This is a genomic window from Serratia sp. TSO36 (assembly GCF_057808395.1).
Window position 1 is genome coordinate 1 of sequence record NZ_JBJZOU010000027.1, and the last position, 89869, is coordinate 89869.

Below are 89869 nucleotides of genomic sequence, written 5' to 3' on the forward strand. Positions count from 1 at the left end.
GGTTTGCCGCTGGCTGCCAAGCCCGGCAAGGTAATGCCGGACGGCACTGAGTTTGTCTTGCAGCGAAAACTTCATAGAACTGCACCTCCAAATGTCAGATGTGTCCAACATTTGGGGTGCAGTTCACATCGTGAGCCCTTGAAATTTACCGCCTAATCACACCGGCGGCAGATCGAACAGCAGGATTTCGCTCTCTTCGTCGGCCTGAATCGTCAGACCCGATTCATCCCACACCGCAAACGCGTCGCTGATGCCGGCGGCCTGGCCGTTGACCGAGACCTTGCCGCGCACCACCTGGATCCAAATGCGACGGCCGGCGGCGATCGGATACTCACCCTGCTCGCCTTTATTCAGCGCCCAACGCGACAGCGTCATATCCTGGAACACCTTCAGCGAACCGTCGCGCGCATCCGGCGACAGCACCAGCTGACGGCCCTGCGGCGCGTCGAACATGCGCTGCTCGTAGCGCGGCTCCAGTCCGACCTGATCCGGAATGATCCAAATCTGGTACAGGTGCAGCGGACGATCCTGATTGGCGTTGTACTCGGAGTGACGTACCCCGGTGCCCGCGCTCATGATCTGGAATTCGCCGGCCTGGATCTGCTCCTTGTTGCCCATGCTGTCCTGATGCTCCACCGTGCCGCTCAGCACATAGGTCAGGATTTCCATGTCCTTATGCGGGTGGGTGCCGAAACCCTGCCCGGCGTCGATCACATCTTCGTTGATCACACGCAGCGCCGAGAACCCCATAAAGTTCGGATCGTAGTAGTCGGCAAATGAGAAGGTGTGCCAGCTATCCAGCCAGCCATGATTGGCGTGGCCGCGATCTTCCGCTTTGCGTACATAAATCATATTCAACTCTCCTCAATGTTTTTTTACAGTCTAGTCCTGCGGGCAGAATAAGAAAGCGTAAAAAACTCATGCCTCTGTTCAAAAATTTCGATGGAATGAAACGGCGGATTGGCAACGGATTTGTTGAAGGCGGAAGCGGTTGAAAAAGGGCAAAAAAAAAAGCCAGCACCCGAGCTGGCTAAGTAAACACTGGAAGCAATGTGAGCAATGTCGTGCCTTCGCAGCGAGAGTATCAAGGGTTGATGCCCTCCCCGGAACGCATCGCAATAATAATCATTATCATTCGCACCTGTAAAGCGTTTTTTTTGACCCGTTGAAATAATATTGACTCAAGGCAGTAAACGGATAAATTCAGAGGTTATTCAACCGGTAAGCAACAGGAGCAGCGAGATGAGCGAGATCGTGATACGCCACGTGGAAACAACGGATGCGCAGGCCCTGCATCATCTTTATTCGCTGGCGCCCGTCTACCGCGATACGCTGCAGCTACCGCTACCGTCCGTCGAGTCCTGGCAGAAGCGCCTCGCCAATCCCGAACCGGGCACGTATAACCTGGCGGCCGTTATCGACGGGCAGCTTGCCGGCCAGTTGGTTGTGATGCTGAATCAGCGCGTGCGCCGCCGCCACGTGGCTACCTTCGGCATCGGCGTCGATCCGCACTACCACGGTAAAGGCGTCGGCAGCCGCCTGATGCAGGCGATGATCGACCTGTGCGACAACTGGGCGGCCATCGAGCGCATCGAACTGGAGGTATTCACCGACAACCCGGCAGCCATCGCGCTATACCGCAAATTCGGTTTCGAGATAGAAGGCACCAGCCGCGCCTATGCCATGCGCGACGGCGTACTGGTCGATGCCTACCATATGGCGCGTTTTCGCTCCGGGCAGCCGCGCGGCGATGCGTAATCTTCCCCACCCGCAGGGGCCGCTGCGCCGGCCCCTGAACATCAACCGCCGAACCTTTTTACAAGCGCTGGCCGGCCTGACCGCCGCCGTCGGCATATTCTCTCCTCTCACCCCATTAGGTGCCGCTATGCCAACTTCCGCCGCCGGACGCCCAGGCGCCCGCAACCTGATTACCGATGTGCCGGGCCTGAAGGTCGGCGTGGCGCAGGACAGCCGGGTGCGCACCGGCGCGACGGTTATCCTGCCGGACAGCCCGGCGATCGCCGCCGTGGACGTGCGCGGCGGCGGCCCCGCCACCCGGGAAACCGACGCGCTGGGCGAAGACAATTTGGTGCAGACCGTCGATGCGCTGACGTTCAGCGGCGGCTCGGTTTACGGCCTGGCGGCGGCGGACGGCGTCGCGGCCTGGCTGGGGCAACAGGGTAAAGGCTACGCGCTGCGCCCGGCGCCCGGCGTGCCGGTCTCCCCGATCGTGCCCACCGCCTGCCTGTACGATCTGGCCAACGGCGGCGACAAAAACTGGCAGCTCACGCCGCCGTATCGCCAGTTGGGCATCGATGCGGTCGGCAAGGCCGGGCTGAATTTTCCGCTCGGCACCGTCGGTGCCGGCTATGGCGCCATGACCGGCATGGGCAAGCTGAAAGGCGGCCTCGGCTCGGCATCTATCATTGCCGCCAACGGCGCTACCGTCGGCGCGCTGGTGGCGGTCAACAGTTTGGGTGCAGTGGTAGCGCCCGGCACCCGCGCCTTCTGGGCGACGCCCTATGAAATTGACGGTGAATTCGGCAACGGCGGCACGGCGGCGCTGGCGCAACTGCGCGCCCAGGGCGAAGATTGGATGGAACAAGAGCCGCAGGGCGGCAGAAAGAACACCACCCTGGCCTGCATCGCCACCGATCTGGCGCTGACGCGAGTGGAGTTGAAACGGGTGGCCATCATGGCGCAAGACGGCATGGCGCGCGCTATTCGCCCGCTGCACAGCCCGTTTGACGGCGACGTGGTGTTCGCCCTGTCCACCGGGCAGCGCGAGGTTCAGGGCAGCCGCGAACTGGCGGTGCTGCAAATCGGCGCGCTGGCGGCGGACACCCTGGCCCGGGCGATCGCCCGTGGCGTGCATGCCGCCATGCCGTGGCCAGGCAGCCAGGTCGCAACCTGGCAAACGCTCGGCGGCTAACACGCCGCCACCAAAAAAGGGGCGCTGGCGCCCCTTAATCATGATTAACCCTCGCCGCTTAAATGCCGGCGGTTTCCCGAATATAACGGCGCGCTTTTACCGCATACTCGAACGGGTTGGCCAGCGCCGGATCCTGCTCGGCCTCCACCACCATCCACCCTTTGTAACCGCGCTCGTCCAGCAGCTTGAACACCGGCCTGAAGTCGATCACGCCATCACCCGGCACGGTGAAAGTGCCCTTCTTCACGCCATCGAGGAAGCTCAGCTTGTTGGTCTTCACTTCCGCCACCACCTCATCGCGCACGTCCTTCAGATGGACGTGGTTGATGCGCGGCAGATACTTCTCCAGGATCGCCATCATCGCCTGCTGGCTGCCTTCCGAATAGTAGGCGTGGCCGGTATCGAACAGCAGGTAGACGTCGTCGTTGACCATGCTCATGTAGCGATCGATTTCGGCCGTGGTTTGAATGCCGGTGCCCATGTGGTGGTGCAGACACACCTGCATGCCTTTACCGGCGGCGATCTTCGCCAGCTCGTTGTAACCGTCGGCCACCCGCTGCCACTCTTCATCGCTGAAGTACGGCTTCTCTTCGAATACGCCTTTGGTGGTGCCCTGAATGCTCTTGCTCTGCTCGGAGCAGCCGATCACCCTGGCGCCCATGGCATGCAGGAAATTCATGTGGTTGATAAATTCATCGATGGTTTTGTCTTTCTGGCCGTCGGCGAAAAAAGTGCTGAACCAGGCGTTGCAGATCTGGATACCGCGAATGTCCAGCATCGGTTTCAGCACCGCCGGATCGCGCGGGTATTTGCTGCCTACTTCGCTGCCGGTGAAGCCGGCCAGCGCCATTTCGCTGACGCACTGCTGGAAGGTATTTTCCTTGCCCAGATCGGGCATGTCGTCGTTGGTCCAGCCGATCGGCGCGATGGCCAATTTCACGTTGTCTTTATTCATGGTCTGCCTCGGTCCTTGGAGGGCCGCCGGCGCAAACGCCGCCGGCGAGCCGAATAAGATTATTTGCCCAACAGCTCTCTTTCGATGCGCTCTCTGGTCGCCACCGCCTGGCTCGGCATCTTTTCCGGGTAGCCGAACAGCGAAGTGCAGATGATCGATTCGCCGCCGACCTTGAAGCTGCGGTTGGCAAACTCCATGTCGCGCAGCGTCTGGAACAGGGCGTCGAAATTCACCTCGCCTTCGCCGATGCCGACGTGCTGATGCACCGCTGCGTCTACCCCCGGCGGGTTGACGATATAGCGGCAATGCTTGGTGTGGTTCATGGTGTCGGCAATCAGCACGTGGGAAAGATCGTCCCCGGCGTACTGCAGCATGCCGGCCACGTCGCCCTGCCCCTTGTCGTAGTAGAAGGTGTGCGGCACGCTGTAGAGGTATTTGACGTGATCGCTGCGCAGCGATTTCACCAGATCGGCGGTTTCGTTGCTCAGTTCGCAGAAGTCCCACGGGTGCGACTGGATCTCCATACGAATGCCCTCGCGCTCGACGATCGGCAGCAGCTCCTCCATCGAGCGATACCACAGCTCCTCGCAGATCTCCGGTTCGTTGGGGTTGCCCGCCAGTTCGGTGTTGATCACCTGCACGCCCATTTCCACCGCGATTTCGATCATCCGCCGCCAGTTTTTGACCGCCGCCTGGCGGCGATCCTCCCCCGGCCCGGACCAGCGGTACACCACGATAAATGAGGAGATCTCCACGCCGGTCGCTTTCAGGGCGTTTTTATACTCCGCCATGATTTCGCGACTGGCCTTCGGATGCTTGTAAAACGGGTTGATCTGCGGGTGCGGCGACTGCTCGATATATTTGTAGCCCCAGTCCGCCACCTGCTGAACCATTTTGGTGACGCCCAAATCCCGGATAACGTCAACATCAAAAGCGATCTTCATGGTCACTCCTCTGCAATCGTGGGTAGGTGGTGCAAGCCGGCTATTTGTTGTAAAACGCCGGGCGCGCCGGCAAGGTCACCGGCACAATCTCGCCGCTGAGCTGGGCCGCCACGCAGGCGTCGGCGGTCACCGCGGCGGCGTAGCCGTCCCAGGCGGAAGGCCCGGTCAACTTGCCCGCGGCCACGTCGTTGATGAAGCCCTGTAGCTCAACGTCATAAGCGTCGATAAAACGATCCTTCCAGTCGGTCAGGATTTCAGTCGACAGGCGGGCGCCGCTGCGCATCTGCACCGAAGACGGCTCCGGCAGTTTGGCGATGCCGGTTTCCCCTACCACTTCACACTGAATGTCGTAGCCGTACTGGCAGTTGACGAAGATTTCGACGTCAATGCGCGTGCCTTTGGCGGTTTCGAACAGCACAATCTGCGGATCTTTCAGGTGTGGGAACGCCTTCGGGCTCTTGCGCGGGAACACCACCTGCACCGACACATAGTCGTCGTCGAGCAGCCAGCGCAGCACGTCGATTTCGTGGATCAGGGTGTCGGTGATCGCCATATCGGTGGTGTAGGCCTCGCCGACCGTCGGGTTGCGGTGCGCGCAGTGCAGCATCAGCGGCTCGCCGATCTGGCCGCTGGTCAGCACCTGTTTCAGCGCGCGATAGCCCTGGTCATAGGGGCGCATAAAGCCGACCTGCACCAGCCGTTTGCCGTGCTTCGCTTCGGCATCGACGATGTTTTTGCAGCCCTGCGCGGTCACCGCCAGCGGCTTCTCGCAGAACACCGGTTTGCCGGCGGCGATGGCCGCCAGCACGAACTCTTCGTGGCTCGGCCCCCAGGAAGTCACCAGCACCGCCTGCACGTCGGCGGCCTTAATCAGATCGTGGCCGTTGTCATACACCCGCGCATCCAGCTGCAGATCGCTCACCACCTTGGCGGCGTTGTCGCGGTTAATGTCATTCACCGCCACCACCCGTGCGCCCTGCAACACTTTGCTGCAGCGACGGATATGATCGCGGCCGATGGCGCCGGTGCCGATAACCCCAATGTTCAATGTCATTTTCGCTACCCTCGAGATTTATGTATGAAAACGAATCAGTAATCGCGCGCCTTATCGATGTTTTCCTGCAGCTTGCGCGCCACTGCGACGATTTTCTCGCTGTCGGCCACCTGAGCGCCGCCCACGCGCCACCAGCTGAGATACTTGTGCACCATGGTCTTCGGCAGCACCTTGATGTCCAGCAGCGTGGACACGGTCTGCCTGCGGGCGTCGGCCAGCGCATCGAGCAGCTGCTGCTCGGTGGTGACGCGATAGGTTTTGCAACCGTAAGCCGCCGCCAGCATGGCGAAATCGACCGGCACCAGTTTGCCGTCGAGCTTGCCGCCCTGTGGATTACGGAAGCGGAATTCGGTGGTGTAGCTGTCCATGCCGTGTTCCATCTGCAGGTTGTTGATGCAGCCGTTGGTCATGTTGTCGAACAGCATCACGTTGATCTTGCAGCCTTCCTGAATCGAAGTGACCAGTTCGGAATGCAGCATCATGAAGGCGCCGTCGCCCACCACCGCGTACACCTCGCGCTGCGGCTCGGCCAGCTTGACCCCCAATGCGGCGTTCACCTCATACCCCATGCAGGAGTAACCGTACTCCACGTGATAACCGTGCTCGCCGCGGTTGTGCCACACCCGCTGCAAATCGCCCGGCAGGCTGCCGGCGGCGGCGACGATCACGCTGTCCGCCGGCAGCTCGCGGTTCAGCACCCCCAGCACCCGGCTCTGGGTCAGCGCGGAATCGGTCTGGGCGATAAATTCGGCGAACACCCGCTCGCGATCGAGGTGATCGTCTATCTCCGGCACAAAGCCTGCGCCGCCGTATTCCACCGCGTAAACGCGCTCGGTCTCTTCACGCTGGGCGCTGCGCGCCGCGGCGATGGCGTCGCCCCAGCCGGCGCGGTACTCGGCCTGCGCCAGCAGCGCGCCCAGTTCGCTCAGGGCCTCGCGGGCGTCCGCCAGCACCTGCACGCCGTCGAGCTTGCCGGCGTCAAAGGCGCTGACGTTGATATTGAGGAAGCTGACGTCCGGATTTTGGAACAGCCATTTGGACGAGGTGGTGAAATCGGTGTAACGGGTGCCGACGCCGATCACCAGATCGGCCTGACGAGCCAGCGTATTGGCCGCCAGGCAGCCGGTTTCGCCAATGCCGCCGAGGTTGAATTCATGGTCGCTCGGCACCGTGCCTTTGCCGGCCTGGGTTTCGGCGAACGGAATGCCGAAGCGCTCGGCGAATTCGCGCAGCGCCCGCCCGGCCTGCGAGTATTTCACGCCGCCGCCGCACACCAGCAGCGGTTTGCGTTTGGCCGCCAGCAGCGCCAACGCGTCCGCCAACATGCCGTCGGTCGCCGGGCGGCGATCGAGCCGATGCACGCGTTTTTGGAAGAAATAGTCGGGATAGTCGTAGGCTTCACCCTGCACGTCCTGCGGCAGACACAGCGTCACCGCGCCGGTTTCCGCCGGATCGGTCAGCACGCGCATCGCGTTGATGCAGGCGCTCATCAGCTGTTCCGGCCGCACGATGCGGTCCCAGTATTTGCTCACCGCGCGGAACGCGTCGTTGGTGCTGATGCTGAGATCGTAAGACTGCTCGATTTGCTGCAGCACCGGATCCGGCTGGCGGGATGCGTAAACGTCGCCCGGCAGCAGTAATAAAGGAATGCGGTTGGCGGTGGCGGTGGCCGCGGCGGTGATCATATTGGCGGCGCCGGGGCCGACCGATGAGGTGCAGGCGTAGATCTGCCGGCGCAGCTTCTGTTTGGCGAAGCCGATCGCCGCATGGGCCATCCCCTGCTCGTTGCGGCCCTGATGCACCCGCAGATCGCCGCTATCCTGCTCCAGCGCTTGCCCCAGCCCCAGCACGTTGCCGTGGCCGAAAATCGCAAAAATGCCCGCGACGAATTTGGTTTCCACACCGTCGGCCAGCAGATACTGGTTATCGAGGAATCTGACGAGCGCCTGCGCCATGGTTAGCCTGATCTTGCCCATTTACTCACCCTTTAGATTGAGGGCCGCCCCGGAAAGGGCTCGCGCCGAGCCGACAATTCCGTGTTTGTGTTACGCGGCGGCAGCTATTATCTTGAGCAGGCGATGCCCGCTGCTCACGAAGTCGACAACCTGAAACGTGAAGCGATTATAAACAAATATATTTTTCATAAAATCACATTACAGAAGAAACATTTCATTTTGCGATAAAGATCGCATAATGCATGAAAAGCCCGTTTCATCTCGTGGTTCAGCCTTCACTGGCTTCGCGCCACGCACCGGCCAATAAAAGCCGTTGGCTCATGGGCTGACCGCCTTTTACCCTGTCATTTCCCCTCTTTTATGCGCGCCCCGGCCTCCCTCCCGTAGCCGTTTCACCGCCTTTTCCCACGCCTCTGTCGATGTTTTAAACGCATCACATTTTTGGGGTGTAAATTTCATTCTATATTGAAATTGAAATTTTCATTCCCCATACTGTCCACATGCTTCCTGCAGGGCGCCACGCTCGGGCCGCCGCCGGAGTTTTGCTTAAACAGAAGGAAACGGGTATGGCTACACAAGAAAAACAGCTTGATGTCATTTGTCTCGGGCGCATCGCCGTCGATTTCTATGCTCAGCAGATCGGCGCGCGGCTGGAAGACGCCGGCACATTCGCCAAGTACCTCGGCGGTTCTTCCGGCAACGTGGCCTACGGCACCGCCATTCAGGGGTTAAAATCCGGCATGCTGGCGCGCGTCGGCGACGAGCACATGGGCCGCTTTCTGCGCGAAGAGCTGCAGCGCGTCGGGGCCGATACCCGCTGTCTGATCACCGACAAACAGCGATTAACCGGCCTGGTGATCCTCGGCATCAAGGATCAGGAAACCTTCCCGCTGATCTTCTACCGCGAAAACTGCGCGGACATGGCGCTGACGCCGGACGACATCGATGAGGCCTACATCGCTTCCTCGCGCGCGCTGGCCATCACCGGCACGCACCTGTCGCACCCGAACACCCGCGCCGCGGTGCTGAAGGCGCTGGAATACGCGCGCCGCCACGGCCTGCGCACCGCGCTGGACATCGATTACCGCCCGGTGCTGTGGGGGCTGACGTCGCTGGGCGACGGAGAAACCCGCTTTGTGGAATCGGACCAGGTGACCCGCGAGCTGCAGGAGGTGCTGCACCATTTCGATCTGATCGTCGGCACCGAAGAAGAGTTTCATATCGCCGGCGGCAGCACCGACACGCTAACGGCGCTGAAAAACGTGCGCCGGGCCACGGCGGCCACGCTGGTGTGCAAGCGCGGCGCGCAGGGTTGCTCGGTGTTCGAGGGCGAAATCGCCGATGGCTGGGAACAGGTGAAACTGCACGCCGGCGTGCGGGTTGAGGTGCTGAACGTGCTGGGGGCCGGCGACGCCTTTATGTCCGGCCTGCTGCGCGGCTACCTGAACGATGAGGGCTGGGATCAGGCCTGCCGCTACGCCAACGCCTGCGGCGCGTTGGTGGTCTCGCGCCACGGCTGCGCGCCGGCGATGCCGACCAAACGGGAGCTGGACGACTACCTGCTGCGTGAACGGCAGGTCACGCGCCCGGACCGCGATGCGCGCCTGAACCACCTGCACCGGGTCACCACCCGCAAGCAACAGTGGCCGGAACTGTGCGTCTTCGCCTTCGATCACCGCAAGCAGCTGGCGGACATGGCACGCGAAGCCGGCGTCGGCGAGGAGCGCATTCCGCGCCTGAAAACCCTGCTGCTGACCGCGGCGCAACAGGCCGCCGCGCAGGCCGGCCTGAACGGCAACAGCGGCATTCTGGCCGACACCACCTACGGGCAGGCGGCACTGAACGAGATCACCGGCCAGGGATGGTGGATCGGCCGGCCGGTAGAGCTGCCCAGTTCGCGCCCGCTGCGCCTGGAGCACGGCAATATCGGCTCGCAATTGATCGACTGGCCGCAGGAGCACGTGGTGAAGTGCCTGGTGTTTTATCACCCGCACGACGCGGCGGAACTGCGTCGCGAGCAGGATGAGCTGATCGCCGACGTCTACCGCGGCTGCTGTAAGTCCGGCCACGAGCTGCTGCTGGAAGTGATCCTGCCGGACAACAACCCCGACAAGGACGAACGCTATTACCTGGAGATGATTGAGCACTTCTACCAGTCGGGCATTCAGCCGGACTGGTGGAAACTGCCGCCGCTGAGCGCGGAAAACTGGCGGCGGGTCGGTGCGCTGATCGATACCTACGATCCCGACTGCCGCGGCGTGCTGATCCTGGGGCTCGACTCCCCGGAAGCGGTGCTGAAGGCGGGCTTTGCCGCCGCCGCGGATGCGCGCTGGGTGAAGGGTTTCGCCGTCGGCCGCACTATCTTCGGCCAACCTTCGCGCCGCTGGCTGCAGGGGGAAATCGACGACGCCGCCCTGATTGAGCAGGTGAAACAAAAATACCTGACGCTGATCGGTTTCTGGCGCCAGTACCGCCCGCAGGCGGGCGGCGCGCACTGACAGCGAGAGCAGGTTCACGTCCCCTTAAGGCCATTTCGCCGCTTTAAGGGGATTTTTTTGCCTATTTTCTGTGAAGTCGCGCAATGTGCGATCGAATAAATCGCTTTTTGAGGAAATGAAATTTCCGCTCCGTCTGTTAAAATACCCTGTCAATATTTCAGGCGTCAGGCCAATGCGCCTTCACCCCACTGCGAGCCGAATGGATGAACAACCCAACTCAACTTTCGCTGTTACAGGACGAGATCCGCCACCGTTATGAAACGCTGAGCAAGCGTTTGAAGCAGGTGGCGCGCTATATTTTGGATAACAGTAACAGCATCGCTTTCGATACCGTTGCCTCCATCGCCGCACAGGCCAGCGTGCCGCCTTCCACCCTGATCCGTTTCGCCAACGCCTTCGGCTTCAGCGGCTTCAACGAAATGAAGCAGGTGTTCCGTCAGCATCTGATGGAAGAGACGGTGAACTATACCGAGCGCGCGCGCCTGTTCCGCCAAACCTCTACCGACGACAACGTCGCGCCGGAGAAACCGGCGGAAATTCTCAACGTATTCACCATGGTCAACGCGCAGGCGCTGCAGCAGCTGGCGATGCAGATCGCCCCCGAGCAGCTGGATCGCGCCGTCGAACTGCTCAACAACGCCGAAAACATCTACGTGATCGGCCTGCGCCGTTCGTTCAGCGTCGCCTCCTATCTCACCTATGCGCTGCGCCATCTGGAGCGCCGCGCGTTTCTTATCGACGGCCTGGGCGGCATGTTCACCGAACAGCTGAGCATGGTGAAACCGAAGGACGTGGTGATCGCCATCAGCTATTCGCCGTACGCCCGCGAGGCGGTGGAACTGGTGGAATTGGGCGCCAAGCGCGGCGCGCAGCAGATCGCCATCACCGACAGCCAGGTCAGCCCATTGGCCGCCTTCAGCGACGTCTGTTTCGTGGTGCGCGAAGCGCAGGTGGACGGGTTCCGTTCGCAGGTGGCCTCGATGTGCCTGGCGCAGACGCTGGCGGTTTCGCTGGCGCTGAATAACGCCCGGGACGAGTAAGGCTGGGGTGAACGCGCCCGACAGGCTCGGGCGCGGCGGGGTTATTGCAGCAACAAATAGCGGTAGAGCGCGCTTTCCAGATCCTGCTTCATGCTGATGAAAAGCAGAATCTCCACCGTCTGGCCGTCGTAGTCATAGATAACGCGGTATTCGCTGTCGGGATCCAATCGTTCGTGCAACCGCACTCCCATGCCTGCCAGCACGGCGTTGAAGCGGTAGCGGGCAGGATCGTCGGCAATTGCCGCGAGGGACGATAACAACAGATTGTCCACGAACACCCCGGCCGCGACTGCTCCTATCGTTCCGCTCTTATAAGACTCGATGTCTTTCAGGCTCCATTCCGCCGCCGGTGCGACGGTAAAACGTAATTCCTGGGGCATCCTGCACCTCGGGCCTATTTCCGCGCGTCACGCAGCCGCTGCAAGGTTTCTTCGGGCGACAGACCACGCTGATTTTTAATCTCTTGCTTCGCCAGCATAGTCAGTTTCAACAACGCGTTGGACTGGCGCTCCAGATTGCGTTCCCGAATTTCGGCCTCTCTCTCAGCCGCCGTTTGTACAAACAGCTCGGCAACACCATTTTTTGTGACGTAAACCCCGCCTTCAAACAGGTCGGGCGAACCTAATCCTTCGCGCGCCGCTTTTTGGGACATGGTAGTCGTCATGGTTTTTCCTCCTGTGTACCGGCAATTTCGTTGCATAACAGCGGTTCGTTAGATTCACTCAGCCAGGGAGCGATCGCGTGCGAACAGGTTATCATTTGAACAAGATGGAGGGCAAATTTAGGTCAAATTTATACCCCAATAAAGAATAAGCCCGGCAAGCCGGGCCTCAGGCGCCTATTGCGCGGCGGGGTAGCCGTCGCCGTTAATCCAGGCGTGGTCTTTTTCCCAGGTGAATTTCCATTGCCGCACCGGCCCGGCCATCACGTTGAGATAATAGTTGTCGTAGCCCGCCAGGGTCGCCACCGGGTGATAACCGCGTGGCACTTTCACTACGTCCCGATTGTAGACCGGCATGCATTCGTCGAGCGTGCGATCGTCGGTATAGACGCGCTGCATGCAGAATCCCTGCTCCGGCTGAATGCGGTGATAATACGTCTCTTCCAGATAGGTTTCGTCCGGCGAGTCTTCCCGATCGTGCTTGTGGCTCGGGTAGGAACTGGTGTTGCCCTCGTCGGTGTAAACCTCCACCACCAGCAGGCTGTCGGCCGGCTCGCTGTCCGGCAGAATGTTGTGCACCAACCGCTGGTTGCGCCCCTTGCCGCGCCGCTCCACGCCGATATCCGCCGGCGTGATCAGCCGTGAAGGCAGGTGGCCGCTGCCGGGCGCGCTGCACACCGCCAGCTCCAGATCGGTTTCTGCCCGCACGTCGATGCGATCGTGGTGCGGCACATACACCGCGTAAGGCGGCGTGCGCTCGAACGGGCTCATGCGTTTGCCGATATGCGGGTATTCGGCGCGCAGCGTGGCGACGGAGGCGATACCGGCCACCAGCACCAGGCACAGCTCCTTGTCACCGCACTCCAGCTGCAGCGACTGCCCGGCGGCCAGGCGATAAACGTCGAAACCGACATAGCGCCACCCGGCATTTTCCGGCGTCACGTGCTGAATACGCCCCTCGGCGTTCGGCGTCTGACATTTGGCAAGCAGTGAAGACATCTCGATTCTCCTGTTAACTCCCCGTGCAAAGGCCGTTGCCCCGAAGGAGCAACGGCCCGCTCATACTTTGCGATCGCTTAACCCAGCGTCGGCATGCTGAATTCGGACACCGTCTGCTGCCCGGCCGGCCAGCGCGCGGTGGCGGTCTTCATGCGCGTATAGAAGCGCACGCCGTCGGTGCCGTGCACGTTAAGCGCGCCGAACACCGAGCGCTTCCAGCCGCCGAAGCTGTGGAACGCCATCGGCACCGGCACCGGCACGTTGACGCCGACCATCCCGGCCTGCACTTCCTGCACGAACTGGCGCGCGTAGTGGCCGCTGCCGGTAAAGATGGCGCTGCCGTTGCCAAACTCGTGGCCGTTCACCGTGTCGATGGCGGTGCGGTAATCCGGCACCCGCACGATGCCCAGCACCGGCCCGAAGATCTCTTCGCGGTAGATGCGCATGTTCGGCTTCACATGGTCGAACAGCGTGCCGCCGACGTAGTAGCCTTCAGGATAGCCCGGCACCTGATAACTGCGGCCGTCGGCCACCAGGGTGGCGCCTTCTTCCACGCCCAGATCGATGTAGCCCAGCACCTTTTTCTGGTGGGCGGACGACACCAGCGGCCCCATTTCATTCTCTTCTCCGCCCTGCTGCAAGCCCGGCCCGACGCGCAGCTGCGCGATCAGCGGCTTCAGTTTGGCGATCAGTTTATCGGCGGTGTCGTCACCGACCACCACGGCGATCGGCAGCGCCATGCAGCGCTCGCCGGCGGAGCCGAACGCGCCGCCCATCAGCGCGTTGACCGTGGCGTCCAGATCGGCGTCCGGCATGACGATCGCCTGGTTCTTCGCCGCGCCGAAGGCCTGCACTCGCTTGCCGTGCGCGCTGGCGGTGGTGTAGATATGTTCCGCCACGGTGGAGGAGCCGACGAAGCTCACCGCCTGAATGCGCGGATCGGTGCACAGCTGCGCCGCGTCTTCATTGGCGCAGTGCACCACGTTGAACACGCCGTCCGGCAGGCCGGCTTCTTTCAGCAGTTCCGCCAGGCGCACCGAGGCGGAAGGCACCAGCGCCGGCGGCTTGAGGATGAAGGTGTTGCCGCAGGCCAGCGCGATAGGGAACATCCACATCGGCACCATCGCCGGGAAGTTGAACGGGGTAATGCCCGCCACCACGCCCAGCGGCTGCATCAGCGAGAAGCTGTCGACGCCGCTGCCGACGTCCGGCGAATACTCGCCCTTGATCAGATGCGGGATGCCGCAGGCGAATTCGACCACTTCCATGCCGCGCGTCAGTTCGCCCAGCGCATCCGAGTACACCTTGCCGTGCTCGCTGACGATAAGCTCGGCCAGCTCGTCGCGGTGCTGTTCCAGCAGCGCCTTGAAATTGAACATGATGCGCGCGCGGCGCAGCGGCGTGGTGCGCGACCAATCGGCAAACGCCCGATGGGCCACGTCGATGGCCTGCTTGACTTCGGCGGCGGTGCTCTGCGTGACGCGCCGCTCAACCTGCCCGCTGGCCGGGTTGTGCACGTCGACGGTTTGATTGCTGCTGCTCAGGCACACCTGCCCGTCAATAAAGTTACCCACGGTTTTCATGTCACGCCCTCTTTTCAAGTCCGCTGTCGCCTGGCCACTCGCCGGCGGCGCGGCGTTAATCGTCCCGCTCGCCAAACCCCGTCGGCAAGCCGGCTACATCCTGACCGGATGCAGCAAACTCTATTTCATTGAAAAAAAAGTTTCAAATAAATTGTTTTGAAAAATTTGTTTTTAGTGCGTGAGGTCGCAATTTTGCGATGTCGATCGGGTTGGCGCTTTCATTACCGCGCCAGAGAAAGCGCTACGGCGCAGGAGAAATCAAGGGCAATACACACTGACTTTGCTACAGAAAACCCGCACCGCGCCTGCCCTGTCGCCGTTACCGCCCGCCCCAGAACGCCCAGGGTGCCCGGATCGCGCGTGACGGTTTTTTTTGAACTGGATCTAAAAATCAATATTCCATTATTCACTAATTATGAAATAAATGTTCTTGTTTGTTCCAGCATTTATCGACGACATCGCCTTGATGACAGGCACGGTTCACACCCTTCCGCTCGCCCTCTTCCCAATAACCCAACCGTGCGGACGGAAGCCAGGATAAAAATCGGAGCAACACATGTCATATCAGCGTAAGCACAATACCGGCTACATATTGCGAATTTGCGGCATCGCCGCCCTGGGCGGCATTCTGTTCGGCTACGATACCGCCGTGATCTCCGGCGCGATCGAAGCGCTGAAAACCTATTTCAATCTCAGCCCGGCCGAAACCGGTTGGGCGGTCTCCAACGTGGTGATCGGCTGCGTGGTCGGCGCCTTCGCCGCCGGGCCGCTGGCGGCGCGCTGGGGCCGTAAAAAGGCGCTGATGCTGGCGGCGCTGCTGTTCACCGTTTCCGCCGTCGGCGCAGCCTTGGCCCCGACCTTCACCTGGTTCGTCATCTACCGCATCATCGGCGGGCTGGCGGTCGGCATTGCCGCCACCGTGTCGCCGATGTACATGTCGGAAGTGTCGCCAAAGGACATGCGCGGGCGCGCGCTCAGCATGCAGCAGTTCGCCATCGTGTTCGGCCAGATCGTGATTTTCTACGTCAACTTCAAAATCGCCAGCCTCGCCAGCGAAGCCTGGCTGGTGGAAATGGGCTGGCGCTGGATGTTCGCCTCGGGCGTCATCCCCTGCATTCTGTTCTGCATCCTGGTGTTCGTCATTCCTGAATCCCCGCGCTGGAACGTAATGATGGGGCGCGACGATCAGGCGCTGGCGATGTTGACTAAGGTCTCCAACGCCGCCCACGCGCAGAATCTGTTGAAAGAAATCAAAGACTCGCTGCAGCAGGATCAACAGCAGCGGCACCGGAAGCTGAACTACGGCGATGTGCGGGTACGTTTCATCCTGTTCGTCGGCTGCATGATCGCCATGCTGCAGCAGGTGACCGGCGTCAACGTAATGATGTATTACGCGCCGGTGGTGCTGAAAACCGTCACCGAAAACGCGCAGGAAGCACTGTTTCAGACCATCTGGATCGGCGTGCTGCAGCTGGTCGGTTCGGTCATCGGCGCCATGCTGATGGATCGCATGGGCCGCATTCCGCTGATGCGTTACGGCACGCTGGGCGCCATCGCCGGCCTGCTGCTCACCTCGTACGCGCTCTACACCCAGGCCACCGGCTATTTCGCGCTGTTCGGCATGCTGTTCTTCATGGTGTTTTATGCGCTGTCCTGGGGCGTCGGCGCCTGGGTGCTGGTGTCGGAAATCTTCCCGAACCGCATGCGCGCGCAGGGGATGAGCATCGCCGTCGGCTGCATGTGGGTCGCTAACTTCGCGGTGTCGCAGTCGTTCCCGATGATCAACGACCACCCTTACCTGTTCTCGCATTTCCACGGCGCCTTCCCGATGTGGATCTTCGCCGCCTGCTGCCTGTTCAGCTACTGGTTCATCGGCCGCTATATTCCGGAAACCAAAGGCGTCTCGCTGGAAAAAATGGAGCAGGTGGTGCTGGCCAAACGCCACCGCCACCCCCTGCCCGACGGCAAGCCGCTGCCGCTGGAAAACGGCAAATCCTGATCTCTCAACCCTGACCGCTGGAGTAATGCCTCATGACCATTGCACTGGATCGCTTCTGCATTAACCGCAAGATCGCGCCGAATCTCGATCTGGACAGTTTTTTCCGCCTGGTGAAACGCTGCGGGCTCAGTAAGGTTGAGCTGCGCAACGATATGCCCAGCGGCAAGGTGACCGACGATCTGAGCGACGCGCAGCTCAATGCGCTCGCTGCGCAATACGGCATCGAGATCGTCACGATCAACGCCCTCGGCATGTTCAATCTGATGGACAACCCGGCGGTGCTGCAGCAGCGCGCCGAAGCGTTGCTGGCGCAGGCGCAGGCCATCCACAGCCGGGCGCTGGTGCTGTGCCCGCACTGCAGCGCCGATGACACGCGCAGCGAGCAGCAAAAACGCGACGACACCCTCGCCGCGCTGCGGCTGCTGGCGCCGCTGTTTGCCCGCTATGACGTGCAGGGGTACGTCGAGCCGCTGGGCTTCGGCATCAGCTCGCTGCGATCGTCGCTGCTGACCCAGGCGCTCATCCGCGATTCGGGCGCGCCGTACCGCATCGTGCTCGATACTTTCCACCACTATTTAAGCGGTGTGGCGCAGGCCGACTTCGACGCGCAGATCCAGGTGGCGCAGATCGGCCTGGTGCATCTGTCCGGCGTGGAGGATGGGCGGGATAAAGGCGCGCTGAGCGACGAAGAGCGCATCATGCTGAGCGAGGGCGATCGGCTGGAGAGCCGCCGCCAGGTGCAAAACCTGGAACGCCTGGGCTACACCGGCGTCTATGCCTTCGAGCCCTTCTCTTCGCAGCTGGACAGCTGGAGCGAGGCGGATATCGAACGGGAAATCCGCCAGAGCATCGCCCTGCTGCAAGGGTAAAAAAAACGGCCTCCGCGGAGGCCGTTTTTCATGGCGTTACTTCAGGTTGCCGACCACCAGCTGGTGGCGCGCGTTGTAAAACTTACGGTAGGCCAGATAGCAGGCGATGATGGTCGACAGGCTGGCGGTGGAAAGCAGCATGAAGGTCACCATAATCTGGTATTTGATCGCTTTCACCGGATCGATGCCGGCGAAGATCAGCCCGGACATCATGCCCGGCAGGCTGACCAGCCCAACGGTTTTCGCCGAATCCACGGTCGGGATCAGCGAAGCGCGGATGCTGTCGCGGATCAGCGCCGCCGAAGCGAACTTGGGCGTCGCCCCCAGGCTGAGCATCTCCTGAATCTTCTGCTGTTCGCTTTTGAAACGTTGGCCGAGGTTGGTGTAGCACAATCCCACCGCCACCATGGCGTTACCGGCGATCATTCCGGAGATGGGGATCACCTGCATCGGCGTAAATTCGATGGATCCGGTCAATACCAATACCGCCAACGTCAGCACCGCGCCGGTGGTGATGGCGATAAACGACGTCACGAACGCGTGTTCGACGTACTTGCTGCGTTTCTTGGCGTTGTAGGCCGCGTTAAAGCAGATGAACAGCACCATCAACACGGTGAGCACCGCGTTATCCAGGTCGAAAATGTACTTCAGCACGTAGCCGACGATGATCAGCTGCACCACCGCGCGGCAGATGCTCCAGATAATGTCCTTTTCCAGCGCCAGCTTTTCCCGGTGGCTGATCAGAATGGCGACCACCACCAGGATCATCGACAAGCCTAAGGATTCGTTGGTGATGTTATGCTGATTCATGCTGTTGCTCCTGTTGCTCGGCGCCGTGCGCGCGCAGGGTGATCACCTCGTCCGCATGCGCTATCTCTTCGGTATCGTGCGTCACCCACAGCACCGCCAGCCGGTGCTCCGCCACCAGCTGATGGACTATCTCATTGACGTTGCGTTTGTTTTCCTCGTCCAGCGCGCTGGTGATCTCATCGAGCAACAGCACCCGGGGCATAAACTGCAGGTTGCGGATCAGGGACACGCGCTGCTTCTCCCCGCCGGACAGCTCATTGATGCTTTTGGTCAGCATCGCCTCCGGCAGCCCGAAACGCGCCAGATCGGCCTGCATTTTTCGTTCATCCGGCGACTGTTGACGGATCTGGTAGGGCAGCGCCAGATTGTCGTAAACCGTATTGCCGAACAGCGCCGGCGTCTGGAAGCAGTAAGAAACCTGTTTGCGATACGCCTCCGGCGACATCTCGGCGATCGCTCGTCCGTCGAAATAGAGGTTTCCGCTGGTCGGATCCATTAAGGAAGAGATGATTTTCAGCAGGGTGCTTTTCCCGCAGCCGGAAGGCCCGGTGATCAGTTTGAACTCGCCTTCACCCAGCGTGAAAGAGACGGAGTCCAGGATCACTTGGTTGTCTATTTGATAATGAATATCATCCAATCTCAGTATGTCTTTCTTTTCCTTCATTACGATGCCGGCTCCCTACACCTGTTCCCGTCTGAGCGATAAGTATATGGCCGCAAAAAACATATTAGCAATGCCTGTGCGGATGGCAGCGAGCGGAGAGGAGGATTGACGGAGCAAAACGCCCCATCAAATAATAAATTTTACTAATGATTAGCTGTAGGAATAGTCAAAAGCGACCGCCAGGGTCGAATCACTCTTTTTTTATCGCTGCCTGTTCGTCGCAGCTGTACCAGCGTAGAGAATTGTTGATGCTGCGGTGGGTGCAGCGGACCTTGCCCTCCTTTTCCAGCGCCAGCAGCAGGGTGCGGGTGGTATAAATGTTTTCGCCGCATTTATCCGCCAGCTCGCGCGTCTTCGGCCACTGCTCCGGCGGGGGATGCAGGCCCCCGGCCCCTTCCACAAGATCCCGGCACAATCCCCGCAACACATCCAGCATCAGCGATTTTCTACTTTCAAACGTTTTCGGCACCTTGGCCATAGCATTCCTCCTGAGTGGTTACTGCTGAGCCCCCGTTCATGACTGCACGTCAGTGATGCGCAGGGGCATAAATCACGGCGGCGTCCGCGCAAACGACGTTGTTCCGATAAAATAGACCTGGCGCTGTCTATCACCGCGCGAATGAATATTTATTAATAAATCCAACCTTTGCCGATAAAATGTCATGCATTGTTCCTCGGATTTTTCACTAGGATTTTTCTGTGCAATTTTTTTCATGGTTATCATGATATGAAGATGTTTAAACAATCCCATAACGAACCGCGAATACATAATTACCAACATTGTCAACGCATGCGCCTTACATCTGTTAAATGCATTAATCGCAGTAATCATTCCATCGTTCATCCTTTGATTATCACTTAGGTCATTATTATGTAATGCCTACGGCATCACCTGCCCTTTTCTGGTTAATCACAATGGGTTAAATAACATAAGCGCGTCCAAAAAATAGCATCTGATAAGAATAATCTTCCCTATGCCTTGTTGTTATTTTTTTGTTAACGACTCTTCGACAAACCATCGACAACCCAGGAATAGGCGGTGGAACACCATAGGGACAACTAACCACACAAAATCATACAAAACAAATGCTTATGTTTTTCATTTTGTTTCATAAAGAAAATTCTTCAATGTTCGTCAAAGCGTAATATTAGCAAAGCGATATTGCGCATTGTAGGGCAACCGCTATTACAGTCGATCTAATATCTCGCATAACCTTATTTATGCAGTCATTTATTCTGGATAATATTTACATACGATCTATTGGTTTTTGATCTTATATTTAACTTTTTCCTTTTGGTTTTATATTCTGAATTTGAGTTATTTCAACAAAATCTATTTCCAAGCAATGCTATTGTTTGCAAGAATATTCCCAGCAAAACGCCATACCGATATTCGGGTTTTAAAATCAAATAAAACCGACCAAACATCACATAACCATTTCGTTATTAAAAGCAAATAACGAAAAGTGTGCGTATTGCCCAAAGCAAAAGGATCTGGCTCCCATCGCAGTGCGGCTAACAGGGCGTTGCTGCTCTGCGGGGATTTAGGTGTGCTTTTCTTTTTATTTAAATACTCTCTACAGGAACCTGAGAAATGAAACTGAATAAATTAATGCTGGCGACCGCCATTGCTTTTTCTACCGCCTCCGTTGCACATGCGGCGCCGACCCCGAACCAGGGCAGCGGCACCGTGACCTTTAGCGGTGAAATTATCGATGCGCCTTGCAGCATCACGCCGGACTCCGTCGATCAAACCGTCCCGATGGGCCAGATCAGCAGCCGCATCCTGGCCAAAGAAGGCAAATCCAGCGCCGAACCCTTCAGCATTGAGCTGAAAGACTGCGCGCTCAACACCATGAAAAACGTCAAGGTGACCTTCACCGGCACGCCGGATGCCGTCAACAGCAAATTGCTGGCGCTGAGCGGTTCCGCCAGCGGCGCGGGCATCGTGATTTACGACCAACTGCACGCCAAGGAAGTTGAGCTGGGCACCGCAACGGACGGCCAGGGCCTGAACGAAGGCAACAACGCCCTGAAATTCGCCGCATACCTGCAAGGTAACAGCGCTTCCGGCGCCGTCGTGCCGGGCCAGTTCACCAGCGTGGCGAACTTTACCCTGGCTTATCAGTAAGCCTCGTTGGGGATGCCGGCGCGGGCATCCCCATGCTTAACGACGCCGGCTCCGGCAAAGGAACCGATCTCGACAGGGAGAAGCCAGCATGACCATCCATTGGCGAGGCGCATTGCTGATCGCGCTCAGCATCGGCAGCGCTAGCGCCACGGCGAAAACTCAGGGCCACGGCAAAGTCAGCCTGGGCGGCGAAATCGTCGAAACGCCGTGCAACATCGCCGGCGACAGTTTGGATCAAACCGTTGATTTCGGGCTGGTTTCAATGAGCGACGCCGGGCGAGATGCCCAGCCGAGCCTCATCGGCAGCCGCCGCCACTTCGCCATCAGGTTGGTGAACTGCGAACTGGCCAGCCAGATAAAGCCCGATTTTATTTATCGCGCGGCTAACCTCACCTTCAGCGGCATCGCGGATAGCCAAGATCCGCAATGGCTCGCCGTCCATGGTGAGGCGCGCGGCATGGCTATCGAGTTGCTGACCGACGCCGGCACCCCGATCCCGCTCGGCAGCACGACGGCGGATTATCTGATCGTCGCCGGCGACAACACGCTGCGCTTTGGCGCCCAGCTGCGCATTCACCCCGACAGGGCACGGGCGGGCGGTTTCAGCTCATTGGCCAAATTCACCCTGTCTTATCTGTAGCCGGTTTTCGTTAGGAACGCTGTACAGCATTACGTATTCAGGTCTTACGGGATGACCTGCTATTAGGCGCGGATTTGCCATGAGTGATCATTCTATGACGTCTTTACTGACAATAAAAAAAACGCCCATCATCGTCATTCTCTCTGTTCTCTGGGCAAAACCGGTCTTTTCCGCCACGGAATTCAATACCGACGTGTTGGATATTGGCGAACGCAGCAAAGTGGACTTATCCCGCTTTTCCGACGCCGATTACGTCATGCCGGGCACCTATCTGCTGGATATCAAAATCAACCAGAAAACGCTGCCCCAGCGCAGCATTCAGTATTTCCCGTCGCCGGATAACAAGAGTGGCAGCCAGGTGTGCCTGCCGCCTGACCTGGTGGAAAAAATGGCGCTGAAAGAAGAAGCGGCCAAAAAAGTCACCCTGTGGCGCGACAACCAGTGTGCCGACATTCGCGGCATCAAAGGCGCAACGGTTTCCGATCGCATCAGCGGCGGCGTGCTGGCGATCACCATTCCGCAGGCCTGGATGAAATACTCCGATCCCGACTGGACGCCGCCCGAGCAGTGGGACGATGGCATCCCCGGCGTGCTGCTGGATTACAATCTCAGCGGCCAAATCGGTAAACAGCACCACGACAACGGCACCGCCGAAAGCCTCAGCAGCTACGGTACGTTGGGCGCCAACCTGGGCGCCTGGCGCCTGCGCGCCGATTATCAGACCGATTTCAACCAACAATACGGCCGGCGCGACAGCAATTTCGACTGGAATCAGATCTACGCATACCGCGCGCTGCCGATGCAGGCCGCCAGGCTGACGCTGGGTGAAACCTACCTGAATTCGCCGGTGTTCGACGCCTACCGTTTTACCGGCCTCAACCTCGCCAGCGACGAGCGCATGCTGCCGCCCAACCTGCAGGGTTACGCGCCAGAAGTACGCGGCATCGCCAAAAGCAACGCGCGGATCACCGTCTCTCAGGAAGGCCGCACGCTGTATCAAACCACGGTGCCCGCCGGGCCGTTCGCCATTCAGGATCTCAGCAGCTCGGTACGCGGCAAACTGGATGTGAAAGTGGAAGAACAAGACGGCAGCGTTTCCACTTTTCAGGTAGATACCGCCAGCATTCCTTATCTGACCCGCCCCGGCTACGTGCGCTATAACGTGGCGCTGGGCAAGCCGTCTGCCTACGATCACCGCACGCAAGGGCCGGTGTTCTCCGCCAGCGATTTCTCCTGGGGCTTGAGCAACGCCTGGTCGCTTTATGGCGGCGCGCTGCTCGGCGGCGATTACAACGCCTGGGCTCTCGGCCTGGGGCGCGACCTGAACCTGTTCGGCGCCCTGTCGGTGGACGCCACGCAGTCGATCGCGCGCCTGCCCGATGAACCCAGCGCCAAAGGCATGTCATTCAAGGTCAACTACGCCAAACGTTTCGACGAGCTCAACGGCCAAATCACCTTTGCCGGCTACCGCTTTTCGCAGCGCAAATTTATGACCATGTCGCAGTACCTGCAGGCGCGCTACGGCGACATTGACGATCGCTACAGCGGCCGACAAAAAGAGTTGTATACCGTCACCGCCAGCAAAACCTTTATGGCGGAGGACAGCGCTCAGGCGATCACCGCTTATCTGACCTACTCACACCAGACTTACTGGGACGCAGGCGCGCAAAACCGCTACGGCATGTCGACCAGCAAGCTGTTCGACTTCGGCGGGATCAGCAACATCACCGCCTCGTTGGCGGCCTATCGCACTCACTATCGGGGCCGCACCGACGATAGCGCGATGCTCAATTTCACCGTGCCTATCGGCGAGCACAACCGTCTGGGCTACGCGCTGCAGGTCAATAACCGCGACGTGACCCAAACGGCGACCTACACCGACAACAGCGACATCAACAATACCTGGCAGATCGGCAGCGGCGTCACCCAGTCCGGCAAACCGACGGCGAGCGGTTACTACACCCATAACGCGTCGTTCGGCACGCTCAACGCCAACGCGTCTTATCAGCAGGGCAGTTACTCCTCGATAGGCGGAACTTTCCGCGGCGGCCTGACCGCTACCCGGCACGGCGTCGCCGCGCACCAGAACGCCGGCAACGGCGGCAGCCGCATGATGCTGGATACCAACGGCGTCGCCGGCGTGCCGATCAACAACGGCCGCGCTTACAGCAACCGCTTCGGATTGGCGGTGATCTCGGACATCACCAGCTACTACAACACCGATACGCGCATCGACGTCAACAAGCTAGCGGACGACGTTGAAGCCACGCGCGCGGTGGTGCAAGGCACGCTGACGGAAGGCGCCATCGGTTATCGCCACTTCGAGGTGGTGAAAGGCAGCAAGCTGTTAGCCACCATCAAACTGGCGGACGGCAGCGAACCGCCGTTCGGCGCCACGGTGCTGAGTGCAACCGGACGGGAGATCGCGGTGGTGAACGACGGCGGCTCGGTGTATCTGACCGGCGTCCAACCGGAAGAGCGGTTGGACGTCGCCTGGGAAGGCCGCCGTCAGTGCCGCATCGCCATCCCAGGCGCCGCCAAACCGCTGGACCGGCTGCTGTTGCCGTGCACCAAACCGTAATCCGCAACACATTGAGAGTAGACGCATAACATGAACAAACATTCGATAGCAGTAACCGCGGGCAGCCTGGCGTTGATGACGCTGGCTTCGACGGCCGACGCGGCGATCGCGTTGGATCGCACGCGCGCCATCTATGTGAGCGACGCCAAATCGATCAGCCTTAACATAACCAATGAGAACAAAGAGTTGCCTTTCCTTGCTCAGGCCTGGATCGAGAATGCGCAACATCAAAAGATCGTTTCGCCGCTGGTGGTATTGCCGCCGTTGCAACGGGTGGAAGCCGGAGAACGCAGCGTCGTGCGCATTACCAAAACGCCGGAAGCCGAGCTATTGCCGCAAGATCGCGAATCGGTGTTTTATTTCAATTTGCGCGAAATTCCGCCCAAAAGCAGCAAAGCCAACGTGATGCAGCTGGCGCTGCAAACGCAGATCAAACTGTTCTTCCGCCCGAAGGCCATCGTCGCACCGCAGGGTGAGATATGGCAAGAACAGCTGGTGTTCCACAAAACCGCCGACGGTTTCACCATCGAAAATCCGACGCCGTTCCACATCACGCTGACCGGCATCGCCCGTCAGACGCAGAAACAAGGCGGTGGCGCGATCGGCGACTTTCAGCCGGTGATGCTGTCCCCCAAATCCAGCGAAAAAGTGCGTTTGCGCGACCATGGGTTCGACACCTTCGTCGTCACCTATATCAATGATTTCGGCGGCCACCCCGAGCTGCGCTTCACCTGCAGCGCTAGCCTCTGCACCGCCGCACCCGGAAAAAAATAAGGAGATACGGCATGGCTGACTTCACCGGCCGCCTGCGGCCTCTGCTGATCGGCGCCTTGCTGCTCGGCAACGGCGCCGCGATGGCCTCTCCGCCGGGAGAGGTTCAGGGCACCAGCGGCACCGTCGGTTTTCAGGGCGCTCTGCTGAGCTCTCCCTGCAGCCTGGCGCCGGACAGCCGCGATCAGTCGGTCGATCTCGGTGAGATCGGCACGCTCGCCTTCCGGCGTGTCGGCGATCAAAGCGCGCCGGTACGTTTTCGTCTCGCCTTTACCCATTGCCTGCTGGGCGCCAAGGCGCTGGCAGACAATCCGGCCGGCATGCGCAACGGCGACGCCGGCAGGCTTTACCTGCGGGGGGAGCAGGCCGCCACGCTGGTGTTCCTCGGTGAAAGCGATCCCGACAATCCGCAGTTGCTGAAGCTGCACGGCGGCGTACAAGGCGTTGGCCTGCGGCTGAAAGATCAACGGGGCCGCGCGCTGTCCCTCAACCAACCCGGCGCCCCCTATGTCTTGCAGCCCGGCGGCAATACGTTGTGGTTCAGCGCTCAATTGGAATCAACCCGTCCGTTCATCGAAGCAAACCAATTCAAAGGAGTGGTGCATGTCCAGCTGGTCTATTTATAAACGCCTGGCGTTGCTGGGTTGCCTGGCGACGCCGTTCGGCGCTCAGGCGCTGGAATGCCACCTGAATACCGAGAACGGCATTACCGAAGAGAGCGAGGATATCGGCCGGTTGACCATACCGGCCACCCTACCGGTCGGCAGCCGGCTTTGGACCTCTAAACCGATGAGCCGCGACGTTATGTGCTGGGCGCACGCCAGCAAACCCAAGGGGGAATGGGTTTATTTCTATCCCAATCCGGACAACCGGCAGTTCGCCGCCGGCATCGCCATGGGGGTGATTTATAACGGCCGGGATCTCGGCTTGATCAACTCCCGAGTACAAACCGATATGTTTCGTACCCCCAAGCAACGGGAGCTCGGTCATGTCAACTATCAGGTTTATTTGCAAAAAACCGGAGAAATCACCGAAGGGGGCGCCAGTCAGATCGCCGTTTTTCAGCTCGATGGCGTAGGCGGCATCAACGTCCACCCGGGAAAAAATTACCGTTTCACCCTAACCGGGCTGGATAAAATCAAGGTGATCCAGTGCGCCGCTTCGGTGGAGCTTTCAACCCCGGAAGGCGTTGACTTCGGTGAGATCCCGACCTGGAAACCCAATGCGGGCACCGTAGCGAGCAAGGATTTCAGCATCTTGATCCGCAAAAACGGCTGCAGCGACAGCTTCGCGCTGGAGGCCAATTTCATGGTGAAAAACGGCACGCTGACCGACGCTACCGGCTTGAATATGGACAATGGTTCAACCTTGCGCATCCACGATAATTCCAACCCCAAATGGATTAAATACAATCAGTTCGACAGCTTTGCCGACATGAGTGGCCGCGATCAGGTGCAAAAATCCTACAGCGCCTCATTGCAGGCCAGCGGGGAAGGACAGGAAGGCAATTTCCGCAAGACCGTAATCTTGCTGATTAATTATATTTAATGGTGGTGATGATGAAGAGCTATCGGACAATCACCGCTCTGTGCGGCATCGGTTTTCTATTTTCCTCCGCAGTCGCGGCGGACAATAAGGAAATAGACTTTTTCGGCTCCGTGGTAAGCAGACCCTGCAATATCGACCCGCAGTCTCTTCACCAGACCGTCGAGATGGATACGGTGTTGATCAAAACCTTGTACCGCTACGGCCATACCAACCCCGTGTCATTTTCCATTCGCTTAACCGACTGTAAAACCGCCGTTTTCAAATCGGTCACCGCCACCTTTACCGGCACCGAAGATGCCGAACTGCCGGGCAAGCTGGCGATCAACAATGGCGCCAACGGCGCCGCCATCGCGCTGTTCGACAGTGCTGGCAAAGCGATTGACCTGGGCACACCGGCCGATGCGGTGACATTGCAAGACGGCCCCAACGCCCTGAGGTTCAGCGCCTATGTCCAGGCCCGGCCGAGCGCGATGAAAGATAAAAGCCTTACCGAAGGCGAATTCAGTTCCGTCGCCAATTTTGTGCTGGCGTACCAATAAGCCCCGCACCGCCCCAGGGAAATCAGGAAAACGACCGGCGCGCGAACGCCGGCGATTGGCCGTCACCGTTCGCTCCGGCGCGGCGCCGCGGCCTTTTAAGGAGCCACCCATGCCAGATATTCGCTTCACGCTGTTCGACAGCGATAACTTCTACCAGCAGGGGCTGCGTCTGCTGCTGCAGGACTATCTGCACTCCCTGAACGAATGCCAACGCCTGTACCCGCAGTTCTCGCCGCTGGCGCTGCAGGCGTTGGATAACATCGAAATCGTGTTCCGCACGCCGGAAGAGCGCTGGGGCTGCGCCTGCTGCTACCGGAGCCCCTACGGCATCCCGCGCCAGCGGCAGCTGACCTTGCTGATCCTCGACGACACGGCCCAGCAACAGGTGAAAAACCTGTCTCCGCTGTTCAGCATCCACCGGCGCGACTCGGTTTACGCCATTCGCCTCAAGCTGCAGATGGCGCTGGAAAAATTCATTCAGCAGCCGTGGATGGCGCTGCACGCCGCCGACATATGGAAATGCCAGGCCTGCCGCCTCGCCGCGCTGAGCCACTGTGAGAAAAAGGTGCTGGGCCTGATGAGCAGCGGCATGTCCGCCTGCAGCATCGCCGGCCTGCTGCAGCGCAGCCAGAAAACCATCAGCGCCCACAAACGTTCGGCGATGCGCAAGCTGAACGTGCGCAAAAACAGCGAGTTGAATCGGGTGCTGCTGAATCAGCGGGAGCTGAATTAAGCGGTATGCGCGATAAGCGAATGAGAATCATCGGGCTGCGCCTAAACGCAGCCCATAACAGATTAACCTGCCATTCTCTTTTCAATGAAAGAGCCTAAACGTCAGCCATAAATCAAAGATTCGTGCATTGGCCTGTAATATCACTGCGCCAGGATTTACCTTTGTCCTTAACCTTGCAGTTATGGGCATCCCGGTGGCTAAGCACCTTCCCGGAACAGTTCTTTGCGCTATAACATGTGCCTGCGGCCGCAGACGCAGTCAGAGGTAGCAGTAAGCATGAAGCGAGAGTAATAACAATCGATAGACTTTTCATAACATATATCCTTATTCGTTCATATTTAAGTTTCATCGTTGTACATATCGCAGAATAAATCTGCTTACGTCTTTCTGTCCTCAACCCATTTTGTTTAATACGCCTCCTTACCTCTCTATCAAAACTTCAACAATGAACGACGCCGTTCTATCGAACAACGCCCCAGGTAAATGCATTGATAATCACGCTCGTCCAGCGGCGATAAACACGCGGCGCCTTTTTACCGATATAAGAACAACCAGCCAATGAATGAACAGGCTATGGTGATGACTATTATAACTTTGCCGTCATTCCGGCACAGACCGCGTTGCGACATCCCTTGTCGAGGCGGATTTCCATATTTCCGGGCGCTATCCCCGCGTATCTACCGTAACAGAGGCCGAAAGGCCGCTGTCTATTTGTTGCGGAGAGTCAAAAACAATTTTTACTGGGACGCGCTGGACAATTTTGGTGAAGTTCCCTGTCGCATTGTCTGGTGGTAATAAAGCAAAAGTTGCTCCTGTAGCCGGTGAGATACTATCCACCCTGGCATGAAATATTTTCCCTGGATACGCATCAACTTTCACTTCCACAGGCAATCCTTTACGCATACGTGCTTTCTGCGTTTCCTTAAAATTGGCGCTTATCCATGGGGCCGCTCCGGAGACGATACTGGCAATGGACTGCCCCGCCTGAACCATCATACCCACTTGCAAACTACGGTTGCTGATTACCCCATCAATAGGCGCAATAATCCGCGTGTAACTCAATGTCAATTTCGCCTGTTCCAGGTTTGCCTGAGCCTGTTCAACATTAGCCTGGCTTTGCTCAATTTCGCTTTGCAAGACCTGGAGTTTATCGCTTTGCGTTTTCAAGCTCGCTTGCGTTTGGTGGTATTTTGCCTCTGCGACGCGATAACTGGATGTGGCGTTATCCATGTCTCCCTTGGAAACATAATTCTTTTTCTGCAAAATTTGAAAACGGAGATACTGCTGATGCGCATACTGCAGAGTGGCTGCAGCAGAATTCACATCGCTGCGAAACTCGTCAATAGCACTTTTTTGCATTTGATAACTTGCCTGGGCATTCGTTAACGCCGCCCGACTTTGCGCCAGAGTCGCCTCTGCTTTCTGCAACGCGACAACAAACTCCCTGTCGTCCAACTGAGCCAACAAGTCGCCCTTATTCACCCGATGATTGTCCCGAATCATAGAGTTAACCACCACCGCGCTGATGCGGGCGCTGACGTTTGTAATGTCTGCTTGCACGTAAGCATTGTCGGTGGTTTGAAAGTAGCGCCAATAAAGCAACCAATAAAGAAACCCTGACAAAACCAGTAACACGAGCAGAAGGAAACCTATTTTTTTAGAATGTTTCATGATGAATTCCAACAACCTGAATGATGTACGCTTAATACCCACCATCCAGGTTGAAAATATTTTCATATTATGCGCAACAGTAGAGCCTATCGTTAGCACATCCGTATCAATTGTTTGCCGAAATGTTTTCCATTAAGTGAATCAATAAAAGCCTGAGGCGCATTTTCCAGCCCATCGACTATTGTTTCTCGGTATTTCAACACACCGTTCTCTGCCGCATTTAACAAGAATGCATCTGATTCGGCGTAGTCTTTGAACCATTCGGTTACCAAAAAGAAACGATTTAAAGGCGCATCCGGCAGGGCAGAGAAAAAGTCCGCCGGGCCGGATGCATCAACATCAGTGCCTTTATTGTAATTGGCCGCATTACCGCAGATAGGCACCCTTGCCCCCTCATTCAGCAACTTGGCGACAAACAGTGATACGCGGCCGCCCACGTTCTCAAAATAGATATCGATACCCTGGGGGCACGCGGCGCGCAAATCCCGGTTAAGGTCGGCAGTCTTGTAGTTAAGGCAACTGTCAAAACCCAGCTCCTCCACGACATACCGGCATTTATCCTCGCTGCCGGCCAATCCCACAACGCGGCATCCCGCCAGTTTACCCAATTGCCCAACGACGGAGCCAACCGAGCCCGAGGCGGCAGAAACGACCAATGTTTCACCCGGTTTTGGCTTCGCGATTTTGTTTAAACCGAAATAGGCCGATCGGCCCGGCGTCCCGACCGCACCGAGAAAAATAGAAGGTGGTAATGTTGTCTCCGGCAAACGATGAACAGTGAAGTTTTGAGCATCACCGATATAATACTTTTGCCAACCGGAGAAGGTGAATACGCGATCGCCAACGTTAAACAAAGGATTACGCGAAGCCACGATTTCCCCAATAGCCTCTCCCTGAATCACTTCCCCCAGCTTTATCGGGCTCACGTATTTGGTGCTTTTATTGAGCCGTGGCCGGAGATAGAGATCGATCGATAACCATTTGTTCTCAACCAGAAACTCTCCTGGATCCAATGGCCTCAACGAGCTGGTCTCCAATCTGAAGTTTTCCAGCGTAGCGGCGCCATCAGGGTGGCTGTTCAATACGATCGATGCATTCTCAAATTGACTCATGTTCTTCCCCCTCTTAACTACGTAGATACATGTTTACGGCATCAGCAACCGCCAGCCCTGTGGGCCAGGATTTAACGGCCTTTTTTACGCAAATGTGACGTCCAACGATATTTCGGCCAATAAAAACTGAACAACACCATCAACAAAGTCAGTGGCCAACCACAGATAAAAATAATCGTGTCAACGGGCAGATCCTCGCGCATTGACAGGCCATATACACCGACGGCTTTCAGAAGGAAAACCAAGATCCACGCCAATGATACTTCGTGCCACACTTTTGCGTATTGAGCGGTACCGTAAACGGGAATATCTTTCAACCTTGGCATCGCCTGTTCTGCCAGCGTACGTATCATTGGCTTGCCTACCAGAGAATAGAAGCCGAAGACCACCACCACTGAAGATGCTCCGCTGACCGCGAGAAACACATTTTCTTTCTTGATTGCGAACGGAGCATAGCCGCGTAAATACAAATAGTGACTAACGCCTGAAACCAGAATTAATGCGATCACCGACAATGAACCGCTACGCTTGTTAAATATTTCCACTGCGCCTGAATAAATAGCCGTCAGCAGTAATGCGAAACCCGCGCCTCCCCACCAAAAGGCGATGTTATAAAGCACGATCGGGGTAATGATAGTAATGCAAGCATCGCGCGACATCAGGTAGTGCCATATCGTCATAGAGCGCTGACTCATTCCTTACCCTCTTTTTTGACATGCAAACGAAAATCGCGAGAAGAGAACATCACAAGCAACGCGGTTGCCAACATCATTCCGCCCATAATCAGAAACAGATCGTTAAACGCCATGATTTCCGACTGACGGGCGATTCTTTTGCCAAGTATCGCGAAAGCCGTACTTTTTATACTCATGACGTCAACGGCCAAACCGCGCGCGATCATCAGACTTTTAACGTCATTGAGATACCCGGCAAAGGCATTGCTGCCGGAGACCAACGACGTCTTAACGACGTCGACATGGGTATAAATGCGCGTGATGAAAAAGGTGCTTAAGATGGCAGTGCCGCAGGAGCCTCCCAGACTGCGGAATATATTGATCAACACCGCCGAAGAGGCACTGTCTTTTTGCTGAATATTGCGGGTAGCCAGCAAGGAAAGCGGCACCATGATAAAGGGCTGGCCTAATGCGCGGATCAACATGGACCAGGCCATCTGTGGGCCGGCAAAGTCACCGTCCATCGCACAGTCCATAAAGGCACTGATGGCCAGACCAACAAACCCTATGCAAATTAGATACTTCTGGTTATATCGTTGAATAAGCAACGGGATAAAAGGCAGGATGATTAACTGAGGAAACCCCATCCAGATCACCACCGTACCGATATCAGAAGCATTGTAGTCATGTACCATCGTCAGGTAATACGGCACCAAGAATAACGTACCGTAGATAGCGACGCCCAACATGGCAAAAACCAAGATGGCGCACGAGAAATTGTAGTCCCGGAATAAGCGAATATTGATAAGCGGCTGGGCATGCGTCAATTGGGCATACATAAATATTAAGAAACTAACAGCGGAAATGACCGCCAACACGCATATCATATTCGATTCTAGCCAGTTTTCTTCACCGCCCTTTTCTAAAATCACCTCAAGCGCGCCCAAACACAGCATGACCGAAATGATGCCGACAAAGTCCCCGCGACGAATAATATTCCAGTCGATAACAGGGTGTTTTAAAGCATAGTGAATCAACCCCCAGGACAACAAAGCGGGTATCGCGTTGATATAAAATATGGCGTGCCAAGAGAAATTATCCGTCAACCAGCCTCCCAATGCCGGCCCTACCGCCGGCGCGAAAGTCCCTATAATGCTAAACAGCGACATGCCCAACGGCCGTTTTTTTAATGGCAGGATCTCAATAATCAAGCGAAATGAAATGGGAATTAGCGCCCCGCCACTGAACCCTTGAAGCGCCCTAAACACGATCATGGAACTCAGATTCCATGCGGCAGAACACAGCAGCGATGCCCCCAAAAAGCCGGCAATGCACCACAGCGCATAACGCCCGGTCCCCAGAGCCTGACAAAGCCAACCACAAAGCGGAATTGCCACTATCTCTGCGGTAAAATAAGACGTCATCAGCCAGGAACTGTCATTCAGCGTCGCAGAAAGCGCGCCTTGAATCACTTTCATGGATGAATTGGCGATTTGGATATCCAAAATCGCCATAAAACCGCCGATTAATCCTCCGAGAATAGCGCACCATTCACGCCTGGAGACCCTGGTGTCCTCGGCTGGCACCGCGGCCGTTGTCAAAACGGCGCTCATGACAATATCTTCCGCAGCTGGCTGGCCGTATGGCTTATCTGAGGCGGATTCATCATCGAGATGTGATTGCCAGGCGCGCTTATTATCGTCATCCCCCCGCGAGCCAGACGAGCCCAACCCAGTCCGGGTATCTCTTGTGCAATGCGGTCCGGCAGAATCTCCTCCGCCTCCGCAACCACGATCCTGCCGTCATATTCTTTGCCCTGATAGCTATCTGTCGCAGCGATATGCGCCTGTAGAATCGTCAGAAAATGCTGGAACTGCGTTGCGCTAATATTGTCAGGAACCAATTTTGCGCGCTTGAATTCCTGCAGGAACAACAATGAACGCTGCGCTTCGGACATCTCTGCCAGCGCAGGTGCGGCGATTGCAAATGACGCACCGGTAAAACGCTCCACCTTGCGGGCGAAATATGCAAGCCGTTCAAATTCATTCATCTGTGCGGCGCGATCAATCTGTATCTGAGGAGCAGGTTGATCGAGTATCAGCACCGTTGGCGTTCGCCCGTCGGCATGCTGCAGTTGGCGCGCCATTTCGAACGCGATTGTCGCCCCCAGGGACCATCCGCCCAGCACCAGATTTCGCCGTTGCGCAATATCCTGCGCCTGCTGCAGATAGCATGCGGCCAGCACCTCTATATCGTGGTTGTAGGCCTGATCTTCACCGAAGTTCGCCACCTGCAGGCCATAGATCGGATAGTCGGCCCCCAACTCACGCGCTAATGGGTAATAACACAAGATGTTTCCGCCTGCCGGATGAATCATCAAGAGCGTCGGTTTATCTTCCTCGACCCCGGTATTCAGCATCACCAACGGCGATAATACTTGCCGTTCAGCCTGCGTCAGAAAGGCCGCCAACTCGCCGACACTGCCGTGCTCAAACAACTGCCCTAAAGACAGGGTTGTGCCAAAATGCTGATTTATTTCGATCACCAACTTCAATGCGGTAATCGAATTTCCCCCCAGCGCGAAAAAGTCATCCCGCGTATCCAATCGCTCGCGTTGCAGCACGCGGCAATAAATGGCATATAAGCGTTGTTCGACGTCCCCTTCCGGCTCTCGCACCGATTGAGGTATGGCATCGTTCATGCGCGGCAAAGCACCATAGTCCACCTTGCCACCGGCCGTTAACGGCAAGCTGTCCAGCCAAACCCACTGATCCGGCTGCATGTAATGAGGGACCTTGCTTTGCAAAAACGCACGCACTTCCGCGCTGCGAGCCTTTCCTTCGCCGCAACAATACGCCACCAGCCAGCTCTCGCCCGCACCGTTCAGCCACTGTTTTACCGCGGCTTGAGCGATCGCCGGTTGCTGCTGCAATACGTGCTCGATTTCCGCCAGTTCCACACGATAGCCCCGCACTTTCACCTGGCGATCCAAACGCCCTAAAAACTCGAGGTTTCCGTCCGGCAGCCAGCGCCCTTTGTCGCCAGTGCGGTAAAGGCGTTCACCCGCCAAATAAGGATGCGGGATGAAATTCGCCCGATTCTGCTCCTCTAAGCCGATATAGCCTGCAGCCACATGCTCGCCGCCAAGATAAATCTCACCAGGAAGGCCGATAGAGACTAACTGTTGATAAGGATCCAATACCAACACGTGGCTGTCGGTCAAGGGCTTGCCGACCGGCAAATAGTCGCCCATCTCATCCGGCAAACCGTCCGGCAAGGTATAGGTCGCCACACCGACGGTACACTCCGTAGGGCCGTAGTGATTGACCACACGGCAGTCAGCCTGCAGTTGACGTATGCGTTTGACTAACGCCGTCGGGACTCTTTCTCCGCCCAAGACTAAAAGACGACGTGGCAATAGCGCACCCGCATGGGGTGACATGAGCAATGCGGTCAGGTGCGTTGGCGTGATCTTCATGCAGTCCAAGGGATGACTCTCCAGATAGGAGAACAATGCCTGCGGATCATTAAGCTGCTGAGTGCTTATCACCTCCAGTTGTCCCTGGTAGATCAGCGCCGGGAACAGCATGGTATGCGCCAAGTCGGTAGTGAAGGCGGAAAACATGCCATATCGCGCCCCGGCAGGTTGATCCAGGACAGAGGCGATGACCTGGCAATATCGGCTTAGCTGAACATGATTGACCCTGACGCCTTTTGGCCTACCGGTGCTGCCTGAGGTATAAATGATGTAAGCGGGAGCGTCTGTCGGCATTGTCAGTAATTGGGGATTCGTGCTCAGCGCGGCGCCGTGGCACTGGTCAATCGAGATTGTCGGCTGTGAAACCGCCGGCGATCCGGCATCCACCACAACGAAGCGCGCCTGTGCGTCCCGCAGAATAAAGTCGACCTGTTCCATCGGCAAAGTGATATCGACAGGCACATAGCATCCCCCTGCTTTCAATATTGCCAGCAGAGCCACGACACAGCATTCGCTTTTGGCCATAAACAGCGCCACTGACTGCCCCGGCAACAGGCCATGTTCCAGCAAACAGTGCGCGAGACGGTTAGCCTGCTCGTTCAGTTGTCGATAGCTCAAAAGACGGCCATCGCAACGTACAGCCACCGAATCGGCATCCAAAGCATCGGCCTGACGCTCAAACTGCCGATGAACCGCCATGGGAACGGCGTCAAGCAAGCGTCTACACCCGCTCAGCAAGTGGCGATGTTCCTCGCGAGTCACCAATGAAAGATCGCGCACGGTTATTTGAGGCCGTTCGATGAGCGTTTCCAACACCGTGCGCAGATCGCTCAACATACGCGTTATCGTACTGCGGTTAAACAAATCAGGGTTGTAGTTTAAGGTAAACAGTAAACTACCGCGGCTTTCTTCAACCCACAGGTTTAGATCCAGTTTGGATACGCCATAATCGATTTTAAGCGGTTTATAGGTAAACAACGTGTTGTTATGAAAATGAGGAAATACCTGATACGTCAGCGCCGCCTGAAAAAGCGGATTAACCTGCGGATTTCGGATATGGCCAATTTCCTCAAGAATATCATTGAGGGGAATAGCCTGGTGCAGCTGAGCTTGCTCACTCTCTGAGCGAACGTCGCCAATGATTTCTCGTAACGTCGCCTCTGGAACGATATCCAGTTTCAGGGGTAAGGTATTCATAAACAACCCCAGCATATTCTGAGTCTCGGGTTGGTTACGATTGGCAAAAGGACAACCGATAATGATTTGCTGCTGGTTGCTGTATTTGTGCAACAAGAGCATATAGGCCGAAAGAATCATGTGGAAAGGCGTCGCGCCCAGCTGTGCAGCCTGCATCTGCAAACGCTGGGTGAAATCCCGATCAAAAGTGTGGCTTGCCATACTGCCTTTGGTGCTCATTTTAGCTGGCCGTGGGCGATCGGTCGTTATCTCAAGCAGGCCTTGCGCGTCATCAAACTTTTTAGCCCAATACGCCAAACCCTTTTGATATTCTGCCGTGGCATACCACTGTTCTTCTGCCAATGCATAGTCGGAGAATTGCAGAAAATCGTTTGTACGCGGTGTCTCGCCATGGAGGATTTGGAAATACATCTCCATGAACTCTTTAAAGAACAAGCTGACCGTCCAGCCATCTGAGATAATATGGTGAAACGTCAGCAACAATACATATTCATGTCGATTGGTTTTAATCATGCGCCAATAGGAAAGTGGCCCACAAGTCAAATCGAAAGAACGCTGTCCTTCCTGACGCGCAACGTTTTCTACCCATTCGTCACCCTCGTACTCAGGAAGAGACAAAATATCGTCATAGTGGAAATTGAACAGGACTTCATCACTCACGCACTGGCAGAGTTCGCCCTCCACCACGTTGAATGTGGTGCGAAGAATGCCATGCTTTTTCGTCAGAAAGGTCAGCGCCTTTTTCACTACCTCCATGTCGATGTCATGCTCGACGCGGCAAGTGACGGCATAAGGATTGTTGTACGCCTTACCGTCGTCAAGGTACTGATCCAATACCCAAATACTGCGTTGTGAACCGGTCACAGGGAAGTGCCGCCTGGCCGAGTCAGCTTGTTTTCTGATGATTTTACCGGAAGCCAACACCACTTGCGTTTTCTTCTCCCTGGCAATTTTTTTCAACTCATCCAAACTCAACGATTTGAGCATGGCGCTACTGATTTTAGTCATCATCAAATCCCGCTTTTGCCTGATTGGCATGTTTGCCTACGTGGTTTCCCCCAGGCTCGCACCTGGGGGGAGCCGGGTTATTCGCCTTGCAGCAATACTTCCAACTCAGCAAGGATCAGTTTTGACAATCCTTTAACGGTCTGCTCCTGGTAAAACAGATCGACGCGAATATCAATTTCAAAAATACCTGATACCGTCGACACAACCTGAACCGCCAACAGTGAATTACCGCCGAGTTCAGTGAAATTATCGTTCACGCCAATCCCAGAAATACCGAGGATGGACTGCCAAACTTTGACGATTTCCTTCTCGATGTCGTTTTCGGGCGCCATATATTCCACAGACAACGCGGGCCGCACATGGCCATCAGCGGCTTTTTCCTCCTCATTCTCCAATAAGGTTTCATTTTGAGCCGGGATAGACTCATCGATCAGTTGCCCAAGGTCACTGGTGACAATAACCAATTGTTCAAATTCCAAATGCGCCAGCTGGCGTTTCAGCGCATCGAGCCCTTCATTGAACAAAATATCCTTGTCCGCAAGATTGACTTTCACCGCCGCGGGCGCCGCCTTCTCGTCCGACTCCACCACCTGATTGACTTGGGTCATTTTAATCAGAGTGTAATTTTCCAACGTCAATAACGGCACGCCGGCATGTGACAGGAAGACAATATCCATCGTAATGGCATTGTCCGTATGCTGATACGGCCCCTTCAGTTTGAGGTGCGCATAGCAATCCGTTTCCAGCGGCGCGTGGTAGGTTATTTTGCCGTAACTGATCGGCAGGAAGTTTTCCTGGGTGATATAAGTCAGGCAGCGGATCGCCGTGGCGTCGATCATCGCCGGGTGGAATGGATAGCGCGCAAAATCGTCATGGAAATCGGAACCGATAACTTTATGCATCAACCATTCGTTTTCCCCTTGCAAAATGTCTTGGTGGTTGTCCCACCGCGGGCTCAGCGAAAGGAAGACATCGCCAGTATTGGCGTTGCCCAGCTCGCACTCCAGCGGCTCGTACGCCAATGCTTTCGTACAGCGCTGGCGAAGAGACTCAAGCGATGCCGGTTCATCCTCTGACTCAGCCACTTTTGAGCTGACTAAACCCAGCGCATGCTCCTGCCAGGCCAGATCCAACAGGCCTCTGCTTCGCAGGCTAAACTTGTAACCATGACTCTCTGCGGTGACCAGCAACTGCATGTTGCGCGGCCAGGCATGATGATAAATGACGGGTTGCGTCAACAGCAGATTCTTAACCTGCAATCTCTCTTGAGGTTTAAAATGGCTCATCCATTCGTACAGCATCGATAATATCGTCGCGCCGACCAATGACGGCTGATGCGTCAAGCGATGCTCATCAATGACCCAGTCTTTTTGCACCGCCAGGTTGACCCGATAACGCTCTTGCATTCCCTCACGGCCAATCAACGTCAACAAATCGCCCTCTACTTCTTCAAACTGTGCGGATTTACTATTTTTTTGCTCAATCAGATGATTGCTCCAACGCACCGCCATACCGATATCCCCCCACTTGCCCCAGTTGAGAGAAACCGTATGCCCAGAACGTTGCTGGTTGCGGTAATGGGCGAAAGCGTCCATAAACGCATTGCCCGCGCAATAATCGATGCGCGCCTCATCGCCGACAATCGAAGTGATCGAAGAGAAAAGAATGAAGAAATCAGGCTGTTTATCTTTAAGCAGCTCGTCCAAAATCAAACTGCCGTTCACTTTGGGATTCAACACGCCAGCACAATCGGCGTCATTTTTCAGCGGAATAATTCCGCCGCCGGCAATCCCCGCGGTATGGAAAACGCCATCTATGCGGGTAAACCCGGCTAGCACATCGCGCATACCGGCATAATCGCAGACATCAACCTGCGCAAGATGCACGGTGTTTCCACGTTCTTCCAGCCGTAAAACCCCCGCGATTTTCTCACTCACCGAATCGTCCACCGAATGCTGCTGCAGCCACGCTTGCCATTGATCGCGCGGCGGCAGCTCAGTGCGATAAGTCAGGATCAAAGTCGCATTGCTGACCTCTGACACATGGCCCGCAACCAACATGCCCAGTCCGCCCAAACCACCGGTAATGAGGTAGACACCCTCATCCTTCAGCTCCGCAGCAATTCCCGTATCATCTTGCTTCAGATGAACGGCCTGATAATCTTCCTCCCACCGGTTGCGCCCGCGATAAGCCACCAGATTGCCATGCGTATCGATATGGCTTTCGTCAATCAATTGCTGTGCTAAATCATGGGGCGCCGTGTAGCCGAATAAATCCACATCCACAACGTGGCACCGCACTTCGGGATACTCGTGATAAAAGACGCGCGCAGGCCCAACGACCAACGCTTTTTGCGGTGAATACAGCCGTTCCTCCGTCACATTGAAAATATTGTTGGTCACAAACAAGAGGTGCAGGTTTTCCAGCAGGTTTTCACTGACCAATGCCTGCTGCAAATAAAGAGGGCTGTAAAATGCGTCGACCTGCAGCGCATAGCCATCACCATGGCACTGCGGTGCGCCGTTATCGGCAGAAAGGTTCCACATATTAATGATGCGAGTGGGACGCAGCGCCAGGTTCTTCACACTTTTCAGCAGGCGAACGTAGTCTTCGCGTTTGGAGGGATCGATAACGTAACACCCGTTCGCCGCATCCTCCTCATAGTGAGTGCCGCGCCAGACGGTCAATACGCGCTGTGCGCTTTCCGCCAGCTGCCTTTGAATATGTTCGGCGATAACCATGGCGTCCACGAACAGCAGCCAACATTCCGAGTCTGGATCGATGCGGCTACCTGCCATGAACCTGGCGGGAATGGTGCGTTTCCAGGCCGGCATGTGAAACCATTCGCCAATATCCGCTTTTTTGCGTTTGAGGGCGCTGACGGAACTGGCGCTCTGTCCTCCTTCGGCTCCTCGCTTCAGCGCCGGCAGCTTGAATTCCTTACGTTCGAAAGGATAGCCCGGCAATGGCAACCGGCGGCGATGTTCATCACCGTAAAATTGAGCCCAGGAGATTGTTACACCGCTGGCCCACAGGCATCCCAGCGAGGTAAGTAAATATTCTCCCGTCAATTCCACATCCTTCGCGGTAGGCAGCGAAGAGTAAATCAACGCGCTTTCATCCGCCTTGAAATGCTGCTTCGCGGCCGATTCAAGAGAACGGCCTGGCCCCACTTCCAGGAAGATATAATGCTGATGTTCTTCAGACATCAACGTTTTGAATGCGTGAGAGAACAGCACTGGATTGCGCACATGTCTCACCCAATAATCGCTGTCAGTAGCTAGCGCATCGGTTATCCAATCGCCACTCACCGTAGAGACGAATGGGATTTTTGGGGCGTGCAATTCAATGCCGTCGATGACCTCTTTAAAAGCTGGCAATGCCGGTTCCATCATGTATGAATGGAAGCCATGGGAGGTATCCAGATGCTTGCAAAACACATTGTTGTCTTCAAGCTGCCGTTGGAATACCTCAATCTCATCCAAATCGCCGGCGACCACGCAGAGCCCCGGGTAATTGACGGCGGCAATCTCCAATTTGTCGCCCTGTAACCGCTGACGCAGCGACTCTTCATCCATCAGCACGGCAAGCATTGCGCCAGCCGGCAGCGCTTGTACCAGTTTGCCGCGTAACGCCACCGCGCGCAGCGCATCTTCCAGGGAGAACACGCCGGCAATACACGCTGCGACATATTCGCCAACGCTGTGGCCTATCATGGCATCGGGTTTGATCCCCCACGACATCCATAATTGCGCCAGACTGTATTCGACAATAAATAGCGCAGGCTGCGTAAACTGGGTTTCATTAATACGGTTTTTTCTTAATCCTTCGTCGCCTTGGAAAATTATCGACAATAAATTTACGCCCAAGATCGGGTCCAAATAGCGACAGCAGCGATCCATCACTTCGCGGAATTTCGGGTAAGTGGCGTACAGCTCACGGGCCATATTGATGTATTGGTTGCCCTGGCCGGGGAACATAAACACCACGGCCTTATCGCCTTTCGTCAACGTTGAAATATTGGCGGACGGCTGGTTCAATTTCTCCAGTAACGTTTCACGATCCTGCCCTACGACGACCGTGCTGTGCGCAAACGGCTGGCGGCCCACCTGTAGCGTGTAGGCGACATCGCCAAGATTGACGTCCTTGTTTTCAACCAAGAAATCGTGCATACGTTGTTTCATCGCTTCCAACGCAGTTCGGCTCTTCGCCGAGAATGGCAACATAACCAAGCCATCATGGCGAGTGCTTGGCTCCGTTCGCGGCGGAGCCTCAAGAATGACACAGGCGTTCGTCCCCCCTACGCCAAACGAATTCACCAATGCACGATGCGGTTCGTCAGAACTCGCCAGTTTGCTCAATTCGGTATTCATCACAAACGGGCTGGTTTCAAATGCAATATTGGGATTTGGCGAAATATAATGCAGTGAAGCAGGAAGGTCCCCTTTCTCCAATGCCAATGACGCCTTAATTAAGCTCGCCATGCCGGAAGCAGCATCCGTATGCCCGATATTCGTTTTTACCGAACCCAGCCGGCAATATTGTTTTCTGTCGGTAAATTCACTGAACGTCTGGCTGAGCGAAGTGAACTCGATAGGATCCCCCAACGCAGTCGCGGTGCCATGCGCCTCGACGAAACTGATGGTATCCGGATGAACCTGCGCGTTGTCGAACGCCTGTTTCGCCACCGAAATCTGGCCTTCGATACTTGGCGCGGTATAGCCCGCCTTCAGATTGCCGTCATTATTAATCGCCCCGCCTTTCAATACCGCATAGATATGGTCGCCATCACGCAATGCGTCACTCAAGCGCTTCAATATGACAACGCCGGCTCCGCGACTGAATACGGTGCCATTGGCACGAGAATCAAAAGCATAACAACGCCCATCCGCGGACTCCATTCCGCCTTGCATGTATTGGTAGCCACGGCGTTCAGGGGTATCGAGGGAAACGCCACCGGCGACTATCAGATCGCTTTCCCCATTCAACAGACTATTAATACCCATCACCACGGCGACCATCGCGGTAGAACACGCCGTTTGCACATTAACGCTGGGCCCTTTTAAATTCAGCTTGTACGACACCCTGGTGGTAACATAATCTTTATCGTTATTGGTCACCACTGAAGCACCGCTCACGTACTTTTGCACATCAGGATGCGTATTGACTTTATTCAAATGCCACGCAGTACCGGTTCCGCCAAAGACGCCGACTTTACCGGGATAGGTACTGGGTACATAACCCGCATCTTCAAATGCATGCCAGCTGCATTCCAAAAATACCCGATGTTGAGGATCCATAATTTCCGCATCACGAGGTGTGATATCGAAGAAATTGGCGTCAAAATATTGCGCATTACCCAAGATGCCTCTGCGACGAATATAGTTTGACGAGGCGATCATTTCCTCTTCAATGCCGCTGGCTCTAAGCTCCTCTTCAGTGAACGTACTGATCGTTTCTACACCATCTAGCAGATTTTTCCAGAACATTGCCTTATCTTCTGCACCCGGGAAGCGCGCAGACATTCCCACGATAGCGATATCCCTATCACGGCACGTTGTTTGATATTTCATCTTTACCTCACCATGTGTAGCACAATTAAAATTAATAAATTATTTGTTTTTTCCTAATAGCTCAGCATTTTTCTCTGCAATGCGTTGACTTAGCATCTGTACGGTTGGGTATTGGAATAAATCCATAATGGTAATGGGCGTGGAAAACTTATCTTTTATTTCCCTGTGTACTTTAGACATCAATAACGAATTACCTCCAGCGTCAAAGAAATTATCTTTCGTTGACAGCTCCTTGTTTTTTAAAATCGTTCTCCATACAGAAATGATTTGCGCTTCTATATCAGAACTCATCTTGCTTTTTATATCAACCATCTCTCTCTCTCCTTTATTTTCATGCGAACTAAGGTTAGATTTATCGACTTTGCCATTTGGATGAATCGGCATCTTATCCAATGAAATAAATCTGGAAGGCAGCATAAAGAAGGGCAGAGACTTCGCCAAAGCGCTCTTTACCTCCTGAACATTAACAGGCTGTTGATGACGAGAAACATAAAATGCAGATAGCGTTGGTATTTTATTATTTTGGTTGAACTCTACAATAACGGCGGCATGCGATATCTGGGGCAAAGCCTGCAAATGCATTTCGATTTCAGCCAGTTCAATCCGATGCCCACGAACTTTTACCTGATCATCAACCCTGCCGATAAATTCCAAGACATTGTCATCAAGGCATTTGACCAAGTCGCCGGTTCGGTACATTTTATGATTTTCGCCCGGGATAAAAGGATCTTTGACGAAACGCTCGAGGGTCAACGTTTCAGCATGCAGATACCCCTTGGCCAGAATGTCGCCGCCCAAATAAAGCTCACCGCAGTTTCCGGGCTGAACAGGTTTAAGCGCGTTGTCCAACACATAGGCGCGCGCATGGGGAATCGGCCGTCCTATGGGAACCATGCCCTCTCCCTGCTCTGGCAAGCACGGCCAATGGCAGGCAAAAATAGTCGCTTCCGTCGGCCCATACAGATTGTGGATCTGCCCGGAGAACTGACGGCTCAAATCGTCGACCAAACTCTGCGGCAGCGCTTCGCCACCGGCGAAAATATGCGTTAAAGTTCGACAATCGCCCACCACATCGGCATCAACGATAATGCGTAACGCAGTGGGTACAAATTGGGCAACGGTAACCCGGTGGCGGCGAATGAAATTTGCCATTAGCAGGGGATCATATTTCATTTCCTCATCGATCAGCGCGCAGCTTGCGCCAGTCATCAAAGGCCAAAATATTTCCCAGACAGAAACATCGAAACTGAAGCTGGATTGGTTCAGTACCACATCATGCTGGCACAGATTGAACGCAGCCTGCATCCATTTCAAATACTGTACAACCGTGCGATGACTGACCATCACCCCCTTCGGCTTACCGGTTGATCCGGACGTATACATGACATAACAGAGATTGGACCCACTGACTTTCGGCAAAGCCGATGCCAAAGGTAAAGTGAGGTCCAGGCGCGTGATGTCCAACCATTCGCAACGCTGGGAGGCGTCTTTCAACGCCTGATCCAGAACACCGCTCGTAATGACCAGTCTCGTACCAGCATGGTCAATCATGTATGCCAGACGGTTAACAGGATAATATGGGTCCAATGGCAAATAGCAGGCGCCTGCCTTGAGTATTCCTAATAAACTGATAACCAGATCCATTCCCTTATTAAGGTAAACGCCGACGATATCCCCTGGTTTTATCCCATGACTAATTAATCGCTCCGCCAATGCATCCGTATATTGGTCCAGTTTTTGATAGGTCAGTGCGTTATTATCACATCGCAACGCCACCAAATCCGGCGTAGCATTACTCTGCCATTTAAATCTAGCATGAATAATATCTTCAGATACCATGATCTGAACCTCTAATTTATATTGTATTGTTTGAAAGTAGATTTCTTAAAAAACAGGATGCATCAAAGAGTCATTCTTTCAATTATCCCGATATATTCTTTTGACAGCCGTATCACTTCATCTTTTTTTAGCGCTGCCATATGATAGTTAAAGCAAACATTTAGACATTCTCCTTCATGAATAGACAATGTCATATCGACTTTTGCGAAGTCGCTTTCTACCGCTTTGACGTCAATATCAACTCCACCACAATTGACCGGTGATGGCATCGCACTTAAATAGTTAAAACAGACCGGCGCATACAAGAGATCCATCCAGCCATGCGCGCGAATGTCACTATTCAAAATATCATAAGGTATCGTTTGATTTTCCAATAACCCATACACTCTTTTTCGACAACGATCTAAAAGCGATCCGATATCATCTTCAGGACTGCACTTATCGTAATAAGTCACTCTATTTACGAAACAACCCAACAGCGAGGTTTCTTCATAAAGCATGCGATTGGAGACAGGGATGCCAATTGGCACATGGCGATAACGCGTAAAAGTATTTAGCAACACATTGAATGCCGTCAGCATACAAACAAAAACTGTGGTTTGGTGGCTTCTCGCAAAGGCCATGAGCGATTGCGTCAACGCTTTCGAGATCGTAAACCACACATTTTTTCCTTCCAACGTATCTCGGGGGGAGAACAGGGAAGCATCTGCGCCGGTCTGTACGTAATGAGCAAAAGTTTCCAGCCAAAATTCTCTTTCCTGCGGGTAGCGCGTCGGCTGGATGCACTGCTGTTGCCAGCAACGATAGTGCTGATACCCCTTGCCTTGGCCTAGCTCAAAGCCACGATCGCCCGCGCGGTAGGCCTGAAAATAAGCAATGAATTGCTTGAAGAATAAACCGATAGAGTCATGGTCAAAAACGGTGTGGTGGACCTGTAGCAAGAGAATGTGCCGGCTCGCCGATAGGGACATGAACCGGATATGAATGAGCGGCATGAGTTCAAGATCCATCTCGGGTACGCCGGCGGCGGCCAACAGCCCTTCGTCGCTCAGCTCATCGAAAGTGCAGATCTCCGCCGCGCACTCCTGGCGCACGATCTTCAAATCCGACGCGGGATAGTCTCCCTCACTGCAACTAACGTTGTTTAGATTAAAGCGACTGCGCAATACTGGATTATTCTTCAAGATCTGCTGAATACTCCACTCCATGGCGGAAATATCCAGCGGCCCACCGAAGGCCAACCTAAACGCAATCTGATAAGCGCCAGGCGCCGGGCTGATTTGATCTAAAGTTAAAAAATAGCGCTGTTCACTAGAGATAGACGGGAGCCTAAAATCATTTTCAAGCACAACCGGGTCAGTATCATTGACATAGTAAGGCACGATAAACGATAGCAGATGAGGCGTTGCATTATCGAAAAACAAGGTGTAATCAATATCGCTAAATAATCGGCGCTTAATTAATTGCCTTATCTGAATCACCTGCAACGAACCGCCACCCAGATCAAAGAAATTATCATCTGCGCCTAAGTCACAGAAACCTAATGCCTCCTGGAATATATCAATGAGTTCTTGTTCCAATTCGTTGGCGGCGGGACGAAAAGCATAACTCAGCGCAGGGCGTGATGGAACGGGTTGGGGCAATCGCTGGAGGTCCAGTTTTCCGTTAGGAAGTTTTGGCATGGTTTCGACAAAAATAAAGTGCGAAGGAATCATGGCTGCCGGTAACGTCAAACGCAAAAAATTCCTGATTTCGTTCGCCGAAATAGTCCCCTCAGATTCCGGAACCAGGTAAGCGATCAATCGTATGCCCCCCGTGCTTTCCTCTGTCTTCCGCACCAAGGCGTGTCTAATTCTGTGATCTTCACGTAAGGCGATTTCAATCTCTTCCGGATCGATTCGCACTCCATTTATCTTGATCTGGCGGTCGATGCGCCCCAGATAGACAATCTCGCCATGCGAATTGAATTTTCCCAAATCACCGGTTCGATGGCCACGATAGCACGCATGATCGATTTCCTGCGTAAAGAAACGTTGGTGAGTTAATGTATCGCGATTGAGGTAACCGCGCGCCACGCCTTCCCCAACAATACAGATTTCCCCACACTGATCGCCGCTGACAGGTGAACAGTCATCATCAACAATCAGTATTTTACTGCCTCGCAATGCCTTACCCAGAGTGACCGCCTTCCCTTTTTCCAAACGAGCGAAAGAGCCGTTTGCCGTCGTTTCCGTAGGGCCGTATAGGTTATACACCGTTGCGTCTGGACATTGCGCAAAGGTTCGCTCTTTTAGATCAAAGGGAACCGGCTCACCGGAAAGAAATACGGTTGTTGGTAAACGCGACGCGCCGCCTGCTTGACGATCGTAGCGCAGCAACGCATCCCATACCGTCGGCACACAATAAAGCGCTCCTGAAGGATGTTGTTCGTACCAAGTCAGCAATTTTTCAGGCTCATGCAAAATATTGGCAGGTAAAATATGCAACGTATCGCCACGCAGCAAAGGGGCATAAAGTTGCGTAACCGCAGCAGCAAAACTCAAGGTTGAAGTCAGCGGTAATACTGCCTGAGTTTCAGGCCAAAGTGCTTGGTTGAACCAATCCAGGTAATAACTCAAATTCCCGTGCTCAATGACAACCCCTTTTGGTAACCCGGTAGAGCCTGAGGTATACAGCACATAAGCGATATCCGTTTTCTGTACCACGGGCAGGCTTATCGTAGCCGGCATATCTGCATAGGCGATATCCTCTAACGCCAACGTAGAAGGGAAATTTTTTCCTATCCCCGTTTTACGCATGATGGAAACCGTGGTCAGCAACAAAAAGGCTGCAGCGTCATCGAGAATTTTTAATACTCTCTCGTTAGGCAAAAAATCTGATAAGGGAATATAGGTGTAGCCCGCTTTGAGAATTGCCAACAGCACCACAGGCATCATTAGACCTGGCTCCAGATAGACAGCAATTCTTCCTCGTGGATGCATCGGATATTTTGATAATAAATAGCGCGCTAGTAGATTGGACTGGTATTCAAGCTGGGCATAACTCAACGTTTGCTCGCCAAAAACGACTGCACGCTTAGCCGGTCGTTGGGTTGACCACGTCGAAATGGGTTCAAAAATAGGCTTTCTGTCATTCATAACAGCTCCTTCCATATTTTCCGCCTAAACTCAACAGTAAAATCCAAAGAAACTCAGGTTCAAACCTCGGTATGTTTTTTGATCAAAAAAATGCCCGAAGGTTGGCCATCAGATTCTTAATAAAGCTGGCGTTTTTTTTGCAATCAAAAGACAGTCATTACGACAACTGACATATGCAGAGGAAAGCATGATCGCGCAGTCTTGCCACGATTCATCTGAAATTTAAAATAACCTAGCCTATTTAATATCTCTAAATAGTTATAATTATGGATAATTCCTACTGAATGATTACGTCAAGTAATTAGTTAGGAATAATAATACCATGAGAATGATACTCAAAGACCAAAATGATTCAATTTGTAAAATATAAAAATTTTCGCATGATTAATCTGATTAAAATTTAACCGATATAATCGCAATAAGTTGATTTTAAAAAAAAATAAAAAAACAACTTAATCAGAAAGCATTTGTTACATATGATATTTACTTTTGATTTTTTTGGCATTTGACAGAAGATAAAGTTAAACAAACATAAACAAATTGCGGTGTGAAACTCACTTTTAGAATAGGGGTATAAATATAAAACCGTGATGCAATCGACATTTTATCAAATCGTCTAAACAATTATTTTTGTAATTATTAACATATCAATATCTGGGTATCGAGATAAAATCGTCGCATATATTCTCACTGTTAATGCATAACCATGTTACTGACGGGTGATAATTCAACGTTCCCTTTGTATTACCCCTTTCCTTGTCGCTACATGATCAATCCTGCTTCAATGCTCACTTCACAGGACGTGACAGCGTTTGCGCTCAAAACCACCCGCACGGATGGCCATGCCCTTATGGCCGCTAATGCTTACTTATTCCCGCAGGAGATTCCCGTTATTTACTCCGTATATTACGAATAAATATCCAAAATCTGGCGGCAGGTTTTAAAACATTTTAGAACGTTTCGTCACGCTCATTCAGGTGTAGCCAACGCTGAACTTAACAACAGCGAACAAATGATAAAAGATATCCGCTATTAACACCGAAAATGGTCTACTCTGAGCGTTAATTTTCCCTATAGATTGCGAGCCGGAATGCATGCCCAGAACAGCCAAAGCCGTTGACGTCCCCGCCCTCGGCGAGCTCGATCGTCAGGCGGGTCAACTTAGCCACCAGCTGGCGCAGGCCCTGCGCCAGGCCATCCACCGGGGCGATCTGAAAGCGGGCGACCTGCTGCCTTCGACGCGTCGGCTGTCGGCGGCGCTGAATCTGGCGCGCGGTACGGTATTGGAAGCATTTGCTCAGCTGACGGCGGAAGGCTTTCTCGAACCGCAGCCCGGCTCCGGCACCCGGGTCGCTCACTATCAGGCGCCGCGCCGCACGCCGCACGCCAAGGTGCAGGCGAGCCCGACGGTAGCGGTGCCGCTTTCTTCACAGGCGCAGCATCTGGCGCGCTTTGCCGCCCAGGCGCGGGCGCTGCCGCCGGTGCCGTTCACCGTCTCGGTGCCGATCGGCGATACCGCGCCCGACGATATCTGGCGGCGGCTCGGCAACCGCATCCGGGCGCGCGGCCCCGGCGCCCCGTCGGGCTATGGCGATCCGCTGGGCGCGTTGCCGCTGCGCGAAGCCATCTGCGACTATGTGCGCCGTTCCCGCTCGGTAAACTGCACGCCGCAGCAAATCCTCATCACCTCCGGCACCCAGCAGGGGCTTTACCTGGCCGCGCAGATCCTGTTGGACGCCGGCGACAGCGCCTGGGTCGAAGATCCCGCCTACGCCGGCATTACCGCCATTTTCGACAGTCTGTTTCGCGATCGGCGCATGATTAGGGTGCCCGTCGCCGACGACGGCATCGACGTCGCCGCCGGTATCCGTCTGGCCGCCGACGCCCGCGCCGCCTTTGTCACGCCGTCCCATCAATATCCGCTGGGCATGCCGATGAGCATGGCGAAAAGAAGCGCCCTGTTGGGCTGGGCCAAAGAGCGGCAGGCCTGGATCGTGGAAGACGACTACGACAGCGAGATGCGCTACGCCGGCCACCCGTTCCCTTCGCTGCAGGGGCTGGCGCCCGAGCGAACGCTCTATCTCGGCACCTTCAGCAAGGTGCTGTTCCCTTCGCTGCGGCTGGGTTACGCCATCGTGCCGCCGCCGCTGGTCGACGCCTTTTGCGGCGCCAGGATCCTGATGGATCGCCATCCGCCCAGCGCGGATCAACACGTGCTGGCCGCCTTTATCGCCGAAGGGTATCTCGACCGGCATATCCGCAAAATGCGCGGCGTCTACGCCGAGAAACGCCGGGTGCTGATCGAGGCGATCAACACGCATATCCCCGCCGAATTGGGGAGGGTGCAGCCCTGCGATCAGGGCATGCACATGGTGCTGTGGCTGAGGAAAGATCTCGACGACGTGCAGGTCGCCCAGCAGGCCAACGAAGCCGGATTGGCGCTGCGGGCGGTATCGCCGATGTATGCGCCCGGCCACGGTGAGCCGGGTCTGGTGCTGGGGTTGGGCGGTTACGATGACCGCCAGGTGCAGCAGGCGGTGGAACGGCTCGGCGAGGTGATCCGCGCCTGCGCCCGCCACGGGGCCTAGCGAGAAAAGCGCTTGGCGCCGAACACGCAAACCACCACGCCGGCCATCACGGCGATCATCATCGGCTGGACGGTTTCCTGCAGCAGCCAGCCCGCCAGCGCCAGGCCGAAGAACGGCTGCAGCAGCTGCAATTGCCCGACGGCGGCGATGCCGCCCTGCGCCAGGCCGCGATACCAGAAAATAAACCCAATCCACATGCTGAACACCGAGACGTAAACCAGCGACAGCCAGGCGGCGCCGCTGACGGCAGGCCAACCGGCCGGCGCCGCCAGCCAAGTGGCCGCCAGCGTCAACGGCAACGCCGCCACCAGCGCCCAGGAGATCACCTGCCAGCCGCCGATCCGGCGCGACAGCACCGCCCCTTCGGCATAACCCAGGCCGCACAGCAGCACCGCACCGATCATCAGTGCATCCCCCTGCCAGCCGCCGCCGCTCCCCTGGCTTAGCGCGAACGCCCCCACCAGCACGGCACCGACGCCTGAAAAAGCCCAAAAAGCAGGCTTGGGCCGTTCTCCGCCGCGCAAAACACCAAAACCGGCGGTCGCCAGCGGCAGCAGGCCGATGTACACCAGCGAATGCGCCGAGGTGGTGTGCTGCAGCGCCAGCGCCGTCAGCAGCGGAAAACCGATGACCACGCCGAGCGCCACAAACAGCAGCGGCGGCAAATCGGCCCGCGTCGGCCGCGCCTGCCGGGTGATCAGCAGCGCACACAGCGCCAGCAAGGCGGCGATCGCCGCCCTGACCGCCGTCAGAAACAGCGGATCGAGCTCCAGCACCGCCACTCGCGTGGCGGGCAGCGAGCCGCTGAAAATCATCATGCCGAGGAAGCCGTTCATCCAGCCCTGGGCCGAATGCCCGGCGGCGGGATGTGCAGGGGTAACAACGAGAGTTTTTTCAGACTGACTGTCCGTCATGTGAACGCTCCGCACGCCTGAGGCATACCGAAATCGGCAACCCGCGAGGCGATGTCATAGTGAAAGAGAACATCGTTCCCCGGCGTTGCTTGCCGGGGCCAGGTTCTATTTTTCAGATAAAGCGGTTCACAGACAGGTCCAGATAGCGAGATTTTCACTGTGCCGGTTAGCAAAGCGCGCCGCTAACGCCAAAGAAGGGCGTTTTTCGGGCTGTCCTTGGCCGTTTGGCGGCTCTGCCTGCGGGGTATCATGGACTTTTATGCGTTTTTGCAGAACAGGACAAGGTGCGGTGCCGTGGTGAAACCCTTCTTACGCAGTGGCAGTTTGGATGATGTGCTGGCTTTAGGCGAAAACGGGCAACCGGTCTACGCCTGCGCGCAGCAGCTGCGGGAAACCCTGCGTCTTCGCCGGCAGCAGCAGGCCGCCGACTGTCTGGCGATCCCCCAGCCGAACGAAAGCGGCACCCGCATCGACTGGTATGCGCCCTTCCCCGGCAAGGTCACCTCCTGGCTGGCGGCGAGCGACACCCAGCGCGCGCAGGCGGTGCGCCACCTGGAACACTGCCTGACGATCTTCCGCAGCCTGACGGAACAGGCCCAGGCGACCGATCACCCCAGCCATCGCCTGTTCGGCGCGCTGCTGGCCAAAGCGATGCACATGCCCGACCCCAACCACGTTTACCTGGTGGACGATCGGCCGGTGCTGACCTTCTGGGGCTTTATCAAGCCGCAGGCGCAGAGCCCGGACGATCCGTTGGCCTGCCTGCGCCCGATCGAATCGGAAGTGGAAAAACCGGCGCCGATCGCCGCCGCACCGCGCAAGCCGGCCGTTGCCGAACCGGTAAAACCGGCCCCGGCCGCCGAGCCTGAACCGGCGCCCGCCCCGGCAGCGCCTATCGAATCCCCTGCCGTCGTTCGCCCGCGCCGGCGCTACGCTCTCTGGCTGTTGCCCGTACTGCTGCTGGGCAGTGCGGCGCTGGCCGCCTGGCTGCACCGCTCGCCGCCGCCGCAACCGGCGAGGCCGGCGGAGGTCCAGCATCCGGCGCCGCCGGAAAAAACCGCCGCGCCGTTGCCCAAGCTGCGCTTGCCGCTGGCGCACGCGACGCTGATGCCGCCGCCACCGGCGCCGGTTATCCCGCAGCCGCTGGACAAACATGCGCTGGTGCTGCCGCCCGAGGCGGTGAAGGCCGGCTCCACCCGTTTCCTTAATGGCAAATGGCGTGCCACCGTGGCGCTGAAAGACCCGATCACCGGCAAGCGCCCCAGCCTGCAATACCGTCTGAACGGCGGCAAAGGCAGCGCCGTTATCGCCTACGGCGACGGCGTCAGCTGCCGGGTGGCGGTCGAAGCCGGGCTGATGCAGTCCGGCAATCTGGTGATCAACAGCCGCACCAAGGCGCGCTGCAGCGACGGCAGCCGCTACCAGATCCCGGAGATCGTCTGCCGCCAGGGCGAAACCGGCGCGGCGGAGTGCACCGGCCGCTACGATGCGGACACCACCTATCCCATGACGTTCAAGCGCGAGAGTAAATGATGCTGGCACCCCTTACGGACTACAAACACGGCATTACGCTGATTCAGGACAGCGGCATTCAGTTTCTGGATTTTGCCCTGACGCCGCTACTGGACGCCGAGTTTCCCGGCAAATTCGTGCGCAAGACCGCCAGCGGCCCGCTGCTGCGCCTACAATGGGAGGCCGAGAGCGGCAAATACCAGCTGCCGGCCGTGGGCGACCAGGCCGCCGAAGTGGTGCGGCCGGAGTTCAGCTATCCGCTGCAGCAGTCGCTGCACCTGCTGGATAAGCTCTGGTTGCCACTGCCCTGCTTGCGCCACACCCCGGCGGGCCTGTTCTTGTCGGGCCCGGACAACTGGGCGCGCCTGCAGGTGGTGCAATTGGATGAACCGGATCAGGACGGCAACCTGCTGCGCGTGGTGCTGGCCTTCGACACCCGCGCCGCGGCGCCCGGCCAGGAGGCGCTAGCGCCGGGCGAAAGCGATCTCGGCACCGATCTCCGTTTCGCGCTGGCGCACCGCAACCACGAGCTGGGCGAGTTCCTCGATCTGACCTGGGTGGACGGCTGGCTGCGCGAGGCGTTCAGCCAGCGCGCCGCCGAGCGGGAACAGCGTGCCGAAGTGGAGATCAACGCCGGGCTGAAAACCTTCGAGTATCAGGCGCACTACCTCAATCTGTTGCACATGCTTGGCCATCAGCTGGCGGTGCCGCAGATAAAGATGGTGGCGGCGACGCTGCAGCAGCCGGCGATCGACGTCGATCTGGTGCTGGACGTCGGCAACTCGCACACCTGCGGCGTGCTGGTCGAGGATCATCCGGAGGAGAGCAACGGCCTGAAGCAAACCTACGAACTGCAGCTGCGTTCGCTGTCCGAGCCGCACCGCGTCTACAACGAACTGTTCGAGAGCCGGGTGGAGTTTTCTCGGGCCGGCTTCGGCAAGCCGCATCTGTCGTTCCAGAGCGGGCGCGACGACGCCTTCCAGTGGCCGTCCATCACCCGCGTCGGCCGCGAAGCCGCACAGCTGGCGCAGCGGCGAACGGGCCATGAAGGCACTACCGGCATTTCCAGCCCGCGCCGCTACCTGTGGGACGAGGAGCGCTATGCGCCCGGCTGGCGCTTCAACGAGCAGCACGAGCCGATGGCCGCCGCCGCGCCGTTGACCACCCTGATCAACGACGAAGGCGTGCCGCTGTCCGCCCTGCCGACGGCGCAACGGCTGCCGGTGTTCGCCGCCCATTACAGCCGCAGCGCGGTGATGACGCTGATGCTGAGCGAGCTGCTGGCGCAGGCGCTGATGCAGATCAACAGCATCGCCCAGCGCAGCCGCATGCCGAACGCCGCCGCGCCGCGCCGTTTGCGCGCCATCATTCTGACGCTGCCTTCGGCGATGCCGAAACCGGAGCGCGAGATCTTCCGCCGCCGCATGCAGGAGGCGATCGGGCTGGTGTGGAAGGCCCTCGACTGGCACCCGCAGGATGCGCCGTTCGACGGCGCGCACGCCCGCTTCCCGGCGCCGCAGGTGCAGATGGAGTGGGACGAGGCCACCTGCGGCCAGATGGTCTATCTGTACAATGAAACCCAGGTGAACTTCGCCGGCCGCACCGACGCCTTTTTCGCCGCCATGGCCCGGCCCGACCGGCCGCTGGCGCCGGATGAGCAGGCGGGCAAAACGCTGCGCATCGCCTCCATCGACATCGGCGGCGGCACCACCGATCTGGCGATCACGCACTATTCGCTCGACGACGGCGTGGGCAACAACATCAAAATCAACCCGCGCCTGCTGTTCCGCGAGGGCTTTAAAGTCGCCGGCGACGATATCCTGCTGGACGCCATCCAGCAGTTTATCCTGCCCGCCGTGCAGCAGGCGTTCGAAGCCGCCGGCGTAAGCGCCGCCCCGGCGTTGATGGACAGGCTGTTCGGCAACGAAGGGCGTATGGACGGGCTTTCCACCCTGCGCCAGCAGGCCGCGCTGCAGATTTTCATGCCCGCCGGGCGCGCGCTGCTCGGCGCCTATGAAGAATACGACCCGCTGGACAGCCGGGCGGAAATCGCCGCCAGCCTGGGCGATTTGCTGCCGCAGCCGCCGACGCCGCAGGTGCTGGCGTTTATCAACGGCGAGGTGCAGCGCGAAGCCGACAGCGACGCCTTCGAGATTCTGCACACCCCGCTGGTGATCCGCCTGGCCGATCTGCACGCCGCCTTCTTGTCCGATCGCATCGGCATCGGCCGCTGCCTGCGCCTGCTGGCCGAGGTGGTGGCGCTGTATACCTGCGACGTGCTGCTGTTGACCGGTCGCCCGGCGCGTTTCCCCGGCGTGCAGGCGCTGCTGCGCCACCTGCAGCCGCTGCCCGCCAGCCGCATTCTGCCGCTCGAGGGCTACCACACCCGCAGCTGGTACCCGTTCAACAAACGCGGTCGCATCGACAACCCGAAATCCACCGCCGCGGTGGGCGCCATGCTGTGCCTGTTGGCGATCGACCTGCGGCTGGAGAGCTTTTACTTCAACGTCGGCGATTTCCAGCCCTACTCCACCATTCGCCACCTGGGCATGCTGGACGGCAACAACATGCTGGCGGACGATAACGTCTATTACCGCGACATCGATCTGGATCGCGCCGACTTCGCGCTCGACCCCGCCGGCAGCTTCCAGCTGCGCGGCCCGCTGCGCCTGGGCTTCCGCCAACTGGACAACGAACGCTGGCCGGCCTCGCCGCTCTATACGCTGACCATCAATGACGCCCAGCTGGCGCGCAAACTGGCCGGCGACGCGGTGATCACCCTGCGGCTGGCCATTACCGCCAGCGCCGAACAGGGCGCGGAAAGTGTCAGGATCGCGCAGGCGTTGCTGGCCGACGGCAGCCCCGTCCCGGCGCACCATCTGCAACTGAAACTCAATACCCTGGCTGCCAGCGCCTCCGGCGCGACCCACTACTGGATAGACAGCGGGAGCATTTACCCACGATGAAAGCTATCACTACCGCCCAATCGGCCCCGAACCACGCACTCAGCGCCGGCATTCTGCAGGCGATCGCCTGGGTGGACGCCGCGCGCCGGCAGTCCACCCGTTTGGAACGGGAAGCCGATCGCCTGACGCTGCGCCTGCGCCGTTGCCATAACCGCGCGCTGCAATTGGCGAAGGCGCAACCTGAGCAAGTCGCTATCGGCCTGTACGGCCACAACGCCGCCGCCAAGGCCCACCTGCTGGCGGCGCTGGCTCCCGGCGCAGAAAGGCTGCACGGCGACGCCGCGCTAGCGGTGCGTTACTGCGCCACCGCGCCGACGCCGTCCACCGAGTATCCTCTCGCCCTCGCGCTGCTCGATGAAGCGCAGTGGCTGGCCATCACGCTCGACGCCGCCGCGATGGGCGGCTTCCGGCTGGACTGGGACGCCCGCGCGATCGCCGGCCATCTGCAAGCGTTGGCGCGTCACCGCCAAGCCATCGGCCTCGACGGCCTCAGCGACAGCGATGTGCTGGCGCTGTGGGATAGCCAACGCCGCCACGGCGACAAGGGGCAACAGACGCTGGACAGGCATTTCTGGCCGCAGGCCGTGGCGCTGGCGCCGCAGCTGAGCATCGACGATCGCGCGCGCCTGTTTGCGCCGCTGTGGGGAGAGGAAACGACGCTGACGGCGCATTATCGCCAGCTGGCGCACACGCTGCATGCCCTCGGTGGCAGCCGACAGGTTCATGCTCCGCACCGCGCCTTACCGCTGCTGACCGCGAGCGCCGCAGCAGAAAACGCCGCGATCGTCGTGATGGCCGAACACGGCGGTGAACGGAAGATCGCGTTGAGCGATCTGACCTGGCTGACCGCCGAAGTCACCACCGTTCTGCCGCAGACGGCGCAGGCGGGCCTGCCCGCCGACGTGGCGCTGATCGACCTGCCCGGCAGCCGCGCCTGCCCGCAGGCGGAACCGACGCAGCGGCTGCAACAGGCGAAACGCGCCCATTTGCTGACCCGCTGCGCAGACGGCCTGCACGCCAACCTGCTGCTGGTGGCCGATGCCGCCGCCACGCCGCAGGACGCCGCCCGCGTCGGCCAGGCGCTCGCCAACTGGGTCAACCAGACTCAGGGAGAAACCCCGGCGCTGCGCCAGCGCCGCAAACCCGGCCTGATCTGGGCGATCACGCCGTTCGATCAACGCGGGGAAGGCAAAGCGCGCCCCGACGACGCCGTACAGCGCCAGGTCGGCGAGCCCGGCGACAGCTGGGCCACGCTGCTGGCGCTGGATGAACAGGATTGCCGCCGCATGGTAAGTTACCTGGCCACCCAGGCGCGCCCGGCCCAGAAGCAAGCGCGCCTGCTCGAACAGCGTGAAGAGTTGCAGCGTGAGCTGACGGAAAGCCTGCTCGGCAACTGGCTCACCGCCGCCGATCCGCACGCGGCGCAGCAACGCGGCCAACAGCTGCTGCGCGCGCTGCAGGCGCAGGCCGGCCGCCACGGCGAACTGCTGGAACGGCTGTTGCCGCAGCGCGATACGTTGCGCCAGCTTTATCAGCAACAGCAGCACGCCGCACCGACCCCGACGACGACGCCTGTACCGTTCGGGCTCGACATCGATCTGTTCGGCGCGCCGGAAACCCCGGCATCCGGCGAGCCCTCCGCGTCGCCCTTTGCCGCGCGGGTATTCGCAGATTGGATCAACCATCTGCGCAGCCTGCCGGACAGCCGCCGGTTGCTGGAGCTGCTCGGCGTCGAAAAGCCGCACCTGGAACTGCTGGTCGATGCGCTGATCGGCGCCGCCTGCCGCCTGCGGCTCGATGATGAGCTGGAACGCGCGCTGTGCGCCGGGGGCCTGCCGGAACAGAGTGAAGATCGGCAAATCAGCCAGGCGCTGGCGATACTGGGCGACTTCGTCGCCTGGCTCGGCTTCCAGCGGCGCGATGCGACAACGCGCCCCGAGAGCCGCGTCAACCCCGGCCAGCCGATCTTTACCCCGCCGCCGCAGCCGGCGGTGGACTGGAGCAGCCAGCAGCGGTTAACCCGGCTGGCGCCGACGCCGACCAAAAACACCGCGTTTTATATCTATGACTGGCTGATCGGCCTGCAAACCCTGCTGGCGGAGAATGCGGCGACGGAAAGCGCGCTCGGCGAGGCGCAGCGCGCGGCGTTGGAAGAGATCGTGGCGACTCTGCGATAAGCGGCGGCTCTGGCAGCAATAGGGGGCGAAAACAGGATAAATCGGGCGTTGCCGATTATGCTGATGAGTAACGCAGCGATTCTGGGAGAAAATCATGCCCCCTTTCAGCCTGAAGACTATCGATCATGTAGTTCTGCGCGTGCGCGATGCGGAAAAAAGCCTGCGGTTCTATACCCAGACGCTGGGTTGCAACATCGCCAAACGGCGGCCCGATTTGGGGCTGGTGCACCTGCGCGCCGGAACGGCCATGATTGATCTGGTCGACGTGAACGGCCAGCTTGGAAAAAAAGGCGGCGACGCGCCCGATCCTCACCGGCAAAATGTCGATCACCTCTGCCTGCGCATCGATCCTTTCAACGAAGTCGAACTGCTGGCCTATCTGCGATCGCAGGGGATCGCCGTCGAGCCCGCTGAATCGCGCTACGGCGCGGAAGGCGACGGGCCGTCGGTTTACTTCAGCGATCCGGACGGCAATCGCATAGAGCTTAAGGGGCCGGCGGCCGATTAAATCACGGTGTGTTCCGGATGTCGGATAATCATAAAATAGCCTTCTAAATCGGCCTAGCCCCTTCACGCTGCTGAACGTTAACGCTCCTGCGCCGCCAACGCCTGGGCGCAGGCCCAGGCAGAGCTCCACGCCCACTGGAAGTTGTAGCCGCCCAACCACCCGGTCACGTCCACCACTTCGCCGATAAAATAGAGCCCCGGCGCCTTGTGGGCTTCCATCGTCTTGGAGGAAAGTTCGTTGGTGTCGACGCCGCCGAGCGTCACTTCCGCCGTGCGGTAACCTTCGGTGCCGTTCGGCTGCACGCGCCAGTTCTGCAACAGCTCCACCAGCGCCGCCTGCTGCGGCGCATTCAGCTGCTTCAGCGTGGCCTCCGGCAGTTGTCCCAGGGTTTGCAAGCACTCCACCAACCGCTTCGGCAATTGCAGCGCCAGGGTGTTTTTCAGGCTTTGGTTCGGGTGCTGGCGGCGTTGATCATCCAGGAAGGCCGCCAAATCCAGCTCAGGAAGTAAGTTAACGCTCACATACTCACCCGGTTGCCAGTAGCTGGACAGCTGCAGCACCGCCGGGCCGGACAAGCCGCGATGGGTAAACAGGATGCTTTCACGGAAGCTGACGCCGTTCTCGGCGGTGATCACCGCCGGCACCGAGACGCCGGACAGCGTCTGCACATGCTCCAGCAGCGGCTTATGCAGGGTAAAAGGCACCAGCCCGGCGCGCGTCGGCAGCACCCTGAGGCCGAACTGCTCCGCCAGCTTGTAACCGAACGGCGAAGCGCCCAGCCCCGGCATGGACAAACCGCCGCTGGCCACCACAAGTGAGCGAGCACTCACTTTTTCACCATTCAGCGCCAGCGAGTAACCATGTTCGGTTTTCTCCACGCCCAGCACTTCGCTGCGCAGGCGCATCGTCACCTGGCCCAGCTCGCACTCTTTGACCAGCAGATCCACCACCTGCTGCGCCGAGTCGTCGCAGAACAGCTGCCCCAGCGTTTTTTCATGGTAGGCGATGCCGTAGCGGTTGATCAGATCGATGAAGTCCCACTGGGTGTAGCGCGCCAGCGCCGACTTGCAAAAGTGCGGGTTGTTCGACAGGTAGGCCGCCGGTTCGGCGTACATGTTGGTAAAGTTGCAGCGCCCGCCGCCGGACATCAGGATCTTGCGGCCCGGTTTTTTGCCGTTGTCGAGCAGCAACACGCGGCAACCGAGTTGCCCCGCCTGCGCGGCGCAAAACATGCCGGCGGCGCCCGCCCCAATCACTACGACATCAAACTGTTCCACCTGAGCCTCACTTATCAAAACCACAATCGCGACAAAAGGGCGCCATATTACGCCGTTTCGCCGCCGGTCACCGCCAAATTCACGGCGGCAGATTGTAAAGCCCCGGCGCCGCCAACGCCATAGTAAGAAAATATTACAGAGGTCAGAGGAGAATAACGCATTGATATTCCATATTTTTGTTATAGGCGCGTCATCATTTCGTCATGTCCAAATCAAAAAAACGTCATATTTTCCTTTTCCCCGGCCCCGGTTGTCACTGATAATGCGCGGCGTTCATGTCCACAAACTGGCGTAACGCTTATGCTGCATTTGTTCGCTGGCCTGGATTTCCATACCGGCCTGATGTTAATTCTCGCATTGTTGTTCGTGTTGTTTTATGAAGCCATCAACGGTTTTCATGATACGGCCAATGCGGTCGCTACAGTTATTTATACCCGCGCCATGCGCTCGCAACTTGCGGTCGTGATGGCAGGTTTGTTCAACTTTCTTGGCGTAATGCTCGGCGGTTTGAGTGTTGCTTACGCCATCGTCCACTTGCTGCCTACCGATCTGTTGTTGAACGTCAGTTCAGCACACGGATTAGCCATGGTCTTCTCCATGCTGTTGGCGGCAATCATCTGGAACCTCGGCACCTGGTATTTCGGTCTGCCGGCCTCCAGTTCCCATACGCTGATAGGCGCAATCATCGGTGTCGGTTTAACCAACGCCCTGATGACCCACACTTCAGTGGTGGATGCGCTTAACGTCCCGAAAATGATTGGTATTTTCCTTTCTCTGCTGTTCTCGCCGCTGGTCGGCATGATGGTGGCGGGAGTGATGGTGTTCGCCTTGCGCCGCTATTGGAGTGGCACCAAGAAACGCCAGCGTATCCACATGACCCCTGCGGAACGTGAAAAGGTCGACGGCAAACGCAAGCCGCCGTTCTGGACCCGTATCGCGCTGATCCTGTCGGCGATTGGCGTCAGCTTCTCGCACGGCGCCAACGACGGCCAGAAAGGCATCGGCCTTATCATGCTGGTGCTGATCGGCGTTGCGCCGGCCGGCTTCGTGGTCAATATGAATGCAACCGGTTATGACATCACCCGTACGCGTGACGCCGTGACCCACCTGCAGCAATATTACCAGCAGCACGGCGACGCGCTGTCGCATGCGGTGTCGTTGACGCCGCTGGTGCCAAGCCCGGATGACGAAGCTGCGCCGAACAAGCCGGCCGAGTTCCACTGCGACAGTTCGCGCGCCATGCCGGCGATCGAGCTGGCTCAGGGCATGCTGACCAACCTGCAAAGCTACGATCAGCTGACGGTTGAGCAGCGCAGCCACCTGCGCCGCCTGCTGATGTGCGTGACCGACACGGCGGATAAAGTCGCCAAGCTGCCGGAAACCTCATCCGCCGACCAGCGCTTCCTGAAGAACCTGCGTCAGGATCTGCTGCAGACCGTCGAGTACGCGCCGATGTGGATCATCGTCGCCGTCGCGCTGGCGCTGTCGCTCGGCACCATGGTGGGCTGGAAACGCGTGGCCACCACCATCGGCGAGAAGATCGGCAAGAAAGGCATGACCTACGCCCAGGGCGTATCGGCCCAGATGACCGCGGCGCTGTCTATCGGCGTGGCGAGTTATACCGGCATGCCGGTCTCCACCACCCACGTCCTCTCTTCGGCGGTTGCCGGGACGATGATCGTGGACGGCGGCGGCGTGCAGAGCAAAACCGTGAAGAACATCCTGTTGGCCTGGTTACTGACCCTGCCAATCTCGATTCTGCTTTCCGGTGCGCTGTATTGGGTTGCGTTGAAGCTGATCTAAGCGATAAGCATCATGAGGAAGGCGGCCGCAGGGCCGCCTTTTTTTTGCCTGCATCAAGGGAAACAGGAAGGCATTAATACCAGATCATCAGCGCTATCAGGCTGATGACCACCAGGCCGCACAGGGCCGAGGTCAGCATGAACTGCCCGCGCACCCGTTCGCAGCGGCGAATAAACTCCGGATCGTGGTGCTCGACATAGCGTTGCGCAAAGATATAGCGCACCAGCCTCAGCTGCTTGCTGGGTTGCCCGTGGGCGGTGAAGAAACCGCCGCCATCGACGTATTGGTACAGCAGCGGATCGCAGCCGCGCAATACCACCAGCAATGCGCGCAGAGAAGAGTAATACCGCACCATGTTTACCACACACACCACACATAAGGCCCAAAACAGCGCGACGGTACTGATCATGATTACCCCCTCAAGGCGTTGTTATCCGCGGCCATCCGCCGGGTCCAACCGCCCTACCTCATTACCCGATACTCTGCTGGAGCTTACCGCTCTCATCCCCTTTTTTGCCTGCACGGGCCATGCCCATAACCCACCGCCTCCAGAGACGTTACCGCACCGCACAGAGAGATTTGCACGGCGTGATTCCACTCAGAGGGGAAATGGTGAGACCCATATTCATCATTGTAGGTTAATGAAACGCAAACTGGCCTGATCAGTGGATAAAATTTACCGCCACGCGCCGAAACGCCCCCGCCGGGGCGTTATAAGTGATAACCGTTCGTCTGCAATTAGTCGTTTTTCCTGGATAGTCTATCCCGCCCCACGCCGCTGATCTTTCCCCCCACGCTGGCTAGACTCAGGTTTCCGTTACGCTCATCCAAGGAAACTGTTATGGCAAACCATTCAATCAAGGGAAAAACCGTCCTGATCGCCGGCGGCGCCAAAAATCTCGGCGGGCTTATCGCGCGCGATTTGGCTGAACAAGGCGCCAAAGCGGTAGTGATCCACTACAACAGCGCCGCCTCCAAAGCCGAAGCGGATAAGACCGTCGCCGCCATCCAGGCCGCCGGGGCGCAAGGCGTCGCGCTGCAGGCCGATTTGACCACCGCGGGCGCGGTCGAGAAGCTGTTCGCCGATGCGGTCGCCGCCGTCGGCAAGCCGGATATCGCCATCAATACCGTCGGCAAAGTGCTGAAAAAGCCGATGGTCGACATCAGCGAGGCCGAGTACGACGAGATGACCGCGGTCAACGCCAAAACCGCGTTCTTCTTCCTGAAAGAGGCGGGCAAACACCTCAACGACAACGGTAAAATCTGCACGCTGGTCACCTCGCTGCTCGGCGCCTTCACGCCGTTCTATGCCGCTTACGCCGGCACCAAGGCGCCGGTGGAGCACTTCACCCGCGCCGCCGCCAAGGAGTTCGGCGAACGCGGTATCTCCGTGACGGCGGTCGGCCCCGGCCCGATGGACACCCCGTTCTTCTATCCGGCCGAAGGCGCCGATGCGGTGGCGTATCACCAAAGCGCGGCGGCGCTGTCGCCGTTCAGCAAAACCGGCCTCACCGATATCGAAGACGTGGTGCCGTTTATCCGCCACCTGGTCAGCGACGGCTGGTGGGTTACCGGCCAAACCATCCTGATCAACGGCGGCTATACTACCAAGTAACGCCGCATGGGGGGCGCGCGTCTGGCGTCCGCCCCCGCCAGGAGGCGCAGCGTAGAGGATATTGCAATGCACATGCTGATGGTCATTGGCGGAGGCGTGGTTCTCCTGGGATTGTTTGTGCTGTTCGGCTGGCTCTGGGGCGCCAGTGCGGCGGGCATGGCGCTGGCGGCAAAAATTTTCGTCCCGGCCTGGTTGCTGATCGCGGCGGTCAATATGTGGGTGGGCGTCGCCCACGCGGGCTACAGCCTGCGGGCGGAGTTGCCGATCCTGCTGCTGGTGTTCGCGATCCCCGCCGCCATCGCCGCGTTCGTATTCTGGCGCCTCGCCCATGTCTGAAAGCGCCGGCGACCTGCTCAACGTGGTGACGCTACTGGGCGCCGCCGTGGTGGCCGTGCCGCTGTTCAAGCGCTTGGGGCTGGGCTCGGTGCTGGGTTATCTGGCCGCCGGTTTGGCGATTGGGCCGTTCGGCTTTGGTTTGTTCAACGATGCGCAGACCATCCTGCACACCGCCGAGCTTGGGGTGGTGATGTTTCTCTTCATCATCGGCCTGGAGATGCGGCCTTCTCATCTGTGGAACATGCGGCGCGATATTTTCGGCCTGGGCAGCCTGCAGGTATTGAGCTGCGGGCTGCTGCTCACCGCCATCGGCATGGCCTTCGGCTTTTCATTGGCCATCTCCTTCATCTGCGGCATGGGATTCGTGCTGACGTCTACCGCGATCGTCATGCAGCTGTTGGGCGAGCGCGGCGACATCGCCAGCCCGCGCGGTCAGAAAATCGTCGCCGTATTGCTGTTTGAAGATCTGATGATTGTCCCGCTGCTGGCGCTGGTGGCGTTCATCGCGCCGGCCGGTTCATCGACGCCGGTATCCGGTTCCGCCTGGGGCGGCATCGCCATCGCCGCCGGTGCGCTGGCCGCGCTGGTGGCGGCCGGCATCTGGCTGCTGAACCCGCTGTTTCGCATTCTGGCGCACGCCAAAGCGCGCGAAGTGATGACCGCAGCCGCGCTGCTGGTGGTGCTCGGCGCCGCTTTGCTGATGCAGGTGGGTGGCCTTTCCATGGCCATGGGCGCCTTTTTGGCCGGCGTGCTGCTGTCGGAATCGACGTTCCGCCATCAGCTCGAAGCCGACATCGAGCCCTTTCGCGGTCTGCTTTTGGGGCTGTTCTTCCTCGGCGTCGGCATGTCTCTCGATCTGGCCGTGGTGGCGCGCAACTGGCCGCTGATCGTCAGCGGCGTGCTGGCGATGATGTTCATCAAAGGCCTGTGTATTTACTACGTGGCCCGGTTGACGAAAAGCTCGCACGGTGATGCTCTCGACCGCGCCGTACTCATGGCGCAAGGGGGAGAATTTGCGTTTGTGCTGTTCGCCGCTGCGCTGGCCAATCAGGTGCTGCCTGCGGAAACCAACGCCAGCATGACCGCCGTCGTGGTGCTGTCGATGGCTTTGACACCGCTGGCGGTGTTGATCCACCAACGCCTGCGCGCCTCGTCCGACGCCTCGTTGGACGGCACGGAACAGCCCACCGGCTTGACCAACAGCGTGCTGATCGTCGGGTTCGGCCGTTTTGGTCAGATCGTCAGCCAGCACGTTTTGGCGATGGGCGCCGATATCGCCATTATCGACCGCGAACCCCAGGTTGCCCGCGACGCGCAAGACTTCGGCTTCAAAGTTTACTATGGCGACGGTGCGCGCATGGATGTGCTGCATGCGGCGGGCGCCGGCCACGCCCGCGCCATCTTGGTCTGCATTGACGATCCGCAAGCCGCCACGCAGATTGTCGAACACGCCAAAACCCACTTCCCGCAGGCCCGCGTGCTGGCTCGCGCTCATGACCGCGAACATGCCATCGCGCTGATCAAGGCCAATGTGGATTACCAAATTCGCGTCACCTTAGAGTCCGCCATGTCTTTCGGGCATGAAGCTATGTTGGCGTTGGGCTCCGATCCGGAAACCGCGGCGGATCTGATGGCCGAGCTGCGGCGCAAGGATGCCGAACGGTTGGCGATGGAGGTGTCCGGCGGCATTTACGCCGGTACATCGATGATTTTGGGCAATGCGCCGACCAAGGCGAAGAAGGAATGACGGGCATGCCGACCCTTTTCCGCCGGCGCAGCGATGCGCTCGCGGCCGATAATCAAACGGCCGATGAGGTGGTGCGGTTTTGGCGAGACGCCGGCGCAGAGCAATGGTTCCGGCAGGATCCGCGCTTCGACCAACGCTTTCGCGCGCGCTTTTTGGGCCTGCATCTGGCGGCGGCCCGGCGTGAACGCGACGACTGGCTTAAGACGCCGGAAAGCGCGCTGGCGCTGATGATCCTGCTCGACCAATTTCCGCGCAACGCTTTTCGCAACACCGCCCACATGTACGCCACCGATCCGCTGGCGCGCCGCTTCGCCCGCATCGCCATTGCGGCGAACTACATGCAGGCCGTCGAGCCTTCGCTGCGCCTGTTTTTTTGCCTGCCGTTCGCCCACTCGGAAAATCTCGCCGATCAGGATCTTTCCGTGGCGCTAAACGCTCAACTGGGGCCAGCTGAACGCGCGCACGCCGAGGGACACCGCGATATCATCCGCCGTTTCGGTCGTTTCCCACATCGCAATCAGCTGCTGTTGCGCGATACTACCACGCAGGAGCAAGCCTTCCTGGAGCAAGGAGGGTTTGCCGGATAACGCCGCAGAATGCTTTAAGCGGCAATAATAAGGACAATAACGGGCGCATCGATGGACAGATTCAATCAATACCGCGTATTCGTGCAGGTGGCGGAGATGGGCAGCTTTATCCGCGCAGCCCATGTGCTGGAGGTGCCGCGCGCCTCGGTGTCCGCCGCCGTGCAACAGCTGGAAACGCAGTTGGGCGTGCGCCTGCTGCACCGCACCACGCGGCAGGTGCGGCTGACAGCCGACGGCGAACAGCTGCTCGAGCGGCTGCGCCCGCTGCTGGCCGAGGTGGAGGATATCGATCAGTCGTTTCAGGCCAGCCAGCGCCAGGCCTCCGGGCGGCTCAGCGTCGACGTGCCGAGCCGCATCGCCCGCCGGCTGATCGCGCCGGCGCTGCCCAGCCTGCTGCGGCGCCATCCCCACCTGCAGCTGGTGCTCGGCTCCGCCGATCGCGCCATCGATCTGGTGCAGGAAGGGGTCGACTGCGCGGTGCGCGTCGGCGATCTGCACGACAGCAGCCTGGTGATGCGCCCGCTCGGCCATATCGCGCTGATCAACTGCGCCAGCCCCGCCTACCTGAGCGAATACGGGCATCCCACTCACCCCGCAGATCTCGTCACCGGCCACTGGCACATCGGTTACGCCTCGCCCAAAACCGGCCGCGAATCCCCCTGGGAATACCTGACCGCCGACGGCCACACCCAGCGGCTCGAACTGCCCAGCCGGGTGGTGGTCAACAACGCCGAGAGCTATATCGCCTGCTGCCGCGCCGGGCTGGGGCTGATGCAAATCCCGCGCTACGACGTGCAACACCTGCTCGACGCCGGTGAACTGGTGGAAGTCCTGCCCGCTTACCGCGCCGCCTCCATGCCGATCGCCCTGATCTATCCCCATCGTCGCCAGCGCTCACGCCGCCTGGCGGTGTTTCACGAATGGTTTGAAAGCCTGCTGCAGCCGCATCTGGAGCGCTGATTGCGCATTTAGCGCTATACTTTGTTTAATAACGCTTATAATTCAAGCGGTCAGACCGGCAGCATCCGCATAATCAATAGGCTTTTACGCCGCGCGGGTGTACAACGAAAGGTATCGGGCGGAGAGATTTTCGATGCGGCGCAGTGTGATCGCCCCAACATATCATTGCGTTATCCGAATGATACTATGGAACCAAAAGCGCAAGGCGGGTAAACGGAACGCCTGCTAACCCTTTTAATCGGCATGTTTATGGAAGGAGTATTCTTATGGCTTACAAACACATACTGATCGCGGTGGACCTATCCCCGGAAAGCAAGATCCTGGTAGAAAAAGCCGTCTCGATGGCGCGGCCGTACAACGCTAAAGTCTCTCTGATCCACGTCGATGTCAACTATTCCGACCTCTATACCGGCCTGATCGACGTCAATCTCGGCGACATGCAAAAACGCATCTCCGAGGAAACCCATCAGGCGCTGACCGAGCTGTCGCAAAACGCCGGCTACCCGATCACCGAGACCCTGAGCGGCAGCGGCGATCTGGCGCAGGTATTGGTCGATGCCATCAAGAAATATGACATGGATCTGGTACTGTGCGGCCACCACCAGGATTTCTGGAGCAAGCTGATGTCTTCCGCTCGCCAGCTGATCAATACCGTGCACATCGATATGCTGATCGTGCCGCTGCGCGACGAAGAAGACGAGTAAAGTAAGCGCTTGCTAACTTAACTGCCCAACGCCCGCGCCCTGCGGGCGTTTTTCATGCCGCCACGCCGATTAATCGCTTGATAATCAACCGCCCTCCGATGATATAGTCGCTAAAGACACAACATCCTCCCCCGGGCATCGCCTATACCCAAATCTATAAGAAATAGCGGGGGAAAATTTAATGCTAAAAGGAGTTATCCATGGAATATGCCGTATCGGTAGAGTCTTTCCTGTCCTCGTTACAGCGCCATAACCCCCACCAGCCGGAATATCTGCAGGCGGTGCGCGAAGTGTTCACCTCGCTGTGGCCGTTTATCGAACGCAACCCGCGCTATCGCGAACAGGCCCTGCTGGAGCGCCTGGTGGAGCCCGAGCGCGTCATTCAGTTCCGCGTCAGCTGGGTGGACGATCGCGGCCAGGTGCAGGTCAACCGCGCCTTCCGCGTGCAGTTCAACTCGGCCATCGGCCCCTACAAGGGCGGCATGCGCTTCCACCCGTCGGTAAACCTGTCGATCCTGAAATTCCTCGGTTTTGAGCAGACCTTCAAGAATGCGTTGACCACCCTGCCGATGGGCGGCGGCAAAGGCGGCTCCGATTTCGATCCCAAGGGCAAAAGCCAGGGCGAGATCATGCGCTTCTGCCAGGCGCTGATGACCGAACTGTATCGCCATCTGGGGCCGGACACCGACGTGCCGGCCGGCGACATCGGCGTCGGCGGCCGTGAAGTCGGCTTTATGGCCGGCATGATGAAGAAACTGTCCAACAACACCGCCTGCGTGTTTACCGGCAAAGGGCTCTCCTTCGGCGGCAGCCTGATCCGCCCCGAGGCGACCGGCTACGGCCTGGTGTACTTCACCGACGCCATGCTGCAGCGCCACGGCCTGGGCTTTGAGGGCATGCGGGTGGCGGTGTCCGGCTCCGGCAACGTGGCGCAGTACACCATCGAGAAAGCGCTGGAGCTGGACGCGCGCGTGATCACCGTGTCGGATTCCGGCGGCACCCTGGTGGACGAGGACGGCTTCACCACCGAGAAGCTGGCGCACCTGGCGGAGATCAAAAACCAACGCTACGGCCGGGTGGCGGACTATGCCCGCGAACGCGGCCTGACCTATCTGGCCGGCCAGCAGCCGTGGAACGTGCCGGTGGATATCGCCCTGCCGTGCGCCACCCAGAACGAACTGGATCTCGAGGCGGCGCAAACGCTGATCCGCAACGGGGTGAAGGCGGTGGCGGAAGGCGCCAACATGCCGACCACCATCCAGGCCACCGACGCCTTCCTCGACGCCGGCGTGCTGTTCGCGCCGGGCAAGGCGGCCAACGCCGGCGGCGTCGCCACCTCGGGGCTGGAGATGGCGCAAAACGCCGCGCGCATCGGCTGGCGGGCAGAGAAAGTGGATGTACGTTTACAACATATCATGGCCGATATTCACCACGCCTGCGTGGAATACGGCGGCGAGGGCAAGCAAACCCACTACGTGCACGGCGCAAATATCGCCGGTTTCGTCAAGGTCGCGGACGCCATGCTGGCGCAGGGCGTGCTGTAATCCGCCTTAAAGGTGATCTTGTTCACACATCGATTAAATGCTTCAATGCCGGCCTCTGCGCCGGCATTTTTTTATGCTTTCACGCCATCCAAATGATGCCGATACGTTAAATAAAAGTTAATAATAGGTTATTTATTGCTTCTTAATCGGTAGTAAATTTACCACCACCAAATAATTAAACATTTATTTAACATTAAATATGTCATTATTTTACTTAAATGTGCGCAGATCACATTTCATTAACTTCAGCTACGCCCCCTCTTCCATTCCTTTGTAATCTGCAGCGGTGGAAAAACCGCCACCCCTACAGATAAAAAAAGGTACAGCTAATGAAATTTAACCTCGCATTATTAAATGCATGTGTGGTTTCTGCGTGCATGTTATCGACAACACCTGTGTTCGCCGCTGATAAGTATGAGATTGCCGTGGTCGCTAAAGTGACCGGCATTCCGTGGTTCAACCGCATGGAAGTGGGCGTCAACGAAGCGGCGAAAAAACTCGACGTCAACGCCTACCAGACCGGCCCTTCTACGCCGGATCCGGCCGCGCAGGTCAAGGTGATTGAGGATCTGATCGCCAAGAACGTCAACGCCATCATCGTGGTGCCGAACGACGCCAAGGTGCTGGAGCCGGTGCTGAAAAAAGCGCGCGACAAAGGCATCGTGGTGCTGACCCATGAATCCCCGGACCAGCAGATCGGCCAGTGGGACATCGAGACCATCGACAGCGAGAAATACGCGCAGGCCAACGTCGATGAGCTGGCGAAAGACATGGGCGGCAAAGGCGGCTACGCGGTCTACGTCGGCTCGCTGACCGTGCCGCTGCACAACGCCTGGGCCGATTCCGCCATCAAATACCAGAAAGAAAAATACCCGGACATGTTTGAAGTCACCTCGCGCCTGCCGGTGGCGGAAAGCATCGACAAATCCTACGCCACCACGCTGGATCTGATGAAAACCTATCCGCAGATGAAGGGCATCATCGGCTTCGGCTCGCTCGGCCCGATCGGTGCCGGCCAGGCGGTGGCCAAGAAACGCGCCAAGGACAAGATCGCGGTGGTGGGCATCGCCATGCCGGCGCAGGCCGCCCCTTACCTGATGCGCGGCGACATCAAAAAAGCGCTGCTGTGGGATCCGAAAGACGCCGGCTATGCGCTGGTGACGGTGGCCGACCAGCTGCTGCAGGGCAAGGAAGTGAACAAGGATCTGGCGATCGAGGGCCTTGGCAAGGCTGACGTCGATATGGAACACAAAGTGATTCGGTTTAATAAGATTTTGGAAGTGACCAAAGACAACGCCCAATCGCTTGGATTCTGATTTTTCGCGTAATTTCGCCACACCGGGAAAGTAGTTAAACCCTCGTAGGGGCGCAGCTTGCTGCGCCCAGGGCTTCGGCCGCTACGCAAGCACAGGTTAACGTTATGACAGCCTCCCCCGCATTTATCACCCTGGAGAATATCAGCAAGCGATTCCCAGGCGTGCTGGCATTAGACCAGATCAACCTGACGCTCAATATTGGCGAAGTGCACTGCCTGGCCGGGCAAAACGGCTGCGGCAAAAGCACCATCATTAAAATCATCTCCGGCGTCTATCAGCCGGAAAAAGGCGCCAACATTTCGCTGGAAGGCAAACTCTTCCACGCCCTGACGCCGCAGCTGTCCGGTTATTACGGCATACAGGTGATCTACCAGGACCTGTCGCTGTTCCCCAACCTGACGGTGGCGGAGAACATCGCCATCCACCGTTACCTGCCCGGCGGCCGTTTCTGGGTGCGCAAGCGGGTGATGCGCCAGACGGCGCTCGACGCCATGGCGCGGGTCGGCATACGCATCGATCCCGATAAAAAGGTGGAAAAACTGTCGATCGCCGATCGGCAACTGGTGGCGATTTGCCGCGCCATCGCCGCCGAGGCGCGGTTGGTTATCATGGACGAACCGACCGCCTCGCTGACCCGCCAGGAGGTCGACGGCCTGCTGCGGGTGGTCAACGAGCTGAAGGCGGCCGGCATCTGCGTGGTGTTCGTCAGCCACAGATTGGATGAAGTGATGGAAGTCGCCGATCGCATCAGCGTGATGCGCGATGGCAAGCTGGTGGGCACCTGGCCGGCCAGCGAACTGGACAGCCACGAACTGGCGTTCCTGATGACCGGCCAACGCTTCCACTACAGCCCGCTGCCGCCGCTGCCGCCGGCCGAACAGGCGCCGCTGCTCGAAGTGCGCAACCTCAGCCGCGGCGAGAAATACCGCAACGTCAATCTGGCGCTGCGCGGCGGCGAGATCGTCTCGATCGTCGGCCTGCTCGGCGCCGGCCGCACCGAACTGTGCCTCAGCCTGTTCGGCATGACGCGGCCGGACAGCGGCGAGATCCGCATCGAGGGCCAGGCGGTGCAGCTGCACAACAACCGCGAAGCGGTGCGCCACGGCATCGGCTATGTGTCGGAGGATCGTCTGACGCAGGGGTTGATCATGGAGCAATCGATCTACGACAACACCATCGTCACCGTCTTCGATCGGCTGCATACCTCGCTCGGGCTGCTGGATCACGCCAAAGCGACCGAGCTGGTCAACCGGCTGATCCGCGATCTGAACATCAAGGTGTCCGACAGCGCGCTGCCGGTGAAAACCCTGTCCGGCGGCAACGCCCAGCGCATCGCCATCGCCAAGTGGGTGGCGACCCAGCCGAAGATCCTGATCCTCGACTCGCCCACCGTCGGCGTGGACATCGCCAACAAAGAGGGGATCTACCAGATCGCCCGCGATCTGGCGCAGCTGGGCATGGCGGTGCTGATGATCTGCGACGAGATCCCGGAAGCCTATTACAACAGCCATCGGGTGATGGTGATGCGCAAGGGCGAACTGATCGCCGAATTCGCGCCGCACCAGAGTACCGAACAACAGATCGCCGAGGTGGTGAATGGATAAGTCATTATTGGCCCGCCTGGCCGGGCGGCACGAGTTTTATCTCGGCCTGTTGGTGCTGCTGCTGGCGATCGGCCTGAGCGCCGGCACCGACGAGTTTCTGACGCTCGGCAACCTGACCGACGTCGCCACCAGCTACGCCATTCTCGGCATCCTGGCCTGCGGGCTGTTCGTGGTGCTGATCGCCGGCGGCATCGACATTTCGTTCCCGGCGGTCACCGCCATCGCTCAGTACGTGATGGCCAGCTGGGTGATCCAGCACGGCGGCAGCTTCCCGCTGGCGTTCGCCCTGGCGATTGGCGTTGGCCTGCTGCTCGGGCTGGTGAACGGTTTCCTGGTGTACTGGCTGAAAGTGCCGGCGATCATCATCACCATCGCCACCCTCAACCTGTTCTACGGCCTGCTGGTGTACGCCACCAACGGCACCTGGCTGTACGGCTTTCCGGACTGGTTCATGAACGGCATCAACTGGTTCTCGTTCCAGGGCGCCGACGGTTACGACTACGGCCTGACGCTGCCGCTGCTGTGCCTGCTGGCGACCATCGTCGTCACCGGCGTGCTGATGAACCGCACCCGGCTGGGGCGCCAGATCTACGCTATGGGCGGCAACCGCGACGCGGCGTCGCGCCTGGGGTTGAACCTGCTGCGGCTGCATTTTTGCGTCTACGGCTACATGGGCATTCTGGCCGGCGTCGCGGCGGTGGTGCAGGCGCAGATCACCCAGTCGGTGGCCCCCAACTCGCTGCTCGGCTTCGAGCTGACGGTATTGGCGGCGGTGGTGTTGGGCGGCACCAGCATGAGCGGCGGCCGCGGCTCGTTGACCGGTACCCTGCTCGGCGTGGTGCTGCTGGCCTTCCTGCAAAACGGGCTGACGCTGCTCAGCGTCTCGGCCTATTGGCACCAGGTATTCAGCGGCGCGATCATTTTGATCAGCATCAGCACCACTGCCTGGAACGAAAAACGCAAGCTGCTCAAGGAGATCTGACATGACGCAGTTAACTCGGTTGATCCCAAACGATCGGATCATTCGCCTGCAGGGCGCGATCATCATCGCGGTGGCGCTGCTGTTCGCCGGGCTGCTCGGATCGCGCTTCTTCAGCCTCGGCAACTTCCAGTCGATCGCCTCGCAGCTGCCGATCCTCGGCCTGCTGGCGCTCGGCATGGGCATCACCATGCTGACCGGCGGCATCAACCTGTCGATCATCGCCGGCGCCAACGCCTGTTCGCTGGTGATGGCGGCAATCATCGTCAGCCACCCCGACCAGCCGCTGTTCCTGGCGCTGGCGCTGGTGGCCGGCCTGCTGGTGGCGGTGGCGATCGGCGCGCTCAACGGCGCGCTGGTGGCCTGGATCGGCGTCTCGCCGATCCTCGCCTCGCTCGGCACCATGACCCTGATCACCGGCCTGAATATTCTGCTGTCCAACGGCGCGGTGATCTCCGGCTTCCCGGCGGCGATTCAATTTCTCGGCAACGGCGCCGTGCTCGGCGTGCCGGTGGCGCTGATCCTGTTCCTGCTGGTGGCGGCCGGGCTGTGGCTGCTGCTGGAGCACACCACGCTGGGGCGCAGCCTGTACCTGATCGGCTCCAACGAGCAGGCCACCCGCTTCAGCGGCGTGAACACCGCGCGGGTGCAGGTAGCGGTGTATATCCTGTCGGCGCTGCTCGGCTGGGGCGCCGCGCTGCTGATGATGGCCAAGTTCAACTCGGCCAAGGCCGGCTACGGCGAATCTTATCTGCTGGTGACCATTCTGGCCTCGGTGCTGGGCGGCATTAACCCGGACGGTGGCTTCGGCCGTATTCTGGGGCTGGTGCTGGCGCTGATCGTGCTGCAAATGTTGGAAAGCGGCCTCAATTTGCTGGGGGTTAGCAGCTACCTGACCATGGCCCTGTGGGGCGGCGTGCTGATCCTGTTTATCGCGTTACAGAATCGAAAAGCCTGAGGAGAAAATAATGGCGAGCTATTTTATTGGCGTAGATGTGGGCACCGGAAGCGCGCGCGCGGGCGTATTCGATCTCAATGGCCGCATGGTCGGCCAGGCCAGCCGGGCCATCGATCTGTACCGGCCGAAGGCGGATTTCGTCGAGCAGTCGTCGGATAACATCTGGCAGGCGGTGTGCAATGCGGTGCGCGACGCGGTCAACCAGGCCGACATCAACCCGATCCAGGTCAAGGGGTTGGGCTTCGACGCCACCTGTTCGCTGGTGGTGCTGGATAAAGAGGGCAAGCCGCTGACCGTCAGCCCCTCCGGCCGCACCGAACAGAACATCATCGTGTGGATGGATCACCGGGCGATCGCCCAGGCCGAGCGCATCAACGCCACCAAACACCGGGTGCTGGACTTCGTCGGCGGCATTATCTCGCCGGAGATGCAGACGCCGAAACTGCTGTGGCTGAAACAGCACATGCCCACCACCTGGGCCAACGCCGGCTACCTGTTCGATCTGCCGGACTTCCTCACCTGGCGCGCCACCCAGGATGCCACCCGCTCGCTGTGTTCGACGGTATGCAAGTGGACCTATCTCGGCCACGAACAGCGCTGGGACAAGAGCTACTTCCAGCAGATCGGGCTGGAAGACGTGCTGGAACATGACGCGGCCAAGATCGGCAGCGACGTCAAAATGATGGGCGAGCCGCTGGGCCACGGCCTGACCCAGCGCGCCGCCGGCGAGATGGGGCTGATCGCCGGCACGGCGGTGAGCGTGTCGATCATCGACGCCCACGCCGGCACCCTCGGCACGCTGGGCGCCACCGGCGTCTCCGGCGAGGTGGCCGACTTCAATCGCCGCGTCGCGCTGATCGGCGGCACCTCCACCGGCCATATGGCGATGTCGCGCACCGCGCGCTTTATCGGCGGCGTCTGGGGGCCGTATTACTCGGCGATCCTGCCGGAATACTGGCTGAACGAAGGCGGCCAGTCCGCCACCGGCGCGCTGATCGACCACGTCATCCAGTCGCACCCGTGCTACCCGGAGCTACTGACGCAGGCGAAAACTCAGGGGCAGACCATCTATGAGGTGTTGAACGCCATTCTGCGCCGCATGGCCGGCGAGCCGGAGAATATCGCCTTCCTGACGCAGGACATTCATATGCTGCCGTACTTCCACGGCAACCGCTCGCCGCGCGCCAACCCGACGCTGACCGGCATCCTGACCGGGCTGAAGCTGTCGCGCACGCCGGAGGACATGGCGCTGCACTACCTGGCCACCATTCAGGCCATCGCGCTCGGCACCCGCCACATCATCGAAACCATGAACCACAGCGGCTACAGCATCGACACCATTATGGCCAGCGGCGGCGGCACCAAGAACCCGATCTTCGTGCAGGAGCACGCCAACGCCACCGGCTGCGCCATGCTGCTGCCGGAGGAGAGCGAAGCGATGCTGCTCGGCGGCGCGATGATGGGCACCGTGGCGGCGGGCGTGTTCGACACCCTGCCGGAGGCGATGAGCGCCATGAGCCGCATCGGCAAGACGGTCACGCCGCAGACCAACCAGATAAAAAGCTACTACGACCGCAAATACCGGGTATTCCACGAGCTGTACAACGACCACATGAAATACCGCCGGTTGATGCAGGAGGAGGCGTGATGCAGCAGGAATGGCGGCAGGCGGTGCAGGGTTGGCAAACCTACAGTCAGGAGCTGGCGCAGCTGGGCGAGCGCCTCGACGCGCGCACCTGGCAGCGGCTGTTGACGCTGCTGGCCGACTGCCGCGGTAAAATCGCCGTCACCGGCGTCGGCACCTCGGGGATTGCGGCGCGCAAGATAGCCCACATGCTGGCCTGCGTGGAACGGCCGGCGGTCTACCTCGACGCCACCGGCGCGGCGCACGGCGATCTGGGTTTTCTGCGCGCCGACGATCTGCTGATCCTGATCTCGCGCGGCGGCAATTCCGACGAGCTGACCCGCCTGCTGCCGACGCTGCAGGCCAAGGGCGTGACGCTGATCGCGGTGACGGAAAACCCGCATTCCGCCATCGCACAGGCGGCGCAGTTGACGATCGCCACCGGGGTGCAAAAGGAGATAGATCCGCTGAACATGCTGGCCACCACCTCAATTGTGCTGGTGCTGGCGATCTTCGACGCCGCCTGCGCCTGCCTGATGGCGCGCAGCGGTTACGACAAGGACGCCTTGCTGGCGGTGCATCCGGGCGGCGGCGTGGGGAAAAGCTTGCGGGAGGAAAACTGAGGGCCCGACACGGCGGGCCCGGCAGACATTACAGCGGCATGTAGATATCGAAACGGTGGCTTTTGGTCAGCGTGGCGGCGTGCGCCGGCACGTCGGCCAGCGGCGGCGCGTAGTCCGGGCGCTTCACCACCACGCGCTTGGTCGCCAAACGGCGCGCCGGCTCCAGCAGGCCGTCGGCGTCATCGTCGCTGCCCACCAGCGATTGAAACACCCGCATCTCTTTCTTCACCAGCGCGCTTTTTTGCTTGTGCGGGAACATCGGATCGAGATACACCACTTCGGGGCGCGGGCTGAGATCCGCCAGCGCCGTCAGGCTGGAGGCGTGCAGCAGCGTCAGGCGCTCGCGCAGCCACGGGCCGATTTCCGCATCCTGATAGCCGCGCTGCAGGCCGTCGTCCAGCAACGCCGCCACCACCGGATTGCGCTCCAGCATCCGCACCCGACAGCCCAGCGCCGCCAGCACGAAGGCGTCGCGCCCCAGCCCGGCGGTAGCGTCCACCACGTCCGGCAGATAGCTGCCCTTGATGCCGACCGCTTTGGCCACCGCCTCGCCGCGGCCGCCGCCGAAGCGGCGCCGGTGCGCCATGGTGCCGGTGACGAAATCGACGTAGATTCCGCCGAGCTTCGGCTCGTCGCGCTTGCGCAGCTCCAGCCGCTGCGGGGTCAGTACCAGCGCCATCGGCGCGTCGTCGTCGGACGTCAGCCGCCAGCGCTGCGCCAAAACAGACAAGGCGCCGGGATCGGCGCCTGCTTCACACAATAAACACACGCTCACGTGTCGGGTTATCCTTTAATGCCGTAATGGCGCAGCATAGCATCCAGCTGCGGCTCGCGGCCACGGAAGCGTTTGAACAGCGCCATCGGCTCTTCCGAACCGCCGCGCGACAGGATGTTGTCGAGGAAGGATTTGCCGGTTTCGGCGTTGAAAATCCCTTCTTCTTCGAAGCGCGAGTAGGCGTCGGCCGACAGCACTTCCGCCCACAGGTAGCTGTAGTAACCCGCCGCATAGCCGCCGGCAAAGATGTGGCTGAAGGCGTGCGGGAAGCGGCCCCAGCTTGGCGAAGGCACCACCGCCACCATTTTCTTCACTTCCGCCAGCGTCGGCAGGATCTGCGCCCCTTTTTCCGGGCTGTATTCGAAGTGCATGCGGAAATCGAACAGGCCGAACTCCAGCTGGCGCAGGATGAACAGCGCCGCCTGGTAATTCTTGGCCGCCAGCAGCTTGTCGAGCATGGCCTTCGGCAGCGGCTCGCCGCTCTGGTAATGGCCCGAGATAAACGCCAGCGCTTCCGGCTCCCAGCACCAGTTTTCCATAAACTGGCTCGGCAGCTCGACCGCATCCCACGGCACCCCGTTGATGCCGGAGACGCCGGCGGTATCGATCTGCGTCAGCATGTGGTGCAAACCGTGGCCGAACTCGTGGAACAGCGTGGTCACTTCGTTATGGGTGAACAGCGCCGGCTGGTCGCCCAGCGGGCGGTTGAAATTGCAGGTCAGGTAAGCGACCGGCTTTTGCAGCGTGCCGTCAGCCTTGCGCAGGCTGCCGACGCAGTCGTCCATCCAGGCGCCGCCGCGTTTGTTTTCGCGGGCGTACAAATCGAGATAGAAGCTGCCGCGCAGCTCGCCGTCGGCGGCGAACAGATCGAAGAAGCGCACGTCCGGATGCCAGGTCTCCACGTCTTTACGCTCTTTGGCGGTGATGCCGTAGATGCGTTTCACCACTTCGAACAGCCCTTCCACCACCCGCTGTTCCGGGAAGTACGGGCGCAGCTGCTCGTCGCTGATGGAGAACAGGTGCTGCTTCTGTTTTTCGCCGTAATAGGTGATGTCCCAGGCTTCGAGCTCGTCCACGTCATAGTGCTGTTTGGCGAAGGCGCGCAGCTGCGCCAGCTCTTGCTCGGCCTGCGGGCGGGCGCGCTTGGCCAGATCGCTCAGGAAGCCGATCACCTGCTCCGGGCTTTCCGCCATTTTGGTCGCCAGCGACTTGTCGGCGTAGGTGTCGAAGCCCAGCAGCTGAGCCAGCTCGTGGCGCAGCGCCAGCGTTTCCGCCATCACTTCGCTGTTGTCCCATTTGCCGGCGTTCGGCCCCTGATCGGAGGCGCGGGTGGCGAAGGCGCGGTACATCTCTTCGCGCAGCGCGCGGTTGTCGGCGTAGGTCAACACCGGCAGGTAGCTCGGCATGTCCAGCGTCAGCAGCCAACCGTCCTGCTCTTTGGCCTGCGCCATCGCCTGTGCCTGCGCCAGGGCGCTCTCCGGCAGGCCGCTCAGCTCGGCTTCGTCGGTAATCAGTTTGCTCCAGCCCATGGTGGCGTCGAGCACGTTGTTGCTGTAGGTGGAACCCAGTTCGGACAGGCGCGCGACGATCTCGCCGTAGCGCTGCTGTTTATCCGCCGACAGGCCGATGCCCGACAGTTCGAAATCGCGCAGCGCGTTGTCCACCGCCTTGCGCTGCGGCACGCTCAGCGCCTCGAACGCCGCGCCCTCTTTCAGGCTGCGGTAGGCCTGATACAGCCCTTCGTGCTGGCCGACCCAGGTGCCGTATTCGGACAGCAGCGGCAGCGCTTGCTCATAGGCGGCGCGCAGCTCCGGGCTGTTTTTCACCGAGTTCAGGTGCCCGATCGGCGACCAGATGCGCGACAGCCGATCGTCCGACTCCGCCAGCGGCTGACACAGATTGTCCCAGGTGAACGGCCCCGGCTGCGCGACCACGCGCTCTACCGCGGCACGGCAGTCCGCCAGCGCGGATTGCACCGCAGGCACGATATCTTCAGGGCGGATCGCCGAGAACGGCGGCAGGGAAAACGGGGTCAGCAACGGATTTGTCATAGGGCAGTCCTGATTAGCGTTGGGGCCCGCCGTGGGGCGAGCCTTAAAATGCGTATGAATCTCTAACATGGAGCCAGACAACAGGAAAATCAATGCCCGGCGTTGATCGTTGGTGCCTTAAACGGCGCTTTGGCGGATGCGGGCGGCCAGCGCCGCCAGCTGCTCGTCGTCGGCGCGCGCGGCGTCGTGGGAGGAGATATAGCCCTCGTAACGCGCGAAAAACTTCGGCGAGGTCGATTCGATCGGCCGCCACTGCTCCAGCGACGCGGTGCCGTGCAGCGGGATCAGTTTGGCGTGCACGTGGTCGACGCCGTAACCTTCGAACACCATGCCGCAGCGGCCGACGTCGTCGAACGCGCGGTCCAGCTGCTTCGCCACCCGCTTGGTCGCCAGCATCAACGCGCTCAATACCTCGTCCGGCAGGTCAAAGGCATAGCTCGGGTGGTGCGCCTTGGGGATCACCACGCTGAAACCGTCGGTGTTGGGAAAGATGGACAGGAATGCCAGATGGTCGTCGTCTTCCCAGATTTTATGGCACGGCGCCTTGCCCGCCACGATGTCGCAAAAAATGCAGCTCATCCTTTCTCCTTGTGATTCACAGCGTTTCAACCCATTCGAACGCTTCGAACACCGGCCGCCAGAACGCCCGTTTGCTCATCGTCCTGTCCCTTTCTGTGAACGTCTGCAGCAACGGAGTCCGGTTTTTCCCGGCCAGACAGTTTATACTGTGCAGATTATAAGCCTTATTGCATTGAATGCTCCGCCTGCGGAGCACAAGGAACCGCCACCCGTCATGTTAAGTTATCGCCACAGTTTCCACGCCGGCAACCACGCCGACGTGCTCAAGCACACCGTTCAGAGCCTGATCATCGAGTCGCTGAAGGAAAAAGAGAAGCCGTTCCTGTATCTGGATACCCACTCGGGCGCGGGCCGTTATCAGCTCAGCGGCGAACACGCCGAGCGCACCGGCGAATACTTGGAAGGCATCGGCCTGCTGTGGCAGCGCGACGATCTGCCGGAAGAGCTGGCGGCCTACATGAGCGTGGTGCACAACTTCAACCGTTCCGGCACGCTGCGCTACTACCCCGGTTCGCCGCTGATCGCCCGCCAGCTGCTGCGCCCGCAGGACAAAATTCACCTGACCGAGCTGCACCCGAGCGACTACCCGCTGCTGCGCAGCGAGTTCCAGAAAGACGAGCGCGCCAAAGTGCAGCGCGCCGACGGCTATCAGCAGCTGAAATCCCAGCTGCCGCCCCTGTCGCGCCGCGGCCTGATCCTGATGGACCCGCCGTATGAAATGAAGACCGATTACCAGGACGTGGTCAAAGGCATTCAGGAAGGCTACAAGCGTTTCGCCACCGGCACCTACGCGCTGTGGTACCCGGTGGTGATGCGCCAGCAGATCAAACGCATGCTGCGCGATCTGGAAGCCACCGGCATTCGCCGCATTCTGCAGATCGAACTGGCGGTGAAACCCGACAGCGATCAGCGCGGCATGACCGCCTCCGGCATGATCGTCATCAACCCGCCGTGGAAACTGGAACAGCAGATGAAAAACGTGCTGCCGTGGCTGCACAAGGTGCTGGTGCCGTCGGGCATCGGCCACCATCTGGTGAACTGGGTGGTACCGGAATAATCCCCGGCAGGGCGCGGTTCGCCGCGCCCTGCGTCCACCTATCGCAGCCATCGACGCAATCTTTGCGACAAACCCCGGTCAGGCGTTAAACTCTTACCCTCTTCAAATTCACAACTCATGGAAATCCCAGATGACGAAACATTACGATTATCTAGCAATTGGCGGCGGCAGCGGCGGTATCGCATCGATCAACCGGGCAGCCATGTACGGCCAAAAGTGTGCGCTGATTGAAGCCAAAGAGCTGGGCGGCACCTGTGTAAACGTGGGTTGTGTACCGAAAAAAGTCATGTGGCACGCGGCGCAGATCGCCGAGGCCATCCATCAGTACGGCCCGGACTACGGCTTCGACACCACCGTCAACGCCTTCGACTGGAAGAAGCTGGTCGCCAACCGCACCGCCTATATCGACCGTATCCACAACTCCTACGACAACGTGCTGGGCAAGAACAAGGTCGACGTGATCAAAGGCTTCGCGCGCTTCGTGGATGCGCACACCGTGGAAGTGAACGGCGAGCTCATCACCGCCGACCACATCCTGATCGCCACCGGCGGCCGCCCGAGCCACCCGGCTATTCCGGGTGCGGAATACGGCATCGACTCCGACGGCTTCTTTGAGCTGGACGCTATGCCGAAGCGCGTCGCCGTAGTCGGCGCCGGCTATATCGCCGTGGAGATCGCCGGCGTGCTGAACGCGCTGGGCGCGGAAACGCACCTGTTCGTGCGCAAGCACGCGCCGCTGCGCAGCTTCGATCCGATGATCGTCGAAACCCTGGTGGAAGTGATGAACACCGAAGGACCGAGCCTGCATACCGAATCGGTGCCGAAAGCGATCGTCAAGAACGCCGACGGCAGCCTGACGCTGCAGCTGGAAAACGGCAAGGCATTCACCGTCGACTGTCTGATCTGGGCCATCGGCCGCGAACCGGCGACCGACAACCTGAACCTCGGCGTTACCGGGGTGAAGACCAACGAGCAAGGCTACATTGACGTCGATAAGTTCCAGAACACCAACGTCAAAGGCATCTACGCGGTGGGCGACAACACCGGCGCGGTAGAGCTGACCCCGGTCGCCGTGGCCGCCGGCCGCCGCCTGTCCGAGCGCCTGTTCAACAACAAGCCGGATGAGCACCTGGATTACAGCAACATCGCCACCGTGGTGTTCAGCCACCCGCCGATCGGCACCGTCGGCCTGACCGAGCCGGAAGCCATCGAGAAGTTCGGCGCAGACAACGTGAAGGTGTACAAATCCTCCTTCACCGCCATGTACAGCGCCGTGACGCAGCACCGCCAGCCGTGCCGCATGAAGCTGGTGTGCGCGGGTAAAGAAGAGAAGATCGTCGGCCTGCACGGCATCGGCTTCGGCATGGATGAAATCCTGCAGGGCTTCGCCGTGGCGGTGAAGATGGGCGCCACCAAGAAGGACTTCGACAACACCGTGGCGATCCACCCGACCGCGGCGGAAGAGTTCGTTACCATGCGCTGAGGCGCAGCCTCGCCGAGTTCCGGCGTATAACAGGCCAGGCGCGAAAGCGTCTGGCTTTTTTATTTATCTCGTTCGCCTCACGGCGCCCGGCGGTAGTGATCGCGAAGAAACACCGGCAAATCGTTCGCCGGCGAAGCGAAGGGCACCTGATAGAGCATATCGCCGACAAAACCGCGATGATAGGTCGCGTGGTTGACGACATGCAGCACGATTTCCTGGCGCGTCATGCGACCTTCCCCCCCGCCGACGAATTCGAACTGCACCACCTGCGCCAGCGCCTCGGACGACCAGTTATCCACCTGTTCGATATACCAGTGGTCCATTTCCTCCACCGCACACCGCAGAGCGTCAAGCGCAGGCGTTTGCTCGGTGTTGCGCGCGAGGTAGCCATGTTTTCGACCTTGCAGGTGGTGCCTGAAGATATCGTCCACCACATAGACATGATTCAAGGTATGCACCATATTGCCAAAACGGGTCGGCCGCGGCCGCAAGGCTTCACCGGCCGGCAAAGACATCACGGTGTCAAAGGTCAGCGCATTCGCCCACGCTTTGTAACGTACCAGCATTTTCAACGTATCGATGACCGTCGTCGGCTGAGTGATATCAGCTTCGACGGGGGTATCGTTTTGTGGCATCGCAAACATACTGTTCACTCCTTATCATCGGATGAAAATCGATATTCCGTTCAGCCGCACACAGTGCGGCGACGCGTTCTACGCCGTGCCAATCCCTTGCAACCGCCCTTCGACCTGAATGCGCGTATTGCCGCCCACCCAAATCCGGCCACCCTCGTCGCGGGTGATATGCACGTGCCCGTTGCGCCCACGACAGCGGCCCTGAGCGGCAATATATCCGCCGCTGACCACGCCGCTTGCGAACAACCACTGGGCCAGGGAGGCATTGAGACTGCCGGTGACCGGATCTTCGACGATAGCGCCAAGATGATCGCTCAAAAAAGCGCGCACTTCGAAGGCTGCGTCACCCTCGGCATGTGGGCCGACGACGCCAATGTCCACTCTGCGCGGCCAGCTTCTCGCCGGCGTCAGGGAAAGTACCCGCTCGGCGCTGGCCAGCCGGATCCCCAGCCACCCCGGGCCATTATCGATCCAGGCGGCATCGAGCACCTCATCAGACGCGATCCCCAAAAACCGCAACGCGTCGGCCAACGTCTCTCCTGACGGCGCCCCGGAACGAATCAACGGTGGCGCGGCAAAACACAACCGCCCTCCCTCGCGACGAATGCTCACCAATCCTGCTCCGCACTCCTGGATGATCTCCGTCTCGTTGCTGGGCGCCCCTCCCAGAGCGAGCCAGGCATGGCAGCTGCCCAACGTCGGGTGCCCGGCAAACGGCATTTCACGATCCAGCGTGAATATTCGCACCCGGTAATCCGCCTGCGGGTGCGTCGGCGGCAGTAAAAAGGCCGTCTCCGACAGGTTGAACCAACGCGTCAAGCGCTGCATGTCCTCCGTCGACAACGCTCCGGCGCCCGCGATCACCGCCAACGGATTGCCGGCGAGTGGCCCGGCGCCAAAGACATCCACCATCTGCATGCCAAAAACCATCGCCTCTCTCCTCAGGTTAACGCCGGGCGTGCATGATTACCCCCGCGATATCAACAGCTCCAGGCCCACGCAAGCGAACAGCAGCGCAAGCATTCCTTCAATCCAGCGCCTCACCCGGGTATAAAACGCGATCATCGGCGCCGTTGAGAACAGCAGGGCATACCCCCCGAAAATCGTCACGCCGAGCAACGCACAACCGCCGATAATCGCCGGTAAAACGCCTTCAGGCGCCCCTTGTCGCAAACCCAGCGACATGATCGCCATCCAGGACATGATGGCCTTGGGATTACCGAGATGCATCAGCACGCCCTGCCGATACAACTTCCGATAAGATCGCCCGCCATCCCCTGCCGCTATCCCTGTCGAGACGGGAGACGCCCGTAATGCGGATTGGCCGGCGCGCAGCGCCAGATACAGCATATACACGCCGCCGACGATTTTGATGGCCCACAGCGCCTGCGCATACGTGGCCAGCACGGCGGAAAGGCCGGTCGCGGCCAACAGTGCCCAGCACAGCGATCCGGTCACCACCCCGGCAGCCAGCGCCAGTGCGGGTGAGCGGCCGTCACGCATCGCCACGCCCATGATCGCCATGTTGCTGGGGCCCGGACTGGCGGTTGCGAGAAGATATGCGCCATAAACCAACGCAAGCTGACTGACATTCATGGAAAAACTCCGCTGACCCGCCTTGCGGCCGAGACGTTGTTGAAAACTCAGGGACTCTTCACCAACATAGTATGTGTTACACTTTTCACCTATTTAAATAGTGTCACGTGACACTATTCATTTTTCGGAGCATCACCATGCGGCTTCAATCGCCCTGGCAACCTCGCCTGGCCAATGCGGAAGTCACCACCGTCGAGCGGCTGGTGTTGGCGTTAGGCGACGACATTATCGAGGGTAAATTGCAGGGTGGCGATCGTCTGCCGGCTCACCGTACGCTCGCCTGGCAATTAGAGATCGGTCTGGGCACGGTGACCAAAGCCTATGCCATCCTGGAACGACGCGGGTTGGTACGCAGCGTGAAAGGCCGCGGGATGTTCGTGGCGATTCGCCACGCCCGTGAAAAACGCGAAATCGATCTTTCGTCCAATGCGCCGCCGGCGGTGCTGACCGATCGTTTGCTGGCGCGCACGCTGGCCAGCATTGCGCGGAAAATGGATGCGGATCATCTGAACCTCTATTCCCCTCCGACCGGGCATCTGGAGCACCGACGTTTGTTGGCCCGCTGGCTCGAAAACGTCGGCGTCACGATCGAACCGTCGAATCTGGCGCTGACCAGCAATGCCCGTCAGGCGATTTCACTGGCTTTTGACCTGGCCTGCGGGCCACGCGGGACGATACTGACGGAGAGAATCAGCTATCCCGGTGCGATCGCGCTGGCCCGGCGCAAAGGCCATTGCTTGATCGGTATCGATATCGATGCGCAAGGCATGGTGCCGCAAGCGCTGTCTCGCGCGCTCGAGCGTGTCTCCTGCGGCCATACTGCGGTCTATCTGACACCGACGCTGCATAACCCGACAACGGCCACCATGAGCGCCGAGCGCAGGCAGACTATCGTCGAGATATGCCGGCAGGCGAATGTCTGGATCATCGAGGATGGCGTGTATGCCTTGGGGCATTCAGCAACGCCTGCGCTCGCGACATTGGCACCCGAGCGGGTGTTCCATGTCAATGGCCTGTCGAAAACGCTCGGCCCGGGGTTGCGGATCGGTATGCTGACTCTGCCGCCCGGCATGCAAAACGCGGCGGAAGAAGCCTTGCAAGATATTCCCTTCGCGCCTTCGCCACTGTCTTGCGCAGTGGTGGGGGAGTGGCTGTCCAGCGGCGCGGTCGAGGCGATACCGCAAGCGTTGCGCCATGAGGCTCAGCGCAGAGTGCATCTGGCCACCTCGATATTCGACGCCGGCGAATGCGTATCGCATCCCGACGCTTATCATGTCTGGCTGCCGATGCCGCGCGAAACCGCTGAGTCTGTGGCCGCCGCCGCCGCATTGGCCAACGTAAAAGTGACGCCGCCGGACGCCGTGATGGTGGACCGCGACGAACGGGCAACGGGCATTCGCCTATGCCTGGGTTCCCCTTCGCTGGACGAGCTAACGGCAGGCCTGACGCAGCTGGCGCAGCTGTTGAAAGCACATCGGAACGGCTGACAAACGGAAGGGAAAGGTTACGCGCACGGGTCGACCGGTTCAGGCCTGTTCTTTTTGTGCGGTTTACTATTCCCTTCGCGCCCGCCTGCTTTTTCTGCCATTATTCTGCCTGATAAATTAGCGGGACTGATACAACCTCCCCGCGCCTCTGGAGAACACCGATGCTGTTCAAACTATGCAAAACCCTTGCGATGGCCTGCGTGGCCCTGATTATCGCCCAGAGCAGCGCGCTCAGCTTTACCCTGGAAGTGGCGGGCAAGATCGACAACGTGACCGACCCGGTCAACAAAAGCTATCTGTTCACCGATAAGCAGCTGTTGGCGATGCCGGTGCGCAGCATCACCACCTCCACTTCCTGGACGCCGCAGAGAAAATTTGAAGGGATTTCGGTGGCCGATATCCTGGAGCGCGTCGGCGCCAAGGGCGAGACGCTGACCTTCTATGCGCTGAACGACTATTACATCGACGTGCCGCTGTCCGACGTCAAAAAGTACAACATGATCCTGGCCTACAAGATGGACGGGGAGATGCTGAAGCTCAGAAACTTCGGCCCGCTGTTCCTGGTTTACCCGCGCGACGCCGCCGGGCCTGAACTGAACTCGCCGTTGTACAACTCGCGCTTTATCTGGCAAGTGGACAGGATCGTGATCAAATGAAGCTGACGACCTTTAAGAACGGCAGCAGGCTGGCGATCCCGGCCATTTTCGCCGCGCTGTTTTTAGTGGCTTCGACCGTCACGCTCTATTACTACAGCGCCACCCTGTCGAAGAAAGGGCTGTATGCCATCGCCGGCACGCAGGAGAACTACTCCTGGTCAATCGCCAAGTTCTCCATCAAGCTGGCGGAGTTCGACACGCTGGTCGAGCAGCAAAGCCACGCCGCGCAGGTGGACAACGACAACCTGCGGCTGCGGTTCGAAATCCTCTATTCGCGTTTTTACGTGCTGGAAACCGTCTCCGAATCGACCCAGCCGCTGTACGCCGAGCCGGGCTACCCGGAAGTGGTCAAACAGATGCGCCTGCAGATGGATCGCATCGATAAGCTGCTGAGCAGTCGGAAAATCGACTTCGGCCAGGTTTCCGCGGCCATGAGGGCCATCAAGCCTTACGCCATCGAAATGGCCAACCTGACCGACCACGCCGAGGTGAAGCAGCGCACCGCCGCCTATGAGGATTACATCGAGAAACGGCACATTATTTTCTATGGGCTGGTGATCGTCATGTTCTCGGTGATCGCACTGATCGCCATCACCCTGATCGTGTTCCGTCAGCAGCGGCTGACCATTCGCCAGCAGGCCAAGGCCATCGAGGCGGAGAAAGCGACGCGCACCAAAAACGCCTTCCTCGGTGCCATCGGCCACGAGCTGCGCACCTCATTGCAGAGCGTGATGTCGGCCATCGACGTGCTGGTGAATACCCGGGTGTCGGCTGAGCACGCGGACACCTTTCAGCGGCTGGAGACCGCCGCGCAGCAAATCGAAAGCCAGATGAAAGATCTGACCGACTATGCGCACCTCGACAGCGGCATGATGGAATTGCGCATCGTGCCGTTCGACGCGCAGAAGCTGATCGCGGAGACCGCCAACGAAATCGCCACCCTGACCCGCAAAGAGCAGGTCAAACTGAGCTGTGAAGTGGAATGCAGCCACCTGCTGGTGCACTCCGATCCGCTGCGCATCCGGCAGATTATCGTCAACCTGCTGACCAACGCCTACAAGTACACCGAAAGCGGCAGCATTACGCTGCACAGCTGCCTGCGCCGCCAGCCGGGCGGCAGTTCGTTGATTATCGAAGTGACCGACACCGGCATCGGTATCGAAAAAGACCAGCTCGATCAGATCTTCAAACCCTTTACCCAGCTGGATCAGTCGCATACCAAGCAGTATGCCGGCGTCGGGATGGGGCTGGCGATCGTGCACGGCCTGGTGACATTGCTCGACGGCACCATCACGGTGTACAGCGAAATCAAGAAGGGCAGCACCTTTATCGTCAGCATTCCGGTGCAGATCAGTGAAGACGAACGCGCCGACGCGCCCGCCGCCGCCAATGCCTCTCTGCAGCAGAAGCCGCAGCAGGTGCTGGTGGTGGATGACAACAAGTCGGTGGGTGACGCCTTTGCGGCGCTATTGGACAAGCTGGGCTACCAGCACGAACTGTGCGACTCGCCGGAGCGCGCGCTGCAGAAGCTGCTCAGACGCCCTTACGACGCGCTGTTGCTGGATCTGCAGATGCCGGGCATCGACGGCGCCGCCCTGGCCAGGCAGCTGCGCAACCGCCGCGGCCCCAACCGCCATGTGCCGATCATCGGCATCAGCGCCTACACGCCGGAGCAGCTGACGGCGGATCAGCGCGCCCTGTTCGATAACTACCTGATGAAGCCGGTTCGGCTGGATGCGCTGTCAAACGCACTGGCCGAGGTGTTCCCCGCTAAAGATTAAAACAGCGTTGCAGTGCGGCTTCGATCACATGGAGCCGCACCGGCTTTTCATAAGGGCCGAGCACATCGTACTCGCGCATCGCCTGAGCGATTTCCGACTCGCGTCGGTCGGTGCCCAGTTCGCCGGTCAGCACCAGTACCGGCGCGTCCGGGTTGTCGGAGGCGCGAATGGTGGCGATACAGCGATCCGCCGTTTCCTCACCGATCAGCCAGTCCACCACGTAGCCGTCGAACAGGCTTTGCTGCAATGCCTGACAGAAACTGTCGACGTCGTAAAACGCCACCGCGTTGAAGCCGCAGCCGCCGAGATACTTGGCCAGCTCATCGGCCGCCTGATGCGAATCGTCCAATACCGCGATGCTCAGCCGCTCGTCGTCGCCGAAGCCGGGCCGGATTTCGATCAGATCGACGCCGTAACGCGGGCCTGCCGGTGCCTCATCGGCGCGATAGATACGCCACTGCCCTTCCACGCGCAGCGCCACAAATTCCGCCGGCCGCCCGGCAGGAAGCTCATCGCCAATGTGCCCGACGCAAGGCATCGCCACCCCCGCCACGAAAAAGATGGCATCGCGCGCCATGTTTGGCTCGGTGGTCTCGTGTTCGGCGCTCAAATCGGCGATCGCCGCCGGCGTTTCTCCCAACGCGGCCGCGACGCTGTTGATCTGTTCCAGCGTCCAGGGGCTTTGCCCTTTCAGTTTGCGGTGCGCATGTGAAAAACTCAGATCCAAGATGCGGCTGAGCTCGCGGGCATGCTGACGTTTTCCAATCCCGTAATGTAAAAACAGCTCCCTGACCCGATTGGCAATCGACTGTGAATCGAATTTTTGGTGATTGTTATCCATTTGTTCCTTCGATTTTTTTTACTGATTTATCAGTCGTTTTGATTATTTCCGCTGAAAAAGCCACATCTAAAACTGGCATCTCATGCAATTATGCGTTAAAAACGTTGCTTGACATACCATGTTGCATCGTCAAACATGGTATCAAAAGAGACATACAGCAATACACTATAAAAAATAACACCAGCACGTTTTTTAATAATAACCATAGTAACACCAGGGAAAATTTGTTCCGTTGCCGCTACTGAGACGATGAGCACATCGCTCGGACTGCGCAAATCAAACGGGGCTTGAGCCTTTAGCGCTAATCTGTTTTACCCACTTTTAAGCCGGGATCCGTCAGGATCCCGGTTTTTTATTGCCCTGGCGCCGCGCCATCATACGGACTCACCCCGGAGCCGCAAATAAAAACGGAGCCGGCATGCCGGCTCCGTGGTCATTGCGATGATCGCTGAACGTCAGAAGCGCCAGGTAAAACCGGCGTTGACGCTGTTGTCCTGATGGTTCTGCGACAGCAGCCCGCCGTAGCCCAGCGACAGCGTGGCGTTTTCGTTCACCGCCACTTCCGCCCCCGCCTTCAGCACCATGCCGTCGCGCGAGACCGGTACGCTGTCCACCACGAACGGCGCGTTGCCGCCGTTGAACCGCAGCCCGGTACCTCGTTCCAGCCCGCCGTACTGATGTTGCCACCCCAGCTCACTGCGCAGCGCCACCGTCGTGCCCGGGGTCACCTGCCAGGCGGTGTCCGCGCGCAGGCCCAGCGTCGACACCGTCGCGTCCGTGTGCTGCTTGTCGCCGCGCAATGCCGCCGCGCCGCCGCTTTCCGCGATGCCGTTGTTCTCGAAGTTCACGTACGCCAGGTTCACAAACGGCTCCAGATTCAGCCACTCACCCTGCACGCTGTAGCCCGCTTCCGCGAACAGCTGCTCGGTGCGCGCGCTGTACTTCGCCGTGTCGCGGTCCGACTGCATCCCGTAGTTCACCGACCGCTTGG

The 89869-nt window shown here is 58.7% G+C and carries 69 protein-coding genes; 38 read left to right on the plus strand and 31 right to left on the minus strand.

Going from position 1 to position 89869, the window contains the following annotated elements; genetic code table 11:
- Positions 1–156: 156 nt before the first annotated feature.
- Complete coding sequence (locus ACK3CV_RS23700; RefSeq protein ID WP_033636340.1) at positions 157–852, minus strand: pirin family protein; 696 nt, start codon at positions 850–852, stop codon at positions 157–159.
- A 390-nt stretch (positions 853–1242) separates the two neighbouring features.
- Here ACK3CV_RS23700 and ACK3CV_RS23705 point away from each other — a divergent pair, with 390 nt between their 5' ends.
- A complete protein-coding gene (locus ACK3CV_RS23705) occupies positions 1243–1758 on the plus strand; it encodes a GNAT family N-acetyltransferase (protein ID WP_039569096.1) in 516 nt (171 codons plus the stop codon).
- Positions 1751–2932 (plus strand): P1 family peptidase, encoded by a 1182-nt coding sequence (locus tag ACK3CV_RS23710; RefSeq protein ID WP_164040147.1) that lies wholly within the window; start codon positions 1751–1753, stop codon positions 2930–2932. Before ACK3CV_RS23705 ends, ACK3CV_RS23710 begins: the two co-directional genes overlap by 8 nt.
- Before the next feature lie 58 nt (positions 2933–2990).
- On the opposite strand, the gene iolE is transcribed toward ACK3CV_RS23710, so the two are convergent.
- The 4 genes from iolE to iolD are packed head-to-tail and all read right to left on the minus strand — an operon-like array spanning position 2991 to position 7861.
- Positions 2991–3887 carry a myo-inosose-2 dehydratase gene (iolE, locus tag ACK3CV_RS23715; RefSeq protein WP_164141677.1) on the minus strand — a complete coding sequence of 299 codons (897 nt, stop codon included), beginning with the start codon at positions 3885–3887 and terminating at the stop codon, positions 2991–2993.
- A 59-nt stretch (positions 3888–3946) separates the two neighbouring features.
- On the minus strand, positions 3947–4831 hold the full coding sequence (locus ACK3CV_RS23720) for a sugar phosphate isomerase/epimerase family protein (RefSeq protein ID WP_004930845.1): 885 nt from the start codon (positions 4829–4831) through the stop codon (positions 3947–3949).
- Positions 4832–4871: 40 nt separating this feature from the next.
- Complete coding sequence (gene iolG / locus ACK3CV_RS23725; protein ID WP_033649354.1) at positions 4872–5885, minus strand: bifunctional inositol 2-dehydrogenase/D-chiro-inositol 1-dehydrogenase; 1014 nt, start codon at positions 5883–5885, stop codon at positions 4872–4874.
- Positions 5886–5920: 35 nt separating this feature from the next.
- Complete coding sequence (gene iolD, locus ACK3CV_RS23730) at positions 5921–7861, minus strand: 3D-(3,5/4)-trihydroxycyclohexane-1,2-dione acylhydrolase (decyclizing) (RefSeq protein ID WP_101427517.1); 1941 nt, start codon at positions 7859–7861, stop codon at positions 5921–5923.
- A gap of 545 nt (positions 7862–8406) precedes the next feature.
- Here iolD and ACK3CV_RS23735 point away from each other — a divergent pair.
- Both ACK3CV_RS23735 and ACK3CV_RS23740 read left to right on the plus strand, forming a co-directional pair.
- Complete coding sequence (locus ACK3CV_RS23735; protein ID WP_060457334.1) at positions 8407–10338, plus strand: bifunctional 5-dehydro-2-deoxygluconokinase/5-dehydro-2-deoxyphosphogluconate aldolase; 1932 nt, start codon at positions 8407–8409, stop codon at positions 10336–10338.
- Positions 10339–10541: 203 nt separating this feature from the next.
- Positions 10542–11378 (plus strand): MurR/RpiR family transcriptional regulator, encoded by an 837-nt coding sequence (locus tag ACK3CV_RS23740; RefSeq protein WP_004930856.1) that lies wholly within the window; start codon positions 10542–10544, stop codon positions 11376–11378.
- A 41-nt stretch (positions 11379–11419) separates the two neighbouring features.
- Here ACK3CV_RS23740 and ACK3CV_RS23745 read toward each other — a convergent pair whose 3' ends face one another.
- The 4 genes from ACK3CV_RS23745 to ACK3CV_RS23760 all read right to left on the minus strand — a co-directional run bounded on the left by ACK3CV_RS23745 (position 11420) and on the right by ACK3CV_RS23760 (position 14621).
- On the minus strand, positions 11420–11758 hold the full coding sequence (locus tag ACK3CV_RS23745) for a type II toxin-antitoxin system RelE/ParE family toxin (RefSeq protein ID WP_039569088.1): 339 nt from the start codon (positions 11756–11758) through the stop codon (positions 11420–11422).
- A gap of 14 nt (positions 11759–11772) precedes the next feature.
- Entirely contained in the window at positions 11773–12042 is a 270-nt protein-coding gene (locus ACK3CV_RS23750; protein WP_033649358.1) for a hypothetical protein, read from the minus strand.
- Positions 12043–12216: 174 nt separating this feature from the next.
- Positions 12217–13038: a 5-deoxy-glucuronate isomerase gene (gene iolB / locus ACK3CV_RS23755; protein WP_033636349.1), complete on the minus strand. Its 822-nt coding sequence runs from the start codon at positions 13036–13038 to the stop codon at positions 12217–12219.
- A gap of 77 nt (positions 13039–13115) precedes the next feature.
- Positions 13116–14621 (minus strand): CoA-acylating methylmalonate-semialdehyde dehydrogenase, encoded by a 1506-nt coding sequence (locus ACK3CV_RS23760; protein ID WP_164040143.1) that lies wholly within the window; start codon positions 14619–14621, stop codon positions 13116–13118.
- 556 nt (positions 14622–15177) lie between these two features.
- On the opposite strand from ACK3CV_RS23760, the gene ACK3CV_RS23765 reads away from it, so the two are divergent.
- Positions 15178–16620 (plus strand): sugar porter family MFS transporter, encoded by a 1443-nt coding sequence (locus tag ACK3CV_RS23765; protein ID WP_033636350.1) that lies wholly within the window; start codon positions 15178–15180, stop codon positions 16618–16620.
- Between the two features lie 32 nt (positions 16621–16652).
- On the plus strand, positions 16653–17489 hold the full coding sequence (locus ACK3CV_RS23770; protein WP_164040142.1) for a TIM barrel protein: 837 nt from the start codon (positions 16653–16655) through the stop codon (positions 17487–17489).
- A 36-nt stretch (positions 17490–17525) separates the two neighbouring features.
- Here ACK3CV_RS23770 and fetB read toward each other — a convergent pair whose 3' ends face one another.
- From fetB to ACK3CV_RS23785, 3 genes are all read right to left on the minus strand, one after another.
- The gene (fetB, locus tag ACK3CV_RS23775) at positions 17526–18299 is read right to left on the minus strand and encodes an iron efflux ABC transporter permease subunit FetB (RefSeq protein WP_033636352.1); all 774 of its coding nucleotides are present in this window, start codon (positions 18297–18299) and stop codon (positions 17526–17528) included.
- Positions 18286–18963, minus strand: coding sequence for an iron efflux ABC transporter ATP-binding subunit FetA (gene fetA, locus ACK3CV_RS23780; protein WP_033636353.1), 678 nt, complete (start codon positions 18961–18963; stop codon positions 18286–18288). Before fetA ends, fetB begins: the two co-directional genes overlap by 14 nt.
- Positions 18964–19153: 190 nt before the next feature.
- The gene (locus tag ACK3CV_RS23785) at positions 19154–19441 is read right to left on the minus strand and encodes a FaeA/PapI family transcriptional regulator (RefSeq protein ID WP_033649362.1); all 288 of its coding nucleotides are present in this window, start codon (positions 19439–19441) and stop codon (positions 19154–19156) included.
- Positions 19442–20557: 1116 nt separating this feature from the next.
- Between ACK3CV_RS23785 and ACK3CV_RS23790 the strand changes: the two genes are divergently transcribed.
- The 8 genes from ACK3CV_RS23790 to ACK3CV_RS23825 all read left to right on the plus strand — a co-directional run bounded on the left by ACK3CV_RS23790 (position 20558) and on the right by ACK3CV_RS23825 (position 27906).
- A complete protein-coding gene (locus ACK3CV_RS23790; protein ID WP_033636355.1) occupies positions 20558–21094 on the plus strand; it encodes a fimbrial protein in 537 nt (178 codons plus the stop codon).
- An 88-nt stretch (positions 21095–21182) separates the two neighbouring features.
- The gene (locus tag ACK3CV_RS23795; RefSeq protein ID WP_033649363.1) at positions 21183–21734 is read left to right on the plus strand and encodes a fimbrial protein; all 552 of its coding nucleotides are present in this window, start codon (positions 21183–21185) and stop codon (positions 21732–21734) included.
- A gap of 79 nt (positions 21735–21813) precedes the next feature.
- Entirely contained in the window at positions 21814–24315 is a 2502-nt protein-coding gene (locus ACK3CV_RS23800; RefSeq protein ID WP_164040140.1) for a fimbria/pilus outer membrane usher protein, read from the plus strand.
- 30 nt (positions 24316–24345) lie between these two features.
- On the plus strand, positions 24346–25089 hold the full coding sequence (locus ACK3CV_RS23805) for a fimbrial biogenesis chaperone (RefSeq protein ID WP_033636358.1): 744 nt from the start codon (positions 24346–24348) through the stop codon (positions 25087–25089).
- An 11-nt stretch (positions 25090–25100) separates the two neighbouring features.
- Complete coding sequence (locus ACK3CV_RS23810; protein WP_033636359.1) at positions 25101–25712, plus strand: fimbrial protein; 612 nt, start codon at positions 25101–25103, stop codon at positions 25710–25712.
- Complete coding sequence (locus ACK3CV_RS23815; protein ID WP_033636360.1) at positions 25690–26634, plus strand: fimbrial protein; 945 nt, start codon at positions 25690–25692, stop codon at positions 26632–26634. Before ACK3CV_RS23810 ends, ACK3CV_RS23815 begins: the two co-directional genes overlap by 23 nt.
- A gap of 8 nt (positions 26635–26642) precedes the next feature.
- A complete protein-coding gene (locus ACK3CV_RS23820) occupies positions 26643–27173 on the plus strand; it encodes a fimbrial protein (protein WP_239504663.1) in 531 nt (176 codons plus the stop codon).
- A 109-nt stretch (positions 27174–27282) separates the two neighbouring features.
- Entirely contained in the window at positions 27283–27906 is a 624-nt protein-coding gene (locus ACK3CV_RS23825) for a helix-turn-helix transcriptional regulator (RefSeq protein ID WP_033649366.1), read from the plus strand.
- A gap of 663 nt (positions 27907–28569) precedes the next feature.
- On the opposite strand, the gene ACK3CV_RS23830 is transcribed toward ACK3CV_RS23825, so the two are convergent.
- The 8 genes from ACK3CV_RS23830 to ACK3CV_RS23865 all read right to left on the minus strand — a co-directional run bounded on the left by ACK3CV_RS23830 (position 28570) and on the right by ACK3CV_RS23865 (position 47595).
- A complete protein-coding gene (locus ACK3CV_RS23830) occupies positions 28570–29577 on the minus strand; it encodes an HlyD family secretion protein (protein ID WP_033638614.1) in 1008 nt (335 codons plus the stop codon).
- 92 nt (positions 29578–29669) lie between these two features.
- Positions 29670–30689 (minus strand): NADP-dependent oxidoreductase, encoded by a 1020-nt coding sequence (locus ACK3CV_RS23835; RefSeq protein ID WP_033636362.1) that lies wholly within the window; start codon positions 30687–30689, stop codon positions 29670–29672.
- Positions 30690–30760: 71 nt separating this feature from the next.
- Entirely contained in the window at positions 30761–31384 is a 624-nt protein-coding gene (locus tag ACK3CV_RS23840) for a hypothetical protein (protein WP_033636363.1), read from the minus strand.
- Complete coding sequence (locus ACK3CV_RS23845; RefSeq protein WP_065424452.1) at positions 31381–32976, minus strand: MDR family MFS transporter; 1596 nt, start codon at positions 32974–32976, stop codon at positions 31381–31383. Before ACK3CV_RS23845 ends, ACK3CV_RS23840 begins: the two co-directional genes overlap by 4 nt.
- The gene (locus ACK3CV_RS23850) at positions 32973–37046 is read right to left on the minus strand and encodes a non-ribosomal peptide synthetase (protein ID WP_164040137.1); all 4074 of its coding nucleotides are present in this window, start codon (positions 37044–37046) and stop codon (positions 32973–32975) included. Before ACK3CV_RS23850 ends, ACK3CV_RS23845 begins: the two co-directional genes overlap by 4 nt.
- Before the next feature lie 77 nt (positions 37047–37123).
- Complete coding sequence (locus tag ACK3CV_RS23855) at positions 37124–42619, minus strand: type I polyketide synthase (protein ID WP_049195621.1); 5496 nt, start codon at positions 42617–42619, stop codon at positions 37124–37126.
- Positions 42620–42658: 39 nt separating this feature from the next.
- Positions 42659–44458 carry a non-ribosomal peptide synthetase gene (locus ACK3CV_RS23860; protein WP_049195620.1) on the minus strand — a complete coding sequence of 600 codons (1800 nt, stop codon included), beginning with the start codon at positions 44456–44458 and terminating at the stop codon, positions 42659–42661.
- A 62-nt stretch (positions 44459–44520) separates the two neighbouring features.
- On the minus strand, positions 44521–47595 hold the full coding sequence (locus ACK3CV_RS23865) for an AMP-binding protein (protein ID WP_164040135.1): 3075 nt from the start codon (positions 47593–47595) through the stop codon (positions 44521–44523).
- A 1094-nt stretch (positions 47596–48689) separates the two neighbouring features.
- Here ACK3CV_RS23865 and pdxR point away from each other — a divergent pair.
- Complete coding sequence (pdxR, locus tag ACK3CV_RS23870; RefSeq protein WP_164040134.1) at positions 48690–50183, plus strand: MocR-like pyridoxine biosynthesis transcription factor PdxR; 1494 nt, start codon at positions 48690–48692, stop codon at positions 50181–50183.
- Here pdxR and ACK3CV_RS23875 read toward each other — a convergent pair.
- Entirely contained in the window at positions 50180–51097 is a 918-nt protein-coding gene (locus ACK3CV_RS23875; RefSeq protein WP_424540216.1) for a DMT family transporter, read from the minus strand. The genes pdxR and ACK3CV_RS23875 overlap by 4 nt on opposite strands.
- Positions 51098–51391: 294 nt before the next feature.
- Here ACK3CV_RS23875 and ACK3CV_RS23880 point away from each other — a divergent pair, with 294 nt between their 5' ends.
- The 4 genes from ACK3CV_RS23880 to ACK3CV_RS23895 all read left to right on the plus strand — a co-directional run bounded on the left by ACK3CV_RS23880 (position 51392) and on the right by ACK3CV_RS23895 (position 58260).
- Positions 51392–52630: an SrfA family protein gene (locus tag ACK3CV_RS23880; RefSeq protein WP_164040132.1), complete on the plus strand. Its 1239-nt coding sequence runs from the start codon at positions 51392–51394 to the stop codon at positions 52628–52630.
- Positions 52630–55575 (plus strand): virulence factor SrfB, encoded by a 2946-nt coding sequence (locus tag ACK3CV_RS23885; RefSeq protein WP_033654509.1) that lies wholly within the window; start codon positions 52630–52632, stop codon positions 55573–55575. Before ACK3CV_RS23880 ends, ACK3CV_RS23885 begins: the two co-directional genes overlap by 1 nt.
- Positions 55572–57752, plus strand: coding sequence for a virulence factor SrfC family protein (locus tag ACK3CV_RS23890; protein ID WP_164040131.1), 2181 nt, complete (start codon positions 55572–55574; stop codon positions 57750–57752). Before ACK3CV_RS23885 ends, ACK3CV_RS23890 begins: the two co-directional genes overlap by 4 nt.
- 94 nt (positions 57753–57846) lie before the next feature.
- Positions 57847–58260 (plus strand): VOC family protein, encoded by a 414-nt coding sequence (locus ACK3CV_RS23895; protein ID WP_164040129.1) that lies wholly within the window; start codon positions 57847–57849, stop codon positions 58258–58260.
- 77 nt (positions 58261–58337) lie between these two features.
- Here ACK3CV_RS23895 and ACK3CV_RS23900 read toward each other — a convergent pair whose 3' ends face one another.
- On the minus strand, positions 58338–59537 hold the full coding sequence (locus tag ACK3CV_RS23900) for a BaiN/RdsA family NAD(P)/FAD-dependent oxidoreductase (protein ID WP_164141680.1): 1200 nt from the start codon (positions 59535–59537) through the stop codon (positions 58338–58340).
- Positions 59538–59837: 300 nt separating this feature from the next.
- On the opposite strand from ACK3CV_RS23900, the gene pitA reads away from it, so the two are divergent.
- The gene (gene pitA / locus ACK3CV_RS23905; protein ID WP_049195612.1) at positions 59838–61340 is read left to right on the plus strand and encodes an inorganic phosphate transporter PitA; all 1503 of its coding nucleotides are present in this window, start codon (positions 59838–59840) and stop codon (positions 61338–61340) included.
- Positions 61341–61413: 73 nt separating this feature from the next.
- On the opposite strand, the gene uspB is transcribed toward pitA, so the two are convergent.
- Entirely contained in the window at positions 61414–61749 is a 336-nt protein-coding gene (uspB, locus tag ACK3CV_RS23910; RefSeq protein ID WP_016930435.1) for a universal stress protein UspB, read from the minus strand.
- Positions 61750–62181: 432 nt separating this feature from the next.
- Between uspB and ACK3CV_RS23915 the strand changes: the two genes are divergently transcribed.
- The 13 genes from ACK3CV_RS23915 to ACK3CV_RS23975 all read left to right on the plus strand — a co-directional run bounded on the left by ACK3CV_RS23915 (position 62182) and on the right by ACK3CV_RS23975 (position 75937).
- Entirely contained in the window at positions 62182–62955 is a 774-nt protein-coding gene (locus ACK3CV_RS23915) for an SDR family oxidoreductase (RefSeq protein WP_033636374.1), read from the plus strand.
- Between the two features lie 66 nt (positions 62956–63021).
- Positions 63022–63291 (plus strand): hypothetical protein, encoded by a 270-nt coding sequence (locus ACK3CV_RS23920; protein WP_033636375.1) that lies wholly within the window; start codon positions 63022–63024, stop codon positions 63289–63291.
- Positions 63284–65038 carry a monovalent cation:proton antiporter-2 (CPA2) family protein gene (locus ACK3CV_RS23925; protein WP_049195611.1) on the plus strand — a complete coding sequence of 585 codons (1755 nt, stop codon included), beginning with the start codon at positions 63284–63286 and terminating at the stop codon, positions 65036–65038. The genes ACK3CV_RS23920 and ACK3CV_RS23925 overlap by 8 nt, the downstream gene beginning before the upstream one ends.
- Before the next feature lie 5 nt (positions 65039–65043).
- Positions 65044–65625, plus strand: coding sequence for a DUF924 family protein (locus ACK3CV_RS23930; protein ID WP_049195636.1), 582 nt, complete (start codon positions 65044–65046; stop codon positions 65623–65625).
- A 51-nt stretch (positions 65626–65676) separates the two neighbouring features.
- On the plus strand, positions 65677–66585 hold the full coding sequence (locus ACK3CV_RS23935) for a LysR family transcriptional regulator (RefSeq protein ID WP_047570115.1): 909 nt from the start codon (positions 65677–65679) through the stop codon (positions 66583–66585).
- A 266-nt stretch (positions 66586–66851) separates the two neighbouring features.
- On the plus strand, positions 66852–67289 hold the full coding sequence (gene uspA, locus ACK3CV_RS23940; RefSeq protein ID WP_004930988.1) for a universal stress protein UspA: 438 nt from the start codon (positions 66852–66854) through the stop codon (positions 67287–67289).
- Positions 67290–67489: 200 nt separating this feature from the next.
- A complete protein-coding gene (gdhA, locus tag ACK3CV_RS23945) occupies positions 67490–68833 on the plus strand; it encodes an NADP-specific glutamate dehydrogenase (protein ID WP_033649380.1) in 1344 nt (447 codons plus the stop codon).
- A gap of 329 nt (positions 68834–69162) precedes the next feature.
- Positions 69163–70149, plus strand: coding sequence for an autoinducer 2 ABC transporter substrate-binding protein (locus ACK3CV_RS23950; RefSeq protein WP_049195610.1), 987 nt, complete (start codon positions 69163–69165; stop codon positions 70147–70149).
- A 104-nt stretch (positions 70150–70253) separates the two neighbouring features.
- Positions 70254–71753 (plus strand): sugar ABC transporter ATP-binding protein, encoded by a 1500-nt coding sequence (locus ACK3CV_RS23955; protein WP_033636380.1) that lies wholly within the window; start codon positions 70254–70256, stop codon positions 71751–71753.
- Entirely contained in the window at positions 71746–72735 is a 990-nt protein-coding gene (locus tag ACK3CV_RS23960) for an ABC transporter permease (protein WP_015379367.1), read from the plus strand. Before ACK3CV_RS23955 ends, ACK3CV_RS23960 begins: the two co-directional genes overlap by 8 nt.
- Before the next feature lies 1 nt (position 72736).
- Entirely contained in the window at positions 72737–73690 is a 954-nt protein-coding gene (locus tag ACK3CV_RS23965; protein ID WP_033649382.1) for an ABC transporter permease, read from the plus strand.
- Positions 73691–73700: 10 nt separating this feature from the next.
- Positions 73701–75338: an FGGY-family carbohydrate kinase gene (locus ACK3CV_RS23970; protein WP_039569021.1), complete on the plus strand. Its 1638-nt coding sequence runs from the start codon at positions 73701–73703 to the stop codon at positions 75336–75338.
- A complete protein-coding gene (locus tag ACK3CV_RS23975) occupies positions 75338–75937 on the plus strand; it encodes a KpsF/GutQ family sugar-phosphate isomerase (protein ID WP_033654479.1) in 600 nt (199 codons plus the stop codon). Before ACK3CV_RS23970 ends, ACK3CV_RS23975 begins: the two co-directional genes overlap by 1 nt.
- A 28-nt stretch (positions 75938–75965) precedes the next feature.
- On the opposite strand, the gene rsmJ is transcribed toward ACK3CV_RS23975, so the two are convergent.
- From rsmJ to ACK3CV_RS23990, 3 genes are all read right to left on the minus strand, one after another.
- On the minus strand, positions 75966–76712 hold the full coding sequence (gene rsmJ, locus ACK3CV_RS23980) for a 16S rRNA (guanine(1516)-N(2))-methyltransferase RsmJ (RefSeq protein ID WP_033654480.1): 747 nt from the start codon (positions 76710–76712) through the stop codon (positions 75966–75968).
- Positions 76713–76720: 8 nt separating this feature from the next.
- Positions 76721–78763, minus strand: coding sequence for an oligopeptidase A (prlC, locus tag ACK3CV_RS23985; protein ID WP_060428724.1), 2043 nt, complete (start codon positions 78761–78763; stop codon positions 76721–76723).
- 117 nt (positions 78764–78880) lie between these two features.
- Positions 78881–79342: an HIT family protein gene (locus ACK3CV_RS23990; protein WP_033654482.1), complete on the minus strand. Its 462-nt coding sequence runs from the start codon at positions 79340–79342 to the stop codon at positions 78881–78883.
- A 214-nt stretch (positions 79343–79556) separates the two neighbouring features.
- On the opposite strand from ACK3CV_RS23990, the gene ACK3CV_RS23995 reads away from it, so the two are divergent.
- Entirely contained in the window at positions 79557–80399 is an 843-nt protein-coding gene (locus tag ACK3CV_RS23995) for a 23S rRNA (adenine(2030)-N(6))-methyltransferase RlmJ (RefSeq protein WP_004931012.1), read from the plus strand.
- Between the two features lie 130 nt (positions 80400–80529).
- Positions 80530–81882 (plus strand): glutathione-disulfide reductase, encoded by a 1353-nt coding sequence (gene gorA, locus ACK3CV_RS24000; RefSeq protein ID WP_033649391.1) that lies wholly within the window; start codon positions 80530–80532, stop codon positions 81880–81882.
- A gap of 77 nt (positions 81883–81959) precedes the next feature.
- Here the strand turns inward: gorA and ACK3CV_RS24005 are convergent, their stop codons facing one another.
- From ACK3CV_RS24005 to ACK3CV_RS24015, 3 genes are all read right to left on the minus strand, one after another.
- Entirely contained in the window at positions 81960–82526 is a 567-nt protein-coding gene (locus ACK3CV_RS24005) for a DinB family protein (RefSeq protein ID WP_223307129.1), read from the minus strand.
- 69 nt (positions 82527–82595) lie between these two features.
- Positions 82596–83447 (minus strand): PhzF family phenazine biosynthesis protein, encoded by an 852-nt coding sequence (locus ACK3CV_RS24010; RefSeq protein WP_047570104.1) that lies wholly within the window; start codon positions 83445–83447, stop codon positions 82596–82598.
- Between the two features lie 36 nt (positions 83448–83483).
- A complete protein-coding gene (locus ACK3CV_RS24015) occupies positions 83484–84113 on the minus strand; it encodes a LysE family translocator (RefSeq protein ID WP_033636389.1) in 630 nt (209 codons plus the stop codon).
- Between the two features lie 137 nt (positions 84114–84250).
- Here ACK3CV_RS24015 and ACK3CV_RS24020 point away from each other — a divergent pair, with 137 nt between their 5' ends.
- The 3 genes from ACK3CV_RS24020 to ACK3CV_RS24030 all read left to right on the plus strand — a co-directional run bounded on the left by ACK3CV_RS24020 (position 84251) and on the right by ACK3CV_RS24030 (position 88037).
- On the plus strand, positions 84251–85600 hold the full coding sequence (locus ACK3CV_RS24020) for an aminotransferase-like domain-containing protein (protein WP_164141681.1): 1350 nt from the start codon (positions 84251–84253) through the stop codon (positions 85598–85600).
- A 161-nt stretch (positions 85601–85761) separates the two neighbouring features.
- On the plus strand, positions 85762–86256 hold the full coding sequence (locus ACK3CV_RS24025; protein WP_033636391.1) for a putative pterin-binding protein: 495 nt from the start codon (positions 85762–85764) through the stop codon (positions 86254–86256).
- A complete protein-coding gene (locus ACK3CV_RS24030; RefSeq protein WP_033636392.1) occupies positions 86253–88037 on the plus strand; it encodes an ATP-binding response regulator in 1785 nt (594 codons plus the stop codon). The genes ACK3CV_RS24025 and ACK3CV_RS24030 overlap by 4 nt, the downstream gene beginning before the upstream one ends.
- Here the strand turns inward: ACK3CV_RS24030 and ACK3CV_RS24035 are convergent.
- Complete coding sequence (locus ACK3CV_RS24035) at positions 88027–88878, minus strand: helix-turn-helix domain-containing protein (RefSeq protein ID WP_033636393.1); 852 nt, start codon at positions 88876–88878, stop codon at positions 88027–88029. The two genes, ACK3CV_RS24030 and ACK3CV_RS24035, sit on opposite strands and share 11 nt — an antisense overlap.
- Positions 88879–89333: 455 nt before the next feature.
- A partial coding sequence (locus ACK3CV_RS24040; RefSeq protein ID WP_489009905.1) for an autotransporter outer membrane beta-barrel domain-containing protein occupies positions 89334–89869 on the minus strand: 536 nt, incomplete at its 5' end.

Bases quoted from the DNA above. Each gene is read 5' to 3' on its own strand.
- ACK3CV_RS23810 (WP_033636359.1), top strand. From the start codon at position 25,101: ATGGCTGACTTCACCGGCCGCCTGCGGCCTCTGCTGATCGGCGCCTTG.
- ACK3CV_RS23885 (WP_033654509.1), top strand. From the start codon at position 52,630: ATGCTGGCACCCCTTACGGACTACAAACACGGCATTACGCTGATTCAG.
- fetA (WP_033636353.1), bottom strand. From the start codon at position 18,963: ATGAAGGAAAAGAAAGACATACTGAGATTGGATGATATTCATTATCAA.
- ACK3CV_RS23790 (WP_033636355.1), top strand. From the start codon at position 20,558: ATGAAACTGAATAAATTAATGCTGGCGACCGCCATTGCTTTTTCTACC.
- ACK3CV_RS24005 (WP_223307129.1), bottom strand. From the start codon at position 82,526: ATGTTTGCGATGCCACAAAACGATACCCCCGTCGAAGCTGATATCACT.
- ACK3CV_RS23930 (WP_049195636.1), top strand. From the start codon at position 65,044: ATGCCGACCCTTTTCCGCCGGCGCAGCGATGCGCTCGCGGCCGATAAT.
- ACK3CV_RS24035 (WP_033636393.1), bottom strand. From the start codon at position 88,878: ATGGATAACAATCACCAAAAATTCGATTCACAGTCGATTGCCAATCGG.
- ACK3CV_RS23765 (WP_033636350.1), top strand. From the start codon at position 15,178: ATGTCATATCAGCGTAAGCACAATACCGGCTACATATTGCGAATTTGC.
- ACK3CV_RS23935 (WP_047570115.1), top strand. From the start codon at position 65,677: ATGGACAGATTCAATCAATACCGCGTATTCGTGCAGGTGGCGGAGATG.
- ACK3CV_RS23855 (WP_049195621.1), bottom strand. From the start codon at position 42,619: ATGAAATATCAAACAACGTGCCGTGATAGGGATATCGCTATCGTGGGA.
- ACK3CV_RS23975 (WP_033654479.1), top strand. From the start codon at position 75,338: ATGCAGCAGGAATGGCGGCAGGCGGTGCAGGGTTGGCAAACCTACAGT.
- ACK3CV_RS23825 (WP_033649366.1), top strand. From the start codon at position 27,283: ATGCCAGATATTCGCTTCACGCTGTTCGACAGCGATAACTTCTACCAG.
- ACK3CV_RS23720 (WP_004930845.1), bottom strand. From the start codon at position 4,831: ATGAAGATCGCTTTTGATGTTGACGTTATCCGGGATTTGGGCGTCACC.
- ACK3CV_RS24010 (WP_047570104.1), bottom strand. From the start codon at position 83,447: ATGGTTTTTGGCATGCAGATGGTGGATGTCTTTGGCGCCGGGCCACTC.
- ACK3CV_RS23965 (WP_033649382.1), top strand. From the start codon at position 72,737: ATGACGCAGTTAACTCGGTTGATCCCAAACGATCGGATCATTCGCCTG.
- ACK3CV_RS23795 (WP_033649363.1), top strand. From the start codon at position 21,183: ATGACCATCCATTGGCGAGGCGCATTGCTGATCGCGCTCAGCATCGGC.
- ACK3CV_RS23960 (WP_015379367.1), top strand. From the start codon at position 71,746: ATGGATAAGTCATTATTGGCCCGCCTGGCCGGGCGGCACGAGTTTTAT.
- ACK3CV_RS23895 (WP_164040129.1), top strand. From the start codon at position 57,847: ATGCCCCCTTTCAGCCTGAAGACTATCGATCATGTAGTTCTGCGCGTG.
- fetB (WP_033636352.1), bottom strand. From the start codon at position 18,299: ATGAATCAGCATAACATCACCAACGAATCCTTAGGCTTGTCGATGATC.
- ACK3CV_RS23750 (WP_033649358.1), bottom strand. From the start codon at position 12,042: ATGACGACTACCATGTCCCAAAAAGCGGCGCGCGAAGGATTAGGTTCG.
- ACK3CV_RS23890 (WP_164040131.1), top strand. From the start codon at position 55,572: ATGAAAGCTATCACTACCGCCCAATCGGCCCCGAACCACGCACTCAGC.
- pdxR (WP_164040134.1), top strand. From the start codon at position 48,690: ATGCCCAGAACAGCCAAAGCCGTTGACGTCCCCGCCCTCGGCGAGCTC.
- ACK3CV_RS23770 (WP_164040142.1), top strand. From the start codon at position 16,653: ATGACCATTGCACTGGATCGCTTCTGCATTAACCGCAAGATCGCGCCG.
- ACK3CV_RS23925 (WP_049195611.1), top strand. From the start codon at position 63,284: ATGTCTGAAAGCGCCGGCGACCTGCTCAACGTGGTGACGCTACTGGGC.
- ACK3CV_RS23995 (WP_004931012.1), top strand. From the start codon at position 79,557: ATGTTAAGTTATCGCCACAGTTTCCACGCCGGCAACCACGCCGACGTG.
- ACK3CV_RS24030 (WP_033636392.1), top strand. From the start codon at position 86,253: ATGAAGCTGACGACCTTTAAGAACGGCAGCAGGCTGGCGATCCCGGCC.
- ACK3CV_RS23990 (WP_033654482.1), bottom strand. From the start codon at position 79,342: ATGAGCTGCATTTTTTGCGACATCGTGGCGGGCAAGGCGCCGTGCCAT.
- iolD (WP_101427517.1), bottom strand. From the start codon at position 7,861: ATGGGCAAGATCAGGCTAACCATGGCGCAGGCGCTCGTCAGATTCCTC.
- ACK3CV_RS23950 (WP_049195610.1), top strand. From the start codon at position 69,163: ATGAAATTTAACCTCGCATTATTAAATGCATGTGTGGTTTCTGCGTGC.
- gorA (WP_033649391.1), top strand. From the start codon at position 80,530: ATGACGAAACATTACGATTATCTAGCAATTGGCGGCGGCAGCGGCGGT.
- ACK3CV_RS23815 (WP_033636360.1), top strand. From the start codon at position 25,690: ATGTCCAGCTGGTCTATTTATAAACGCCTGGCGTTGCTGGGTTGCCTG.
- uspA (WP_004930988.1), top strand. From the start codon at position 66,852: ATGGCTTACAAACACATACTGATCGCGGTGGACCTATCCCCGGAAAGC.
- ACK3CV_RS23735 (WP_060457334.1), top strand. From the start codon at position 8,407: ATGGCTACACAAGAAAAACAGCTTGATGTCATTTGTCTCGGGCGCATC.
- ACK3CV_RS23835 (WP_033636362.1), bottom strand. From the start codon at position 30,689: ATGAGTCAATTTGAGAATGCATCGATCGTATTGAACAGCCACCCTGAT.
- ACK3CV_RS23820 (WP_239504663.1), top strand. From the start codon at position 26,643: ATGATGAAGAGCTATCGGACAATCACCGCTCTGTGCGGCATCGGTTTT.
- prlC (WP_060428724.1), bottom strand. From the start codon at position 78,763: ATGACAAATCCGTTGCTGACCCCGTTTTCCCTGCCGCCGTTCTCGGCG.
- ACK3CV_RS23970 (WP_039569021.1), top strand. From the start codon at position 73,701: ATGGCGAGCTATTTTATTGGCGTAGATGTGGGCACCGGAAGCGCGCGC.
- ACK3CV_RS23920 (WP_033636375.1), top strand. From the start codon at position 63,022: ATGCACATGCTGATGGTCATTGGCGGAGGCGTGGTTCTCCTGGGATTG.
- ACK3CV_RS23710 (WP_164040147.1), top strand. From the start codon at position 1,751: ATGCGTAATCTTCCCCACCCGCAGGGGCCGCTGCGCCGGCCCCTGAAC.
- ACK3CV_RS23860 (WP_049195620.1), bottom strand. From the start codon at position 44,458: ATGGTATCTGAAGATATTATTCATGCTAGATTTAAATGGCAGAGTAAT.
- ACK3CV_RS23745 (WP_039569088.1), bottom strand. From the start codon at position 11,758: ATGCCCCAGGAATTACGTTTTACCGTCGCACCGGCGGCGGAATGGAGC.
- ACK3CV_RS23850 (WP_164040137.1), bottom strand. From the start codon at position 37,046: ATGACTAAAATCAGTAGCGCCATGCTCAAATCGTTGAGTTTGGATGAG.
- ACK3CV_RS23865 (WP_164040135.1), bottom strand. From the start codon at position 47,595: ATGAATGACAGAAAGCCTATTTTTGAACCCATTTCGACGTGGTCAACC.
- ACK3CV_RS23845 (WP_065424452.1), bottom strand. From the start codon at position 32,976: ATGAGCGCCGTTTTGACAACGGCCGCGGTGCCAGCCGAGGACACCAGG.
- ACK3CV_RS23785 (WP_033649362.1), bottom strand. From the start codon at position 19,441: ATGGCCAAGGTGCCGAAAACGTTTGAAAGTAGAAAATCGCTGATGCTG.
- iolG (WP_033649354.1), bottom strand. From the start codon at position 5,885: ATGACATTGAACATTGGGGTTATCGGCACCGGCGCCATCGGCCGCGAT.
- ACK3CV_RS24015 (WP_033636389.1), bottom strand. From the start codon at position 84,113: ATGAATGTCAGTCAGCTTGCGTTGGTTTATGGCGCATATCTTCTCGCA.
- gdhA (WP_033649380.1), top strand. From the start codon at position 67,490: ATGGAATATGCCGTATCGGTAGAGTCTTTCCTGTCCTCGTTACAGCGC.
- ACK3CV_RS24025 (WP_033636391.1), top strand. From the start codon at position 85,762: ATGCTGTTCAAACTATGCAAAACCCTTGCGATGGCCTGCGTGGCCCTG.
- ACK3CV_RS23800 (WP_164040140.1), top strand. From the start codon at position 21,814: ATGAGTGATCATTCTATGACGTCTTTACTGACAATAAAAAAAACGCCC.
- ACK3CV_RS23805 (WP_033636358.1), top strand. From the start codon at position 24,346: ATGAACAAACATTCGATAGCAGTAACCGCGGGCAGCCTGGCGTTGATG.
- pitA (WP_049195612.1), top strand. From the start codon at position 59,838: ATGCTGCATTTGTTCGCTGGCCTGGATTTCCATACCGGCCTGATGTTA.
- iolE (WP_164141677.1), bottom strand. From the start codon at position 3,887: ATGAATAAAGACAACGTGAAATTGGCCATCGCGCCGATCGGCTGGACC.
- ACK3CV_RS23705 (WP_039569096.1), top strand. From the start codon at position 1,243: ATGAGCGAGATCGTGATACGCCACGTGGAAACAACGGATGCGCAGGCC.
- ACK3CV_RS23840 (WP_033636363.1), bottom strand. From the start codon at position 31,384: ATGAGTCAGCGCTCTATGACGATATGGCACTACCTGATGTCGCGCGAT.
- ACK3CV_RS23740 (WP_004930856.1), top strand. From the start codon at position 10,542: ATGAACAACCCAACTCAACTTTCGCTGTTACAGGACGAGATCCGCCAC.
- iolB (WP_033636349.1), bottom strand. From the start codon at position 13,038: ATGTCTTCACTGCTTGCCAAATGTCAGACGCCGAACGCCGAGGGGCGT.
- ACK3CV_RS23700 (WP_033636340.1), bottom strand. From the start codon at position 852: ATGATTTATGTACGCAAAGCGGAAGATCGCGGCCACGCCAATCATGGC.
- ACK3CV_RS23955 (WP_033636380.1), top strand. From the start codon at position 70,254: ATGACAGCCTCCCCCGCATTTATCACCCTGGAGAATATCAGCAAGCGA.
- ACK3CV_RS23760 (WP_164040143.1), bottom strand. From the start codon at position 14,621: ATGAAAACCGTGGGTAACTTTATTGACGGGCAGGTGTGCCTGAGCAGC.
- ACK3CV_RS23830 (WP_033638614.1), bottom strand. From the start codon at position 29,577: ATGAAACATTCTAAAAAAATAGGTTTCCTTCTGCTCGTGTTACTGGTT.
- ACK3CV_RS24020 (WP_164141681.1), top strand. From the start codon at position 84,251: ATGCGGCTTCAATCGCCCTGGCAACCTCGCCTGGCCAATGCGGAAGTC.
- ACK3CV_RS23915 (WP_033636374.1), top strand. From the start codon at position 62,182: ATGGCAAACCATTCAATCAAGGGAAAAACCGTCCTGATCGCCGGCGGC.
- uspB (WP_016930435.1), bottom strand. From the start codon at position 61,749: ATGATCAGTACCGTCGCGCTGTTTTGGGCCTTATGTGTGGTGTGTGTG.
- ACK3CV_RS23875 (WP_424540216.1), bottom strand. From the start codon at position 51,097: ATGACGGACAGTCAGTCTGAAAAAACTCTCGTTGTTACCCCTGCACAT.